At 57.2% G+C, this 104,710-nt stretch carries 90 protein-coding genes and 2 pseudogenes (1 of these 92 cut by a window edge); 41 read left to right on the top strand and 51 right to left on the bottom strand.

Going from position 1 to position 104,710, the window contains the following annotated elements; translation table 11 throughout:
- The 4 genes from BLV81_RS08570 to BLV81_RS08555 all read left to right on the top strand — a co-directional run.
- Positions 1-557, top strand: a 557-nt coding sequence (locus BLV81_RS08570; protein ID WP_143036316.1) for a porin, incomplete at its 5' end; no start/stop codon positions are given.
- A 230-nt stretch (positions 558-787) separates the two neighbouring features.
- On the top strand, positions 788-1,384 hold the full coding sequence (locus BLV81_RS08565; protein WP_092354374.1) for an undecaprenyl-diphosphatase: 597 nt from the start codon (positions 788-790) through the stop codon (positions 1,382-1,384).
- Between the two features lie 79 nt (positions 1,385-1,463).
- A complete protein-coding gene (locus BLV81_RS08560; protein ID WP_092354372.1) occupies positions 1,464-2,126 on the top strand; it encodes a response regulator transcription factor in 663 nt (220 codons plus the stop codon).
- The gene (locus BLV81_RS08555) at positions 2,102-3,451 is read left to right on the top strand and encodes an ATP-binding protein (RefSeq protein WP_092354370.1); all 1,350 of its coding nucleotides are present in this window, start codon (positions 2,102-2,104) and stop codon (positions 3,449-3,451) included. Before BLV81_RS08560 ends, BLV81_RS08555 begins: the two co-directional genes overlap by 25 nt.
- A gap of 36 nt (positions 3,452-3,487) precedes the next feature.
- On the opposite strand, the gene BLV81_RS08550 is transcribed toward BLV81_RS08555, so the two are convergent.
- Positions 3,488-4,711: a CaiB/BaiF CoA transferase family protein gene (locus BLV81_RS08550; protein ID WP_092354368.1), complete on the bottom strand. Its 1,224-nt coding sequence runs from the start codon at positions 4,709-4,711 to the stop codon at positions 3,488-3,490.
- 325 nt (positions 4,712-5,036) lie between these two features.
- Here BLV81_RS08550 and BLV81_RS08545 point away from each other — a divergent pair, with 325 nt between their 5' ends.
- Both BLV81_RS08545 and BLV81_RS08540 read left to right on the top strand, forming a co-directional pair.
- Complete coding sequence (locus BLV81_RS08545; protein WP_092354366.1) at positions 5,037-5,378, top strand: hypothetical protein; 342 nt, start codon at positions 5,037-5,039, stop codon at positions 5,376-5,378.
- An 11-nt stretch (positions 5,379-5,389) separates the two neighbouring features.
- Entirely contained in the window at positions 5,390-5,950 is a 561-nt protein-coding gene (locus BLV81_RS08540; RefSeq protein ID WP_176992798.1) for a glycine zipper family protein, read from the top strand.
- A 137-nt stretch (positions 5,951-6,087) separates the two neighbouring features.
- On the opposite strand, the gene BLV81_RS08535 is transcribed toward BLV81_RS08540, so the two are convergent.
- Positions 6,088-7,443, bottom strand: coding sequence for an ATP-binding protein (locus BLV81_RS08535; protein WP_092354362.1), 1,356 nt, complete (start codon positions 7,441-7,443; stop codon positions 6,088-6,090).
- A 54-nt stretch (positions 7,444-7,497) separates the two neighbouring features.
- On the bottom strand, positions 7,498-8,220 hold the full coding sequence (locus tag BLV81_RS08530; RefSeq protein ID WP_176992797.1) for a response regulator: 723 nt from the start codon (positions 8,218-8,220) through the stop codon (positions 7,498-7,500).
- A 355-nt stretch (positions 8,221-8,575) separates the two neighbouring features.
- Between BLV81_RS08530 and BLV81_RS08525 the strand changes: the two genes are divergently transcribed.
- From BLV81_RS08525 to BLV81_RS08500, 6 genes are all read left to right on the top strand, one after another.
- Entirely contained in the window at positions 8,576-9,076 is a 501-nt protein-coding gene (locus BLV81_RS08525) for a Spy/CpxP family protein refolding chaperone (protein ID WP_092354360.1), read from the top strand.
- A gap of 351 nt (positions 9,077-9,427) precedes the next feature.
- Positions 9,428-10,858, top strand: coding sequence for an MdtA/MuxA family multidrug efflux RND transporter periplasmic adaptor subunit (locus BLV81_RS08520; RefSeq protein ID WP_092354358.1), 1,431 nt, complete (start codon positions 9,428-9,430; stop codon positions 10,856-10,858).
- Between the two features lie 17 nt (positions 10,859-10,875).
- The gene (locus tag BLV81_RS08515) at positions 10,876-14,037 is read left to right on the top strand and encodes an MdtB/MuxB family multidrug efflux RND transporter permease subunit (protein WP_092354356.1); all 3,162 of its coding nucleotides are present in this window, start codon (positions 10,876-10,878) and stop codon (positions 14,035-14,037) included.
- Between the two features lie 18 nt (positions 14,038-14,055).
- On the top strand, positions 14,056-17,274 hold the full coding sequence (locus BLV81_RS08510; RefSeq protein ID WP_092354354.1) for an efflux RND transporter permease subunit: 3,219 nt from the start codon (positions 14,056-14,058) through the stop codon (positions 17,272-17,274).
- Positions 17,275-17,306: 32 nt separating this feature from the next.
- Complete coding sequence (locus BLV81_RS08505) at positions 17,307-18,794, top strand: efflux transporter outer membrane subunit (RefSeq protein ID WP_092354422.1); 1,488 nt, start codon at positions 17,307-17,309, stop codon at positions 18,792-18,794.
- 114 nt (positions 18,795-18,908) lie between these two features.
- Positions 18,909-19,340 (top strand): EamA family transporter, encoded by a 432-nt coding sequence (locus tag BLV81_RS08500; protein WP_092354352.1) that lies wholly within the window; start codon positions 18,909-18,911, stop codon positions 19,338-19,340.
- 33 nt (positions 19,341-19,373) lie between these two features.
- Here BLV81_RS08500 and pabB read toward each other — a convergent pair whose 3' ends face one another.
- Complete coding sequence (gene pabB, locus BLV81_RS08495) at positions 19,374-21,296, bottom strand: aminodeoxychorismate synthase component I (protein ID WP_092354350.1); 1,923 nt, start codon at positions 21,294-21,296, stop codon at positions 19,374-19,376.
- A gap of 152 nt (positions 21,297-21,448) precedes the next feature.
- On the opposite strand from pabB, the gene BLV81_RS08490 reads away from it, so the two are divergent.
- Positions 21,449-22,840 carry an MFS transporter gene (locus tag BLV81_RS08490; protein ID WP_092354348.1) on the top strand — a complete coding sequence of 464 codons (1,392 nt, stop codon included), beginning with the start codon at positions 21,449-21,451 and terminating at the stop codon, positions 22,838-22,840.
- 16 nt (positions 22,841-22,856) lie between these two features.
- Here the strand turns inward: BLV81_RS08490 and BLV81_RS08485 are convergent, their stop codons facing one another.
- The 11 genes from BLV81_RS08485 to rpsP form a co-directional block, all read right to left on the bottom strand.
- Complete coding sequence (locus BLV81_RS08485) at positions 22,857-26,855, bottom strand: translocation/assembly module TamB domain-containing protein (protein WP_255365057.1); 3,999 nt, start codon at positions 26,853-26,855, stop codon at positions 22,857-22,859.
- A 26-nt stretch (positions 26,856-26,881) separates the two neighbouring features.
- A complete protein-coding gene (locus BLV81_RS08480) occupies positions 26,882-28,654 on the bottom strand; it encodes an autotransporter assembly complex protein TamA (RefSeq protein ID WP_092354418.1) in 1,773 nt (590 codons plus the stop codon).
- 286 nt (positions 28,655-28,940) lie between these two features.
- Positions 28,941-30,332, bottom strand: a complete 1,392-nt coding sequence (fumC, locus tag BLV81_RS08475; RefSeq protein ID WP_092354346.1) for a class II fumarate hydratase — start codon at positions 30,330-30,332, stop codon at positions 28,941-28,943.
- 84 nt (positions 30,333-30,416) lie between these two features.
- A complete protein-coding gene (locus BLV81_RS08470; RefSeq protein WP_092354344.1) occupies positions 30,417-33,257 on the bottom strand; it encodes a bifunctional diguanylate cyclase/phosphodiesterase in 2,841 nt (946 codons plus the stop codon).
- Between the two features lie 136 nt (positions 33,258-33,393).
- Entirely contained in the window at positions 33,394-33,741 is a 348-nt protein-coding gene (locus tag BLV81_RS08465) for a DUF3579 domain-containing protein (protein ID WP_092354342.1), read from the bottom strand.
- Positions 33,742-33,880: 139 nt separating this feature from the next.
- Positions 33,881-34,837 carry a CobD/CbiB family protein gene (locus tag BLV81_RS08460; RefSeq protein ID WP_092354340.1) on the bottom strand — a complete coding sequence of 319 codons (957 nt, stop codon included), beginning with the start codon at positions 34,835-34,837 and terminating at the stop codon, positions 33,881-33,883.
- Positions 34,838-35,063: 226 nt separating this feature from the next.
- Positions 35,064-35,744 carry a CoA pyrophosphatase gene (locus BLV81_RS08455; RefSeq protein WP_255365056.1) on the bottom strand — a complete coding sequence of 227 codons (681 nt, stop codon included), beginning with the start codon at positions 35,742-35,744 and terminating at the stop codon, positions 35,064-35,066.
- Between the two features lie 229 nt (positions 35,745-35,973).
- Positions 35,974-36,366 carry a 50S ribosomal protein L19 gene (rplS, locus tag BLV81_RS08450; RefSeq protein ID WP_061942602.1) on the bottom strand — a complete coding sequence of 131 codons (393 nt, stop codon included), beginning with the start codon at positions 36,364-36,366 and terminating at the stop codon, positions 35,974-35,976.
- 174 nt (positions 36,367-36,540) lie between these two features.
- Positions 36,541-37,290 (bottom strand): tRNA (guanosine(37)-N1)-methyltransferase TrmD, encoded by a 750-nt coding sequence (trmD, locus tag BLV81_RS08445; RefSeq protein ID WP_092354338.1) that lies wholly within the window; start codon positions 37,288-37,290, stop codon positions 36,541-36,543.
- Positions 37,291-37,370: 80 nt separating this feature from the next.
- The gene (gene rimM, locus BLV81_RS08440; RefSeq protein WP_092354336.1) at positions 37,371-37,952 is read right to left on the bottom strand and encodes a ribosome maturation factor RimM; all 582 of its coding nucleotides are present in this window, start codon (positions 37,950-37,952) and stop codon (positions 37,371-37,373) included.
- 29 nt (positions 37,953-37,981) lie between these two features.
- Positions 37,982-38,233, bottom strand: coding sequence for a 30S ribosomal protein S16 (gene rpsP, locus BLV81_RS08435; protein WP_092354334.1), 252 nt, complete (start codon positions 38,231-38,233; stop codon positions 37,982-37,984).
- Between the two features lie 352 nt (positions 38,234-38,585).
- On the opposite strand from rpsP, the gene BLV81_RS08430 reads away from it, so the two are divergent.
- The gene (locus tag BLV81_RS08430; RefSeq protein ID WP_092354414.1) at positions 38,586-39,005 is read left to right on the top strand and encodes a TM2 domain-containing protein; all 420 of its coding nucleotides are present in this window, start codon (positions 38,586-38,588) and stop codon (positions 39,003-39,005) included.
- 72 nt (positions 39,006-39,077) lie between these two features.
- On the opposite strand, the gene BLV81_RS08425 is transcribed toward BLV81_RS08430, so the two are convergent.
- The 4 genes from BLV81_RS08425 to BLV81_RS08410 all read right to left on the bottom strand — a co-directional run bounded on the left by BLV81_RS08425 (position 39,078) and on the right by BLV81_RS08410 (position 43,432).
- Positions 39,078-40,868 carry an acyl-CoA dehydrogenase gene (locus BLV81_RS08425; RefSeq protein ID WP_092354332.1) on the bottom strand — a complete coding sequence of 597 codons (1,791 nt, stop codon included), beginning with the start codon at positions 40,866-40,868 and terminating at the stop codon, positions 39,078-39,080.
- A 154-nt stretch (positions 40,869-41,022) separates the two neighbouring features.
- Positions 41,023-41,952: an electron transfer flavoprotein subunit alpha/FixB family protein gene (locus BLV81_RS08420; protein ID WP_092354330.1), complete on the bottom strand. Its 930-nt coding sequence runs from the start codon at positions 41,950-41,952 to the stop codon at positions 41,023-41,025.
- Between the two features lie 107 nt (positions 41,953-42,059).
- Positions 42,060-42,812 carry an electron transfer flavoprotein subunit beta/FixA family protein gene (locus tag BLV81_RS08415; RefSeq protein ID WP_092354328.1) on the bottom strand — a complete coding sequence of 251 codons (753 nt, stop codon included), beginning with the start codon at positions 42,810-42,812 and terminating at the stop codon, positions 42,060-42,062.
- Positions 42,813-43,204: 392 nt separating this feature from the next.
- Complete coding sequence (locus BLV81_RS08410; RefSeq protein ID WP_170851072.1) at positions 43,205-43,432, bottom strand: sulfurtransferase TusA family protein; 228 nt, start codon at positions 43,430-43,432, stop codon at positions 43,205-43,207.
- A gap of 261 nt (positions 43,433-43,693) precedes the next feature.
- Here BLV81_RS08410 and BLV81_RS08405 point away from each other — a divergent pair, with 261 nt between their 5' ends.
- The gene (locus tag BLV81_RS08405; protein WP_092354324.1) at positions 43,694-45,043 is read left to right on the top strand and encodes a DUF4013 domain-containing protein; all 1,350 of its coding nucleotides are present in this window, start codon (positions 43,694-43,696) and stop codon (positions 45,041-45,043) included.
- Here the strand turns inward: BLV81_RS08405 and BLV81_RS08400 are convergent, their stop codons facing one another.
- The 5 genes from BLV81_RS08400 to ugpQ form a co-directional block, all read right to left on the bottom strand.
- Positions 45,044-46,633, bottom strand: coding sequence for a rhomboid family intramembrane serine protease (locus BLV81_RS08400; protein WP_092354322.1), 1,590 nt, complete (start codon positions 46,631-46,633; stop codon positions 45,044-45,046).
- A 137-nt stretch (positions 46,634-46,770) separates the two neighbouring features.
- Positions 46,771-47,301, bottom strand: coding sequence for an NUDIX domain-containing protein (locus BLV81_RS08395; protein WP_092354320.1), 531 nt, complete (start codon positions 47,299-47,301; stop codon positions 46,771-46,773).
- Positions 47,302-47,441: 140 nt separating this feature from the next.
- A complete protein-coding gene (gene alaS, locus BLV81_RS08390; RefSeq protein ID WP_092354318.1) occupies positions 47,442-50,066 on the bottom strand; it encodes an alanine--tRNA ligase in 2,625 nt (874 codons plus the stop codon).
- A 282-nt stretch (positions 50,067-50,348) separates the two neighbouring features.
- The gene (locus BLV81_RS08385; RefSeq protein WP_092354316.1) at positions 50,349-50,579 is read right to left on the bottom strand and encodes a hypothetical protein; all 231 of its coding nucleotides are present in this window, start codon (positions 50,577-50,579) and stop codon (positions 50,349-50,351) included.
- 206 nt (positions 50,580-50,785) lie between these two features.
- The gene (ugpQ, locus tag BLV81_RS08380) at positions 50,786-51,571 is read right to left on the bottom strand and encodes a glycerophosphodiester phosphodiesterase (protein ID WP_092354314.1); all 786 of its coding nucleotides are present in this window, start codon (positions 51,569-51,571) and stop codon (positions 50,786-50,788) included.
- 266 nt (positions 51,572-51,837) lie between these two features.
- Between ugpQ and BLV81_RS08375 the strand changes: the two genes are divergently transcribed.
- The 6 genes from BLV81_RS08375 to BLV81_RS08350 all read left to right on the top strand — a co-directional run bounded on the left by BLV81_RS08375 (position 51,838) and on the right by BLV81_RS08350 (position 57,225).
- On the top strand, positions 51,838-52,134 hold the full coding sequence (locus BLV81_RS08375) for a 2TM domain-containing protein (RefSeq protein ID WP_092354312.1): 297 nt from the start codon (positions 51,838-51,840) through the stop codon (positions 52,132-52,134).
- Positions 52,131-53,237 carry a sensor histidine kinase gene (locus tag BLV81_RS08370; protein WP_092354310.1) on the top strand — a complete coding sequence of 369 codons (1,107 nt, stop codon included), beginning with the start codon at positions 52,131-52,133 and terminating at the stop codon, positions 53,235-53,237. The genes BLV81_RS08375 and BLV81_RS08370 overlap by 4 nt, the downstream gene beginning before the upstream one ends.
- Positions 53,234-54,028 carry a LytR/AlgR family response regulator transcription factor gene (locus BLV81_RS08365; protein WP_092354308.1) on the top strand — a complete coding sequence of 265 codons (795 nt, stop codon included), beginning with the start codon at positions 53,234-53,236 and terminating at the stop codon, positions 54,026-54,028. Before BLV81_RS08370 ends, BLV81_RS08365 begins: the two co-directional genes overlap by 4 nt.
- Before the next feature lie 153 nt (positions 54,029-54,181).
- Entirely contained in the window at positions 54,182-55,957 is a 1,776-nt protein-coding gene (locus BLV81_RS08360; RefSeq protein WP_092354306.1) for a glutamine--tRNA ligase/YqeY domain fusion protein, read from the top strand.
- 175 nt (positions 55,958-56,132) lie between these two features.
- Positions 56,133-56,603: a DUF4429 domain-containing protein gene (locus BLV81_RS08355; protein WP_092354304.1), complete on the top strand. Its 471-nt coding sequence runs from the start codon at positions 56,133-56,135 to the stop codon at positions 56,601-56,603.
- Positions 56,604-56,715: 112 nt separating this feature from the next.
- A complete protein-coding gene (locus BLV81_RS08350; protein ID WP_092354302.1) occupies positions 56,716-57,225 on the top strand; it encodes a DUF1993 domain-containing protein in 510 nt (169 codons plus the stop codon).
- A 133-nt stretch (positions 57,226-57,358) separates the two neighbouring features.
- On the opposite strand, the pseudogene BLV81_RS08345 reads toward BLV81_RS08350, so the two are convergent.
- Positions 57,359-57,831 (bottom strand): annotated as a pseudogene (locus BLV81_RS08345) (IS630 family transposase); the annotation flags it as partial.
- A gap of 126 nt (positions 57,832-57,957) precedes the next feature.
- Here BLV81_RS08345 and BLV81_RS24420 point away from each other — a divergent pair.
- Both BLV81_RS24420 and BLV81_RS08335 read left to right on the top strand, forming a co-directional pair.
- A complete protein-coding gene (locus BLV81_RS24420; RefSeq protein WP_218134260.1) occupies positions 57,958-58,296 on the top strand; it encodes a formyltransferase family protein in 339 nt (112 codons plus the stop codon).
- Positions 58,297-59,219: 923 nt separating this feature from the next.
- Complete coding sequence (locus BLV81_RS08335; protein ID WP_092354296.1) at positions 59,220-60,347, top strand: hypothetical protein; 1,128 nt, start codon at positions 59,220-59,222, stop codon at positions 60,345-60,347.
- A 480-nt stretch (positions 60,348-60,827) separates the two neighbouring features.
- Here BLV81_RS08335 and BLV81_RS24360 read toward each other — a convergent pair whose 3' ends face one another.
- Positions 60,828-61,409, bottom strand: coding sequence for a glycine zipper 2TM domain-containing protein (locus tag BLV81_RS24360; RefSeq protein ID WP_092354294.1), 582 nt, complete (start codon positions 61,407-61,409; stop codon positions 60,828-60,830).
- A gap of 174 nt (positions 61,410-61,583) precedes the next feature.
- Positions 61,584-61,994, bottom strand: coding sequence for an Hg(II)-responsive transcriptional regulator (gene merR / locus BLV81_RS08325; protein WP_092354292.1), 411 nt, complete (start codon positions 61,992-61,994; stop codon positions 61,584-61,586).
- Between the two features lie 75 nt (positions 61,995-62,069).
- On the opposite strand from merR, the gene BLV81_RS08320 reads away from it, so the two are divergent.
- From BLV81_RS08320 to BLV81_RS24190, 3 genes are read left to right on the top strand one after another with little or no spacing between them, the layout of a single operon-like run.
- The gene (locus tag BLV81_RS08320) at positions 62,070-62,417 is read left to right on the top strand and encodes a mercuric transporter MerT family protein (RefSeq protein ID WP_092354290.1); all 348 of its coding nucleotides are present in this window, start codon (positions 62,070-62,072) and stop codon (positions 62,415-62,417) included.
- Positions 62,418-62,429: 12 nt separating this feature from the next.
- Positions 62,430-62,705 (top strand): mercury resistance system periplasmic binding protein MerP, encoded by a 276-nt coding sequence (gene merP / locus BLV81_RS08315; RefSeq protein WP_092354288.1) that lies wholly within the window; start codon positions 62,430-62,432, stop codon positions 62,703-62,705.
- A 6-nt stretch (positions 62,706-62,711) separates the two neighbouring features.
- A complete protein-coding gene (locus tag BLV81_RS24190) occupies positions 62,712-62,927 on the top strand; it encodes a GDCCVxC domain-containing (seleno)protein (protein WP_092354286.1) in 216 nt (71 codons plus the stop codon).
- A gap of 37 nt (positions 62,928-62,964) precedes the next feature.
- Here the strand turns inward: BLV81_RS24190 and BLV81_RS08305 are convergent, their stop codons facing one another.
- Both BLV81_RS08305 and BLV81_RS08300 read right to left on the bottom strand, forming a co-directional pair.
- Positions 62,965-63,621: an NrsF family protein gene (locus BLV81_RS08305; RefSeq protein ID WP_092354284.1), complete on the bottom strand. Its 657-nt coding sequence runs from the start codon at positions 63,619-63,621 to the stop codon at positions 62,965-62,967.
- Positions 63,618-64,277 carry a sigma-70 family RNA polymerase sigma factor gene (locus tag BLV81_RS08300; protein WP_092354282.1) on the bottom strand — a complete coding sequence of 220 codons (660 nt, stop codon included), beginning with the start codon at positions 64,275-64,277 and terminating at the stop codon, positions 63,618-63,620. The genes BLV81_RS08305 and BLV81_RS08300 overlap by 4 nt, the downstream gene beginning before the upstream one ends.
- A 134-nt stretch (positions 64,278-64,411) precedes the next feature.
- Between BLV81_RS08300 and BLV81_RS08295 the strand changes: the two genes are divergently transcribed.
- The 4 genes from BLV81_RS08295 (at position 64,412) to BLV81_RS08280 (ending at position 66,888) form a co-directional block, all read left to right on the top strand.
- Complete coding sequence (locus BLV81_RS08295) at positions 64,412-64,729, top strand: BufA1 family periplasmic bufferin-type metallophore (protein WP_092354280.1); 318 nt, start codon at positions 64,412-64,414, stop codon at positions 64,727-64,729.
- Between the two features lie 14 nt (positions 64,730-64,743).
- Entirely contained in the window at positions 64,744-65,634 is an 891-nt protein-coding gene (locus tag BLV81_RS08290) for an MNIO family bufferin maturase (protein WP_092354278.1), read from the top strand.
- Positions 65,618-66,394 (top strand): HvfC/BufC N-terminal domain-containing protein, encoded by a 777-nt coding sequence (locus BLV81_RS08285; protein ID WP_092354277.1) that lies wholly within the window; start codon positions 65,618-65,620, stop codon positions 66,392-66,394. The genes BLV81_RS08290 and BLV81_RS08285 overlap by 17 nt, the downstream gene beginning before the upstream one ends.
- 92 nt (positions 66,395-66,486) lie before the next feature.
- A complete protein-coding gene (locus BLV81_RS08280; RefSeq protein WP_369823841.1) occupies positions 66,487-66,888 on the top strand; it encodes a DoxX family protein in 402 nt (133 codons plus the stop codon).
- 117 nt (positions 66,889-67,005) lie between these two features.
- Here the strand turns inward: BLV81_RS08280 and BLV81_RS08275 are convergent, their stop codons facing one another.
- Complete coding sequence (locus BLV81_RS08275; protein ID WP_092354274.1) at positions 67,006-67,917, bottom strand: LysR family transcriptional regulator; 912 nt, start codon at positions 67,915-67,917, stop codon at positions 67,006-67,008.
- Between the two features lie 140 nt (positions 67,918-68,057).
- Here BLV81_RS08275 and BLV81_RS08270 point away from each other — a divergent pair, with 140 nt between their 5' ends.
- Positions 68,058-69,317: an MFS transporter gene (locus tag BLV81_RS08270; RefSeq protein WP_092354272.1), complete on the top strand. Its 1,260-nt coding sequence runs from the start codon at positions 68,058-68,060 to the stop codon at positions 69,315-69,317.
- Positions 69,318-69,371: 54 nt separating this feature from the next.
- On the opposite strand, the gene betA is transcribed toward BLV81_RS08270, so the two are convergent.
- From betA to BLV81_RS08245, 5 genes are all read right to left on the bottom strand, one after another.
- On the bottom strand, positions 69,372-71,042 hold the full coding sequence (betA, locus tag BLV81_RS08265; RefSeq protein WP_092354270.1) for a choline dehydrogenase: 1,671 nt from the start codon (positions 71,040-71,042) through the stop codon (positions 69,372-69,374).
- A gap of 74 nt (positions 71,043-71,116) precedes the next feature.
- Positions 71,117-72,589, bottom strand: coding sequence for a betaine-aldehyde dehydrogenase (gene betB / locus BLV81_RS08260; protein WP_092354268.1), 1,473 nt, complete (start codon positions 72,587-72,589; stop codon positions 71,117-71,119).
- A gap of 45 nt (positions 72,590-72,634) precedes the next feature.
- The gene (betI, locus tag BLV81_RS08255) at positions 72,635-73,228 is read right to left on the bottom strand and encodes a transcriptional regulator BetI (protein ID WP_092354266.1); all 594 of its coding nucleotides are present in this window, start codon (positions 73,226-73,228) and stop codon (positions 72,635-72,637) included.
- Positions 73,229-73,518: 290 nt separating this feature from the next.
- Complete coding sequence (locus BLV81_RS08250; protein WP_092354265.1) at positions 73,519-74,817, bottom strand: solute carrier family 23 protein; 1,299 nt, start codon at positions 74,815-74,817, stop codon at positions 73,519-73,521.
- Positions 74,818-75,053: 236 nt separating this feature from the next.
- The gene (locus BLV81_RS08245; protein ID WP_092354263.1) at positions 75,054-75,572 is read right to left on the bottom strand and encodes a DUF1269 domain-containing protein; all 519 of its coding nucleotides are present in this window, start codon (positions 75,570-75,572) and stop codon (positions 75,054-75,056) included.
- A 122-nt stretch (positions 75,573-75,694) separates the two neighbouring features.
- On the opposite strand from BLV81_RS08245, the gene BLV81_RS08240 reads away from it, so the two are divergent.
- Positions 75,695-75,997 (top strand): antibiotic biosynthesis monooxygenase family protein, encoded by a 303-nt coding sequence (locus tag BLV81_RS08240; RefSeq protein ID WP_092354261.1) that lies wholly within the window; start codon positions 75,695-75,697, stop codon positions 75,995-75,997.
- A gap of 206 nt (positions 75,998-76,203) precedes the next feature.
- On the opposite strand, the gene BLV81_RS08235 is transcribed toward BLV81_RS08240, so the two are convergent.
- Positions 76,204-76,440, bottom strand: coding sequence for a DUF3563 family protein (locus BLV81_RS08235; RefSeq protein ID WP_092354412.1), 237 nt, complete (start codon positions 76,438-76,440; stop codon positions 76,204-76,206).
- Positions 76,441-76,700: 260 nt separating this feature from the next.
- Between BLV81_RS08235 and sbcB the strand changes: the two genes are divergently transcribed.
- Positions 76,701-78,134: an exodeoxyribonuclease I gene (gene sbcB, locus BLV81_RS08230; protein ID WP_092354259.1), complete on the top strand. Its 1,434-nt coding sequence runs from the start codon at positions 76,701-76,703 to the stop codon at positions 78,132-78,134.
- Positions 78,135-78,260: 126 nt separating this feature from the next.
- On the opposite strand, the gene speG is transcribed toward sbcB, so the two are convergent.
- A complete protein-coding gene (gene speG, locus BLV81_RS08225) occupies positions 78,261-78,797 on the bottom strand; it encodes a spermidine N1-acetyltransferase (protein ID WP_092354257.1) in 537 nt (178 codons plus the stop codon).
- Positions 78,798-78,853: 56 nt separating this feature from the next.
- Positions 78,854-81,349, bottom strand: coding sequence for an acyl-CoA dehydrogenase (locus BLV81_RS08220; protein WP_092354255.1), 2,496 nt, complete (start codon positions 81,347-81,349; stop codon positions 78,854-78,856).
- Positions 81,350-81,914: 565 nt separating this feature from the next.
- On the opposite strand from BLV81_RS08220, the gene BLV81_RS08215 reads away from it, so the two are divergent.
- From BLV81_RS08215 to BLV81_RS08190, 6 genes are all read left to right on the top strand, one after another.
- A complete protein-coding gene (locus tag BLV81_RS08215; RefSeq protein WP_092354254.1) occupies positions 81,915-83,033 on the top strand; it encodes an SDR family oxidoreductase in 1,119 nt (372 codons plus the stop codon).
- 96 nt (positions 83,034-83,129) lie between these two features.
- The gene (locus BLV81_RS08210) at positions 83,130-84,011 is read left to right on the top strand and encodes a KPN_02809 family neutral zinc metallopeptidase (RefSeq protein ID WP_092354252.1); all 882 of its coding nucleotides are present in this window, start codon (positions 83,130-83,132) and stop codon (positions 84,009-84,011) included.
- A 28-nt stretch (positions 84,012-84,039) separates the two neighbouring features.
- Positions 84,040-84,423: an MAPEG family protein gene (locus BLV81_RS08205; RefSeq protein ID WP_092354250.1), complete on the top strand. Its 384-nt coding sequence runs from the start codon at positions 84,040-84,042 to the stop codon at positions 84,421-84,423.
- A gap of 16 nt (positions 84,424-84,439) precedes the next feature.
- Complete coding sequence (locus tag BLV81_RS08200) at positions 84,440-84,727, top strand: hypothetical protein (protein ID WP_092354248.1); 288 nt, start codon at positions 84,440-84,442, stop codon at positions 84,725-84,727.
- A 26-nt stretch (positions 84,728-84,753) separates the two neighbouring features.
- Entirely contained in the window at positions 84,754-84,984 is a 231-nt protein-coding gene (locus BLV81_RS08195) for an RNA-binding S4 domain-containing protein (RefSeq protein WP_092354246.1), read from the top strand.
- A 30-nt stretch (positions 84,985-85,014) separates the two neighbouring features.
- Positions 85,015-85,614 carry a DUF924 family protein gene (locus BLV81_RS08190; RefSeq protein ID WP_092354410.1) on the top strand — a complete coding sequence of 200 codons (600 nt, stop codon included), beginning with the start codon at positions 85,015-85,017 and terminating at the stop codon, positions 85,612-85,614.
- Positions 85,615-85,628: 14 nt separating this feature from the next.
- Here BLV81_RS08190 and BLV81_RS08185 read toward each other — a convergent pair.
- A pseudogene (locus BLV81_RS08185) lies at positions 85,629-87,918 on the bottom strand (heavy metal translocating P-type ATPase).
- Between the two features lie 143 nt (positions 87,919-88,061).
- On the opposite strand from BLV81_RS08185, the gene cadR reads away from it, so the two are divergent.
- Positions 88,062-88,517 carry a Cd(II)/Pb(II)-responsive transcriptional regulator gene (cadR, locus tag BLV81_RS08180; protein ID WP_092354242.1) on the top strand — a complete coding sequence of 152 codons (456 nt, stop codon included), beginning with the start codon at positions 88,062-88,064 and terminating at the stop codon, positions 88,515-88,517.
- A 13-nt stretch (positions 88,518-88,530) separates the two neighbouring features.
- Here cadR and BLV81_RS08175 read toward each other — a convergent pair whose 3' ends face one another.
- On the bottom strand, positions 88,531-89,538 hold the full coding sequence (locus BLV81_RS08175) for an aldo/keto reductase (protein WP_092354408.1): 1,008 nt from the start codon (positions 89,536-89,538) through the stop codon (positions 88,531-88,533).
- Between the two features lie 140 nt (positions 89,539-89,678).
- On the opposite strand from BLV81_RS08175, the gene BLV81_RS08170 reads away from it, so the two are divergent.
- Positions 89,679-90,578 carry a LysR family transcriptional regulator gene (locus BLV81_RS08170; RefSeq protein ID WP_092354240.1) on the top strand — a complete coding sequence of 300 codons (900 nt, stop codon included), beginning with the start codon at positions 89,679-89,681 and terminating at the stop codon, positions 90,576-90,578.
- Positions 90,579-90,619: 41 nt separating this feature from the next.
- Here BLV81_RS08170 and BLV81_RS08165 read toward each other — a convergent pair whose 3' ends face one another.
- The 11 genes from BLV81_RS08165 to BLV81_RS08115 all read right to left on the bottom strand — a co-directional run.
- Positions 90,620-92,383, bottom strand: coding sequence for a DUF885 domain-containing protein (locus BLV81_RS08165; RefSeq protein WP_092354238.1), 1,764 nt, complete (start codon positions 92,381-92,383; stop codon positions 90,620-90,622).
- 114 nt (positions 92,384-92,497) lie between these two features.
- A complete protein-coding gene (locus tag BLV81_RS08160) occupies positions 92,498-94,297 on the bottom strand; it encodes a GGDEF domain-containing protein (protein ID WP_092354236.1) in 1,800 nt (599 codons plus the stop codon).
- A gap of 143 nt (positions 94,298-94,440) precedes the next feature.
- Positions 94,441-95,589: a glycosyltransferase family 4 protein gene (locus tag BLV81_RS08155; RefSeq protein WP_092354234.1), complete on the bottom strand. Its 1,149-nt coding sequence runs from the start codon at positions 95,587-95,589 to the stop codon at positions 94,441-94,443.
- 131 nt (positions 95,590-95,720) lie between these two features.
- On the bottom strand, positions 95,721-96,860 hold the full coding sequence (locus tag BLV81_RS08150; protein ID WP_255365053.1) for a glycosyltransferase family 4 protein: 1,140 nt from the start codon (positions 96,858-96,860) through the stop codon (positions 95,721-95,723).
- Positions 96,835-98,250 carry a glycosyltransferase family 4 protein gene (locus BLV81_RS08145; protein ID WP_092354230.1) on the bottom strand — a complete coding sequence of 472 codons (1,416 nt, stop codon included), beginning with the start codon at positions 98,248-98,250 and terminating at the stop codon, positions 96,835-96,837. Before BLV81_RS08145 ends, BLV81_RS08150 begins: the two co-directional genes overlap by 26 nt.
- Complete coding sequence (locus BLV81_RS08140) at positions 98,247-99,509, bottom strand: ABC transporter ATP-binding protein (RefSeq protein WP_092354229.1); 1,263 nt, start codon at positions 99,507-99,509, stop codon at positions 98,247-98,249. Before BLV81_RS08140 ends, BLV81_RS08145 begins: the two co-directional genes overlap by 4 nt.
- Positions 99,509-100,330 carry an ABC transporter permease gene (locus tag BLV81_RS08135; RefSeq protein WP_092354227.1) on the bottom strand — a complete coding sequence of 274 codons (822 nt, stop codon included), beginning with the start codon at positions 100,328-100,330 and terminating at the stop codon, positions 99,509-99,511. The genes BLV81_RS08140 and BLV81_RS08135 overlap by 1 nt, the downstream gene beginning before the upstream one ends.
- Positions 100,330-101,811: a mannose-1-phosphate guanylyltransferase/mannose-6-phosphate isomerase gene (locus BLV81_RS08130; RefSeq protein ID WP_255365051.1), complete on the bottom strand. Its 1,482-nt coding sequence runs from the start codon at positions 101,809-101,811 to the stop codon at positions 100,330-100,332. Before BLV81_RS08130 ends, BLV81_RS08135 begins: the two co-directional genes overlap by 1 nt.
- 12 nt (positions 101,812-101,823) lie before the next feature.
- The gene (locus BLV81_RS08125) at positions 101,824-102,795 is read right to left on the bottom strand and encodes a GDP-mannose 4,6-dehydratase (RefSeq protein ID WP_092354223.1); all 972 of its coding nucleotides are present in this window, start codon (positions 102,793-102,795) and stop codon (positions 101,824-101,826) included.
- 89 nt (positions 102,796-102,884) lie between these two features.
- A complete protein-coding gene (locus BLV81_RS08120; protein ID WP_092354221.1) occupies positions 102,885-103,826 on the bottom strand; it encodes a GDP-mannose 4,6-dehydratase in 942 nt (313 codons plus the stop codon).
- 54 nt (positions 103,827-103,880) lie between these two features.
- On the bottom strand, positions 103,881-104,710 hold the 3' portion of the coding sequence (locus tag BLV81_RS08115) for a class I SAM-dependent methyltransferase (protein WP_092354219.1). It continues 34 nt past the right edge of the window; the window shows 830 of its 864 coding nt (coding positions 35-864); the start codon falls outside the window, past its right edge; its stop codon occupies positions 103,881-103,883.

The following is a 104,710-nucleotide window of genomic DNA, read 5'->3' as shown; positions in this document are numbered from 1 at the left end:
GTCAATTCGCGCACAACACCACAAAATCTGCTGCGATCGGCTACAACGGCTCCAACTTCATCGTTTCCGGTTTCATCAACCAGGCTGACGTCGGCAACGGCATCGACTCCAGTCTCGAAAAGCACAAGTCCTATTCGCTGGGCGGCAGCTACATTTTCGATCTGGTGCGTTTGAACGCGGGCTATTTCCATTACACGGCAGAACAGGGTGCACTCGGCAAGCGTAAGGACAATGCATATACCGTATCGGCCAAGTTCACGCCGCAAGGTTCGTTCGACTATGAACTCGGTTATCAAGTAATGAAAGCCGACAACGCTGCTTACAATGCGGCCGGGACCGGTACCTTGAATGCCTACAACGATGCCAGCGGCTCGACCGCGACCGGAAGCGGCAGGAAATCCACCATCTACGGCTCGACCCGCTATCATTTATCCAAGCGCACGGAGCTGTACGTGGCAGCCGACTATATGAAACTCACCGACGGCTATCGTGTGGCTTCAGCGCATGGCTTCCAGAACCAGACCGAATTTGCAGTAGGCATGATCACCAAATTCTGACCTGTCAATTGATGAGTTGATCACCTGCTGATGGATTTTTGAATCCAGGCATCAGGCAAAGCCGGCATGACTTTCGTCAGCGCCGGCTTTTTTCATTGCATGCCCTTCGGCACTATTCCACTACCTCAGTAACAGCTAAGTCTTAGCAACTATCCTGCTCCGCAATAGTCATAAGCTACCAGCCCCCGATCCAGGGGCTTTTTCACAGCAACATATTGTCAAAGGGCACCATGGAAGAACTGAATCAATCGCTGTTTCTGCTGATCAACGCCGGCGCGCATCCCTCCGCATTTTTACTGAATGGCGCCATGCTATGCGCGGAGTGGTTGATTTTCCTGATCCCGGCCGGCCTGCTGCTAGGCTGGTTCCGCGGCAGCGAACAAACCCGCAAACTGATGCTGGAAGCAGTCGTTTGCGGCATCGTCGGTTTGTCGATCAGCATGTTGCTTGGTGTACTGTGGCAACATCCGCGCCCGTTCATGATCGGCCTCGGCACTAATTTTCTTGCCCACTCTGCCGATTCGTCGTTTCCCAGCGATCACCTGACTTTGCAATGGTCGGTGGCTTTCAGCTTCCTGCTGCATCCGCAGCTGCGCAAGCTTGGCGTGATCTTGAGTTTGCTCGGCCTGCCGATGGCATGGGCCCGGATTTACCTGGGCGTCCATTTCCCACTCGATATGGCAGGCGCGGCGGCGGTTGCAGCGCTTAGCGCAGGACTCTGTTCTGGCTGCGCCAAGTGGTTTATCGGACCGCTGTTCAAATCGGTTTCCTTCATCCATGGCCGTTTGTTTGCACCGTTGATCCGTCGCGGCTGGATGTTGAAATAAGCCGGCGGCAAGGTAGAATCGGCCGGAGTTGCGGTTTGAGGCATCTTGACGCAAGTTGACGCATACACAGGAGCAGGAAATGAGGGTATTGCTGGTGGAAGACGATCGCATGATCGGCGATGCGGTCCAGACTGCATTGCGCGACGCCAGCCATGCCGTCGACTGGGTTCACGACGGCACGACAGCCTTGGGTGCTGCGGCCAGCGAGAGCTACGACGTCATGCTGCTTGACCTGGGCTTGCCGCATCAGGACGGATTCGCCGTGCTGCGTCAGCTACGACAGCAGGGCAAGAGCTTGCCGGTGCTGATTGTAACGGCACGGGATGCGGTCGAAGACCGTATCGGCGGCCTCGACCTGGGCGCAGACGATTACGTGACCAAGCCGTTTGAGATGGGCGAACTGCTGGCGCGCATGCGCGCCGTGGTAAGGCGCAACGCCGGCAACGCCAATCCGGTCATGAGTAACGGCGCCCTGGCCCTCGATCCCAGCACGCGCGAGGTGACCGTAGACGGCATCGCAACCCGCTTGTCGGCCCGTGAATTTTCCTTGCTCCATGCGCTGCTGCTAAGACCGGGAGCGATCCTGTCACGCCAGGAACTGGAAGACCGTATCTATGGCTGGAACGAAGAAGTCGAGAGCAATGCGGTGGAATTCCTGATTCATTCGATTCGAAAAAAACTGGGTGCGGCGTCGATCAAGAATGTCAGGGGGTTGGGATGGATGGTTGCCAAACAAGATTAAGCCGTTCATTGCAATTTCGGCTGTCGCTATGGCTGTCACTGGTCATTCTCGCCATGGCGGTTCCGGCCGGCGTGTACTCTTTTTTTTCGGCTTTTCATGAAGCCAACGATCTGCAAGACGATCAGTTGCGCCAGGTTGCGGCGCTGGTGCTTAGCCGCGACTTGCCGCCGGCCACGCCGGATCGCAGCGCAACAGGAAAAATGAAGGACGACGAATCGAAAGTCATCGTCCAGATCCTGGCGCCGGCACAGAATGCCAGGAACGACGACACATCCCTGCGCCTGCCAGGCGATCTGCGCGACGGCATGCAAACAGTCAAAGTAAAGCATGTGCCATGGCGCCTGTTTGTCCAGTCGACCGTATCCGGCCAGCGGCTGGCGGTGGGCCAGCAGACGGAAGTGCGCGATGAAATCGCCCGCGACAGCGGCTTGAGGACGGTAATGCCGTTCATGGTGCTGATCCCGATATTGATAGCGCTGGTCAGCATCATGGTGCGCGGCATGCTGCGGCCGATTGCAAGGCTGTCGCAAGAAGTCGACCGGCGCGACGACCAGGATATGCGTCCGCTCGACGAGCAGCAGGTGGCGGATGAAATCCGGCCGTTGATCGGCTCGATCAACCGGTTGCTGCGACGGGTTGCCGACAACATGGATGCGCAGCGGCGCTTTCTTGCCGATGCCGCGCATGAGTTGCGCTCACCGCTGACAGCCTTGTCGCTGCAAGCGGAAAATCTGGCGGCAACCGATCTTTCGCCGGCCTCGAAAGCGCGCCTGCTGCCGTTGCGGCAAGGCTTGAATCGCAGCAAAGCGCTGCTGGAACAACTGTTGACGCTGGCCCGCTCGCAAAATACCGGCGCGCCTCAGGCCAGCCAGATCACCCAGGTATCCTTGCAAGCGGTGCTACGGCGCGTAGTTGAGGATAGCTTGCCGCTGGCGCAAGCCAACCACATCGATATCGGGGTGGAAGCCGATGTCGAAGTCACGCTGGCGGCGCAGGAAGTCGATATCGTGGCCCTGATACGCAACCTGATTGACAATGCAATCCGCTATACGCCGGCTGGCGGCAACGTGGAGGTGCGCATGCACGCGCAGCCTGGCCTGGTGACCGTCGAGGTGGAAGACAGCGGGCCCGGCATCCAGGAAATGGAACGCGAGCGGGTATTCGATCCTTTTTATCGCGTGTTGGGCAGCGACCAGGATGGCTCCGGCCTGGGACTGTCGATCGTCAAGTCGATCGTGGCAAGGCTGCATGGCAAGATCGAACTGCTGCATGCCCGCAGCAGTGCGCCTTATGGATTAAAAGTGATTATTCGTATTCCCGCCTGATATTGCGGGCGCAATGTTCATCACTCAGCTTTCGATTCAGATCACTCCCTGCCGCCGCAACTCAGCGATTTGCTCCGCGCTTCTGCCGATAGCCGCCAGCACCTCTGCCGTATGCTGTCCTAGTTCCGGCCCTACCCAGTTGGTCTGGCCCGGGGTCGCAGACAGCTTGGGTACGATGCCCGGCAAGTCTATCGGCTGACCGTCCGGCAGGACATGCTGCTGGATCATGTCGCGCGCGCGGAAATGCGGATCCTGGTGGATATCCGCTGCGGTATAGACCTTGCTGCTCGGCACGTCAGCCTGTTCCAGCACTTGCAGCACATGTTCCAGAGCGTGTTGCGAGGTCCATGCGCTAATTGCTGCATCGAGCATGTCGTTATGCTGCGCCCGGCCGTCGTTGCGCGCCAGGCGCGGATCTTCCGCCAGGTCGCCGCGGCCGATGGCATGCATCAGGCGTTTGAAGATACTGTCGCCGTTGCCGGCGATGATGACATAGTGCTCGCCGCGCGCATCGCTTAAGCATGGATACGTGCTCGAGGGCGAAATGCCGGGAAAACTGGCGCCGGTACGCTCGCGTACGAAACCGAACTCGGCATATTCCGGAATCAGGCTTTCCATCACGCCGAATACCGCTTCGTACAGAGCGATATCGATGAATTGCCCTTTGCCGCCGTTCGCATTCAGATGGTGCATGGCCAGCAGCGCGCCAATCACGCCATACAGCGAAGCCAGCGTATCGCCGATGCTGACCCCCACCCGCACCGGCGGCCGGTCTGGATAGCCGGCCAGGTTGCGCAAGCCGCCCATCGATTCGGCAATCGCGGCAAAACCCGGCCGCGCATGGTAAGGGCCGTCCTGGCCATAACCGGATACCCGCACCATGATCAGCTTCGGATTGATCTTCGACAAATCCTCCCAGCCCAGGCCCCAGCCTTCCAGCGTACCGGGACGAAAATTCTCGATCACGATATCGGCGTCCTTGACCAGATCGCGCACGATCTGCTGGCCCTGCTCCGATTTCAGGTTCAAGGTTAGCGATTTCTTGTTGCGGCTCTGCGAATACCACCACAGCGACGTGCCGTTGTGCAGTTTGCGCCATTTGCGCAGCGGATCGCCGTCGCCCGGCGCTTCGATCTTGATCACCTCGGCGCCGAACTGGCCCAGCAGGCTGGCTGCATATGGCCCGGCAATCAAGGTGCCGAGTTCGATCACCTTGATGCCCTGGAGGGAGGATTGCTGCTGTGCGGATGGCTGCTTCATTTCTGTCACCTGTATTTTCTGTTTCTATTTTCTGTTTCTATTTTCTGCTCATCCTGCGTATCGGCAGATTATAGAGTAGGCGGCAGGCGACTTGCCTTGCGTGCCGCCGTGCCGGCGGTAATCTAGCCACGTCCTTGAAATTTATTGCCATTTACTGTCTTCCTGCAACAAATCCCTACATGGAGCTGCGCCCATCGGCCGATTTGTATCAAAGAGTTAAAATGATTGATCTTTACGCCAACATTTGCAACGAGAAGTAACTCCTGTTGGCGATTGCGGCGCACCGGATTACTATTAGATAATTGATAAATGCGCAGGACATTTCATGAAAAAAATTGCTCTATTGGTACTTGCTGCTGCGGGCCTGATGGCTGCCAGTTCGGCCAGTTTTGCCTACGGTTATTACGGCCATGGCGGCTTTTACGGCCCCCGCTTCGGTGTGACCGTAGGCGGACCGCTTTATTGGGGCCCGCCGCCGGTGTACTACCCGCCACCGGTGTATTACGCCCCACCCCCGGTCTATGTTGCACCTGAGCCGCAAACCTATATAGAACAAGCCCCGAACTATGCGTATTACTGCCCTAGTCCGGCTGGCTACTACCCGCAGATTCCACGCTGCCCCAAAGGCTGGATGAAGGTAATGCCGGACGAAGCTCAACCTAGATAAGGCGGTGTGTGATGATAAATGGAACTACCAAGGTAATCGCGGCCTCGATGGCCGTTCTGCTGAGCGGCTGCGTAACTGCGCCAGCCGGCCCGAACGTGATGGCACTGCCGGGCGCCGGCAAGAGCTATGAACAGTTCCGCAACGATGAAGCGGTCTGTCAGCGCGCTGCGCAGGACAGGGTAGGACCGTATGCACCGCAAGCGGCAGCCGACAACGCGGTAGGCACGGCAGCAGCAGGCACCGTGATCGGCGCAGCGGCTGGCGCCTTGATCGGCGCAGCGACCGGCCGTGCCGGCGCCGGTGCGGCGATTGGCGGCGGCGTTGGTTTGCTGGCAGGCAGTTCGGTAGCAGGTGACTCGGCGGCACGCAGCAGCTATGGCATGCAGCGTCAGTACAACATCGTGTATACCCAATGCATGTACGCCAAGGGTAACCAGGTGCCGGTTTCCGGCGGCTATGCAAATAATCGCCGCCAATATGCACCGCCTCCGCAATACTCGGCACCGCCTGATTACTATCCGCCGCAACGGGGCAACAGCTATGGGCCGCCGCCGGATTATGTTCCTTATTGATTGTTGTTGATCAATCTCCCTGCAAAGACATGCTTTACGCATGTCTTTGTGCATTTGGGGGAGCATTTTTGATGTTGATGCATGCCTGGCAGGAAAAAAACCTCCGTCAAATGCGAAGGCATGTGCTCCGTAGTCCGTCAAATCCCGTTCAAAGCCGGCAACCGCAAAGTCGCTTCCAACCCGCCTTCCGGATGATTACGCAACTGCAAAGTAGCCCGATGATTCTCAGCGATATTACGCGCAATCGTCAGTCCCAATCCAGTCCCCCCTGTATCCCGCGAACGCGAAGTCTCCAGCCTGAAAAACGGATCAAACACCGTCTCCAGCAACTCAGCAGGAATACCCGCCCCGCCATCGCGAATCCTGATCACGATATCAGTACCCTCACGCGCCACCTGCAGACGCGCATAACGGCCGTATTTGGTCGCGTTATCGACCAGATTTGTCAGGCAACGCCGCAGCGTATTCGGCTGCGCCATGATCGAAGCCCGCGTACACCCCTCCAACGTGACGTCCTGCCGGGCATCGACCGCATCGGCGCAAACGCTATCAAGCAAGGAATCGATATCCAGCTTCTGCATCGCTTCCGCCGAATCCATGCTGCGCGCCAGATCCAAGCCCTCACGCACCATGCTCTGCATGACAGCCAGATCCTCCAGCAACTTGCGACGCAAATCCTCCTCCCCCACTTTTTCCAGACGCAGGCGCAATCTGGTCAACGGCGTCTGCAAATCATGGGTAATCGCCGCCAGCATATGGGTGCGATGCTGGATCTGCCGTTTGATGCGCGCTTGCATGGCATTGAAAGCGGTAGCCGCCTGGCGTACTTCGGTCGGTCCGGTTTCATCCAGCGGCGGCCGGTCGATATCGCGCCCCAATTCGCTGGCGGCAACCGCCAGATGCTTGATCGGCCGCGCGGTCATTTTCGCCACAAAAAAAGCCAGGCCGCCGATCAACAACAGAAACAGGGCGAAATAAGGCGACAGGTAGGGTATGCCGGGCGGCCGTCCAGCCGGCCCGCCCGGGCCACGCATCATGCGTAATTTCAGCTTCAGCAGTGTGCCGTCTTTGAGGCTGACGTAGACCACCTGGCACTCTTCGACCCGGCGAAAATCAAGGCCTCTGCGCGTATGCAACTGGCAATCGTTTTGCCTGTCCACGACCACGTTGCGGTTATCGCCCAGCCGGGCCTTCAGCAGCGCAGTCAGTGAAGGATTGTCATTGACCGCGTTTTCGGTATCTTTGACCATGCTGGCTTCCAGGCCAAAATTATCACTGGTCTGCAACACCACAGAACGCATGTCAGGGCCGACGTTGTCTAGTGAAAAAACGATCTGCTCGACCCGTTCGGCGATGCGGAACTCATAAAATTCCTTGAAAGCCTTGCGTCGTTCATTGCCGGCCAGCCAGCTGGTAGTGGCGGCCGCCACCAGGATCCCCGCCAGCAAAATCAGGAATACCCGGTTGGCAACCGAGCCAAGAAAATTTCTCACAGGCAGAATCCCTTTTCTAGCGCGCGCTTGCCGTCACCGAAGCTGGCACACGCATCACGACTCTACCGTCACCGCGGTAGCCAGCACATAACCTTCGTTACGCACTGTCTTGATAATCACCGGGGTGCGCGCGTCGTCGCCAAGTTTTTGGCGCAGGCGGCTAATCTGGATATCGACTGAACGATCGAACGGATCGGATTCCCGGCCCTGGGTCAACTCCAGCAATTGATCGCGGTTCAGGACCCGGTTCGGATGATCCAGAAACACCTTGAGAATACGATATTCGGCGCCCGATAAAGCCACCACCAGGCCGTCGCTGTTGACCAGGTGGCGCGCGATCAGATCCAGCGTCCAGCGCCCGAACTGGATTTGCTGGGCCTCGGGCGAGACCATGTTCGGCGGCAGCGCCTGGGTGCGGCGCAAGACGCTGCGGATGCGGGCAAACAATTCACGCGGCTCGAACGGCTTCGACAAGTAATCGTCGGCGCCCATTTCGAGTCCAAGGATGCGATCCAGCGGCTCGCCGCGTGCGGTCAGCATGATCACCGGAATATTCGAATCGGCACGCAGGTTGCGGCACAAGGTCAGACCGTCTTCGCCTGGCAAGGTGAGATCCAGCACCACCAGGTCGACCCGCGTTTCCGACAGCACTTTGCGCATGTCGCTGCCGTTGGTCGCCATCAAGGTGCGGAAGCCGTTGGCATCCAGGTATTCGGCCAGCAAAGTCCGGATTTCGTGGTCGTCATCGACCACCAATATGTGAGCAGCAGTTTCCATATGCGTGATTATCCTAGGGCCTGTTAACATTTGATTTGGGAGTGCGAACGCGCGGCCAATCGGAAAAGGAAAATGGTAGTGATGAATGACGACGTATTCAATGCAATCGGTCCCTGATAGTTGGAAGCAGCGGATGTCTGCAGTTTCCAGGATTATGGCAATTCGCAGCAAGAAAGACGATAGTAATTTGTATATTGGCATATCTGCCAGGTGCGTAGACACTTTAAGATACAAAGCAAACTTGATGCCATACACGGTGATACAAAGCCCCGCTTTCATGAAAAACCGGCGACACACCAGCGCGTTTCAATGCGAATTGTGCGGATTGCACTTACATTCATGGAAGGATTTCACTATGTTCAAGCTTCGCAAACAACTGCTGATCGGCATGACCGCACTGAGCATTGCTGCCATGGGCATGACCGCCTACGCGCAAGCCGACGGCGCCAACGGCCGCCAGGCGCCTACGCCAGAGCAACAGGCCAAATTCGCCGAGAAAATGGCAAAGCGCCAGGCCAAATGGCATGACGATCTGAAAATCACCCCGGCGCAAGAAACTGCATGGCAGACTTTCCTGGGCAAAATCAAGCCAGTCATGCCAGCCGGCGCGCCACAGCAACGCCCTGACAAGGAAGAATGGGCCAAGCAAACCGCCCCTGAGCGCATGGAACACCAGATGGAATTCCTGAAACGCGCTGAGACCCGCCTGGCCGAACGTACTGCGGCCGTCAAGGAATTCTACGCTGTGCTGACGCCCGTGCAGCAAAAGGTCTTTGACGAGCATTTCAAACAGATGGCGCAACATCGTTTCGGTCATCGCGGCTTTCACCATGGCGGTCCGGAAGATCGTCCGTAACGGAACCCGGCCCGGTGTCGATCCGGGCCAAAACCAGCGCTCGGCAAACGGCGACTCCAGGAAACTGCGGGGAACCAGCCAGGTTTAACGCCAAACCGGGCGCATTGCCGCGATTTTACCGTTTGCCAGGCGCAATTCCTCTGGCTCAGCCTCAGTTGCCGTCCACTGGCTAGCGGCTACACTGCCTCGCAAGCCCTTTCATTAATTTGAAACAATTTCTAATAAATACACACGGCGGTAAAATTTACTCGCTAAACTCATGTAATTGTTTTTCAACAATTTGCCGGCTGTACATTCCCAGCAAATTCATGCATTGCGCCTGACCACATTCTGACTGACCTCCTGCCTGCGATGACTACTACACCGACTCCCCGAATCGACCAATCCAGCCAACCCCGTCCTGCCCTTCCAAATCAATACCAGGGCGGATTCCAGCGCGGCTGGCTGTGGCTGATTGGAGTCATTGTCCTGGCGCTGGCCGCCTACCTGATCTGGGGGCGCAACCATCAGGCTGCCGATCCGGCGGCGGAAAAATCCGGACAAGCATCGGGACCAGCGCCCGGGCAGGCAGCCAATGGCAAGGGCGGAAAAGGCGGCAAACGCGGCGCATTTGCCGGCGCCGGCGGCCCATTGCCGGTCGGCGTAGCAGTCGCCAGAACCGGCGATATCCGGATCTTTATCTCGGGCCTTGGCAGCGTTACCCCTGAAGCCACCACTGTCGTCAAAAGCCGGGTCAACGGACAGTTGATGAAATTGCATTTTCAGGAAGGGCAGGTAGTCAAGGCCGGCGCCTTGCTGGCCGAACTGGATCCGCGTCCTTACCAGGTGGCGGTGACGCAAGCGGAAGGCCAGCTCATCAAAGACACCGCCCTGCTGAAGGCGGCACAAATCGATTTGCAGCGCTATCGCACCTTGCTGGCGCAAGATTCCATCGCCAGCCAACAGGTTGATACCCAGGCGGCTCTGGTCAAGCAATATGAAGGTGTGGTCAAATCCGATCAAGGCGCACTCGACAGCGCCCGCCTGCAACTCACTTACTCGCGCATCACTGCGCCGATCAGCGGCCGGCTTGGCTTGCGTCAAGTCGACCTGGGCAACGTGGTGCAAAGCAGCGACACCAACGGCATCGTCATCATCACCCAATTGCAACCTATCACCAGCGTATTCAGCATCCCCGAAGATAATATTCCCAGTGTCATGAAACAGATTCAGGCTGGCAAGAAACTGGCGACCGATGTCTGGGACCGCGACCAAAAGAACAAACTCGACAGCGGCGCTCTGCTGACTATCGACAACCAGGTCGACAGCACTACCGGTACGGTCAAGCTGAAGGCGGAATTCCCGAATGCCAACTACGCCCTGTTTCCGAGCCAGTTCGTCAATGTCCGCATGCTGCTCGACACCCGCCGCGACGCTATCGTGATTCCGAATGCGGCGATTCAGCGCGGCGCCAACGGTAATTTCGTGTATGTGGTGAAAGCCGACCATACCGTCACCATCCGTCCGGTAACGGCAGGTCCGGCGGAAGGTGAATCGACCGCGATTGACAATGGTATTGCGATAGGCGAAACGGTAGTCGTCGATGGCATCGACAAACTGAAGGAAGGCGCGAAAATCGAACCCGTGACCCGTGGCGGCCCGGCTGCTGCGGCTACGGGCGCCGGCGCCGACAGCCCCCGTAAGGGCGGCCATCGTCGCCAACCAGGCTCCAATGACGGCGCTGCCGCACCTGCGGCCAGCGCGCCCGCAGCCGCCGCAACCAGCAACCGCAGCAGCCAGTAAGCGACTGTGAAGAAAGCATGAATCCCTCACGCCAATTTATTCTCCGGCCGGTTGCCACATCCCTGTTGATGCTGGCCATTTTCCTGGCCGGCGCCGTCGCCTACAAGCAATTACCGCTTTCGGCCCTGCCGGAAGTCGACTATCCGACCATCCAGGTAGTGACGCTGTACCCTGGCGCCAGCCCGGACGTCATGACCTCGTCGGTCACCGCCCCGCTGGAGCGCCAGTTCGGCCAGATGCCGGGCCTTAACCAGATGTCGTCGACCAGTTCCGGCGGCGCCTCGGTCATCACCCTGCAATTCAGCCTCGACCTGAGCCTCGATATCGCCGAACAGGAAGTCCAGGCGGCGATCAATGCCGGCGGCAACCTGTTGCCGTCCGATCTGCCGACGCCACCGATCTACAACAAGGTCAACCCGGCCGATACGCCGATCATGTCGTTGGCGATTACATCGAAAACGCTGCCGCTGCCCAAGGTGCAGGATCTGATCGACACCCGCCTGGCGCAAAAGATTTCGCAAGTGCCGGGCGTGGGCCTGGTCAGCTTGTCCGGCGGCCAGCGGCCTGCTGTCAGACTGCAACTGAATCCGCGTGCCGTCGCCGCGCTGGGCTTGAATCTGGATGATATCCGCACCGCTATCGGCAATGCCAACGTCAACCAGGCCAAAGGCAGCTTCGACGGCCCCGCACGCGCCTCCACCATCGACGCCAACGACCAGCTGCGCTCGGCCGACGAATACCGCAACCTGATCATCGCTTACAAGAGCGGCGCGCCGATCCGCGTTTCCGATGTCGCCGACGTGGTTGACGATGCCGAAAACGTCCGCCTGGCGGCCTGGTCCAACAGCTCGCCTGCGGTGATTCTGAATATTCAGCGGCAACCCGGCGCCAATGTGATCGGCGTGGTCGACAACATCAAGAAGGTCCTGCCGAAACTGCAGGAAACCCTGCCCGGCGCTATCGATGTCCAGATCCTGACCGACCGCACCACCACCATCCGCGCCTCGGTGGCGGATGTGCAATTCGAACTGCTGTTGTCGATCGCGCTGGTGGTGATGGTGATTTTCGTCTTCCTGCGCAGCGTACCCGCCACCATCATCCCGAGCGTGGCGGTGCCGCTGTCGCTGATCGGCACTTTCGGCATCATGTACCTGGCCGGCTTTTCCGTGAACAACCTGACGCTGATGGCGCTCACCATCGCCACCGGCTTTGTGGTCGACGATGCGATCGTGATGATCGAAAATATTTCGCGCTATATCGAAGAGGGCATGAAGCCCTTGCAGGCCGCTCTTAAGGGTGCGGAGCAAATCGGCTTCACCATCATTTCGCTGACATTTTCGCTGATTGCAGTGCTGATTCCGCTGCTCTTCATGGGTGATGTGGTCGGCCGCCTGTTCCGCGAATTCGCCATTACGCTGGCGGTGGCCATCCTGATTTCCGCGGTCATTTCACTGACGCTGACGCCGATGATGTGCGCCAAGCTGCTGCACCATATCCCGCAAGAAAAACAAAGCTGGTTCTATCGCAAGAGCGGCGCATTCTTAGACCGGATCATTGCCCGTTACGGCGTCGCGCTGGAATGGGTGCTGCGCCATCAGTTCTCGACCTTGATAGTAGCCATCGGCACGCTGGCGCTGACCGCGGTGTTGTACATATTTATTCCAAAAGGCTTCTTCCCGGTGCAGGACACCGGCGTCATCCAGGGCATTTCAGAAGCCAGCCAGTCGATTTCATTTTCCGGCATGGCTGAGCGCCAGCAAGCGCTGGCTGCGGTGGTGCTGAAAGACCCTGCAGTCGAAAGCCTTTCTTCGTTCATCGGCGTCGATGGCAGCAATGCCACCTTGAATAGCGGCCGCCTGCTGATCAACCTGAAGCCGCGCGACCAACGCAATATCAGCGCCAGCGACGTCATCCGCCGCCTGCAGCCGGAGCTGGATCGCCAGGTCGGCGACATCACGCTGTACATGCAACCGGTGCAAGACCTGACGATTGAAGACAGCGTCAGCCGCACCCAGTACCAGTTCAGCGTCGAAGATGCCAACCCAGACGAATTGAGCATCTGGGTGCCCAAGCTGATCGAGCGCCTGCGCAAGCTGCCTGAATTAGCCGATATCGCCAGCAACCAGCAAGATCTCGGTTTGCAAGCCTACATCGCGATCGATCGCGATGCGGCCTCGCGGCTCGGTATCACCACGGCGGCGATCGACAACGCCTTGTATAACGCCTTCGGCCAGCGCCTGATCTCGACCATCTATACCCAATCGAACCAGTACCGGGTGGTGATGGAGGTCAAGCCGGAATTCCAGAAAGGTCCGGCGGCATTGAACAGTATTTTCCTGGTCGCAGGAAACGGCAACCAAGTACCGCTGTCGAGCATCGCCACCGTCGAGGAACGCACTTCGCCGCTGGTGATTAACCATATCGGCCAGTTCCCTGCCACCACGATTTCATTCAACCTGGCGCCCGGCGCTTCGCTAGGCCAGGCGGTCAAGGCGATCCAGGCGGCAGAACTGGAAATCGGCATGCCGGCCAGCATCCAGACCAGCTTCCAGGGCGCCGCGCTGGCCTTCCAGGCATCGCTGAGCAACACGCTGATGCTGATCCTGGCGGCGGTCATCACGATGTATATCGTGCTCGGCGTCCTGTATGAAAGCTATATCCATCCGATTACGATCTTGTCGACGCTGCCGTCGGCCGGGGTCGGCGCCCTGCTCTCGCTGATGATCGCCGGCAGCGATCTGGGGATTATCGGCATCATCGGGATTATCCTGCTGATCGGTATCGTCAAGAAAAACGCCATCATGATGATCGACTTTGCGCTGGACGCCGAACGCAACGAGGGCAAAACGCCGCGTGAGGCGATTTATCAGGCTTGCCTGCTGCGTTTCCGCCCGATCCTGATGACTACCATGGCGGCTCTGCTGGGCGCATTGCCGTTGATGCTGGGTGGCGGTGTCGGTTCGGAACTGCGGCAACCGCTGGGGATTACCATGGTTGGCGGCTTGCTGGTATCGCAAGTATTGACCTTGTTCACTACGCCGGTGATCTACCTGGCGTTCGACAACCTGGCGCGCCGCATGAAGGCACGCTTCGGCAGCGGGGAAGACGACAGCCAGGGCGACGACGACCACGATGGCGCTGCTTCTCAGCCGCAGCAACCGCAGCCCACCAGGCCGTAGGGTAAAACAGGTCACAGCATGAATATCTCGCGTCCCTTTATTGAACGGCCGATTGCCACCACATTACTGACCATCGGCATTGCCCTGGCCGGCATGGTGGCCTTCCGGCTGCTGCCGGTATCGCCGTTGCCGCAAGTGGATTTCCCGACCATCTCGATCTCGGCTTCATTGCCTGGCGCCAGTCCCGAAACCATGGCCGCCACTGTGGCGACGCCGCTGGAGCGCGCGCTCGGATCGATTGCCGGGATTACCGAAATGACTTCGTCGAGTTCGCTCAGCTCGACCCGCGTCACCTTGCAGTTCGATCTCAGCCGCGACATAGACGGCGCCGCACGCGACGTCCAGGCTGCGCTGAATGCGGCGCGCAGCCTGCTGCCGACCGGCCTGCCCAGCAATCCGACTTATCGCAAAGTGAATCCGGCCGATGCGCCGATCATGATTCTGGCGCTGACCTCGGACAGCATGACGCAAGGCCAGATGTACGATGCCGCCGATACCATCCTGGCGCAAAAACTGTCACAGGTTGCCGGTGTCGGCCAGGTCAGTGTCGGCGGCAGCTCGCAGCCGGCGGTGCGGGTTGAATTGAATCCGACCGCACTCAACAAATACGGCATCGGCTCGGCCGATGTCCGCACTGCGATTGCCGCCACCAATGCCAACCGCCCTAAAGGCGTGCTGGAAGACGGCGATAAAAATTGGCAGATCTACGCCAACGACCAGGCCAAGACCGCCGCTGAATACATGCCGCTGATCGTTGCTTATCGCAACGGCGCTGCGGTGCGCGTCAGCGATGTCGCCACGGTAGTCGACTCGGTAGCCAACCTGCGCAACGCCGGCTCAGCCAACGGCAAACCGTCGGTGCTGGTGATCCTGAACCGCCAGCCAGGCGCCAACATCATTGAAACGGTGGATGCGGTGCGGGCGTTGCTGCCGCAGCTGCGGGCCTCGATCCCGGCCGCCATCAATCTCGATGTCGCGCTCGACCGCACACCGACGATTCGCGCCTCTTTGCGTGAAACCGAAAGAACCCTGCTGATGTCGATCGCGCTGGTGATCATGGTGGTGTTCCTGTTCCTGCGCAACGGCCGCGCCACGCTGATCCCGGCAGTGGCCGTCCCGGTCTCGCTGATAGGCACTTTCGGCTTCATGTATTTGCTTGGCTACAGCCTCGACAATCTATCCCTGATGGCGCTGACGATTGCCACCGGCTTCGTGGTGGACGATGCAATTGTGGTCCTGGAAAACGTTTCACGGCACATTGAAAAGGGCATGAAACCGTTTGCCGCTGCATTGCAAGGGGCGAAAGAGGTCGGCTTTACCGTGATGTCGATGAGTCTCTCCCTGATCGCCGTATTCATCCCGATTCTGTTGATGGGCGGCATCGTCGGCCGCCTGTTCCGCGAATTTGCCGTCACCTTGTCGGTAGCGATCCTGGTATCGCTGGTGGTGTCGCTGACCGCCACGCCGATGATGTGCGCACGCCTGCTCAAGCACGAACCGCACCGCAAGCAAGGACGTTTCTTCAACGCCACCGAACGCGCCTTCAACGCCATGCTGCGCGGCTACGAACGCTCGCTGGCCTGGGCCTTGCGCTTTTCGCCATTGATGATTCTGATCCTGCTCGGCACCATCGTGCTCAACGTCTATCTGTACACCGTCATTCCCAAGGGCTTTTTCCCGCAACAGGATACCGGGCTGGTGATCGGCGGCATCCAGGGCGACCAGGCGATTTCGTTCCAGTCGATGCGGGTCAAGCTGAATGAGTTTGTCGAGATTGTCCGCAAGGACCCCGATGTGCAAAGCGTGATCGCCTTCACCGGCGGCGGCCAGAGCAATCGCGGCAACATGTTCATTACCCTCAAGCCGCTGTCGCAACGCAAGCTCACCGCCGACCAGGTGATCGCGCGCCTGCGCGGCAAGCTCAGCCATGTGCCCGGCGCCAACCTGTTCATGCAATCGGCACAGGATATCCGGGTCGGCGGCCGCTCCAGCGACGCCCAGTACCAGTACACCTTGCAATCCGATGACCTGAATCTGCTGCGCACCTGGGAACCGAAGATCCGCGAAGCATTCAGCGCCCTGCCGCAACTGGCCGACGTCAATACCGACCAGCAGGACAAGGGCTTGCAAACCACCTTGACCATCGACCGCGAAACGGCGATACGCAGCGGCGTCACGCCGCAACTGATCGACGCCACCTTGAACGACCTGTTCGGCCAGCGCCAGGTATCGACCATCTACAGCGGCATGAATCAATACCACGTGGTGATGGAAGCGGCGCCGCAATACTGGCAGAGCCCGCAGATCCTGCACGACACGTATGTCAGCATTCCAGCCAGCACGGCCAACCTGTCGCCCACCACGTCCGCCCTCGGCACGCCGCCGGCATTGACCGCGGGCGGCAAGCTGGCCGCCAATTCGTCGCTGGCGCTGACGCTCTCGACTTCGGCTGAACAACAGATGCCGCTGGCGGCGTTTTCCAGCTTCCAGCCGACCAATACCTCGCTCGGCGTCAATCACCAAAGCCAGTTCATTGCCTCCACCATTTCTTTCAATCTGCCGACCGCTGTTTCCTTATCCGATGCGACGGCTGCGATCAACGACGCGCTGGCCCGGATCGGCGTGCCGACCGAGGTGCACGGCAGTTTCCAGGGCACCGCCAATGTGTTCCAGTCATCCCTGAGCAGCCAGCCGCTGCTGATTCTGACGGCGCTGCTGGCGGTGTACATCGTGCTGGGCGTTTTGTACGAAAGCTATGTCCATCCGATCACCATCATTTCAACCCTGCCTTCGGCCGGCGTCGGCGCCCTGCTGGCACTGCTGGCTACCGGCACCGATTTCAGCCTGATTGCCTTGATCGGGGTGATCTTGCTGATCGGTATCGTCAAGAAGAACGCCATCATGATGATCGATTTCGCCCTGGACGCAGAACGCACCCAGGGTCTGTCGCCGCGCGATTCGATTTTTGAAGCCTGCCGGCTGCGCTTCCGTCCGATCATGATGACCACCATGGCGGCGATGCTCGGTGCGGTGCCGTTGGCGCTGGGTCATGGCGACGGCGCCGAACTGCGTCGGCCGCTGGGTATTGCGATTGTCGGCGGCTTGATCATGAGCCAGTTGCTGACGCTGTACACGACGCCGGTAGTCTATCTGTATATGGACCGTTTCCGTCTATGGAGTAAAGACAAATGGGAGCGGCGTGGCGGCAGGTCATTGCCGGATCCAAGCGCAGCATGACCGGCGGAACAACGATACTCAACGGATTCAATATGAAACATACGCAAGCACCTATGCATAGAACCTTGCTGGCGGCGGCGGTCACGGCCTTGCTGCTGAGCGCCTGCGCGGTCGGCCCGGATTACGTGCGGCCGGCCACCGTTGCGCCAGCCGCCTTCAAGGAGATGAAGGATTGGAAGACCGCTACCCCGCAAGACCAGGAACTGCACGGGAAATGGTGGGAAATCTACCAGGATCCGCAGCTCAATGCACTGGTCGAGCAGGTCAATATCTCCAACCAGAATCTGGCGCAAGCCGAGGCGCAATTCCGGCAGGCGAAAGCGTTGGTGGAATCGGCAAGATCGTCCTACTTCCCGACAGTATCGGCCAATGTCTCGTCCACCCGTTCAGGTGGCCGCAATAGCAGCAGTTCATTGAGCGGCGGCTCGGTAACGACCAGCGACTCGCTCGGCCTGAGCGCCAGCTGGGAACCCGACCTGTGGGGCCGCATCAGCCGGACCGTGGAATCCAATCAGGCATCGGCGCAAGCCAGCGCCGCCGACTTGCAAGTAGCCAGGCTCAGCGCCCAATCCACCCTGGCGCAAAATTACCTGCAGCTGCGGGTGCTCGACCAGCAGAAAAATCTGCTCGACGATACGGTAGCGGCCTATCAAAAATCGCTGCAACTGACGCAAAACCAATATGCCGTCGGCGTCGTCGCCCGGTCTGACGTGATTCAGGCCCAGACCCAGCTCAGAAGCGCCCAGGCGCAAGCGCTGGACAATGGCGTGCTGCGTGCACAACTGGAGCACGCGATCGCCCTGCTCACCGGACAAGCAGCTTCCACCTTCTCGATTGCGCCTGCACCGCTGATCGCGGTGCTGCCGGAGATTCCGGTCGGCGTGCCGTCGTCGTTGCTGGAGCGTCGCCCTGATGTCAGCTCGGCAGAGCGGCTGGCAGCGGCGGCCAATGCCAAGATCGGCGTGGCCAAGGCAGCATACTTCCCCAATCTGACCTTGTCCGCTTCGGGTGGTTTCCAAAGCAACAGCTTTGCCAACTGGCTGACCGTCCCCAACCGCATCTGGTCGCTCGGGCCAGCCCTGGCGGCTACCCTGTTTGACGGCGGCGCGCGACGCGCTCAAAGCGATCAGGCAATTGCCGCCTACGACGCCAGCGTTGCGGCGTATAAGCAGGCGGTATTGACCAGTTTCCAGGAAGTCGAGGATAACCTGGCGGCCCTGCGCATCCTGGAACAGGAAGCCGTGGTCCAGGGTGAAACGGTGCAGTTTGCCCATCATGCGCTAGAGCTGATCTTGAATCAGTACAAGGCCGGCACCGTCAACTACACCAGTGTAGTGACGGCGCAGGCAACCGCCTTCAGCGCGGATTTGTCGGCGCTGAATATCCAGAATCGCCGCTATTCTGCGAGTGTACTGCTGATCAAAGCGCTCGGCGGCGGCTGGAATCAGGCTGAATTGCCCGATAAAGCCATGCTCAATGATCGTGATGCCGCCGGAGACAACAAACCGGCAGCGAAATAACCGTAGGGTGGGCAAGCTTTTTTGCCCATGCGCTGGAGGAGATAAACGGCGTGAGAGAATTTGGTATTCCGCGTGGGCACACGTGCCCACCCTACAATTAATCGGGAGAAAAAAATGAATTTCGGCTCCAGCTGGCAGCTGTTTGCCCTTGGTTCCGCATTTTTCGCCGGCTTGACGGCGATCTTCGGCAAGTTCGGCGTCACTGGCATGAATTCCAACTTTGCCACCTTCATCCGCACCGTCGTCATTCTGTTTGTGATCGCCGGCATTGTCACCTTGCGCGACGAGTGGCAGAAGCCGGCGCTGGTCAATCCCGCCAACTGGCTATTCCTGGTCCTGTCGGCAATCGCCACCGGCTTGTCCTGGCTGTGCTACTACCATGCGCTGCAAATCGGCCCTATTTCCAAGGTGGCTCCGATCGATAAACTCAGCGTTGCCTTCGCCATCGTGCTGGGCTTGCTGTTTGCCGGCGAACAGCTGACCTGGCCGGTGGCCATTGGCGGCTCGCTGATTGTGGCCGGATCGGTCGTGATTATCGCTTTTTGATTAAAGCGGGGTTAAAGCTTAGTTGAAACTTAACTAAGCCACTTGCAACAGCCTTGCCGGCATGGTTCCGCGCAAGGCGTTGCACACCATGATCTGCTCGGCGGCCAGCAAATCCTCCATGCGCAAACTGCGTTCGCTGGCCTTCCACGCCGGATCGTTCAACACTACGCTACGCATCACTCCCGGTAGCAATCCCGATGTCAGCGGCGGCGTGTACCAGCGTCCATCCAGCTTGAGGAAAACGCTGCTGCGGCCGCCCTCGGTCAACTCGCCTTCCTGATTGAAAAACAGCATATCGAAAGCACCCAGCTGTTGCGCTTGTCGCCATGCCTGATCGTAGCGTTGCCGCACACTGGTTTTATGCCGCAGGAACAAATCGTCGGATTGCGTCGGTAGCGGTGAGATCAATACACTGACCGGCGTCTCAAGCTCTCCCAGCTGCGCGCTCTGCAGGCTGCAATTGCCGTCCGCAGACAACGTCAGGCGCAGCCGCTGAGGGCCGGTGGCGGGCAAACTTGCGCAATGCGCCTGCAACGCTGCGCGTAATGCCTGGTCGTTATAGGGAAAGCCGAAGTAGGCGGCAGAGGCCTGCAAGCGCTGCAAATGCAAATCCAGATGACGGCAGCCGTCCGCGCTGGTGGCGTAGATGGTTTCGAACAAGGAAAAATCGCCGCCCATGCCGGTCAGGAATTTTGCTTTCAATGCACATTCGGCATATTCTTCGGCTGCCACGCTGTCATGCACGATGCCGGCGCCGACGCCCATCTCGCCATGACGGATGCTGGCACCATACAAGCCGTCCGGCGCGGCCGGCTGCAGCCAGAGGGTTCGGATCGGCACCGACAAACAGAAATCGCCAAAGCGGCGGCCTGCCTGCTCCGCATCGAACCAGCCTATCGCGCCGGTATACAGGCCGCGCGGATCGGGCTCCAGTTCATCGATGATTTGCATGGTGCGATGTTTGGGCGCGCCGGTAATCGAACCGCAGGGATACAGCGCCTGGATCACAGCGCCGAGGCTGACGTCGTCGCGCACCTGCGCCTGCACGGTGGAAGTCATTTGCAGCACGGTATTGAACTGCGTCACCTCGAACAATTGCGGCACACGCACCGAACCGGGGACGGCTATGCGTCCCAGGTCATTGCGCAGCAAATCGACAATCATCAGGTTTTCCGCCAGATTCTTGGGATCTGCGGCGAGCGCCTTGGCAGCCAGTCGATCCTGCTCGGCATCGCCGCTGGCGGCGGCGGTTCCTTTCATCGGACGCGCTGTCAATACGCCTTCCGCATGGCGTACGAAGAGTTCGGGCGACAGCGATACAACTGCAGCGCCGTCCGCGAGCTGGATCAGGCTGCCGTAAGGCACCGGCTGGCGCAGCCTCAGCTGTCGATACAAGGCGACAGGACTGCCGTAGACGTCGAATCGCAGGCGGTAGGTGTAGTTCACCTGATACGTATCGCCGGCTTCGATGTAGGCGTGGATCTTGGCGATGGCGGCGGCAAATTGTTCGGCGCTGATATTCGGCCGCAGATTCGCGATGCCGGCGCCGGCTTCAGTCTGCTCCGATTGCGCTGCCTGGCGCTGCGTCAGCCACGCATCTACCTCGGCATGGTTCAAATAGTCGCAATGGGTGAACAACAGGATTTGCGCCAAAGGCTGCGGCAAGGCTAAGGTCTGCGCAGCTTGCGACTGCCGCCGAGGCCTGACACGCTGCAGACCTATCCCCAGTTCGTAGCTAAATAAGCTCACCGCGTGCAAACCGTCACGCAAGGCTTGCTGCATCTGTTCGATCAGCTGCGGCAGCTGATCCGCCTCAAGACATTGCAAACTGTGCACGTGGCCGGTATACAGACGCGACAGGCGCGGCAGCGGCGATGATGGCGACTGCGCCGCTGCCGCACTGCTGTCGTCCAGCAATGCGAAACACTCGGGCGATGAGGGAGACGTGTTGATCATGATTCTTGTACAAAAAAAAACGACAGATGGTCAGAAGAACAGCCTGCATGCTACCTGATCGGTAAGGGATAGTCTAAACCGCTATAATTATGCTCTTTTAAGCAGGATAGGCAGGCTTTTCTGCCCACCCGGCTCAGCTACCACCACCCCTCATGGCCATCTCCCGCGTCTTCCTCACGCCACTGATCGTGGCTTGCGCCCTGTTCATGGAAAACATGGACTCCACCGTGATCGCCACTTCGCTGCCGATGATGGCGCATGATATGGGAGAGAGTCCGATTGCGCTCAAGCTGGCGATGACTTCCTATCTGGTCAGCCTGGCGGTGTTCATCCCCGTCAGCGGCTGGATGGCCGACCGCTTTGGCGCGCGCACGGTTTTCCGCAGCGCGATCGGGGTGTTCATGCTCGGTTCGATTCTGTGCGGCATATCGAACACGCTGGCAGAATTTGTCGCTGCCCGCTTCCTGCAAGGGATGGGCGGCGCCATGATGGTGCCGGTCGGACGGCTGGTGATCTTGCGCACCACCTCCAAGGCGGAACTGGTGCGCGCCCTCAGCTACCTGACTATCCCGGCTTTGCTGGGACCAGTGATCGGGCCGCCGCTGGGCGGTTTCATCACCACCTATTTTCACTGGCGCTGGATCTTCTTCATCAATATCCCGATCAGCATTCTCGGCATTTACCTGGCCACCCGCTATATCGAGAACCTGCGCAGCGACGACACCGTCCCGCTCGACTGGATCGGCTTCCTGCTATCGGCCGTCGGCTGTTCGACACTGATGTTCGGCCTGGCCAGCGCCGGCCGCCACCTGGTCGCCGGCGACGTTTCGCTGATATGCGTAGCGGTCGGCGCTGTCAGTTTGCTGGCGTATGTGTGGCATGCTTTTCATACCCCGCATCCGCTGATCAATTTGCGGCTGCTGCAAATCCCTACGTTGCGCATGAACGTCTTCGGCGGTTCTCTGTTTCGCATCGGCGTAGGTGCGTTGCCGTTTCTGCTGCCGCTGCTATTCCAGCTAGGCTTCGGCCTGACGCCGTTCCAGTCCGGCCTGCTGACTTGTGCTTCGGCAGCGGGCGCCATTTTTGTCAAAACCGTGACGACGACGGTGCTGAAAAAATTCGGTTTCAGGAGCGTGCTGGTCTATAACACGCTGCTTGGCGCACTGTCGATGGCAGCCTTCGGCCTGCTGGAAGCAGATTCACCCCATATCTTCATTATCCTCATGCTGCTATTGGGCGGCTGCGTGCGTTCGATGCAATTTACCAGCCTGAATGCGATTGCCTACGCCGAGATCGACCAGCGCCAGATGAGCCAGGCCACCAGCCTCACCAGCGTCGCCCAGCAACTGGCGATCGGCCTGGGCGTTACCGTCGGCGGCTTTGCGCTGCAGGTATCGAATCAGGTGCAGGGCCACGCGATGCTAGTCAGCGCCGATTTCTGGCCGGCGTTCCTGCTGATTTCCCTGATCGCCCTGACTTCGCTGCCGTTTGCCTTGAAACTGCAGCCGGATGCCGGCGCGGAATTGTCGGGCCGCCGCGCTTGATCAAGTAGAACCCGCGCTAATCGAAACGCAAGTTGTACAAGACTTCCAGGCCGTTGATGGTGCCGCCGCGCATCACCATCGACCAGCGCCGTGAAAATTGCCAGGTCACTTTCAAGATGCTGGCGGCACTGGTCAGGCTCTGCTCGTAACCGAGGTTGATTTTCTCGGTGAGGGCCTTGCCCAGGCTCACGACCTGCTCGTTCTCGATGCCCGAATCGCTGGAGCCGATCGAGAATTCGTCAAAGCCGATACCCTGGGCAATCTTCTTGCCGCCGTAATTCCCCAGCAGCGCCAGCGCCTGGCCGGCAGCCTGGCGCTGCCCCAGCGCGGAACTGTCGCTGCCATGGCCGAACATCAGCCAGGACAATTTTTCCTCATCCGACACATTCGGCTCCGACACCAGCTTGACCCGCAGATTGGATGGATTACCGGTAATCTCCGCACCCGCCTCGATTTCCTGGTTGCGCTTCATGGCGAGGATATAGATATTCGGATTGTCGATCGGTCCCTGGAAATTGATCAGCCCGCGTTCAATCGCCAGCTTGCGGCCAAATACCTCGTAGCTGCCGCTTGCCACTTGAATCGTGCCGGTAGCGCGCAAAGGCTGGTAGGGCTCGCTGCGGACCTGCATCGCGCCACGCAACAGGATATCGGCGCCGCTGCCGCGGAAGCGGAAATCGTTGCCGAAGTCGACCTCCACATTCATCACCGGCGTCGCGCCGCCAGCCGGTTTCTGCGCGGCTTTGGCTATGCGTTCCTGCTCCGTCAACGGCGTCGCGCGCGCTTTGACCTCCTTGCGCACGATGACCACATCGTCTCCCAGCACCGGCGCACTACTCTTCGGCAAATCGAACAAGGCGCTGTCAACGGTGAATTTGCCATCCACATGTAACTGTTCCTTGACGTTGGCGATCTTGGCCTGGCCGGACAACATCAGCTGGCGATCCGGGCTGGCAAACAATTGCAGGCGCTCGGCAATCACGCTGGCGCTCAGATCGGGATTGTCGTGGCCCAGCTGCAGCCTGCCGGTGGCGCGTATGGCGCCGTCGCCGCCGTGGAATTCAAGTTGCTGCAGATCGACCACATTGTTAGCCAGGCTCAGGCGCGCCGTGCCGTCTTTCAGTTTGATTCCCTGGTCGAACAAGGTGACGGCAAGCTTGTCGCCTGTGACTTTGCCTGACAACATCGGTTTGCCGAGCTGGCCAGCCAGATTCAGGTCCATGGCGAGGCTGCCGTCCAGCGCCACATGCGGCCCGATCAGCGCGCCGATGGGTTTCAACTGCGGCACCTGCAATTTAGCCTGGCCGCTCAGGGCTGAGCTGTCGCTGACAGTCCAGCTGCGGCCGTTACGCTGCAAAGCCAGCTGCAATTGCGCGCTCAAGGTACCGATCCTGGATGCTGCCAGCTGGCTATCCAGCTTGACCTGGCCGGACTGCAGATCTGCGCGCAATTTCAGGTCAGACAATCCCAGACCGACATCGCCACGTCCCGGATTGACCCGCAAATCGCCGCTGCGACGGGCTATCTGCAGATAGCCCGCCAGATTCTCCGCCAGCGAAAAATCCCAGCTGCTATCCAACACCAGATCCGTCTTCAAGGGCAATTCCGGGCCGCCGAATTCATGCATCAAGCCAAGCATGGTTGCCACATTCAGTGCATTGATGGCGCCGGCTGAACGAATTTTCCCATTATCGTAGCTGAAATTCTTCAAATCGATCTGCGCATCCGCCACATTCAAACGCGTTGCCCCCAGCGCCAGGCGGCCGTCCCCAGCGTTAATCGCCAACGGGGCCGCGAGACTGATGCGCGGCGTTCCCTGGTTTTGCAATTCGCTAATCTGTCCCTGCCAGCCGTAACCCGCATTGCTCTCGCTCAGTTGCCCCTGCGCGGCCATGGTCAGATGCAAAGCTTTGCCATGCAGAATGCCGCTGCTGTCCAGTTTCAAGCTATGCGCGCCATAGGTGCCTGCCAGGTTCAGCTTGAATTTATCCAGCGCCATGTCGCTGCTGTGCAAGCCACGGCCCTCGACGCTGACAGCCAGCCGGTTATTGGCTGAATTCAGACCGGCGTTCAAATCCGCCTGCACATCGGCCTGTCCTGAGAGGCTGTCTATCCGATGTTCGCCGTAGACCAATTTTTCGGCGCGGTAGGAAGCTTGTATAGCCGGTTTTTGCAAGCTGCCGCTGACCTGGCCGTCCAGATGCACTGCGCCGGAGAGACCGATGCCCAGCCCCTGCAACTGCGGCGCATCGATCTTCAAGGCAAGACGATCGCCGGCGGCGCCAAAACTGCCCTTGGCTAGCACTTCGTTACCTGCCACCGACAATGCTACGTCGCTGGGCAGCAAGCGCGTGCCGGCCAGATTGAGTACGCCGTTGCCGGTCATCGGCAATTGATCGTAGCGGCTATCCTTGATGATGAACTTGAGCTTCAATGTCAGTTCAGGCGCAAGCTTGCCGCTGGCGTCGATATCCATATTGATGTTTGCCGTCGTCGCCTGCGGGCGGGATTTAGCGCCTTTGGGCTGCTTGGCACTATTGCTGTTGATCCAAAGGAAAGGATTGAAATCGCGCAAATTACCTTTCACAGCGTAAGCCATCCCCGCATCGCGGCCCACATTGCCGCTGACATCCAGACGTGCCGGTCCGGCCGCCAGCTGCGCCGTTTTCACGACAATCTGTTTGGCGTCTATCAACGTTTCCAGCTTCGCCTTGTAGGTGGCGTCGGCCAGGTTCAAGCTAATTTGCTGACTTTCCGGCATCAACTTGATGCTAACCGGCCCGCGCAGTTGCGACGGCTTTAATTTGCCATGCAAGGCTTGCAGATCCAGGCCGGCGACGTCGAAGTCGAACTCGCCGTTGCTCTTGTTTTTGCCGTCGCTGTGATATTCGCCCTGGCCGCTGATGCTGGCATTTTTCAACAATGTCAACTGCAGCCGGGACAATTGCTGGGTCTGGGTGTCCAGTCGCAACTCTGCGCTGGCGCTGACCAGCGGCAGACGGTCCTGGTCCAAAGCGCCGGCCAGCGCGTTGGCAATCCTGATCGGGCCGCTCACCGTCAGCGTCGCCAGATCGACGGCAGCTGCTGCGCTGCCTGCCGCAGCCGGCGGCGAGAGCGGCTTGAGCGCAACCTGCAGGCTCAAATCGGCCTGTGGCGCAGCGCTGCTGAACAGTTTCGGATTGATGTGCGCAGCGCTCAATTCAAGTTGCTGAAACGGGATGGGCGCGAACGGTGTCGCCGCGATCTTGGCGCTGCCGCTTAACTTGTCGCCGCGCGCATTCAAATCTATATTCAGCGCCGCCAGGTTGCCGGACAAAACCGCATCCAGTTGATATTTTTCTTTTTGATATTCACCGCTCAACTCGGCTCCGCCGCTCAACGCAAACGGTTGCACGCCGTTCAAGCTGAGTTTGGCGCTGGCCCTGCCATACGGCGTGTCCAGCCGTTCCAGGAACAGATTGTGCTGTATCCGGTCCGACTCGCCATGCAACTGCAGATGACGCAACTCGGTCGCGGTCAGCCCTTGGTGCAAGGACAGCTTATTCAGCGAAATATCGTTGAGAACCAGTTGCAGCGGCAGTTCAAGGCTGGTCGGCATAACGGTCGGCTGCGCTGGTGTCGGCTGCAGCCGGGCATCGACATTGCCGACATGCAGATAAGCGACCGTCAGCTTGAGCGGCGACAGGCTGAGATGCCACTTGCCATCGATGCGATCGATCGTGTACTGCTGGGTAGCATCACGGTACAACAGATTGCGCAACTGCAAACCGTCTGCCACAGTGCCGCCGACCAGCTGACCGGATAAATTGCCGTGCATTGCCCAGCTGCTTAGCTGCCACAAGGCTCGTGTCCCGAATTCTGAACGGACGCCGAAAATTACCGCAGCAACAAGCAAAATCACCAGTATCAGGCATGCCGCAAGCGAGCGCCACAAGCAGCGCAAGCGGCGGCGGCCGCCATCGGTACTTGGCGGCGGGCTTGCTGATTCCGGAGAGTTGTTTGCTGCCTGGGTCATGCGTTTGGTCTTAAAAAATGGAAAAATCAGAAGGCGATGCCGAGCGAGATATGGGGCCGGAATTGTTTCGCCTGGACGCCATAGGCAAGGTCGAGATTCACAGTGCCGACCGGGCTCCGATAGCGTACACCGACGCCGGTGCCGACCTTGGTAGACCTGTTTGCCCAACTATCGGTAGCGCTGCCCACATCGTAAAACAAGGCGCCGCCCCATTGCTGGCTGAGCCAGTGCTGATATTCGGCGCTGCCGGTTACCATGTACTTGGTCGGATAGACGGTGCCGTTTTGCGAATTGCCGATGCTGTCATAACTATAGCCGCGCACCGATTCATTGCCGCCGGCACGGAACAGCAGGGAAGCCGGCACCGAGGCGCTGGAACCGGCAGTAAATACGCCGCCCAGCTCTGTGCGCAAAATCACCACGTCGCGTTTTGCGACGGGAAAATAATGTTTATAACGGCCGTCGGCCCGGAAAAAAGTCTGGTCGGTCAGCAAGCCCTTTAAGGCGAAGCCGGTTTGTATCGAAAAGATATGGCCGCTGCGCGGGAAAATGGGATCGTCGACAGCCCGCCGGACCCAGGCAAAACCGGGAACCAGGGCCTGATGCTCTCCCGGCCGAACCACGGTATTCGGCGGCAGGGTTGCGCCGTCAATCTGCTGCAGGCGGTCGCGGTAATAATCCAGGGTCAAGGCGGTATCGTAATTCTCCAGCGAGCGCGCACGCTTGAGTCCGATTTTCATGCTGCGCAAATCAACGCCTTGCAAGGTAGTCCGGTCATACGAACCGTTGACGCCGTTGACGAAACTGCGCGTATCCGGCGGCATCGACAAATCCAGCGCGCCGTATTGCCGGCGCTGTTCAATCTTGGTCTGGGCGTCGAACACCCAGGCTTTGCCGAAAACATTGTAATTGGTGTACCGGCCCTGCACCTGCGCCCCGGTATCGGAGGCGTAGCCAAGCCCGGTGCGCAGCCTCTGCGTCGGGAACTCGGTGACCTGGACATTGACCGGTGACTCTTGCGCGTGCGCCGGATCATCGTCAATGCTGACGATCACATTGCCGAAGTATGGCGTGTTCTGGATCTGCCGCTGCAGCAGCAGCAAACGGTCGACGCTGTATTCTTCCCCCACCCGCAGGGGATTGACGTTTTCGATGATGCTGGCCGGATAACGTTTGGTGCCGGTGATATGCAACGCTCCCAAGGTAAATCCGGGGCCGCTGTCATATTGCACCGAAAGTTCGGCCTCGTTGTCTTCAGGCGTGACCCGCGCTTCCGAATGGGCAATCTTGGCCGCCGGATAGCGCTTCTTGAGCAACACCTGCAAGCCATTTTCCTTGGCTGTCGCCCAGTCGGCCTGGCGAAACGGCCGGCCGGCGGGCAAACCCCAGTTCTGCTGTATCTGACTCACACGTTCAGGCACCTCGGCAGCGGCGCTGCCGATCACATCGATGGTGGCGGCGGACACCGTGGTGCGCTGTTGCGGATCGATTTTCAGGTGAATGCTCTTGATCTCGCCCGGCTCCACGCTAACAGTGGTTTTAGGTGAGAAATAACCTTCTGTCGACGTCAGTTGCGTAACTTGCTCATCCACGGTATCAATCAGGAATTTCAATTGATCTTCGCTCAAATCCTGGCGATCCTTGTAACGCGCCAGATCCAGATGCTGTTCAAGCAAGGCCTTTAATTCAGCCGGTGCTTCGATCGCGACCCGATATGTGGCGTTGGCGTGCATCGCACTCAGGCAGAGCAGGCCGAAAACCACGCCATAGGCAGAGGGTTTCAAGCAGCTTGTGGACATGCGAAAACATTTCAGCATGCGCGGCAGCCTGCAGCCGAACATCGCATATCAGTTTTTATCGGGAAAACCAGTAAGAGCATAGGCAGAGACAGAAGCAGTGGCAGAAACAACGATAGCGGACGGGCATTTTAACAAATATCGTTTTCGCATTGCAAAAACGCTATTATTTCATTGACGTCATTGTATTGGATGCTCCGCATCCATGGCGCGATGTGACATGATTTAACCTCGCTTATTTGAGCCCGATAAACCTGGGGACATCAGCCCAGCTTAGCCCGTCAAAACTTTATTCCGGATAGGTCATCTTGACCGGCTGCACCCATTCGGCGAATTCTTGTTCAGTCACATAGCCGAGCGCCAACGCCGCCTGCTTCAGCGTACTGCCGTCATGGTGCGCATGCTTGGCGATTTGTGCCGCACGGTCGTAACCGATATGCGGCGCCAGCGCTGTCACCAGCATCAGCGACCGCTCCATCAGTTCGGCAATCCGGTCGCGGTTGGCGGCGATGCCGTCGGCGCAGTGCTGCTCGAAGCTGGCCATGCCGTCGGCCAGCAGGCGTACGCTTTGCAGGAAATTATGCGCAATCAGAGGCTTGAATACATTCAACTCGAAATTGCCGGAAGCGCCGCCGAAATTGATCGCCACATCGTTGCCGAATACCTGGCAACACAACATGGTCAACGCTTCGCACTGGGTCGGGTTAACCTTGCCGGGCATGATTGAGCTGCCCGGTTCGTTCTCCGGGATGCTGATTTCGGCCAGGCCCGAGCGCGGGCCGGACGCCAGCCAGCGCACATCGTTGGCAATCTTCATCAGGGCTGCGGCCAATGTTTTCAAGGTACCGTGTGCCGCAACCAAGGCATCGTGCGCCGCCAGCGCGGCAAATTTATTGTCGGCAGTGCGGAATGGCAGGCCTTCGCTCGTGGCTAATTGCGCGGCAACGCGGCTGCCGAAATCCTTAGGCGCATTGAGCCCGGTGCCTACCGCCGTGCCGCCGGCTGCCAGATCGCACAAAGGCTCCAGCGTGGCCTTGATGATTTTTTCGGCGTGATCTAGTTGTGCAACATAGCCAGAGAATTCCTGGCCCAATGTCAGCGGCGTCGCATCTTGCAGATGGGTGCGGCCGATCTTGACGATGTCGTCAAAATCCAGCGATTTCCTGTGCAAGGTCGCACGCAGTTTTTGCAGCGCCGGCAACAATGCATTGGCGATGGCGAGCGCAGCGGCGACATGCATCGCAGTCGGAAAGATATCGTTCGATGACTGGCTCAGATTGACCGCATCGTTGGGATGCACCAGACGCGCTTCGCCACGCACGCCGCCGAGAATTTCCGAGGCGCGATTAGCCAGTACCTCGTTCATGTTCATGTTGCTCTGGGTACCGGAACCGGTCTGCCAGACAGATAATGGAAACTCATCCGTATGCCGCCCTGCCACGACCTCCTGCGCCGCCTGCATGATGGCGGCGGCCTGGGTTTTCGGCAGCTTGCCGAGATCCTGGTTGACTTGCGCGCAGGCTTGCTTGACGGCTGCCAGCGCCACGATCAGTTCGGGCGGCATGCGTTCGCTGGATATATGGAAATGATGCAGGCTACGCTGGGTCTGCGCGCCCCACAGCCGCTCATCCGGAACTTCAATCTTGCCAAAGGTATCGCGTTCGGTTCTGCTGGTAGTCATTTCAACTCCATAAAAGTGGCGATGTCCGAGGCTGCAGCGAGACTATAGCTATATATAAAGAGTTCGCAGGCCGTCAGCAAAGTCTTATGGTAATACTTTTCCTTCGCGCAGGAGGATTTCGATGTCAGCAGCCGCTACCGGCTCGCTGAAATAGAAACCTTGCATTTCGTCACAGCGATGACGTTGCAGGTAAGACAGTTGCTCTTGCGTTTCAACCCCCTCGGCTATCACTTGCAAACGCAGGTTGTGAGCCAGGGAGATGATCGAGGCGACGATCGCAGCATCGTCCTGGTCGACCGTGATGTCGCGCACAAAGGATTGATCGATCTTCAATGCGTCGATCGGAAAACTCTTGAGATAGGCCAGGCTAGAATAGCCGGTGCCAAAATCATCAATCGACAATTGCACCCCTATCGATTTCAGGTCGTTCAGAATACCCACGGCCAGCTCGACATCTGTCATCACCAGGCTTTCGGTCAATTCGATTTCGAGGTAATGCGGCGCCAGTCCGGTAACTTCCAGCATCTCGGCTACCTGCTGCACCAGATTTTGCTGGAAAAATTGGCGCGGCGACAGGTTCACCGACATCCGCAAATACCCCAGGCCCATGCGCTGCCACGTCTTGTTCTGTTCGCAAGCGGTGTGCATTACCCAGGCGCCCATCTGCACGATCAGGCCGGTTTCTTCAGCCAGGTCGATGAAACGCGTGGGCGAGATCATGCCCAGTTGCGGATGTTTCCAGCGAATCAGAGCCTCCATGCCGACCATGCGGCCGGTACGCAAATCCACTTGCGGTTGATAGTAGAGCAGCAATTCCTTGCGTTCCAGCGCGTTGCGCAAATCACCCTCGATCTGCAGGCGTTCAAGCGCTCGTTCATTCATCGCGGCAGTGTAGAACTGGTAATTGTTATTCCCCATTTCCTTGGCCCGATACATGGCGATATCGGCATGCTTGAGCAAGCTGTCAGGGTCTTCGCCGTCATTCGGATAGACTGCGACGCCGACGCTGCAGCTCAGGAAAAAGTCATAGCCTTCAATTTGCAAAGGGCGCGCAATCGCATCCATCAGCCGTTGAATCAGGCCTACGCTCAGCTCTTCATCCAGACGCTCCGGCAAGATCAAGACAAATTCATCGCTGCCCAGCCGCGCGATGGTGTCAGCTTCGCGAGTAAACGTTTTCAGGCGGCTGGCGACTTCCTTCAGCAACAGATCGCCGGCATTGTGCCCGAGCGTATCGTTGACGAATTTAAAGCGGTCCAGATCGACGAACAACACCCACACCCTGTGACCGTACAACTCACCATAGACAATCGACTGGCTCAGGCGGTCGCTCAGCACATTGCGATTGGCGAGGCCGGTCAAGGTGTCGTGCTGGGCCTGATGCTCCAGCTCTGCCTCGTAACTCTTCATTTCCGTGATGTCGTACAAAGACGTGACGAAGTGGCTGACGCGGCCGGAACTATCCTTCACGGGCGCCACGTAAAGCTCGTTCCAGAACAAGGTGCCGTCCTTGCGATAACTGCGGAACACGGCATTCGCGGTGCGCTTTTCGCGCAAGGCAGCGCGAATTTCCTCCAGGCCGATCTGGTCGTGATCGTCGCCATGCAGCATTTCCAGATTGCGGCCAATCATATCCTTGGCGGAGTAACCGGTAATCCTCTCGAATGCGGGATTGACATACTCCACCTGGTAATCCGGTAATTTGGCGCTGGAGATGATGATGGCGTTCGCACTCGATTCGATGGCCCGCTCGCGCAGTTGCAAGGCGTCTTCGGCGCGCTTGCGGGCGACGATATCCTCTTTCATCATTTGCGTCGCCAGCTTGACTTGCTGGGTACGGGCGTCTACCAGCCACTCGATCCGCTTGGAGCGCGTCGATTGAAAATACAGATAGATGGCCCCCATCCAGCTCAGCAAACTACCCAGTATCAATACCAGGATCGATCCGGCATTTTTCTTGGTGAATACGCGCGCCGGCGCCGATGCCTCAATAAACCAGGATTTACCGGCAAGTTCGAAAGTTTGCGACATGTCTTGCGGAGCGTCATACAACAACCAGGCCGGCAGCCAATCGCTGGCATTCGACAGCGTAGCCTGGCTGCCCTGGCGGTAGACCAAGCTACCCTCTTCCGGCTTGGCGCTGGCATATACCCGAAGGTAAAAATCTTCACGCGCCTGCACGCCGTCGCGGGCCAGGATATTGTTGACGAAAGCATCAGCGCGCAAGGCTGCGCTGGTATAACCGATCAACGCACGACGGCGGTCGTCGAGGCTGTCCAACACCGCACCGTGCTGATAAACCGGCATCAGGACCATCATGATCAGCTTGCTGCCGTTCTTGGCCGACTTTTGTTCAAACAGATCGGTAGAGGCCGGCAAACCGGTGTCGCGTGCGCGATTCGCCGCTTCGCTCTGAATGGCACTGTTCGCCACATCCATGGCAAACGCACCTTCATTGCCGGCCATCGGCTCGAGAAATTCGACCACTCGATATTGATCATGTCCAGCCGCAGGTTCCGGCTTGCCGTCGCTTAATTGGCGAATCGAAAAATCAGGATAATGCTTGCGTATCTCAGCTTCATAGGCAGGCCGCTGGGCTGCCGTCACCAGGCGCTGAAAGCCCAGCGACTTGATATACGGAGCGCGGCGCAGCATCGGTTCGGTAAAGGTGCGGAACTGTTCGCGACTGACGCCGTCGACGGTGAGGAACAGGCGATTGACGGTTTCCACTTCATGCACCAGGCCATCCAGACCGTCTACCACCGCTTTAAGATGGCCACTGGCCAGGCGCCGGAATTCGGCATCCATTTTTTCATATTCGAGATGACGGACCGAGACAAACAAGCCGAGCGTGATCGCCAGACCCAATATCAAACTGGATAAAGAGGCAATGGGTATGAAGATTGACGAACCACGACGAAACATTTCTACTCCATTGCGAACAATAGGCGAAATATTACACGGTCTTATTACCCGATAACGTTACACTTTGATTTCTTTTTAGTACTGCAGGCCAACTAAAAGCCACAAGGAAAGAATCCTTGCGGTAACAGATGAAAAATCAGGGCGATTTCGGTGTTTCGGCGTCTGGCAACAAGCAGCCCTGCAAGATTTGCAGATCGTTGTCTTTCGCGAAATTGACTACAAAATGATAGGCCAAAGGCTCGATCTGGCGTAAATCTTCATTGACGACCACCGACCGCACGCCATTCAGCAGCACCGGCCGGACGTAGGGCGAATATTGCAGATGCGCATTGCGACCGCCCGATCCTTCCGGGCGAAAACAGGCCATGACGCCGCACAAGCGCTCGGCCCAGTCGCTGGGACGAAACTGCCTGCCATCGCTGGTGATACCTTGAATAAAAAATTCGCGGGCGGGTGCGTCAGGAGATTGAATTGGTTCGGCCATGCGTACAGCTCGTTTCTTCTATAACGCTTGCTACAGACATTGCTTAGCCTCGGGTAGAAGCAAGCGACTAGTTTTGCGTAAGTGATTCTTACGTATTATATCTTATAGAAGACTGCCATACTACTGCCCGACCGCTGATTTACCCGAGCCAGACTGCGGCCGACAGCAGAAGCAGCAAGAACATCCATAGCAACAGGGCGCGCCAAACCAGGCCGACCGTGCTTTGCAAGGCGCGCGGGGTGGGAACATCGCCCGGCGGGCTTTCGCTTTCCATGGCGGTGGAATCAACCGTCGACGCATCGGCTGGCAGGATGGAAATCGCGGTTTCCGGCGGCGCTCCCAGCAACACGCCCATGGCGCCGCCGCCGGTAGACAAAATGATGCCGTCGGTCTCACTTTTCCAGCGATCGGCAAAATTACGCCAGGCGTAGATCGCGTCTTCGAAATTACCGACTACCGCAAAGGCCGCCGCCGTCATGCGCGCCGGAATCCAGTCTACCCAATAAAATGCCTGGGCCGCAAAACGTCCGAAAGCTTCATTGCGCATGTGATCCGGCTCATTCCAGCCGCGTGCCAGATACTCGGCGACGCGGTACATCACGGCGCAAGCCGGGCCAACCGGCATGAGGAACCAGAAGAACACGCCGAACACATGGCGGTGCGTAGTGATCAGCGCCTTTTCCACGGCGATGCGGGAGATTTCACTGACATCCATATCAGTGGTATCGAGCTTGGTCCACTCGGCCAGCAGGGTGCGCGCCGTGGCGTCGTCGCCGGTATTGAGAGCCAGCTGAATCGAGCTGAAGTAATGGCTGTAATGGCGGAAGCCGAGAGTCAGATACACGATCAAGACATTCCAGAGCAGTGCAGCCCAGGCGCCGACATGCACGCATAACCAATAGATCAACGCAGTCGGGACGGTGAGCGCCAGTATCACGCAAAACCAGCCCAGCCGGCCCTGACGCGCCTGACCTGCATTGAACGAAGCCTCTATCTTGCTCGCGAAATGCTTGACCCATGCATAGACGGGATTGTCCGCACGCAGCGGCTTCAGTTGTTCGATCAGCAATGCAAACAGAATAGAGAGAAATGTCATTAACAACCCTATAAATCAAGTAACTGCATCAAGTAGCCGCGCATGCAGCAGTGCAGCAATCGGCATCCATACCCGCTAAAACCCGGCGCGGGGGTGTTGCCATAACATCTAAAATTGCAGTATCCCATACGATAACGCAGCACACGCACAGAATCAAACTTGTACTGAACTTGTGTTCCGTGCTTTCCACACCTTCTGGTGTCGCACAATAAATTCAAGCCCCGATTCAAGCCCGGAGAAAATGAAACAAATTTCTTAACATGGCGGCAGTCGCTCCCCAAATGAAGAAGCGCTCGTAAGGCATTGCATAAAAGGTGCGGCGATAGCCGTCCGGCAGATCGATACTGCGCAATTGATGGTTCAGGCCGTCCATCAGAAATGCCAGCGGGACTTCAAAGATTTCAGCTACCTCGTCCGGATCGGCGCGCAAGCTGACAGGCGGATCGAGCAGGCACACCACCGGCGTTACACGATAGCCTGTACCGGTAAAATACTCCGGCAAGCTGCCGATCACCTCAACCTGGCTGCGCGCCAGGCCAATCTCTTCTTCAGCTTCACGCAAGGCGGTTTCGATTGGCGAAGCATCGCTCTGCTCCATACGCCCACCCGGAAAACTCACTTGCCCGGCATGATCGGTCAGATGGGCGGCGCGCTGCGTAAACAACAGCGTCGGCTGCTGCTCGTGCATGACGATGGGAATCAACACCGATGCCGGCGTTGCCGGCTTGCCCTGCTGCTGTGCAAGGCGTTGCACAGTCTGGCCATCCATGCGCTCCGGATGCCATTCCGGCCGCTGCGCAAAACGCTGACGCAGCCATGCCGCATTCATCCTTTCGGGCGCCAGCGCAGATTCGCCGGCAACCGCATCAACCGGCAACATCAGGGGATCGAAAGTCAATTTAACCAAGAAAATTCCTCTAGCAATCTTTTCAACACTACTTCAACACTTTACCGCGATGACGGCCAAGGAGCTATCGCAGTCACAGATAATAACAATTAGCACCATTTTACTTTGCGGCAACTATATAGTGGGAACCATACGATAGCCTGCAGCAAACATACATCGCAAATGCAAAAAAGGGGCACCTGACGGCGCCCCTTTCTTTATGCAATACCTATGCCTGCATAACAACGACTTACTCTGCTGCTGGTGCAGCCTTTGCAGTGTTGCGACGTTGTGGCAATTTTTCCTTGATACGTGCCGATTTACCGGAACGCTCACGCAGGTAGTACAGCTTGGCGCGACGGACATCGCCGCGACGCTTGACTTCGATCGAAGCGATCAGTGGCGAGTACAGTTGGAATGTACGCTCAACGCCTTCGCCGGAAGAAATCTTACGGACGATGAAGTTGGAGTTCAGACCACGGTTACGACGCGAAATCACAACGCCTTCGTAAGCCTGAGCACGCTTGCGCGTACCTTCAACTACGTTAACGCTGACGATGACAGTATCGCCTGGTGCGAATTCAGGGATATTTTTGGCAAGGCGAGCAATTTCTTCTTGCTCAAGTTGTTGGATCAAGTCCATTTTTAGCTCCATATACCATCTTGCTGACGCCAAATGTGCAAAGCACTGCTCAGTAGAGGATGGGGTTAATACACAGGTGGCCGGCTGGCCTCCCCTTGGTACTGCGGTACTGCTCAACTACTATTTACTACCAACTACAAGCGGGCGATCAAGCGCTTTTACAAGCATTTTCGCTTAATCAATATTCCGTAAAAACTTTTCATCGGCCGCGCTCAGCAAACCGGCAGCGCGTATCTTCTGAATCAGATCCGGCCGTTTCTTTACCGTGGCAGACAGCATTTGCTGACGCCGCCATTTTTCGATTTCAGCGTGATGCCCGCCCATCAAGACCGGCGGCACCGCTACGCCTTCATACTGTTCCGGCCGGGTGTAATGCGGACAATCCAGCAAGCCATTGACAAAACTGTCTTCGACCGCCGATGCTCCATCATTCAGCACACCGGGCAACTGCCGGATCACCGCATCCATCAAAGCCATCGCCGGCAATTCGCCGCCGGACAAAACGAAATCGCCAAGGCTGATTTCTTCATCCACGCAACGATCCAGCAAACGCTGGTCAACCGCTTCATAACGGCCGCAGAGCAATACCAAACCGGGTTCGGTACGCAATTCCATGACGCGCTGATGGGTCAGCGGCCGGCCTTGCGGCGACAGATAGACTACTCTCGGTGCAGGCAGGCTTTGTTGCAGCTGACGCGCCTTGGCCGCTTCAATCGCAGCTTCCAGCGGCTTCGCCATCATCACCATGCCAGGGCCGCCGCCATAAGGCCGGTCATCCACGGTACGATGATTGTCGGTCGTGAAATCACGCGGATTCCACAAGGCCAGCTCACATCTTTTTTGTTCAAACGCACGCCGGGTAACACCCGATTGCGTCAGTGCGGCAAACATTTCGGGAAACAGTGTGACGACATCAAATTGCATACCGCGCACCTTTTTGTTTCGCTTGCGATCTTGTTTGCTGCTTTAGCTGCCTGGAGCTGATGCTGAATTCAAGCCTGGATTTAATAATCCAGTCCCCAGTCAACCGTGATTTTCTTTGCTGCCTGATCCACCGTCTTGACGAACTGCTCAACAAACGGGATCAATAATTCTGCTGCGGTTTTGTCCTGACCTGCGACTGCCGGCACCGTAATCCGAAGAATCGGATGCGCGCCGTTGTCCATCAAATCAGCGACCACGCCCAAATGCTCGCCTTGCAGATTCTCAACCACCAGGCCGATCAGATCGACCCAATAGAATTCATCGTCCGCAAGCGCCGGAAAATGGCTGCGTGGAATATGCACCACACTGCCCTTCATGGCTTCGGCTGCGTCACGCCCTGCCACACCCATCAGGCGCGCCACAATGTCGCCACTGTGGTTTTTCGCCTGCATCATTTCGACATCGTGCAATTCCGGCGAATTCTGCCGGTTCAGCCACCATGTCTTGGCGTGCAACAGTGCATCGGCATCCGCCGAATACGGTTTGATCCGCACCCAGCCATTAATGCCGTAGGCGCCAGTAATGTAACCGACCACCACCAAGTCTGAAGGTATTGCAGTTCCAGCTGGTGCTGTGACCGACAAATTTACTGACGCGCTCATCGGCTGACTTAACGGTTCAAACTGCTTAATTAAGCAGTTTTCTTGGCAGCGTCGGCAACCAGACGCGCAACGGTCGGCGACATTTGTGCGCCAACACCTTGCCAATGCGTCAGGCGGTCCTGAGCAATGCGGAAAGTCTCTTCTGCACCGGAAGCTACCGGATTGTAAAAGCCGATACGCTCGATGAAGCGACCGTCACGGCGATTGCGCGAATCAGTAGCTACGATGTTGTAAAAAGGACGCTTCTTTGCGCCACCACGGGATAAACGAATAACGACCATAATGTTTCCAAAAAGTGTTCGAACACGGAAAAAGCCGCAAATTATAACGCAAAGTGAGCCACTCCCGCAACCAAAGCAGGCCATGGGTGTGGTTACACTACGTCAAACAGGTATTTGCAGGGCTCCAAAACGCTTTGCGGCTCTACGCCGCAAGCGGGCCTGACTATCAAAGTGACATTCTATTGAAGCAGGCTGTACACTACGCCCTCAATCTGCTTTCCGACACGCATGGTGCACCTCGGAAACATCAGTGGCGATAGCCAAGCCAGTATATTAGCAATATTCCTAGCTGATGCAAGGATTGCCTGCTTTAAATTACATGTTCCAGACATTTCATTCACCCATCCTGCCAATGACCCGATCCCACAAGAACAAGACACTCGCCACCTTCACGGCCACCGTATTTGGCAGCATAGGCCTGCACCGTTTCTATCTGAAGGGATTGCAAGATATCTGGGGCTGGCTGCATTTTGCCGCTCTGCCAATTTCCATACTCGCCTACTTGTTTTTTAGACAAAATCAACAAGTGACGTTCCTGTTCGGACCACTGATCATCTCGGGCCTGATTGCCTGCATCGAATCGCTGGTCATAGGATTAACCCCGGACGAGAAATGGGACGCCCAATACAATGCCAACTCCGGCCGCCAATCCGATTCCAGCTGGTTTGTCGTCTTGCTGGTGGTATTAACCGTGGGAATCGGCGCGATCGCTTTGATTGGCTCAATTGCCCGGACATTCGACCTGCTGTTCACCGGCGGCGCCTACGGTTGAGCTTTGGAACCCGGTACGCGCCGGCACCAAAAAAAAAAGCAGCCGCGGCTGCTTTTTTTTCATCGGAAAAAATCAGAACTGGTCTTCCGTCAACGCCATCACGCCGCTGCTGCCTTCGACAATCGAGATGCGATAAGCATCAGCCTGGGACAGTATATGCTCGGCAAAGAAGCGCGCCGTACCGATCTTGGCCTGATAGAAATTGCTGTCGCCCGCGGCCGACTGCAATTTTTGGTTTGCAATCAGCGCAGCACGTCCAAGCTGCCAGCCGCCCAATACGATGCCGGCCAGCTTCAGATACGGCACGCTACCGGCAAACACGCCCTTGATATCGCTCTTCAGATTATCGACCACGTAGCTGACCACCTGTTCCAGCGCATCAGCGCCGCTGGCCAGTTGTTTGCCGATAGCGACCAGGTCGGCCGCACCGCTGCTCGCCAGCTCCGCTTGCGTAGCACGCACCTGGGCAATGATGCCCTTGGCGACGGCGCCGCCATCGCGCGCAGTCTTGCGGCCGACCAGATCGTTGGCCTGGATTGCCGTGGTGCCTTCATAAATCGTCAAGATCCGCGCATCGCGATAGAACTGCGCCGCGCCGGTTTCCTCGATAAAGCCCATGCCGCCATGAATCTGCACGCCGGTGGACGCCACGTCGATCGAAATCTCGGTCGACCAGCCTTTGACGATCGGCACCATGTACTCATAGAACGCCTGATTCGCTTTACGCGTCGCTGAGTCGGCATGATGATGGGCGGCATCATGCGCAGCCGCGGTCACATACGCCAAGGCGCGTGCCGCCTCAGTCTGCGAGCGCATGCTCATCAGCATGCGCCGTACATCCGGCTGATGAATAATCGTCACGGCGCCGGCTGAACCGGCCAGGTCGCGCGATTGCACGCGGTCCTTGGCGTAAGCCAGCGCTTTTTGATAAGCGCGCTCGGCAACGCTGATGCCTTGCAGGCCAACCGCAAAACGCGCCGCATTCATCATGATGAACATATATTCGAGGCCGCGATTCTCCTCGCCCACCAAGGTACCGACAGCGCCGCCGTGGTCGCCGAACTGCAGCACCGCTGTCGGACTGGCTTTGATGCCGAGCTTGTGCTCCAGCGAGACGCAATGGACGTCGTTGCGCGCGCCGGGCGAGCCGTCGGCATCGACCATGAATTTCGGCACGATGAATAGCGAAATGCCCTTCACGCCTTCCGGCGCGTTCGGAGTACGCGCCAACACCAGATGCACGATATTCTCAGCCATATCGTGCTCGCCGTAGGTGATGAAAATCTTGGTGCCGGAAATCTTGTAAGTGCCGTCGCCCTGCGGTACCGCACGGGTGCGCACCAGCGCCAGATCGGAGCCGGCTTGCGGCTCGGTCAGATTCATGGTGCCGGTCCATTTGCCGGATACCAGGTTCTCCAGGTAAATCCGCTTTTGCTCATCGCTGCCGGCGGTCAGCAAGGCTTCAATCGCACCGTCGCTCAACAGCGGGCACAAAGCAAAAGACAGATTGGCCGCATTCAGCATCTCTATGCATGGTGTCGCCACCAGCTTGGGCAAACCCTGGCCGCCAAATTCAACCGGATGCTGCACACCTTGCCAGCCGGCTTGCGCAAAGGCCTTGAATGCTTCTTTAAAACCCTTGCTGGTAGTGACTTCGCCGTCATGCCAGTAACTCGGCTCTTGATCGCCGCTGCGGTTTAAGGGCGCGACCACTTCACTGCAAAACTTGGCATTCTCTTGCAACACGGCTTCCACGGTTTCCGGCGTCGCATCTTCACAGCCAGGCAATGTGCTGACCTGCTCCAGACCGGCCAATTCGTTCAGCACGAACAGCATGTCTTTCAACGGGGCGACATAACTCATGAGTTACTCCAAAAAATTGGGCGGCACCGCTGAGCCTGACACCGCCAGCACCCGCAATACCACCCGTATACTTTCGATTTTCAACAAAACGCTGAAAGGCCGCGCATCAAAAGCCAGCCCCCCCCCCCCAACGCACTGCAAAACGCCGGTCGGCTTAGCCCAGTTCGGCCACCAGTTGCGGCACGATCTCGAACAGGTCGCCCACAATGCCGTAGTCCGCGACCGAGAAAATCGGCGCTTCTTCATCCTTGTTGATGGCGACGATCACCTTGGAATCTTTCATCCCGGCCAGATGCTGGATCGCGCCGGAAATACCGACGGCGATATACAGCTGCGGCGCCACGATCTTGCCGGTTTGTCCGACCTGCCAGTCGTTGGGCACGAAGCCCGCATCCACTGCGGCGCGCGAGGCGCCCATGGCGGCGCCCAGCTTGTCCGCCAGCGGCTCCAGGATCTTGAAATTTTCCGCCGAACCCAGGCCGCGGCCGCCGGAGACGATGATCTTGGCTGCCGTCAGTTCAGGACGATCCGATTTGGCCAGCTCGCGCGAGACGAATGCGGATTTGCCGAAGTCGGCTGCGGCTGCGATATTTTCCACGGCTGCGGAACCGCCGCCGGCAGCAGCGTCAAAACCGGTGGTACGCACGGTGATGACTTTGGTGGCGTCGCTCGATTGCACGGTGGCGATGGCGTTGCCGGCATAGATAGGACGCTCAAAGGTATCCGGGCTGTCGACCTTGGTGATTTCGGAAATCTGGCCGACGTCCAGTTTGGCGGCGACGCGCGGCAGGATGTTTTTGCCGTAAGCGGTGGCCGGCGCCAGGATGTGGCTGTAGCCGGCGGCCAGGGCCAGCACCTGCTCGGCGACGTTTTCGGCCAGGCCATCGGCAAAGTAGGCGGCATCGGCAACCAGCACTTTGCTCACGCCGGCAGCTTGCGCGGCGGCTTGGGCGGCTGCGCCGCAGTTGCTGCCGGCGACCAGCACGTGGACTTCGCCGCCGCATTGGCTGGCGGCGGTAATGGTATTGAGGGTGCTGCCTTTTAACGAGGCGTTATCGTGTTCGGCGATGACGAGGGCTGTCATGTTGGCTCCAGAGTTATGTACGCTCGCCTGCATCATGATCATGATGCGGCGCTACGCTTGATTCTTGAATAGGTTATGGTTGATTCGGCGGGCTAAGTCAGCTTCGCTTACAGTACCTTGGCTTCGTTCTTCAGCTTGGCGACCAGGGTAGCGACGTCAGGCACCTTGATGCCGGCGCTGCGCTTGGCTGGCTCCACCACTTTCAGCGTCTTCAGGCGCGGTGCGACATCCACACCGAGATCGGCCGGCTTGAACACATCCAAGGTTTTCTTCTTGGCCTTCATGATGTTCGGCAGCGTCACATAGCGCGGCTCGTTCAGGCGCAAATCGGTGGTGATGATGGCCGGCAGCGTCAGTGCCAGGGTTTCCAGGCCGCCGTCGACTTCACGCGTGACCGTCACCTTGCCGTCTTCCAGCACGACCTTGGAAGCAAAGGTCGCTTGCGGCCAGCCCAGCAGCGCAGCCAGCATCTGGCCGGTCTGGTTGCAATCGTCGTCGATCGCCTGCTTGCCGAGGATGATCAGCTGCGGTTGTTCTTTGTCGGCCACGGCCTTCAACAGCTTGGCCACCGCCAGCGGTTGCAGATCGGTGTCGCCGGTATCGACCAGCACGCCGCGGTCGGCGCCAATCGCCATCGCCGTGCGCAGGGTTTCCTGGCATTGCGTGACGCCGCAGGAAATCGCGATCACTTCCGTCACCTTGCCGCCTTCTTTCAGGCGCGTGGCTTCTTCCACCGCGATTTCGTCAAACGGATTCATCGACATCTTGACGTTCGCAATATCGACACCGCTGCCGTCCGACTTGACCCGCACCTTGACGTTGTAATCGACGACACGCTTGACTGGTACTAATACTTTCATCGGTATGCCTTTTTATTGAAATAAAAAAATCTGGGTTGATGCGGGCTGACGTCAATTGACGCCAATTGACGTTAACGTAAATCTTAATTAGGAATTATAAGAGAGAATTCGTTCCGACGCTGAAATTTAGCACGATCGTTCTATTAAATCTTAGAGCAAACGGACTAATCGCACCAGTTTTTTCTAAAACAAAATACGCTCAATGTGATTTATGCAATGGAAATGCGTTGCGCCGACCTGAAACGGAAGGCGGAAAGGGATAAAACCGAGGTATTGCGCGACCAGCAGAACGCTGGTTGCGGCATATATTGATGGATAAAAATCTGCTGCGGAGACTACGGTGAAAGGCTGGCCATGAATCGACTATAAGTCGACGACGCGCATTTACTTTCTTACTTGCGTTTCATGAAGAAAATAAATTCTCTGTTTTCTTCGCTCTGCTCCAGCAAATCATTACCCGTCTGCTTCGCGAACGCCTGAAAATCGCGCACCGAGCCAGAATCCGTCGCCATCACACGTAGCACTTCGCCGCTCAGCATGTCTGCCAACGCCTTCTTGGTTTTCAAAATCGGCAGTGGGCAATGCAAACCGCGTGCGTCGAGTTCTTTATTAAATTCCATAACCACTTCGTAAGGTAAAGATTTTTAACATTTGATGCTATTTATTGATTCTACTCCAAACGCAGACGCCTTTGACGCGTTGCAACAAAGCATCAATCATTTTTACAACAGCAGTGCCGCAAATAAATATGTCTTTAATGCAATTTCTGCTTCCATCCGCGTGCTAACATTCATTCACAAAGTAACAACATTTAACAGACACAATCGCCGGAGATAACGCCGCCCCATGGCAACTCATGGCGAACCATTCTGAGGAACAGCATGCGAGACAACCTTAGCGAAAAACCTTTCAGCAACGTTACACCGTTCTGGCAGCGCTTACCTCAATTTTTCCTGTATCCAATGCAGCAGCAGCTGATCTGGCGTCCGGTGTTTTACGCCTTGCTCAGCAGCGGCTTATGGCTGCTAGGCAGGAGCGGCGAGGACGACGGATTCTCTCCGGTCATACTGATCGTTGCGGTACTGGTCGGCATAGGTCTATCCATCGACCTGATGCGGCAGGCGTTCCGGATCCTGGAACAAACCTCGCTCGGCAATTTGCGCCATGCCGATTTCGACGAGCCGGACGACATGCACAAGATGACGCCCTACAAGCTCTATTTTGCGATGCTGGTGCAAGGCATTTTCATTGCCATCATGGCCGACATCCATCCGTTTCTCGGGCTGCTGGGAAGCGCCGTGGTCAATCTGATGCTGCCGGCCAGCATCATGGTGCTGGGACATACCCACAGCTTCAGCGACGCCATCAATCCCTTCAACGTGTTCAAGATGATCAAGGCCTGCGGCTGGCCCTATCTGGCGCTATGGGCGTTCGGATTCATACTGAGCCAGTGCGCACCGATTACCGCCATGCTGTTTCTGGGCAAAGTGCCGATCACCCTGCTGATCGGCTTGAGCGTCTTCGCTTGCGCCTATTTCACTTTGGTTGGTTTCAACCTGATGGGCTATACGATGTACCAATACCATCAGGAGATCGGTTATTCGCCGGATCGCAATTTTGACGTCAACGCACTCGCCGGCAGCCGCCAAAACCGCCCTCTTAGCGACGATGAAATCCTGGCGCAGCAAATCGGTGCGCTGGTGCGCGACGGCGACATCGGCCTGGCGATGGAGATGGTATGGGAAGAGCTGCGCTACGACCAGTTCAACGCGCAATTGTCGAGCCACTACGCCAAACTGCTGATGCTCAAGGGCGACAAGAGCAAGCAGCTGGAGTATGCGCCACGTCACCTGTTTGCCCTGGCCCGCTCGGGCAAAGGCGGCCGGATCGGCGATAGCTGGAGGCAAGCGCGCCTGCTTGATCCAGAATTCAAGATCGACAATCCCGATCATGTATTGGAAATTGCGGCGGCCGCCGCCTCGGTACGCGAACATCAGATTGCATTGGAAATCGTATCCGGTTTCCACAAGCGCGCAGCGCGTCATAAAGATGTGCCGGCGGTGCTGGTCCTGGCCGGCAAGCTGCTGTCCGATCACCTGCGCCAGGACGCCCGCGCCTTGTCGCTGTTCAATCACGTGATAGCGCAATGGCCAAGCAACCCGGCGGCCGGCGAAGCGCAACAATACAAAAATGTGATCGAGCGCCTGACACAAGATGCCGGGCAAACCTGATTAGTATCGATTGCCGGGGCTGGTAGCCAAGCGGCTTTCTTCACTCAGAGGAAACTGCTGCAGCAGCAATTTCTGATAATGCTGCGCCTTGTCGTGTATGCCCGCCGCCATGAAGCCCCTGGCCACGAACTGCACCAGCTGCGGCAATTGCTGATGCTGGCGCGCAGTCACCATCAATATCTGCAAGATGGCCGCTGCCGTTTGCGGCTGCCCGTTCAATGCGAATCGCCTGGCGACTGCCAGCGATTGCTCGCTGCTCAGCTGCGGCCGCGGTTCGGCTCTTGCCACATAATCCAGGTAGGCCTGATGAATTTTATCTTCGGCCAGGCTGCCTTTTGGCAGACGCAGCAACATCTCTGCGGTCTTGTGGAAGATCGGCGCAGCCGGCGTTTCTTTCGACAGATTGAATAATTGCAGCAGCCAGTCCGGCTTCGGCGTCTTCTGTTGCGCCAGGGTTTTGCTCACCAGGCTGCTGAAGTCGCGCCGGGCGCGCGTGAAATCCAGCCGGCTCAGGGCTGAATACGCACTCTGCTGCAGCTTGCGCAATTGCTGATCGTCGTCGGCAGGGGCGACATAATTAGCGTGCGCCTGATCCAGCTTGCGCCGCGCCAGCAAGCGATAGAGCAAGGCTAGCGATGCGCCGCCCAGCAAGCCGCCGATATGGGCGTAGTAATTGGTATTCGACGGTGCGCCAAACAACAAGTCGAACGCTTCCTTGCCGACCCAGATCGGCAACATGATCAATGCCGGCGCCTTGAAGAAATCGAAATAAAACAGGAACCAGTAAAAGAAACGTATCTTGCGCAAGCCGTACAGTACGGTGTACATCCCCATGACTCCGGAAATGGCGCCCGACGCTCCCAGCGACAACATCATGCTGTCGCCCTCGAACAAAAGATAAAATGCCGCAGACAACAAACCCGATGCCAGGTAAAACAGCAAATACCAGGCGCCGCCCAACAAGATTTCAACCGCATAGCCGACCATCGCCAGGAACACCATATTGCCCAGCACATGGTCGACGCTGGCGTGCAAGAACATGTGGGTAAGCAGCGTAACCGGGCGCTCGAACGCCTGCGCCGGTATCAACGAATAGCGCTCGGTAAAACTCTGCTTGCGGGTCAGCACGTAGCGCTCTCGCTGCTCTTTCCATTCGGCCAGGTCGTCATCGCTGAGCGTGCCCAGCACAGCCGGTTTCGCTTGCTGCATCAAGGCCGCAAAACGGAGGTCGGCGTCCAGCACATACCAGCGCTGGATAAGTTGCTGATAATTTTCCAATGAAGCGGTCTTGCCGTCGCGTGCCGCAGCCAGATCGGCACGTGCCCGCAATTGCCGCCAACGCTCCAGGGCCTTGCGCATGGTTGCGGCGGCCTCGGGCTTGTCATCGCTTTCCAGATAACGCGCATAGGCGGGAAACTCGAATTCGGGTAAGCGCGACTCGACCAGATAATAATGCGCGGCCGGCTCCATCTGGCTGCGCTCATGCCATTGAATGCCGAAATAAATCAGCAGATTGATCAGCACCAGCAGGATAGTCACCAGCGGCGGGCGCTTCCAGTCTGGCTTACGGTCTACCGGGATAATCAACATGGCGGCTCAAGAGCGGGAAGGAATTGTAATAGCGCAATTTTACCTAGTCATTGCCGTATGGCAGCGCTTTTTTTTGCCAACTACAATGCTTCCGCCTTGGCCGAGGCGCGTTCTCAGGTTTTCAAGACAGCTTCAGGCTACGCCGTCTGCAACAAGGGCCGCTCAACATACTCAACCGCCAGTCCTTGCGCCCGCATCCAGTCGGCGACAGCGTGGCCGGTGCCGGCGCGCCAGGGACGCAACGCCGCCGGCTCCAGCAGGCGATATTCCAGCAATTCCGGCGACAGTTGAATCCGGCCGGATGCCTTGACGTGATAGGCGATGATGAGTTCGTTCTTGCGCATGAATTCGTAGACGCCGATCAGCGTGACCTGCTCGGCGTCAAGATTGGTTTCTTCCTTGAGTTCACGCGCGATGCCCTGCTCCGGGGTCTCATCGCGCTCCATGAACCCGGTGATCAGCGCAAACATGCCCTCCTGCCATGCCGCATTGCGCGCCAGCAGGATCTTGCCGTCGATCTCGACTACCGCCGCCAGCACCGGCAACGGATTATCCCAATGGGTCCAGTGGCCATCGGGACAGGCCAGGCGCGACTTTCCGGCTTCGCCGTCGTCGGCACGCTGAATCAGGGATTTCGCACACACCGGACAAAATTTAAATTCACTCATGTCAGAGTTGGTCAGTTGAGGACAGAATAAAAAAACGGGAAGAACCAATCCGCGATACTACTGCGATTTGATGCTTCCCGCTTCCGCTTGCCACGATCTCAGTGCCAGCCCGGTGGCAACTTAGTCACTTGCGACTGATGTTATGCGCGTTCGCCGACCCACGCAGCGACACCTTGCAACGCCGCCGCCAGGCCGCTGGCATCGGTGCCGCCGGCTTGCGCCATATCGGGACGGCCGCCGCCTTTGCCGCCTACCTGCAATGCGACAAAATTGACCAGCTCGCCTGCCTTGACCTTCGCAGTAGCATCGGCCGTGACGCCGGCGATCAGGCTCACCTTGCCATCCTTCACGGCAGCCAGGACGATTGCCGCAGTCTTCAGCTTATCCTTCAGCTTATCCATGGTTTCGCGCAAGGTCGCACTATCGGCGCCTTCCAGCGTAGCCGCCAATACCTTGATGCCATTGACGTCGACCGCCTGGCTTACCAGTTCGTCACCCTGGTTCGCAGCCAGTTTCGACTTCAGGCTGCTCAGCTCTTTTTCCAGCGCCTTGACGTGTTCCTGCACCTGGGCGATACGCTGCGTCAGTTCTTCCGGCTGCGCTTTCAATGCCGCCGCGGCTTCGTTGACGCGATTGCTCAGGTTCTGCACCAGCGCCAGCCCGGCTTCGCCGGTCACCGCTTCGATACGGCGAATGCCGGCTGCAACGCCGCCTTCGGCCACGATCTTGAACAAGCCGATATCGCCGGTACGGGTGACGTGGGTGCCGCCGCACAATTCACGTGAGCTGCCAATCGACAATACGCGTACTTCGTCGCCATATTTTTCACCGAACAATGCCATGGCGCCGGCGCCAACCGCGTCGTCGAACGACATCAGCCTGGCTTCGGTAGCCACATTGGCCAGGATTTCGCGATTGACGATTTCCTCGATGCGACGAATTTCGTCGGCGCTGACCGGGGCGTTGTGACTGAAGTCGAAACGGGTTTTGTCGGCATCGACCAGCGAACCTTTTTGCGCAACATGGCTGCCCAACACTTCGCGCAAAGCCTTGTGCATCAGGTGGGTTGCCGAGTGATTGCGTATGGTGCGGCCGCGCACTGCGGTATCCACCTTGGCGCTCAGCTTGGCGCCGACTGCCAGCGATCCGCTGCGCAGATTGCCGTGATGACCGAAAACTTCGGCCTGGATTTTCAGCGTATCGGCCACGTCAAACAAGGCGCTTGCCGCTTCCAGTATGCCGGAATCGCCAACCTGGCCGCCCGACTCGGCGTAGAACGGCGTAGTGTCGAGCACCACGATGGCGTCCTGGCCGGCTTCGATTTTTTGTACTGCGCTGCCATCCACATACAGCGCCAGCACTTTGGCGTCATGCGCCAGAGCGTCGTAACCGACGAAGCGGGTCTTGTCGCCGCTGTATTCCACCGCCGCCGCCATCTTGAATTTACCGGCAGCGCGCGCAGTCGATTTCTGCCGTTCCATCGCCGTGGCAAAACCTGCTTCATCCAGCTCGACCTCACGTTCGCGGCAGATATCCGCGGTCAGATCGAGCGGGAAACCGAAAGTGTCGTACAGCGTAAATGCGGTTTCGCCGTCCAGCTTCTTCGGCGTCTTGGCCAGCGCCGCTTCCAGAATCTTCATGCCGTGTTCCAGCGTCTCGCCGAAACGTTCTTCTTCCTGCTTGAGTACTTGTTCGACACGCTCTGCGGCTTCCGGCAATTCCGGATAGGCCGCGCCCATTTCCAGCACCAGGTCCTTGACCAGCTTGTAGAAAAACGGCTTGGTCTGGCCCAGCTTGTGGCCGTGGCGCAGCGCGCGGCGGATAATCCGGCGCAACACATAACCGCGTCCCTCATTGCCGGGAATCACGCCATCGACCACCAGGAAAGAACAGGCGCGGATATGATCGGCGATCACTTTCAGCGAATTGTTTTCCAGAGCGGTGACATGGGTCTCGCGTGCAGCCGCCTTGATCAGGCTCTGGAACAAGTCGATTTCATAGTTGCTGTGAACATGTTGCAATACCGCGGCCAGACGCTCCAGGCCCATTCCGGTATCGACGCATTGCTTCGGCAATGGCGTCAGGGTGGCGACGCCGGTTTTCGGATCGATCTGGCGGTCGAATTGCATGAACACGTTGTTCCAGATTTCGATGTAGCGGTCGCCATCCTGCTCCGGGCTGCCCGGAGGACCGCCCCAGACGTCGGGACCATGGTCGTAGAAAATTTCGGAGCAAGGGCCGCAAGGGCCGGTGTCGGCCATTTGCCAGAAATTGTCCGATGCATACGGTGCGCCCTTGTTGTCGCCGATGCGCACGATGCGCTCCTTCGGCAGGCCGATCACCTTGTGCCAGATATCGTAAGCTTCGTCGTCCGTCTCGTACACGGTAGCCCACAGCTTGTCAGCCGGCAGGCCATATACCTTGGTCAGCAGCTCCCAGGCCCAGACCAGCGAATCGTGCTTGAAGTAGTCGCCGAACGACCAGTTGCCCAGCATCTCGAAAAAAGTGTGGTGACGCGCGGTGTAGCCGACGTTTTCCAGATCGTTATGCTTGCCGCCGGCGCGCAGGCAGCGCTGTACCGACGTGGCGCGCACATAGTTGCGCTTTTCGGTACCCAGGAACACATCCTTGAACTGCACCATACCGGAGTTGGTAAACAGCAGTGTCGGATCGTTGCCTGGCACCAGGCTCGACGAGCGCACGATGGCATGGCCTTTGGATTCAAAGAATTTGAGAAACTTTTCGCGGATTTCGGCTGAATTCATGTTCTTGGGCAAAAATGAAACGGTGCAAGGAAAAAAGCAAGGGAGCACACGCTTAACATCATAGGCAGATCCGAGATCGATCACGCTACGGTTACGTGCACGTCCTTTTGCAAACCTTTGATTATACGTGATACCAGCCAGGCAATTGTTAACTAGACCTCCGCCGCGGCACGATGAAAAAAGCCCATCAGGATCTCCCCCGACGGGCTTTGAATGACATGAAGCCTGTATTCTGACGAAATTCAGCTCAGTTTCAGCTCCGTATCAGGCTACAGCAGGCTATTAGGCGCCTTTGTTGGTCGGTACTGCTTTGATAGCGTGTTTTTTAGCGCGATGATGCTTTTTATGCATTTTTTCAGCTGGCGCAGCAGCAGGTGCAGATGCAGCTGGTGCGGCGGCAGGAGCTGCCATTGGTGCGGCAGAAGCCGGCGCTGCGGCAGGAGCACTTTGTGCCATGACAGGCAGAGCGAAAGCAGCGATGACTACGGCAGCCAGCAATTTGTTGATCTTCATTTTGATTTCCTTTAAATTATTTAAAAAACAAGTAAATTTAATGCTTTACAAGTAAAACTAACGATCAACCATCAGCATGATTGCTGTGAATATGGTCTGAAACTCGGTTCCGCACTCTATTAACGCCAGCTTTTTGATTCGGTTGACATGATGCTACAGCGTGTTTTTATTTTTCTGACGCCGCCGGCTTGCAAGCCGCTTCCCGTTCAGCCGGGCAAGGAAAAGTCGGCGCCGATCAGATCAATCCGGTCCGTGCAGAATCCGTCCACGCCCCAGCCAAGTATCTCCCTGGCGCGCGTCGGCGTATTTACCGTATAGCAAAATAAACCATAAGCAGCCTGCTTGACTGCCTGCGCCTGCATCGGCGACAGGTATTTGTGATTGGTATGCAAGGCAACCGCATCCAGCTCCTGCAAACGCAGTTGCCAGTCATCTTCGATGACGTCCGTCAGGAAGCCGCGCGGGATATCCGGCGCCGCCACTTGCGCAGCGCGCAGGGCTTCAAACGAAAAAGACGAAAACAATGGCAATGCAGGATCGGCCCAGGTACCGCGGCCGCTGGCCTCATGCGCCGCTATCTCATCGGCAAAGAATTCCTCTGTTACCTGGGCGACGATACGCCCCGTCTCCACCTCAAACCCTTCGGCCGGCTTGATTTCAACATTCATCCAGATGCCATGCCGGCGGCAAAAATCGAGTACCTGCCGATAAGTGCATATCGGCTCGCCGGCAAACTGCGGGCCGAGCCAGCTGCCGGCATCCATTGCAGTCAGCTCATCCGAGGTGAAGTCGGCAACCTTGCCGACGCCACGCACGGTGCGGCCAAATACGGCGTCGTGCATCAAAATCGGCACGCCGTCGCGCGCCAGCATGACGTCGAATTCGACCGCCCGGTATCCATGTTCCAGGCCGCAACGCAGCGCGGCCAGCGTATTTTCCGGCGCCAGCGTGCCGCCGCCGCGATGCGCGACTATTTTGGGATAGGGCCACATGAATCTTCTCTTTCTATCGAATGAATAAGTAAGCCAGAATGACTCCGTGACCGACCGGAACTATTTGCAAGCAACTGCTGCAACCAGTTACGCTCAGTCAGAGACAATCTTGCCTTACCCTCATTCTTAATGGATTTGACTGTTTTGGCAATCGGCGACCGCCGACGGCGATTCGCTCCACGCAATCCCGGTTTCGTCGCATTTCACTTTTTTGCGGCTGCGGACCCGCTCACAATGGCTTCATTCCCACACTACGGAGGATTAGCATGAGTGACGCCAACCCGAACGCCAATCCACACTATCAAGATGCGCAACGTCAGATCGAAAGGAAAGTCGGCTTTTACCTGCATCTGGCGGCATACTTGATTGTCAACAGCGGCCTGTTGCTACTGAATTTCTTGCATAATCCGGATCGTCCGTGGGTGCTGGGACCTGTCCTGGGCTGGGGAATCGGGTTACTATTCCACGCCTTGACAGTGTTTCTCAGGAACCCTGGCGCGCAATGGAAACGGCGCATGATAGAACGAGAATTAAAAAAACATAACCCTACCCCTCCAGCATGAAGCCGACACCCGAGACCGCATTGCCGCAAACTGCCGAGCCGCTGGCACGGCGCCTGCTGCGCAGCCTGTGCATCAACCTCGGCATCACCATCATGTGCGCTGTGATTGTCACTTATGTGATGCGCATCAGCGACCAGTTCTTGCCGAACCTGGTGTTTTCGCTGTGCATCGGCATGCTGGCGATGGTGTTCATAGAAGGCGGCCGCTATGTGTTCTGGCGTAACACCACGCCGCACAAAGCACACTTTCTCGCATACATACTGCTGGCGGCAGGCATTGCCCAAGTCCTCGGCAGCCGACTGGCCTATCAGCTGCTCGGCCTGCCAACAAATAATTTCTCTATGTCTGCGTATCTGAACGTAAACGGCGTCGGCCTGATTATCCTGACCGTCTCGGTCTGCGTCGGCGCCACGCTGTTTTTCTGGAACCTCAGCACACTGGCCGAATTGCGCAATCAGGCCGCGATGGAAAGAGCGCGCACCGCCGCCGTCGAGAAACAGGCGCTGCAGGCGCAGCTGCAGATGCTGCAGGCACAGATCGAACCGCACATGCTGTTCAATACGCTGGCGACATTGCAGAGCCTGATTGCGCTGGACGCAGCGCGGGCGCAGCAGATGCTGGACCAGTTGATACATTTCCTGCGCGCCTCGCTCTCCTCGTCACGCATCGAACAAACCACGCTGGTGCAAGAGTTCAGCCTGATGGAAGCCTATCTGGAACTGATGTCGCTGCGCATGGGCAGCCGGCTCAGCTTCGACCTGCAATTACCGGCCGCGCTGCGCGATACCGTGATTGCGCCGATGCTGCTCCAGCCCTTGGTCGAGAACGCCATCAAGCACGGTTTGGAACCCAAGATCGAAGGCGGCCGGGTCGAAGTCAGCGCCCGCCGCCAAGGACAATTGCTACTGCTCGACGTCAGCGACACCGGCCTCGGCCTGACGGCGGAACCACAGCAGACAGCGGCTGGCCAAATGCACCACATCGGTCTCAGCAATATTCATGAACGCCTGCAGGCGCTGTATGGTTCGCAAGCTAGCCTGACCGTGCAACCGAAGCTGCCGCACGGCGTCATCGCCCAACTCCAACTGCCTATCCCGTCATGACACCATCATCCAAATTGCGCGCCCTGATTGCCGAAGACGAACCGATCCTGGCGGCCGCGCTGGTGCAGGCATTGCAGCGCCTGTGGCCGGCGTTGCAGATCATCGCCAGCGTCGCCAACGGCCAGGCGGTGATCGAGCAAACCCTCCGGCAACGTCCCGACATTCTGTTCCTCGATATCAAGATGCCCGGAAAAAGCGGGCTCGAAGCGGCTCAGGAGCTAGCCGAAGAATGGCCAGAGAATGAAGCTTTCCCGCTCATCGTGTTTGTTACCGCCTACGATGAATACGCGATCAGCGCCTTCGAGCATGCCGCCGCCGATTACGTGCTAAAGCCGATCAGCGATGCGCGCCTGGGCAAGACCATTGCCCGCCTGCAGCAGCGCCTGCAACAAAACAGCGACAGCAATGCTGCGCTGGATAGCCTGATCGGCCAGCTGCACAACATGCAGCCCAAGGCCAGCGCCGAGCCGCTGACCATGATCCGCGCCGCGGTCGGCAACCAGATCCGCATGATCCCGATCAGCGAGGTGATTTATTTCGAAGCCAGCGACAAATACATCAATGTCGTCACCGCCGATAGCGAGTCGCTGATCCGCACCAGCCTCAAGGAACTGTTGCCGCAGCTCGACAGCCGGCAGTTCTGGCAGGTACACCGCGGCACCGTCGTCAATCACCAATCGATCCAGATGGCGGTACGCGACGAAAGCGGCAAGCTGTCGCTCAAGCTGCGCGGCCGCACAGAGATGCCGACCGTGAGCCGCGTATTTGCCCACTTGTTCCGTCAGATGTAAGAATTTAAAAATATCTTTTTGATAAATATTCTATTTACGCCGTCCCGTATATGCGGTGCAACAAAATCTGCCCGGCCGCGCCTGAAAATGCTCTCGCTACGGTAGAATGAAGTACCTCCCTACCATTCAGCAAAGCGTATAAATCAATTCTCCATGAGCACCGATCACACTAACGGCCACACCCCGCCTGCACCAGCCTCGTCCAATTTCCTGCGCGGCATCATCGAAACCGATCTGACCGCCGGCGCCTACGCCGAACGCAAGGACAGCCAGGGGCAGCCGTTACCGCAGGTGGTCACCCGCTTTCCGCCGGAACCCAACGGTTACCTGCATATCGGCCACGCCAAGTCGATCTGCGTCAACTTCGGCCTGGCGCGCGATTACGCCGGCCGCTGCAACTTGCGTTTCGACGACACCAATCCTGAAAAAGAAGAACAGGAATATGTCGACACCATCATCGACAGCGTTCGATGGCTCGGTTTCGACTGGAAAGACAGTACCGGCGAACATCTTTACTTCGCCAGCGACTACTTCGACCAGCTGTACACCATGGCGGAATACCTGATCACCGCCGGCCTGGCCTATGTCGACAGCCAAAGCGCCGAACAGATGGCAGCGAATCGCGGTAATTTCGGCGAAGCAGGCAAGGATTCGCCGTTCCGCAACCGCCCGGCAGACGAATCGCTGGATCTGTTCCGCCGCATGAAGGCTGGCGAATTCAAGGATGGCGAACACATCGTGCGCGCCAAGATCGATATGGCGTCGCCCAACATGAACCTGCGCGACCCGGCGATCTACCGGATCCGCCATGCCCATCATCACCGTACCGGCGACAAATGGTGCATCTATCCGATGTACGACTTCACGCACCCGATTTCGGATGCGCTGGAAAACATCTCGCACTCGATCTGCACCCTGGAATTCCAGGATCACCGCCCTTTCTACGACTGGCTGCTGGAGCATTTGAGCAGCGCCGGCTTCCTGCAAAAACCGGTGCCGCACCAGTACGAATTCTCGCGCCTCAACGTCACCTACGTGATTACCAGCAAGCGCAAGCTGCGCCAGCTGGTGGATGAAGGCATCGTCGACGGCTGGGACGATCCGCGCATGCCGACCCTGGTCGGTATCCGCCGCCGCGGCTTTACGCCGGAATCGCTGCAATTGTTTTGCGATCGCACCGGCGTCACCAAGTCCGACGGCTGGATCGACATGAGCTCGCTGGAAGGCGCCCTGCGCGAAGATCTCGATCCCAAAGCGCCGCGCGCCAGTGCCGTGCTGCAGCCGCTGAAACTGATCATCGACAATTTCCCGGAAGGCGAAACCGTGGCCTGTCACGCACCGGTCTATCCGCCGGCGCACCCCGAGCACGCCACGGCGCTGCGTCACTTTCCAATCAGCAACACGCTGTGGATCGAACAGGAAGATTTCATGGAAACCCCGGCCAAAGGATATTTCCGCCTGTTCCCGCCCACCGCCGACAAGCCGGGCAGCCGGGTGCGCCTGCGTCATGGCTATGTGGTCGAATGCACCGGCTTTGAAAAAGATGCGGATGGCAAGGTCAGCGCAGTCCACTGCACATATTTTCCAGATAGCAAGAGTGGCACCGAAGGCAGCGCCAACTACAAGGTCAAAGGCAATATTCACTGGATCAGCGTCGCCCACGCCGTAGAAGCCGAAGTGCGGCTGTACGACCGCCTGTTCACCGATCCGCATCCGGATGCCGGCGGCAAGGATTTCAAGGCCGCCTTGAATCCGAACGCCAAGCAAGTGATCACCGCCTACCTGGAGCCCGGCTTGAAGGACGCCAAGGCGGAAGAGCGCTACCAGTTCGAACGGCATGGCTACTTCGTCGCCGACCGTATTGATTCCAAGCCTGGCAAGCCGGTATTCAACCGGACTGTTACCTTGAAAGACAGCTGGGGCAAGTAACAACCCGGTTCAAACCGCAACTCGGCCCATCTTCGGCACGCTAAAGACGCCGCACCGTAAATTCGGTGCGGCGTCTTTATTACTTGCCAAGCCGGTGTTACATTATCTGACCATGGGCAGCAGTAATTGACGCTAAGAAGATTGCAATAGAAGGTAAAAAAGAAGGTAAGTCAGCGTGGAGCCAGCGGTCATACAGGTGGAAATACAGTTACGGGGTGTCAATGGCCAGGTAACGCTGCTCAGCGACCGAGTCCAGATAAAACGCGCCGGCGCCATGGCGCGGCTGACCCAGTCCAGGAATGGCGACAAAGACATTCCGATTTCCGCACTGAGCGGGGTTCGCATCGAATTGCCCGGACTTTTGACCAATGGTTATATCCGCTTTTATTTAACCAACGGCACGCAAAGCGACACCACGCTTATGCGCGCCGCCAACGATGAAAATACGGTGCTGTTCAACCGCAGGCAACTCACCAGATTCGCGCATCTGAAAAGCGAGATCGAGAAAAAAATCGCTGCCTCCCTGGTACTCACCCGTGCGCCCGTAGATTTTGAACAGCTGGACAGACTGGCTGAACAATACAAGCAGGGACTTATCTCGCGCTCGGAATGGATCAGCACCAAGAAAAAATTGCTGGGGCTTTAGCGTTTACGGCAATAAGGCGCCGGCAGCGGATTCTTCAAGCAAGCACTATAATCACGCCACTTAGCCACACCACCTTTCCCGAACACTCTGCAACACCAACCAAGGAACACTCATGACCATCTCCATGCACAGCGCCTCGATTCCCGTGTTCAAACAAATGCTGACGGCCCTCAACGACGTGTTGGCAAAGGCTGAAGTACACGCGACCGAAAAGAAAATCGACCCTAACGCGTTCCTGCAAGCACGCCTGTTCCCGGACATGTTCCCGCTGATCCGCCAGGTACAGATCGCCGCCGATTTTGCCAAAAGCGTGCCGGCTCGCCTGGCCGGCGCCGAAGTTCCGGCGTATGAAGACAACGAACAAACTTTCGCCGATCTGCACGCCCGCATCAAGAAGACGCTGGCATTTATCGACGGCTTGAGCGCGGCGCAAATCGACGGCAGCGAAACGCTCGAAATCGTATTGCGTCCTGGCACGCCGAAAGAGAAGAAACTGACCGGCCAGACTTACCTGCTGGGCTATGGCTTGCCGCAATTTTTCTTCCACGTGACCACCGCCTACGACATCCTGCGCCACAACGGCGTGGAAGTCGGCAAGCGTGATTTCATGGGTGCGTATTAAATTCAGCGCAACTGACCGCAAACCGGTTTGACCTTGCTTGAAGAAAACGCGGCCATCAGTTATCTGGGGTAGCCGCAATATAATAATTTCAGAAAATTCTTCCTAAAAAAATGCCCCATTCACACTCGATTGGGGCATTTTTTTTGAGAGTCGGCCAGGTACGGCGTTTCCAGCTGCGCACGGCATCTTCGTTGCGCTCGATAGCCCGCTTTTCCAGCTTTTGCGGGCTAAAGCCCAGAGAGCCAAGGATGCGCCAGACCTGCGTCTGGCTAAAGCGAACACCATGCATGCGTTCGATGACAGCACCCACGCGCTTGAGCGTCCACAGTTCTGTACCAAATCCTTGTTCAGTCGGACCTTGCAAAAGCGTGGCGCGAATAGCCGCCAACTGTTGTTCATCAAGCTGGGCTGGTCGCCCTCGCTCAGGAACCTCCCGCAGAGCCTCAATGCCGCCTTCATCGAGCAACCGCTTCCATGTGTATACCGTCTGCCGAGCCACATCCACATCCACAGCCAACGCTACCTCCGCGCAGCCTTTCCCAGCCAGCAACATCGCCCAGCCTTTAACCGCTTTCTGGCGGCATCGCTCAATCGCTTTTGTGCCATTCAAACTCTCTCCAATATCAACCTTGGAGAGATAGCGTTTGAAATCCAAAATGGTTGTCATGATTTACGTAAGTATCAATAATCATTGCCGCCCACGCCCATTGCTACATCACCGACGAGGCCCGGTTGGCCGCGATTGGCTATCACCTGCGCCTGTTACCGCTGCATCGCGGCCGGGACGCCATTGCCTGGGCTATACGGATGCATGAGCCTGTCACAGGCGGCAGCGTCTATTGGATGAATGAGCGGGCCGACGCAGGGCCGGTGATCGCCCAGGACTGGTGTTTTATCCAACCGGGGGATACCGAGGCCAGCCTGTGGCGGCGTGAACTCGGGCCGACGGGTATAAGGCTGTTCAGGCTGTCGCTGGAGCGTACTGCACTAGGTTGCTTGGCATCGCATTGTCAAGATGAGGCACTGGCCACCTGGGAGCCGTCATTCTCACGACGGAGGTTAGAACAATAAAAAGGGGCGCTCCAGGAGCGCCCTTTGCTCAAACGTGTCGGCCAACCGTAAAGCCGTTTTAGCACGGTGAACTACTGGAAGCCCCGGCCGATTAACACGTTTACTGGCACAAGTCTTGTTCCAGAAAGAGGAGTTGTGAACTTCTTAAGTACGCATTATCATAAAAGCAATTTATTGCCTATTTGACACTAAATGTAGATCGTTGTTTTTCAATGTTAAATATAAGGAACATATTATGCTTTTTAAAATATAGCAACTCTGGCATTTTTGATTCTTAGCTGCCATAGCGCATATTCTCAAAGTGCGCATCATGGTGGCGGCATGATCGTAAATCGCCCTCCTGCACCTGCGTTCCCTGACCCAACACAAGCAGGTGACGTGGTGGGACGAAATCTGGACAGCGTGCTAGGGGTAGTCGGACATGTGGGGATGTGGGATGGTGGTAACGTAGTGGAAGTTCTAGACCCATCCGCTGGGCCTAATGCTATCCACTATAACAGCCTCGCCAACTTCAAATCGAGAACGACATATTGGGGCGCTGCGACTCCTAAGATCCCTAACTATACCGTCTACAATTGTTTTGATACGAGCTGCACCAGTACTCTTCCTGCACCTCAAGGACCCGTCCAGAGCGTTAGTACACGTATAGCGCTAGTGCAATACGCCAGACAACAGTACTTGATCGGCGCCGACTATACGGTAAGTCCAAGTTATTTACGCGCGTACCCGGCTGACGGCATCAGGAATCGAACACGCGGGAGGTATCGATGCGACACTTTCATTCTTTCTGTCTACACATCGACAATCCCCTATGGAAACAACTATCAAACAAATCGTCCAGTCGACGCGACATGGCAATCCAGACTACTCAATATTTGGACGGCGTTTCCTGCAAATCTCTTTCTAACATTAAATAGTTGGTCATGAAAAAAGTCTTATGGATAATCGGCGGCCTGGTATGTTTAGTTCTCTTGGTCTATGCATTACCATCTACGAACGCCGTCCGGGAGGGGTTCTTCCTAACCCCTTCGCCAACACAGACGATGAACAGTCTTCCTCGGGCAGTTGAGGCGATAGACTTCTCTTTTTCTGAATCAGAAAAACCAGATCCAAACAAGCCCAAAGAAGTTGAGGCAAAAAGGTTGTTTTCTCTGTATCAGAAAAAATATATTGGAAGTGGCGTAGAAGGTCGAGCATTGCTTGAAACGATCGATGCATTGGGGCTGCCGCGTACCATTGAAAACTTTCGCCGGGTACAAGAGCTTCTCAAATCAAAAACCACTAACGAAGAGAGAATTACCCTAACGGAAATGCTTTCGAGATTTCACTCACGAGATGATGCGCTTGGCTTGAATAGCGAAGTTCTTACTGAGTTGAAAGACCTCATGAACTCTGGAAACAAAGGAATCGGGCGTGCGGCGGCACTAGCATATTCTAATTTCGGTTATTTACCTGACTCTCTGCGTGTTCTATCAGATGTAAAAGATGCGGGATATCTTGGTGACGAAGAATACTATGGCCAACTCGCGTTTTTGGCATCACAAGCGCCTAAAGATGCGCAAAGCGACATCCTCAACAAAATTAAGTTAGGCGGGAATCAGTACTCCGTAGACGTTTTAACATATTCCATACAAAAACCAGACGATTTAAAACAATTTTCACCGGAAACCTACGGCACTGTTCAAGCGATACTCGCTGAACACCAACCACAATTTTCAGAAAACCAGAATCAATTTGGTTTGACGGACGCAGTTGCCTATGCGGCATGGTTACAAGCGACTGCACTGCTTGCTAGTTCTGGAAATACTGCAAATTATGATAAATATTTATTAAACGAGTTAAACACCGCGACAACTGACCCCAGAAAAATTATTTCATTTTTGATTTCGTCGGGGGATGGGGAGCGATGGGCCGAGCGCGTTGATCAATTCGGAGCCCTTCGTGTGGCGCAAAATAACATTGGCCTTTATGCTGCGCAAAATCCTGCCAATAAAAACATCCAAGAGACGGTGGCGGAGGCTGAAACTAAGTTTAAGAGAAACCTACACTAATTTCAACGCGCAGGGATTGCCGAGTGACAGCTTTGGCCACCTATGTCGAAATCAGATCAATCCTGAGTGTCGGAAACGAAAAAACTGTTCTTAGTCTTTGCATTGGCGCTCGGAATTCAGTGTGTCGCGTCTGTGGCATGGTATGGGCCAATTATTGAGACTTTCATAATTCATGACATCACCACAAGGTAGCCTGCGCCCAGCAGGCGGCGATAATCGAAGGGCGTTTTTGAGCGCTCTTGAGCTTGTTGCGTGCAGTCGATAACGTTTGAAATTCAAAATGGTTGTCATGATTTACGTAAGTATCAATAATCCCGAAGCGACGCATCCGCAATCCGGCAAAGCGCGGAGCCACGAATGCACAGGACACTCAAGAGCGCGATCTAATCTCTCGTCGTAAATCGGCTCACCGACACGGGCGAGCAAATCCTTTTTTGAGTTACAGCTCTTGCCCTTTTGGTAGTGGCGAGCATCAATGAGTTAGTAGCCGTAATTTCTGGCGACTGTATTACCCAAATATCCACCGCCAACCACGCCCGCTACTGTCGCCAGCGTACGGCCGTTGCCACCGCCAACCTGATGACCCAGCAGGCCGCCGATTACCGCGCCGGTAGCTATCCCCAACGGGCTTAGCTGTGCAGTCGGGCGAGCTTGCTCGACCGGCGCCAGGTATTGCGGCGCCGGCCCAGCCTGCGCATAGGTTGCTGCATGATTGCGATAAACATGATGCACTATCGGTTTTTGTCTGGGCGCGGTGAGGGGCGGTTCAACCTGATATCCCGCCACTGCGGGCGAGGCAGCCGCTTGCATATATTGATAGCCGTTCGCGGTCTGCACCAATACCGGTGCTGCGGTTGTCGGCGTTATCGGCGCAGCGGCATTTGCCATCGGCTGCTGCGCGGCGGAAGTTGCCTCCGGAGCCTGGGTTCCAGCCACGCTGCCGTGGGAACTAGGAAGAAAGCCAGTCATCGCTGCGACGCCAAGCAAGCTCACCAGGATCAGGGATGCGGCAGCGCCGGCGACCAAGGGGTGCAAGCGAGTGGCTGTTTGGTTGGCTTCCATTTGATTCTCCTTCGACGTTGACAACGATTTGATTGTACGAACGTATCGGCCGCCAACCTATCCGGATCGTGTATCAAGTGTTTCGAATTGAAACACGGCAACGTATCAAATTCTTCCCCCCGGCCTAGTCCAGTCGCAGGGGTTCAGATCCCTTTCAGCGCTAACCTTGACGTGTCATTCAGCCGAATTTTCTTCCCGCGTCAGCGCATCAATAATAGGGCAGACTGCGTGGCCGTCGCCGACGCACTGCTGCATTAATCCCCCCAACATTTGCCGCATGACAGCAAGGTCTGCCATCTTCTGATCGATCAATATCAGCTTGCGGGCGGCGAGTGCCCGCGTGTCAGTACAGGCATGTGCCTCATCCAAGCTGAGCAGCCCGCCAACTTCGGACAACGTGAAACCGAGCGCCTGCGCCCGTTTGATGAAACGAACCCGTTTAGACATGTCCGCCGGATAGCGCCGATGGCCGCCCAGCGGCTTGGCTGGTTCGTCCAGCAACCCGCGCCGCTGGTAGTAGCGGATCGTTTCGACATTCACCCCGGCAGCTTCCGCCAGCTTGCCGATAGTCAGTTCCGTCGCCATCATATTTTCCTTGATTCCGTACCTAGGTACAGAGTGTAGAGTAATACTAGGATAAGCAAGTTCAAGGCGACAAACATGACGCAATTCCCGGAAAAAGGCTCGTTGATTGCGAGCGTATTGGCTGCCATCGGTGCTTCGGTGTGTTGCGTCGGGCCGCTGATCTTGCTGGCGCTCGGCATCGGCGGTACGTGGGTAGGCAATCTGACGGCGATGGCACCGTACCGGCCCATCTTCATTGGGTTCACGCTGCTGTTTCTCGGCCTTGCATTTCGCAAGCTCTACCTAGTGCCGCAGGTCTGCGCACCAGGCACATCCTGCGCCGATCCGCGCGCACTTAAGCGGCAGCGGCTGATATTCTGGATTGTCGCTGTCCTGTTACTCGGCCTGCTGGCCGTACCCTCGCTGGCACCGCTGTTCTACTGAAAGGAATTCCCCATGCGTAAATTGCTGATTGCCATGCTCGCCGCGTTGCCTGTCATGACGCTGGCGGCCGCCTCGAAAACTGTCACGCTCGAGGTCAAAAACATGACGTGCGAACTGTGCCCAATTACTGTCAAAAAATCGCTGGAGAAGGTGACTGGCGTGAGTGCCGTCACGGTCGACTTCAATAAGAAGACAGCGATCGTTACTTATGACCCAGACAAAGCTCAGGCTGAAGCGTTGACCAAGGCCACCGCGAACGCCGGCTATCCCTCCACTTTGCACAAGTGACCTGCCATGCCCAACGCTATCGTCCTTGAATCTGTTCTGACTTGCCCGCAATGCGGCGTTGCCAAGCTAGAAAGCATGCCTACTGACGCTTGCCAGTTCTATTACGAATGCAGTAACTGCAAGGCGCTTTTACGAGCCAATCCGGGTGATTGCTGTGTGTTTTGCTCCTTCGGCTCGGTGAAATGTCCGCCGATTCAAGCCCAGCATGGGTGTTGTAAATAGTATCCGGCATACGTCTTTCCGGGAGTCTCGAACCGCCTCATCCGCGTGACGCTACCCATGCAAACAGCCGTTGTCCGTATCTGTTGCCGAGAGCCAAGAGCAGAGCCGTCACGCCGAAGTTCGACATCAGAATCATGATCGTTGCATCGAGCGGATGGAACAGGGACAAGGCGACCGCCGTCATCGCTGCGACCGCGAGACTGCCTGTCATCACTACCGGTGCTGGAGATAAACGCGCTACGTAACGCAGCATGATGAGCATCGCCAGCGACAAAGGGATACTGGTCACCACTAACGTCACGAAGCAGCGCGCAGTCTCTCCAAGAGACAGGCCGTCCGGGCCAATACTGACCCAGTTAGTCAGGCATCCGTAGCCAATCGTCGAAACCCACACCGCGAGAGCAGGCATCGGTAATAACAGCCAGCGCCGTGACAGTCCGGGAATGCTGACAATAAACGACGCCATCGCAGCAAGAACAGCGGTCAGAAGAGCTGCAGCGACGCCGGTGATAAAAACAGGCTGACGCAGCTTGAGCATCAGATCCGGCCGCACACCATGTCCGACAGCAACCAGCACCAGCATCAATGCGGCAAACAATAACCAGCACGCCGCACGCACCATTGGCGATCGCAGGCGCCGCACCGGCTTGACATCTGTGACTAATGAGTTAATCAGATTGGCGGTCGATTTCATGGTTTGCCACCTCGTTTGTCAATCATCTTGCGCAGGCTCTTCAAGGCGCGATGAGTCGCAGTTTTCAGCGCAGCGACCGACATGCCGCTAGACGCGGCAGCTTCCTTCAATGACATTTCTTCCAGTTTCAGCATTTGTATCGCATTTCGTTGTCCGACCGGCAGGCGCGCAACGGCCGCACGCAGCATGCCGGCATCTGTTGCCTCTTCTTGGAGATTCGCCTCATGGGTCGACAAGGTTTCATATTCTTGATCGAGCGGTGCTTCGTGTGCGTTATGGCGCCCCTGTCGCCGTAGGCCGTCAATGATGCGCCGGCTGGCGATGGCAACCAGCCACGGGCCGAACGGACGAGTCGGGTCGTACGTGTGCCGCACTGTGTGTATCGTCAGCAGAATATCTTGCACAGTATCCTCGGCATCGCTGCGATTGCCGATGCGGCGGATGGCAAGCGCCCGAAGATAAGGAACAATCTCTTCGAGCAGGCGTCGGTAAGCCTCGCCGTCGCCGTCTTGCGCCCGAGCCATATAGATGGACCAATCCGGTGTGCCGTCGGAGCGGGTATCCGATGCTGCGGCAGAATTGCCCGGCGCGCCCGAATCCTGAGGACTCTGTACGAGATTCAGCGATGGGCTGGGGCGACGTGTTTTGGATGACATAGGCAAATTTTGCGCTCCAGGGAGGATTCTGTCTCGAAAAATAAATTTTTTATGCGGCGTAACCTTTGGCGGACTCCAGGCGAATTTATCAGCAAGGCCGCGACCCTGCGACCTCAACTTGAGGAGAATGAAAAATGAGCAAACAAGCATGGGCAGCGTCAACACTGTCCGCCGCAATCGGTCTCGCACTCGCCATGTCAGCGCCGGTACAGGCCCAGAACATGAAGGACATGAGCGCCATGCCACAGCCCGTCAAGGACAATATGGCGAGAATGGCAAAAAACAAGCTGGAGAAATGTTACGGCATTAATGCGGTCTCGAAGAACGACTGCGCTGAAGGTGCGCATTCTTGTGCGGGTCAAGCCACTCAAGCACGCGATCCGAAGTCCTTCGTGTTGCTGCCGGCCGGCGACTGCTCGAAGATTCAGGGCGGCAAGTTGCAGGCAAGCTGAAGCGGCACCGGCATATGCATACTTCTGTTGTCAGGCCGCAAGATGCGCCCGGCCCGATCCCCGCGCAAGCGGGTGTCGGGCTGCGCTACCGTCATCATCAAGCCGTTGTTGATGCGACGCCCGATGTCGCCTGGTTCGAGGTGCACACCGAAAATTACATGGGCGGCGGCAGCGCGCCACAGTACCTGGATAAAATTCGTCGCGACTACCCGATTTCGCTGCATGGCGTCGGTTTGTCCCTTGGCAGTGCCGACGGCCTTGACGGCGCACACCTGGCTCGCGTGCGGGGTGTGGCCGAACGGATAGAACCTGGCCTGGTTTCGGAGCATCTGTCCTGGAGCGCCGTCGGCGGCAGGTATCTGGCCGATCTGCTGCCGCTGCCGATGACCGAAGAAGCATTGCAAGTTGTTTGCCGGCATGTCGATCAGGTGCAGGCTCACCTCAAGCGACGCATCCTGGTCGAAAATCCTTCGACCTATCTGCGTTTCCGCCACTCGACTATCCCGGAATGGGAATTCCTCGCGCAAGTCGTCCAGCGTACCGGCTGCGGAATCTTATGTGACGTCAACAACATCTACGTCAGCGCCAGCAATCACGGCTGGGATCCTATTACCTATCTGCGCGCTCTGCCGCCAGCAGCGATCGGCGAAATCCATCTGGCCGGCCATAGCATCCGGCAGCTAGAGAACGGACAAACGCTACGCATCGATGACCACGGCTCGCGCGTAGCTCCCGCAGTCTGGGCGCTCTATCAGGAAGCGCTTGAACGTTTCGGGCCGGTTCCCACCTTGATTGAATGGGATACTGAAGTGCCGGCGCTTGAAATATTGATGGAGGAAGCCGCGACCGCCGAAGCGGCTCTCGAGCAACAGCGACAGGAGCCCATCCATGCCAACGCTGCTTGAACTGCAACGCACGATTGAGCAAAGCATGCGGCATCATATGGATGGCGACCTGTCTGCCTATGTGATCGCCGACGGTTTGGGCGGTAGCGCGCGGCTCGACATTTACCGCAATACCTGCACCAGTGTGCTTACAACGGCACTGACCCTGTCTTTCCCGGCCGTCCGCTATCTGGTGGGTGCGGAATTCTTCGAAGGTGTGGCGCGCCTGTTCGCCGCCGAAGGCCCGCCACACAGTGCATTGCTGGATGAATATGGTGCAGATTTTCCTGAATTCCTGGCGCAGCTTCCGCAGGCCGCATCGTTGCCCTATCTCGCCGATGTAGCCCGCCTTGAATGGCAAGTGAATATCGTTTTGCATGCAGCGGACGCCCAGCCGCTCAAGATAGCTCGGCTTGCGCAATTAGATAAAGCTGAGCTGGCGCATTGGCGGTTTGCACCTCACCCTGCGGCAAAACTGCTGCGCTGCGATTTTCCGGCGGACGCCATCTGGCATGCAGTACTGGAGCGCGACGATCATGCCATGGCGGCGATCGATCTAGCAGATGGTCCGGCCTGGTTGCTCCTGCACCGAACGGAATGCGGTGTCGAAGTGGCGCGCCTGAGCCAATGCCAATGGCGCTTTACGGCGGCGCTGTTTTCCGGGCGGCCATTGCATGCTGCGCTGAGGGAGGCGCCCTGTACCGATGCGCAAACCGTGCTGGCCTCGCATCTGGTACGCGGATGCTTTGTGGACGTCGGTCCGGCAGACACGACGTTCTAGGGCCTGTTAACATTCAGGAGAATTCGGTCATGACGCCCTTATCGCAATCGGCTACGCCGCAGCGCCGCAATGAAAACCGCTTGATACGTCTTATGCAGTGGTTCGAGCGTGTACCTTATACCTTCCTCGCCATTCCGTTGCGGATCGCGGTTGCGACGATATTCTGGAACTCAGCGATGACCAAACTGGCGAATTGGGACACTGCTCTCGAACTATTCCGGGAAGAATATAAATTGCCGCTCCTGCCACCGGAAATTGCGGCCTACATGGCGGTGTCGGTCGAGTTGACTGCGCCGGTGCTGCTGGTGCTGGGACTGGCGACCAGGCCCGTGGCTCTGATACTGCTGGGTATGACGATGGTCATTGAGATATTTGTTTATCCGCTAGCGTGGCCCACGCATATCCAATGGGCTGCGATGCTGCTGGTGCTGCTATGCCGTGGCGCCGGGAATTGGTCTTTCGACCATTTTCTATCGAAGCGCTGGATAAGGTAGCGCAAGCGCCGCAAAAATCATTCATCGTCTTCATCATCGTGATCGTGATCGTAGTGTTTTCACCCTATATAACTGATGGTCGCGTTTTTATGCCGGCGCTGTATCGCACCCGCCGGCTCAAATCAACAGGCGTTCCTCCGCATCCAGCATCTCGCTCATATCCCGGCGCAAACGCTCGATCGGCGCCGCCAGTCGTCCCGGCGCGCGGGCATGCACCAGCCAGGTATTCACGCCGGCCTTGAATTCCGGAACCTGCAACACCCGCAACTGAGCGCGAAATGCACTGCGCGCCAAGGCGCCAGGCATGACCATGCCGATGCCGATGCCGCGCGCCACCAGCGACAATTGCAGTTCGGTGCCGAAAGTTTCGACCGCAACATCGACCGGCAAACGCGCTGCGTCCAGCGTATGCCGGATCGAGCGGCGGATGCCGCAACCATCCTGGTTCAAGATCCAGGCTTGCGATGCCAGTTCCTGCAGCGACAAGCGGCCCTCGCTCAAACCCGCTTCACGCTGCGCCACGATCACCGGCAGCTGGTGGCTAAGCAAATGTGTCGTCAGCGTATTGGGCGGCATCACGTCGTCCGGCAAAACCACCGCAGCGGCATCGATCGCGTTGCTTTCCAACAGAGTCAGCAGGGTCGGCGACCAGCCGGTTGTGATGCGCAAGGTCAGCTTGACGAACTCGGTGCGTAAGCGATCAATGGGGTGAGTCAGGGCCAATTCCGCCAGAAACGGCGCCACCCCCAGACGAAATTCACCGCTCGCCTCCGAACCGGGTTCTACGCCGGCCAGCAAATCCGCAACCGATCCCAGCACACGGCGGCCACGTTGATAAACCTCGCGGCCGGCAGCGGTAGGTTTCAGCGGTTTCGACTGGCGTTCCAGCAGGGCCACTCCCAACCTGTCTTCCAGGCTTTGGACACGCCGGCTGATGCCCGGCTGAGTCAGATGCAGACGGGTTGCCGCTGCAACAATCGAACCGGTCTCGACCACGGCCACGAAAGCTTCGATATCATGAGTATTCACAACAAACTCGCATAATAGTTATGATAATAATTCACTTGTAGCATAAAGATCGTCGATGCACAATCACCGCATTGAAAACCGTTTGCCAGGGATAGGACTACGCCGCTCCCGCTGCAAGCCGTGTCACGCGAAGAATAGTCATGAACGCACCCTTACCCCCCAATGCCGCCTACCCTGCCGCGCAGGCAATCACCGCGCATGCTGCAAATGACGGCATCCCGGCCGCGTTGCAAATATTGTTTGCTGCCGCAGTCGGCATCACGGTCATTAATCTATTTGCAACCCAGACTCTGATCGCCCCGATCGCGGCTGCGCTCGGCCTGGATTACCGTGTGAGCGGTATGATCGCCATGCTGCCGCAACTGGGTTATGCCGCCGGCCTGATCCTGCTGGTGCCGCTGGCCGACCTGCTGGAAAACCGCCAGCTTATCGTGCGCCTGCTGGCTTGCTGCGCGCTGGCCTTGGCGGCTGCGACCGTGTCGACTTCCGGCTGGCTATTCCTGCTGGCGATCTTCCTGGCGGGCAGCGCCTCCAGCGCGATCCAGATCATGGTGCCGCTGGCCGCCCTGCTGGCTTGCGAAGCGCATCGCGGCAGAGTGGTCGGCAATGTGATGAGCGGCCTGATGCTGGGCATTCTGCTATCGCGCCCGCTGGCCAGCTTGCTGGTCGCTCTCGGCGGCTGGCGTTTGCTGTATCTGGTGCTGACCGCGTCGGTAGCAGTGGTGGCGGCCACTTTGAGCCGCACGCTGCCAACCCGGCAACCGGTTGCCGGCCTGTCTTACCTGGCCTTGATCAGATCCCTGTGGAATTTGCTGCTGAGCCAGCCGGTCCTGCGCCGGCGCGCACTGACCGCCGCATTGGCGATGGCTACCTTCAGCCTGTTCTGGACCGCGGTTGCGCTGCTTTTGACACAGCCGCCTTTCAATCTGAACCAGCGCCAGATCGCCCTGTTTGCGCTGGCGGGCGCCGCCGGAGCCGTTGCGGCGCCGCTCGCCGGCCGTGTCGGCGACCATGGCTGGACCCGGCCCGCCAGCCTGGCCGCACATCTGCTGATGATCGCGGCATTGCTGCTGTCCGGGATTGCCGGCGCCGGCTGGGGCGGGTTTACGATTGCCGCCCATCCGCTGCTGGCGGTCGGCCTGCTGGTGCTCGCCGCGATCGGCCTGGATGCCGGCGTCACCACCGATCAGACTTTGGGCCGGCGCGCCATCAACCTGTTGCAGCCGGAAGCGCGCGGGCGTTTGAACGGTTTATTCGTCGGCATTTTTTTTGTCGGCGGCGCGCTCGGTGCGGCCAGCGCCGCGCTGGCCTGGGTCAAGGGCGGCTGGACTGCGGTCTGCCTGCTTGGCATCGCTTACGCAATTACCATGCTGGTGATTGGCGTACTGCAGAAACGTTGAGTACTAGCTCGACCAGCGCCACGCACACAGACGAAAGCCTCTGAGCCGGTACGCTTATTGCCGCGCCGGCTTGCCGCCAGCGACGTAATACGGCACTTCCACGCGTGGCAACGGTTGCCGTCCGCGGATGCAATCGGCGATTTTTTCGGCGATCATGATGGTCGGCGCATTCAGGTTGCCGGTGGTGATCAGCGGCATGATCGAAGCGTCGACTACACGCAGGCCTTGCAAACCATGCACTCGCCCCTCATTGTCCACCACCGCCATCGCATCGTATCCCATGGCGTTGGAACAGGATGGATGGAAGGCGGTCTCGGCGTGCTGGCGCACGAAGGCATCCAGCTCGGCATCCGTCTGCACCTGAACGCCAGGTGAAATCTCGCGCCCGGCGTAGGCCGACAGCACCTGCTGCGCGACGATGTCGCGCGTAATCCGGATACCGTTGCGGAATTCCTGCCAATCCTGCTCGGTCGACATGTAGTTGAACAAGATGCTCGGATGCTGGCGCGGATCTTTCGAGCGCAAATGGATACGGCCGCGGCTCGGTGAACGCATCGATCCCATATGCGCCTGGAAGCTATGCACCTTGATCGGATTGCTGCCGTTGTAATTGATCGCTACCGGCAAGAAGTGATACTGGATATTCGGCCATTCAAAGCTGTCATCGCTACGGATGAAACCGCCGGCTTCAAACTGATTGCTGGCGCCGATGCCGCTCCCCATCAACAACCATTCAGCGCCGATTTGCGGCTGATTCCATGGCTTCAATGCCGGCGCCAGCGAAACCGGCTGCTTGCATTCGTATTGCTGGTAGATCTCCAGATGATCCTGCAAATTGGCGCCGACGCCAGGCAGATCCAGCACCACCGGAATATCGTGTTCACGCAGCAGTGCAGCCGGACCGACGCCGGAGCGCTGCAGGATTTGCGGCGAGGCGATCGCACCTGAGCAGAGCAGCACTTCGCGCCTGGCTTGCGCCGATTGCGGCCGGTCATTGTGCAAATAGGCGACACCAACAGCGCGCTTGCCGGAAAAAAGTATACGGTCCGTCAAGGCATGCGTGACGATGGTCAGGTTAGGCCGCGCCCGCGCCTGGTCCAGATACCCGCGCGCCGTACTGGCGCGCCGGCCTTGCGGCGTCGTGGTGCGGTCCATCGGGCCAAAACCTTCTTGCTGATAACCGTTGAGGTCGTCGGTGCGCGGATAACCTGCTTGCACTCCGGCCTCCACCATCGCATGGTAGAGCTCGTTGTTGCCGCTCTTCGGCGTGGTGACGCTGACCGGACCGTCGCCGCCGTGATAATCATTGCCGCCGATGTCGCGGGTTTCGGCTTTCTTGAAGTATGGCAGGCAATCCAGGTAAGACCAGTTTTCCAGCCCTTCCCGTTGCGCCCAGCCGTCGTAATCCAGCGCATTGCCGCGGATGTAGCACATGCCGTTGATCAGCGACGAACCGCCCAAACCCTTGCCGCGGCCACACTCCATGCGGCGGCCGTTCATGTGCGGCTCCGGATCGGTTTCATAGGCCCAGTTATAGCGCCGCCCTTGTAATGGAAACGCCAGCGCCGCCGGCATCTGGGTACGGAAATCCAGGCGATAGTCCGGCCCGCCCGCCTCCAGCAACAGCACGCTGGTGCCGGCATCTTCAGTCAATCGCGTCGCCAGGACATTGCCGGCCGAACCGGCGCCAATGATGATGTAGTCGTATTCTTTTGCTTGCTGCATGACGATCCTTCCTTGCCGATGCCGGCCAGGCGGCATCGCTGTGAGACGCAGGTGGTAGCGCTAAAAAACCGCGTTCAGAACACCGAGGTATAAGCGCCCAGCTCCACCTGAATCGATTTGATGCGGGTGTAGTGTTCCAGCGTGGTCAAGCCGTTTTCACGGCCGACGCCGGATTGCTTGTAACCGCCGACCGGCATTTCCGCGGCCGATTCGCCCCAGGTATTAATCCAGCAGATGCCCGCTTCCAGTTGATGGATGACGCGGTGCGCACGGCTCAGGTTCTCTGTCATCAGGCCGGCAGCCAAACCATACTCGCTGTCGTTCGCGCGGCGTATCACTTCATCCTCTTCGTCAAAGGAGAGAATGCTCATCACCGGGCCGAAAATCTCTTCGCGGACGATCTTCATATCGTCACGGCAGTCGGTGAACACGGTTGGCTGCACATACGCACCGTTGGCATACGCGCCGCCTACTTCGCGTTGGCCGCCAATCAGCAGGCGCGCACCTTCGGCACGGCCGGATTCGATATACGACAGCACGTTATCCATATGCGAAAAACTGACCAGCGGGCCAAAATTTGTGTGCACGTCGAGCGGATTGCCGAGGCGGATCCGCGCTACCCGTTCCAGCACCTTGGCTTCGAACGCTGCCTTGATCGAACTATGTACAAACACCCGGGTGCCGTTGGTACAGACCTGGCCCGAGCTGTAGAAATTGGCCATCACGGCGACATCGGCGGCGCGCTCCAGATCGGCGTCGGCAAACACAATCAACGGCGACTTCCCGCCCAGTTCCATGGTCACTTCCTTGAGAGTCGAACTGGATGCGCTGGCCATCACTTTCTTGCCGGTGGCGGTGCCGCCGGTAAACGATATTTTTGCTATGCCGGCATGTTCGGTGAGCCAGGTGCCGACTTCGCGGCCACTGCCGGTCAGCACATTGAATACGCCATCCGGCAAGCCAGCCTCGGTATAGATTTCGGCCAGCCTGAGCGCGCTCAACGGCGTCATTTCGCTAGGCTTGAAAATCATCGCATTGCCTGCAGCCAGCGCCGGCGCGGATTTCCACAAGGCGATCTGGATCGGATAATTCCAGGCGCCGATGCCGGCCACCACGCCCAGCGGCTCGCGGCGGGTATAGACGAAAGAACTTTCGCGCAAGGGGATTTGCGTACCCTCGAGCGACGGCACCAGGCCGGCGTAATACTCCAGGACGTCGGCGCCGGTGACAATATCGACGGCGCGGGTTTCTGACAAAGCCTTGCCGGTGTCCAAGGTTTCCAGCTCGGCCAGTTCGTCATTGCGCTCACGCAGGATCGCTACCGCGCGGCGCAACACGCGCGAGCGCTGCATGGCGCTTTGGGCCGCCCATTCACGCTGGCCTTGCTGTGCACTGGCGACCGCAAGATCCACATCGGCCTTGGTGGCGCGCTGGACTTCGGCCAGCACTTCGCCATTGGCAGGATTGACGGTTTGAAAAGTATCGCTGCCGCTGGCATCGACCCGGCGGCCGCCGATATAAAGTTGCTGTCGCTTGAAAACAGGCATGGTGATTCTCCTCAATGGGTTGCTGTCAATCAGATAGGTCAACGCTCAGGCCGCGGGCGTTGCGCCGATTTTCTTTGCCAGTTGGTGATCCAGATATTCGTAAGCCAGTTGCCGAGCCGCGTCGGCATCGAAGGCGGCGCCGGATAAAGAACCGCGCAGCCATAAGCCGTCGATCATCGCCGCCAGCCCGCGCGCGGCATGGCGTGCCCGCGCCAGCGGCAGTTCGCGTAAAAACTGGCAGCACAGGTTGGAGCGCAGGCGCTGGTCATTTACATGCTGCAATCTGCGCAGCGATTCCTGATGCATGCTGGACGACCAGAAGGCCAGCCAGGTCTTCATGACCGGCCCGCTGACCTGGCTATCGTTGAAGTTGGCGTCGACGATGGCGCGCAAATGTGCAGCAGCGCTGTCTTCAGCCAGTTCGCTGCGGCGACGCAAGGTGTCTTCCCTTAAGTCGCGCAGAATCTGCCGCATGGTGGCTTCCAGCAACCCGCTCTTGTCGCCGAAATAATGGCTGATGATGCCGGTCGACAACCCGGCTTGCCGGGCAATCAGGGCAATCGTTGCATCCGCCAGGCCGACCCGGTCGATCACTTCCAGCGTCGCCTGGATCAGCTGCTTGCGGCGCAGCGGCAGCATTTCGTTTCTTTTCCTCAACTCGCGCTCCCAAAACGTTCACGAACAACGGCCTGCCCACCCGCGCTGCCTGAATTCAGTATAATTTAAATTTATTGGACGTTCAATCAATTTAAATTTAGGCTATTGATCACCGTATATTGTTTTCTTTTTGAAAATAAAACCAAGACAAACCCCGGCAACAGAATCGGAACGAGCTTCATTTTTGGTACTTAAAACAAGTACTAAATACCAAGCAAAAAAAGCTGCGCAAGGTGTGCCCTTGCGCAGCTTTTTTGTAGGGGAAGTCGAACTCAGGTTTTCTTTTCCCGCAACAAAGCGTGCAGGATGATAGCGCCAAAAGTCGCAGTGCCGATACCGCCCAGGGAGAACTGGCCAAGCTTCAGGGTAAAGTCGCCGGCCCCCAGCACCAAGGTCACGGCGGCAACGATCAAATTGCGGTTGTTCGAAAAATCCACCTTGTTTTCGACCCAGATGCGGGCGCCGGAGACAGCGATCAGGCCGAACACCACAATCGAGACCCCGCCAAGCACCGCACCTGGAATGGTTTGAATCACGGCGCCGAATTTCGGTGAAAAACCCAAGACGATCGCCAGGCCAGCCGCAACCACGAATACCAGGGTCGAATAAATCTTGGTCACCGCCATCACGCCGATATTTTCAGCATAGGTGGTGACGCCGGTACCGCCGACGCTGCCCGAAACAATCGTCGCCAAGCCATCGCCGACAAAGGCGCGGCCCATGTATTTATCGAGATTCTGTCCGGTCATGGCGGCCACCGCCTTGATATGGCCCAGGTTTTCCGCCACCAGGATAATCGCAATCGGCGCCAGCAGCGCCATCGCATCGGCCTTGAAGACCGGTGCGGAAAAATGCGGGATGCCGAACCAGGCGGCATTGGCGACGATGCCGAAATCGATCGGCTTGCCAAGCCCGGCGCCGTTGGTCAGCACCGCATAAATCACATACGCCAGCATCAAGCCGACCAGTATCAGCAGCCGCTGCAGCATGCCGCGCGCAAACACGGCGACGCCGCCGACGCACAAGACCGTCCCCAGCGCCATCCAGGCATCGAAATTATTGCCGCTGACGCCCTTCACCGCAATCGGCGCCAGATTGAGCCCGATCACTGCCACCACCGCACCGGTGACTACCGGCGGCATCAAGGTTTCGATCCAGCGCGTACCGATCGCCATCACCAGCAAGCCGATCAACGCGTACACCACGCCGCAGGCAACGATGCCGCCCAGCGCCACGCCAAGGTTGGGATTGGGCCCATGGCCGCTGTAAGCGCTAACCGCAATCACCAGGCCGATGAAAGAAAAGCTGGAACCGAGGTAGCTCGGCACTCGGCCGCCCACCAGGACAAAGAACAGCAAGGTGCCGATGCCCGACATGAAAATCGCCAGGTTCGGATCGAATCCCATCAGCAGCGGCGCCAGCACCGTCGCACCGAACATCGCTACAACGTGCTGCACCCCCATGGCGAAAGTCTGCGGCCACGGCAAACGCTCGTCGGCAGCGATAACCTGCCCCTGCCCGTCCGCCGTGCTGGCGCGCAAACGCCATTTGGGAAAATAAGAAGCTGCCATGCATTTCCTCCCTGTATGTCGATTTACCTGCCGGCCACGACTGGGTCAGGTATTCACTGAGCCGGGCGGACAAGGTAAAACCGTGTGATTGATTTTGTTTTTAACCGGAGGCTAGTGTACGAAGCTAAGCACAAAATAACAATCAACCAGGAAAGAATCAGGAAGAATTACAGCGCGACTGACATAAAAAAACACCGGCGGGATGGCCGGTGTTTATTCTCGCTAGTCCGATGAAATTAGGGAAAGACCGGAACATGTTTTTCCACGCCAGAGAAAGCGGCTTCCGGATGACGCTTCTCGATTAATTCCTCTATTTCCGGCACGCGCTTGAACGGCACGTCGATCAGGAGCAATATCTTGCCGCCTTCAATCCCGGCATGGAACGCTTTCAGACGGGAGTTGGGCAGCGCCGCCGCCGCCATTCCTGACATCCAGCTGCCCAGCACCGCTCCGGCCAGCGTCAGACCCACCAACGCCAGCCAGTTCAGGTGCACCCACTCCGGAGGGAAATACACCAGCCACATGCCTAGCAGCAGACCTAACACACCGCCCGCCAGCAAACCTATTTCTGCTCCATTGGCGAGGTCGGTTTTGTGTAGCACATTGGCTTCAGGCATATCTGCCGGCAATGTCCCTTCAGCGCCCCAGAAGTGAATGTGCCGAATCCCGACCCGGGCCAGCAGCAATTCGTCTAGTGTGCTGCGTGCACTGGAAACGTCCGGCAACATGAAATAAAGTCGTTGTCTGCCCAACATGATGGTCTCCTATGACTGGTTATGCTTTCAGCATAGTCAATCGGCAGGGAATCCACAAAGGTTGATTGCCGCTAAAAATGCGACAATCCGGATTCCGCCAACCAACAACGATGGAAACCCCCATGATTCTCGAATTAGCCGATATCCGCATCCAACCCGGTAAACAACAGGAATTTGATGCCGCCATTCAACGCGGAGTTGAACAAATCATCAGCAAAGCCAAAGGTTTTGCCGGTTTCAAGGTACACAAGGGCATTGAATCGCCAGAACGCTATGTGCTGACAATTTCCTGGCAAACGCTGGAAAACCATACGGTCGATTTTCGCGAATCGCCGGCATTTACCGAGTGGCGTGCGCTGGTCGGGCCATTTTTCGCGGTGGCGCCGGTCGTCGAGCATTTCACGCTATTGGCGGAATCAAACTGAATTAATACCAGGAATTAATACTGGAAATTGTGAACAGAAATGCACTGTGTGAGCAGCAGGGCAACCCGGTCTGACGGCCAATGCCGGCGGGATGCCCGACTGCTACGCAGTGATATAGATGAACTGCAAGATACCGAACTACTGCTTATAACTACTGCTTACTGCCGGCAATTAGCTGCCGTAAAACCTGACACTATGCTTGGAACTTAGAAACCCTTGATCCATGCTGCAGTCTCGGCGCTTTCACGGTCCAGGCGTTGCATGCGATATTCCAGGTCGTACAGGTCGACTGCTTCTGCCAGGTAAGCTTCTTTACGTGCCGCTTCCGAACGCTCATAAGCATTGCCGAGGCGCTTGAAGAAAGCAGCGACACCGCTGAAAACGCCGGCAACTTGTACCGAAGTGGCTGGACGGGAGATGCTAGAACTGTTGCTGATTGTCATTGTAGACATGATGTTTTCCTCTTTCGTTTTGCGTTCACCGCAAGCCAATTGTTGCGTCGCACAATCAGAATAGCGTTTCCCCATAAATTATCCAATTTCGATTGCCAATAGCAGTTATCAGTTTGGTGAATTTAAGGGGCTAAAAGCCCTATTTCAGCGCTTCTTATGATTTGGCTTAAAGCGTTGCAAAACTGCTATACAGGCATGGAAAGATCCCTGTAAACTGCTGCACCTCCCTCACGCACACACGCTAGCCCTCAATGTCAACGCATACCTTCCTCTGGCACGACTACGAAACTTTTGGCGTCCAGCCGCGACGCGACCGTCCGGCTCAGTTTGCAGCAATCCGCACGGATGCCGAATTGAATGAAATCGGCGAACCGATCATGTTATATTGCCAACCGGCAAATGATTTCTTGCCTGATCCGCAGTCCTGCCTGATTACCGGCATCACGCCGCAGGTATGCCTGGAACGCGGCATCGCCGAATACCAGTTCGCGGCACAGATTGAGAAAGCGTTTTCCGAACCTGGCACCATAGGCGTGGGTTACAACACGATCCGGTTTGATGACGAAGTCACGCGTTTCCTGTTCTGGCGCAACCTGATCGATCCTTATGCGCGGGAATGGCAAAACCAGTGCGGCCGTTGGGATATCCTGGATGTGGTGCGTACCGCCTATGCCTTGCGGCCGGACGGTATCCAGTGGCCTGTCAACGACGAGGGACGGCCGAGTTTTCGCCTGGAACACCTGACCGCCGCCAACGGACTCAGCCACGAAGCCGCGCACGATGCGCTGTCCGACGTGCGGGCGACGATAGCCCTGGCACGACTGATCCGGCAACATCAGCCGAAATTATTCGATTTCTGCCTCGCGCTACACAAGAAAGATCGCGCCGGCGCTGAAATCGGCCTGCCGACGCCGCGTCCATTCCTGCATATTTCCGGCATGTTCCCGGCCGAACGCGGCTGCCTCGCGGTCATGTGGCCGATCGGCGTGCATCCCACCAACAAGAATGAAATACTGGCCTGGGATTTGGCGTTTGATCCCAGCGAACTATTTTCCATGGATGCGGATACCGTGCGCACCCGGCTGTTCAGCAAAACCGATGCCTTGCCCGAGGGTGTAACGCGTCTACCGTTGAAATCGGTGCATCTGAATAAATCGCCGATGGTGATCAACAAACTGCAAACGCTGTCGGCAGACATGGCGACGCGCTGGGGCATAGATATTCCGCTAGCGCTGCGCCATGCCGAGATTGCGGCCCGGGCGCCCGACCTCGGCGGTTTATGGCGCCAGGTGTTCCAGCGCCCCGAAGAGGCCGCCAACGATGTCGACGAAGACTTGTATGGCGGTTTCGTCGGCAATAACGATCGTCGCAAATTGAATGAATTGCGCGCGCTGTCGCCGCAAAAGCTGGCCGCCGCGCATGTCAGTTTTGACGATCAGCGCCTGGAGGAACTGGCATTCCGCTACCGCGCCCGCAACTTCCCCGAAACCCTGACGGCAGAAGACCGGCAACGCTGGGAAGAGCATCGCGCCGCCCGCCTGTTCGACGGCGAAGGCAAGGCGCGTACGGTCGACATGCTGTTTGAAGAGATCGATAATTTATCGGAATCCACGGACGAGCGCGGCGAAGAAATTCTCGGCGCCTTGTACGACTATGCAGAAATGATCGCACCGGCGCGCGATTAAGCTGCCTGTCGCCGGCTGGTCCGGGCGTGGCTGAAAAAATGCCAGGCAGGGCCAGGATAATTCTCGTGCGATCGAGAGCTGTCCTGGCCCCGCTTACTGACTACCCGGATGAACCAGAAAAACATCTCAACGCGCTCGTTTCGCCAGATATTCAGGCTGGAACATGCACATGCGAACCGCATCGCGATACACGCCATTGATGAAAAATTCGCTTTTCAGCTCGCTCTCCAGTTCAAATCCGCATTTTTGGTAAATATGGATCGCCTTTTGGTTTTCCTTATCAACGTACAGGTAGAGCTTGTATAGATTGAGCACGCAGAACGCGTATTCAATCGCCAGCCGGGTTGCGCGCTCGGCATAACCCCTGCCCTGCGCACCCGGTGCGACGATAATCTGGAATTCCGCGCGCCGATGAATATGGGTGATCTCGACCAGCTCGACCAGCCCCACCATTTCGCCGTTGTCGCTTTCCAGGATAAACCGCCGTTCGCTTTGATCATGTACGTGCTGGTCGTACAACTGCACCAGTTCGACATAAGCTTCGTACGGCTCTTCGAACCAATAACGCATGATGTTGCTGTTGTTGTCGAGCTGATGCACAAAGTGCAAATCGTTACGTTCCAGGGGCCGCAGTTTCAGGCCCGGCTGCACCAGGGTAGTCATCTGATTTCTTTCTTACTTGTTGCAAATTCTGTTGTTGAGTTCTGCGATTGCCGTGCTTAAGACTGTGGCTGAGCATGCGCCTGCATGCGCTTCTGTACCGATTCCAGCAAGTTGAAATCCTGCGGGAAATCATCGACCTGAACACTGGTATCGCCGTAACGCGCATAATCCTGCAAGACCTGCTGCTCTTGTTCGGTGATGTCGCCGCTGGCTGCAGCCGCAATTGCCCAGTGCTGCATCTCGATCAGGCTTTGCGGCATTGGCGCCAGCGTGCCAGCCTGGAACGCTGGCTTGAGCCGCGCTTCGATCGCGTTCACTTGCGGGATCAACTGGAAAGCCAGCTCGCCAAAGGCGTGCGGCGATTGCTCTGCACTTGGCATGTGCATGCCAGCGGTCAGCCGGTCGCGGCTGTCGCCGTTGGTTTGCATGATACGGGCTACCGTACTGTCCAGCGCATCCGATGGCAACTGGTAAGGCCGGCCGAAAGGAAAGGCGATGCAACGCAACAGCACTGCCAGTACGCGATTCGGGAAATTGTCCAACACCCCCAGGTAGGCTTCCTGCGCCTGATGCAAGGCATCTTGTATCGCCCAGTGCACATAGGGCAAATCTTCCTGCGGCCGGCCGTCATCCTCGTAACGCTTGAGCACACTGGATATCAGGTACAGCTGCGACAGGATGTCGCCCAGCCGTCCGGAGATACGCTCGCGGAATTTAAGCGAGCCGCCGAATACGAACATCGACATATCGCTCAGCAAGGCGAACGCTGCCGACATGCGGTTGACCGCGCGATAAAAATGCCGCAGCTCTTGCGGCGCTGCCCGCGGCGCACCTGGCAAACTGCCGCTAGACAAACCGGCCAGCAATGTCCGTGAAAAATTGGCGAACACAAAACTGATGTGGCCGAAGAATGCCTGGTCGAATGCGGCCAGGGCGCGGCCTTGATCGAGCTCGCTGGCGGCGCTCATTTCTTTCAGCACATAAGGATGGCAACGAATCGCGCCCTGGCCGAAAATGATCAGGCAGCGCGTCAGGATATTCGCGCCTTCAACCGTAATCGCAATCGGCATCTGCTGATAACTGCGCGCCAGGAAATTATTCGGCCCCATGCAAATGCCCTTGCCGCCCAACACATCCATGCCTGCATTGACCAGAACCCGGCCGCGCTCGGTCACATGGTATTTGGAGATCGCCGAAATCACCGAAGGTTTTTCTCCGGCATCCACCGCCAGCGCCGACAGCCTGCGCACCGCATCCATCAGATACAGGTTGCCTCCCATGCGCGCCAGCATTTCGTGTATTCCTTCGAATTTGCCGATCGGAATCCGGAATTGATGACGCATCGCGACGTACGCACTGGTACCGCGTACCGCCAGCTTGGAAAAACCGACAGTCGAAGACGGCAACGAAATTGCGCGGCCGGCGGCCAGGCATTCCATCAGCATGCGCCAGCCCTTGCCGATCTGTTCGCGGCCGCCAATCACCCAGTCGAGCGGGATGAAAACATCCTTGCCGGAAGTCGGACCGTTCTGGAACACGGCGTTCAAAGGCCAGTGACGGCGCCCGGCCACCACACCGGGATGATTGGCCGGTATCAGCGCGCAGGTGATACCCAGGTCTGTCGTGCCGCCGGTGCTCAGCAATTGATCCGGATCATGGACCCGGAATGCCAGCCCCAGCACCGTCGCTACCGGCGCCAGCGTGATGTAACGCTTGTCCCAGGTGATCCTGAAACCCAGCATTTCCTGGCCGTCGTAGCTGCCCATGCACACCACGCCGATATCCGGGATCGCCGCCGCATCGGAACCGGCGTAGGGACTGGTCAAGGCAAAACACGGGATTTCCTCGCCGGCGGCCAGCCGCGGCAGGAAATAATCCTTTTGTAGTTCGGTACCGTATTGCAACAGCAATTCAGCCGGCCCCAGCGAGTTCGGCACCATCACCGAAATCGCGGCAGCTGAACAATGCGACGACAACTTCATGATCACCTGCGAATGCATGTAGGCTGAGAATTCCTTGCCGCCATATTGCTTAGGAATGATCATGCCGAGGAAACCTTTCTCCTTGACGAACTGCCAGGCCTGCGGCGACAGATCCTGCCAGATTTCGGTGCTGTCCCAGTCGCTGATCAGGCCACACAGCTGCTCGACTTCGTTATCGAAGAACGCCTGCTCTTCCTCCGTCAGTTTCGGTGCTGCCAGCTGCAGCAATTTGTCCCAGGCCGGTTTGCCGGAAAACAGTTCGGCGTCCCACCAGGTAGTACCTGCCTCAATTGCATCGCGTTCGGTCTGCGACATGCGCGGCAAGATGCGCTGGAATACTTTCAATATCGGACGGCTCAGCAGGCTGTATCGCAGTGGTTTGACAGCCACGATCAGAGCGGGAATCGCCAGCAGCAGCAACAGTAGTATCGCTGCCAGCAGACCGATCCCGGCCAGCCAGAAGCCGCCGCCGATCCAGAGCAGAATGGCAAGCAGCCAAAACCAGGCGCTTACGCGCAACTGCATTAATGCCATAGCGCCGATAAGCAGCGCTGCGATCCAATAGAACATGTTGACTCCCAATTTGGCGGTTCATCGTGCGCGCATCCGGGTCATGGCCGTAATAAGACTCAAAACAGAATCGCGGCCATGAACACAGGATAGGACAGGATTGAATGTAGAACGGACTCCCCAACGGACTCCCCAACGGACTCCCCATCGGGCGCCCGTTGGGGAGTCCCAGGCACAAGCCTTGCCTGATAATATGACCCGATAGTTCTTGCTTTAACCTTTGGTCACTTTTTATCTGACGAAAGTTCACAGGAAGCAAATTTAAATGTTATGCAACAGTCATTTATCATGATAATTTGACAATCAATAAAGAGGTATCCTATAGGCAACATGAAATTTTTTGTAAATCTTTGTATCGGTTTGTCAACCCTGCTATAGAATCGCGCGTTACGATGTCTATATGTGCTTTTGCAATCTTGCGCGACGACGAATGAAAAATAATGACAAAAAATTAAGTCTCCAAATTTAGCAAGCAAGCTCATCGTCATAAGCACGCCCGCAGCCAGCCCAAACAGCAGGCAACCACCAACTCACTTTAGATAAGTTACAAGAGCACACGCCTTTCATGAATAATTTAATTTTGATGACCGGTGCGACCGGCTTTCTAGGCGGCGCCAATGCAGTTGAAGCAATTCATCGCGGTCTAGGTAAAAATCTGTTGCTGTTGGCAAGGGCGGAAACCCCTGCCGCGGCGCATGCCAGGGTTGTCGAAAATTTGCAGCTGCTGGGCGCGAGTGCGGCTGACGTTGCACAAATCGGCGTCGATCAAATCCTCTGCTCTGACTTATCGGAACTTGATAGCATTAGCGACGATCCGCGCCTGGATCGGGTATCGATCGTGATCCATTCGGCGGCGCTGGCTACTTTCTCGAATCATCCTTTGCTCGAAACAATCAATGTCGATGGCACTGTGGCGCTCGGCAAGCTGATGCATCGGCGGCCTGCCTTGAAGCGCTTCATGTACATCGGCACCGCCATGGCTTGCGGTGAAGGCGCCGGCATCAATGCCGTGGTAAAAGAACGGATCGACTTGCCGCTCGGCGACGAGCATCTGGTGGCATATACCCGCTCCAAGGCATTGGGTGAAAAGAAATTGCGCGACATGTTTCCCGACCTGCCGGTGGTGTATGTCAGGCCGTCGATTATTGTCGGCCACACCAAGCTGGGTTGTGCGCCGTCGCAAAGTATTTTCTGGGTCTTCATGGTCTGGCAATTGCTGGGCGCGCTGACCACCTCCCTCGATGAAAAAGTCGATGTGGTCCCGGTTGACTGGTGCGCCCAGGCCATCATCGATCTGGCCCAGAAAGATACGCTGACACACAATGTATTCCATATCTCGGCAGGACTCGGCTCCAGCGTATCGTTCCGCGAAATCGACCTGGCGCTGGCTGCCGCTCGCGGCATCGAACCGATCGGCCCTACTTACAGGCAAATCACGCCGGATGCTATCGCCACTCTGCTGCCGCGCATGCGCGAATGCGTGCCTGAATGCAATGACCGGCTGCTGCTGCGCGCACTCAAGCTGTACGGTGCGTTTGCCGGCCTGAATTATGTATTTAGCAATGAAAACCTGCTTGCCGAAGGAATTCAGCCGGCGCCACGCTTCACCGACTACATTCCGCTCTGCGTCGAATCGGCAAAACACATTCCGATTGCCGAACAGATGAAGTGGGATTTCAAATAAATTTTTACGATATCCCACAGTAGTTTTGCATCTATCTGTTGTCGGCAGTAGCTATTCCGTTAAAATTGCCTACTAAAATCAGCAGAGGAAGCAGCCATGAAATGGGAAGGCAATCGGGAAAGTGACAACGTCGAAGACCGCCGCAGTGATGGTGACGGCGGTGGCGGTTTCGGCGGTGGTCGTTCCATTGGACTTGGCACTATCGCCATTGCGCTGGCGGCGTCGTATTTCTTCGGCATCAGCCCGACTACCATACTGAGCCTGCTAAGCGGCGGCCCGGGCGGCCAGCAGCAGTCGCAGCAAGCCTCCGGCCCCAACCGCACCGCGCGCGCCGAAGACCCGCAGACCAAATTCGTGCGCACCGTGCTGGCCGATACTGAAGACGTCTGGACCCAGATTTTCCGCGTCAATGGCAAGACGTATGCACCGCCGACCCTGGTGCTGTTTTCCGGCGCCACGCCAACCGCCTGCGGCACCGGCCAGACCGCTTCCGGCCCCTTTTATTGCCCAGGCGATCGCAAGGTATACATCGACCTCAGCTTTTATCAATTGATGCAGCAGCGCTTTCATGTATCGGGGGAATTCGCGCAAGCTTACGTGATCGCCCATGAAGTCGGCCATCATGTGCAAAACATGATGGGTATCATGGACAAGGTCAACAGCGCCGAACGCCAGATGTCGAAAGCGCAGAAGAACGCCATGTCGGTGCGGCTCGAACTGCAAGCCGATTGCCTGGCCGGAGTCTGGGCCTTCCACGCCAACCAGGCGCGCAGCATCCTGGAGCAGGGCGATGTCGAAAGTGCTTTGAACGCCGCTACGGCGATCGGTGACGATGCCTTGCAAAAACAGGAACAAGGTTACGTCGTGCCGGACTCGTTCACCCATGGCACTTCGGCGCAACGGGTACGCTGGTTCAAACAGGGCGTCAGCAGCGGCGAAGTCAAATCCTGCAATACATTTGAAGTAAAGACACTCTAGCGGGGTGTTTCATTGACCGGAAAGACCTATGACAATTGCTTATTGGTGCGTACTGATAGCTGGATTGATGCCGTTATTTACCATCGCGATCGCCAAGCGCGGCCGCCCCGACTTTGACAACGCCGAACCGCGCGCCTGGCTGGAGAAGCAGTCGGGCATACGGCGTCGCGCCGACTATGCGCATCGCAACCATTTCGAGGCATTCCCTTTTTTTGCCGCCGGCGTAATCATTGCGCAGCAGGTACAAGCCGCACAAAACATAGTGAATTTGCTGGCAGTGATCTTCATCGTCGCCCGCATCGTCTATACCGTCTTGTATCTGCAAGATCGCCCTAGCCTGCGTTCGGCCGTGTGGGGCATTGCGTTCGCGGCCGCGATCGGCTTGTTCGTATCGGCGGGACTGGCTCACTAAACCAGATAGTTACAACATGCAGCTTCAAGACACCATTCAATTGCTGCGCGACGCCGTAAGCGCATTGCAGAATAACGCCGGCAGCGTAAGCGCCCTATGCCAGACCTGGCGTGCGCAGGCTGCGCTGTTCTCGTCTTTACCGCCTCGCTTTGCGGACGTAGCGGAAAATTTTCTCGGGCGCCTGGAAGCCGGCAACCTGTTCTCTGAAGAGAGCTGCTCGTTCAGCCAGCAGGATTTACTGGACCATCTGCACGTCTGGCTGGACCAGGCGCAACTGGCGCTGAACCGCACAGCTAACACCTGAACACTTATTTATCCCATCGGAATACTATGCAACAACTGGAATTACGCCTCAACAGCGATTACGTCGAACTCAATCAACTGCTCAAGCTGACCGGCGTGTGCGACAGCGGCGGCGCCGGCAAGGCGCTGGTTGCCAGCGGCGTGGTGGCGGTCGACGGCAAAATTGAATTACGCAAGACTTGCAAGATTCAAGCTGGTCAAAAAGTGACCATCGGCGACGTTCTTATCTATGTGCTGCCTCGGCGCAACGCGGGCTGATCGTTAGCCGGCGCCGGGCAGATGCAAAAAATGGAAAATATTCAGGCGATCAGGGAATTCTGGTTCGGCGACAATCCGGACGATGTCGCCACCGCCACGCAACAAGCCAAGCTTTGGTGGAGCAAACATCCTGATCTCGATTTGCGCATCAGGCAGCGGTTTGAAACAACCTTGCTGGCCGTTGAGAAAAACCAGTTGGCAGATTGGGAAAACACGCCGCAAGGCGTCATGGCCCTGGTGCTGCTGACTGACCAGTTTCCCAGGAATATGTACCGCAACACGCCACGTTCATTCGCATTCGATACGCTCGCGCGCCGTTTTTGCCGTCGCGGCCTGCAGCCGGATTTCTATGCTGCATTGCGTCCGATCGAAAGGACCTTCCTGCACTTGCCGCTGACGCATTCAGAACTGCTGCAAGACCAGGAGCAGGCGGTGGCGCTGTGCACTGCACTGGTCGAACAAGTCGCGCCAAGCCAGAAGGCGTGTTTTTCCGGCTACCTCTCATTCGCCATTCGGCACCGCGACATCATTGCCCGCTTCGGCCGCTTTCCACATCGCAACCATATTCTGCAGCGCCAGTCGACACCTGAAGAGCTGGACTTCCTGCAGCAGCCCGGTTCGTCATTTTAAGCGTTCTTTTTTAGTCACCGCTTTTTAGTCATTTTAATCGTCAATGCGCGCAGCAGTCTTAAGCCGTTAAACACCACCAGCAAGCTCGCGCCCATGTCGGCGAACACCGCCATCCACAGCGTCGCTTCGCCGCTCAGGGCCAGCACCAGGAAGACCGCCTTGATGCCCAGCGCCAAGGTGATATTTTGCATCAGCACCGTGTGCGTCTTTTTACTCAAGCGAATGAAATCTGCGATCTTGCGCAGGTCGTCATCCATCAGCGCCACGTCCGCCGTTTCCAGCGCCGTATCGCTGCCCGCCGCCCCCATCGCAAATCCGATATTGGCCTGCGCCAGCGCCGGCGCATCATTGATGCCGTCGCCCACCATGCCGACGTAGCCATAACGCTGGCGCAAATCATTGATGGCGTCGCGCTTGTCTTGCGGCAGCTGGTCGCCACGGGCATCGCTGATACCTACCTGCGCTGCGATGGCTTGCGCGGTATGCGTATTGTCGCCGGTCAGCATGACGGCCTCGACCCCGATCGCATGCAAGCTGGCCACCGCTTCCGCCGCGGTATCGCGCACCGTATCGGCGACCGCCAGAATCAGCAAAGGCTGCACGGCCGAGCACAGCACCACCGTGGTTTTTCCTTCGCTCTCCAGCGCCGACAAGCGTGCCTCCAAGGCTGGATTGCAGATATTCATTTCGTGCACCAGCCGATGATTGCCCAGATAGAATCGTTGGCCGTCGATATCGCCCTGCACGCCGTGACCGGTCAACGCTTCGAAAGCGCCGACTTCAAACAAATTCTCTGTATTGCCCGATGCCTGCCAATGCGCCGCAACCGCACCCGATACCGGATGATCGGAACGGCTGGCCAGACTCGCCGCCTGACGCTGCAATTGCAATAAGCCGCGGCCGTCGGCATCGGCTAGCGGCTGCACCAGCTGCACATCGGTGACGCGCGGCTTGCCCTGCGTCAGCGTGCCGGTTTTGTCCAATGCCACTGCCTTGATCTTGCGCCCCATCTCCAGGTACGCACCGCCCTTGATCAACACCCCGTTCCTGGCCGCCGCCGCCAGCCCGCTTACCACCGTCACCGGCGTAGAAATCACCAGCGCACAAGGACAGGCGATCACCAGCAGCACCAGCGCCTTGTACAGCCACGGATAAAACGCCAGGCCCATCAGCAATGGCGGCAAGATGGCGACCAGTATCGCGGCCAACACCACCGCCGGAATGTAATAGCGCGCAAACTGATCGACCAAACGCTGCGTCGGTGCACGCTCGCCTTGCGCTTGCTGCACGCTCTTGATGATGCGCGCCAGGGTCGAATTGGCTTGCAGTGCAGTTACCCGATAGATAAACGAGCCACGCTCATTGATGGTGCCGGCGAACACCTGATCGCCTGCCTGCTTCTCCACCGGCATACTCTCGCCGGTGATGGCTGCCTGGTTGATGGTGGTTCGGCCTTCCGTCACGAGCCCGTCCAGGGGCACCCGCGCACCCGGCTTGACCCTGATCAGCGCAGCTAACACTACCTCACCGGTGGCAACTTCGCGCCACTCGCCATCGGCATCTTGCACAGTCGCCAGATCCGGCGCCATCGCCATCAAGCCTTTAATCGCGTTGCGGGCGCGGTCGAGCGACAATGCTTCAATCATTTCTGCCAGAGCAAACAGGAAGATCACGACTGCCGCTTCCGGCCATTGGCCGATGATGGCAGCACCGGTTACCGCCAGCGACATCAGGAAATTCATGTTGAGAGAGAAATTCCGTAGCGCGATCCAACCCTTTTTCAGCGTATCCAGGCCACCGCTCAGGATCGCCATCAGCGCCAGGCCGATCACCGGCCATGAATGGTCCTGGCCGCCGCTCCAGACCACGACCTCGGCGCCGGCGGCGGTCATGCCGGAGATTGCCATCAGCAGCCATTTTTTCCTGGATATCTTGAAAGCGCCATCGCCCATGCCATCGGTCAGATCCACTGCGCCGGTCAGCGTGTCCGATTTGAGCGTCGGCCCCATGTCCAGCGCTGTCAAGGCGGCGACGATCGCGGCCACCGACGGCAAACGATGCTGGACCGTCAGCTCGCGCTGGATCAGATTGAATTGCATGGCTTCGATGCCGGCCATGCTTCGGAGCTTGTCACTGATCAGTTTTTCTTCAGTCGGGCAATCCATCTTCTGGATCAGGAACACGGCCTGCTCGGCGCCGGCAAGCAACGACGCGCGGCTGACGGCCGGCATGCGCGTAAGCATGCTCATGCGGGTCCTCGTGCTTATGCTGATGGTCGTGATGGTCGTGTCCGCAACGGCCCATGGTGTGCTTCTCCTTGACTCGGGTCTTATTTAATAACGCAATGAAGCAATCGATTGCTCTCAATCGCATACTCCTTGCATATTTAAAACCCTGTAGCTACTATAAGGTCAAGGATTTACTTTGAAGTAACAGGAAAAACAGGCATGAGCGCAACCTCACTCAAAATCGGCGAGCTGGCCAGTCACGCCGGCTGTCCGGTCGAAACCATCCGCTATTACGAACGCGAAGGCTTGCTGCCGCTGGCAGCGCGCTCTCAAAGCAATTACCGGCTATACGGACAAGCGCATATCGAACGCCTGCAATTCATCCGCCATTGCCGCTCGCTGGACATGACCTTGGATGAAGTACGCAAACTTCTGCAGTTTCGCGACTTGCCGGAAGATAACTGTGCCGAAGTCAATACCTTGCTGGACCACCATATCGAGCATGTCGCCGACCGGATCAGCGAATTGAAAGCGTTGCAAACGCAACTGAAGCAATTGCGCAAGCAATGCCAGAAAACCCAGGCCGCCAAGGATTGCGGCATCCTGCAAGGCCTGGCCAGCATGGAAGACGACGCGCCGGCCAATCTTGGCAGCCATGGCGGCGGCGTCCACTAGACAGGGACGCCCCTCAATCCGAGTGCGGCTGCTCGCTATCCAGATGCGCCATCATGACCGGTGCATAACGCTCACCGGCAACTGCGTGCGCTGGCACGGCTGCCTCTATCCGTATCAAATCATCGGCACTCAGTTGAATATTCATTGCCGCCAACGATTCCGCCAGGCGATCGCGGCGACGCGCGCCGACCAGCGGCACGATATCCGCGCCGCGCGACATTACCCAGGCGATCGCAATCTGCGCCACTGTCGCCTGCTTGTCGGCGGCAATGACGCGCAAGGCTTCCAGCAAAGCCAGGTTGTGCGCAAGATTATCACCGCTGAAACGCGGACTGCGGCTGCGAAAATCGCCCGGCGACAACACCTTGTCCTTGCCCCAGTGACCGCTGATCAAACCGCGCGACAACACGCCGTAAGCGCTAATGCCGATGCCGAGTTCACGGCAAACCGGCAGGATCTCGGCTTCGATACCGCGCGACACCAGCGAATATTCAATTTGCAGATCCGAAATCGGATGCACAGCCTGCGCCCGGCGCAGGGTTTGCGCACCAACTTCCGACAAACCGATGTGACGCACGTACCCTGCTTTCACCATGTCGGCGATGGCGCCCACCGTTTCTTCAATCGGCACGGCCGGATCGAGCCGCGCCGGGCGATAGATATCGATATGATCCGTGCCCAGTCGGCGCAGGGTGTAAGCCAGGAAGTTCTTCACCGCCTCAGGCCGGTCGTCGATGCCGCTCCAGTTGCCGGCCGGATCGCGCATGGCGCCGAATTTAACGCTGAGCAGCACCTGATCGCGATTGCGGGTGCGCAGCGCTTCCCGAATCAGCATCTCGTTATGCCCCATGCCGTAAAAATCGCCGGTATCCAGCAGAGTGATGCCGGCATCGATTGCTGCGTGCAGCGTGGCGATGCTTTCGGTTTCATCGGCTGGCCCGTACAAGTCGGACATGCCCATGCAGCCGAGGCCGATGGCGGAGGATTGCGGGCCGGTATTGCCTAGTTTTTGCATTCTCATCATGACATCCTTCATGTAGCCGATTAAAAGGGCGAAACCAGATCTGGCCGCCTTGAACACATTATCGTCCCCGCCTAAAGATTAATAAATGCGCATAAAATGATTTCTTTATTCGGAAATTATTAATAATTGGAGCGGCCATGGATAGGATTCAAGCAATGGAAGTCTTCTCACGCGTCGCCGAACTGGGCAGCTTCAGCCGCGCGGCCGAGCAGTTGAACTTGCCGCCGGCAACCGTCACCAACGCGGTTCAGGCCCTTGAGAAACACATCGGGGTGCGCCTGCTGCAGCGAACCACGCGCAAGGTAACCCTTACCGATGAAGGCATAAGCTACCTCGATCGCTGCACCCGCTTGTTGGCCGAATTCGAAGATGTCGATACCCTGTTCCAGCGTGACCAGTTGCAGCCGCGCGGCGTGATCCGGGTCGACCTGCCGGAACGCCTGGCACACACGGTGGTCATTCCCGCGTTGCCGGATTTTTTTGCGCAGTATCCCAACCTGCGGATCAAGTTGAGCGCCACCGACCGTTTCGTCGACCTCATCGGCGAAGCGGTCGACTGCGTGGTGCGTGCCGGTCCGCTCAGCGATTCCAGCCTGGTCGCGCGTCGCATCGGCAGCATGGAACAGATCAACTGCGCAGCCAAGTCTTACCTGGATCGCCACGGCCGGCCGCAAACCTTGGGCGATTTGCAGCATCACATGGTGGTCAATTATTTTTCCAGCCGCACCGGGCGCGACCTTGGCTGGGAATATCTGGAGGATGGCGAATTGCGTTTCCTGAAGCTTCCCGGCCAGATTTCGGTGGCCAGCTCGGAGGCTTACCTGGCCGCCTGCATCGCCGGACTAGGATTGATACAGGCGCCGCGCTTCGGTCTGGAAGAATTGCTGGAGAGCGGCGCCGTTGAAGAAGTGCTGCCGGATTTCAAGCCGGCGCCATTGCCGGTATCCGTGGTGTACGCCCACAACAAACACCTGTCGCCGCGCGTGCGGGTATTTGTCGACTGGGTCGCCAAATTGCTGGCGGCCCGCTATGCCTGAGCCGACCTGAACCATCCCAAGGCCAGCTCAGGTACTCACAACTAGGCGGCTGCGGCCTGTTGCGCAATCCAATTGTTTATCTGCGTTTCCAGCATCTCCAGCGGCAAGGCGCCATTGTCGATGACGGCGTTGTTAAAGCGCCGCAGGTCAAACTTGCTACCCAATTCCTGCTGCGCTTTTTCGCGCAAGGCCTTGATTTTCAGCTGGCCGATCTTGTAACCCAGGGCTTGGCCCGGATCGACGATGTAGCGGTCGATTTCAACCTGGTTGTCGTGCGGCGGATTGGCAGTGTTCACGTTCATGTAATCAATCGCCTGTTGCCGCGTCCAGCCCAGCGCATGCATCCCGGTATCGACCACCAGGCGGGCGGCCCGGAACAACTCGTCGTTGAGATGCCCGAACTTCGAATAGGGATCGGTATAGAAACCCATTTCGCCACCCAGGCTTTCAGCATACAGCGCCCAGCCTTCGCCAAACGCAACGTACCAGCCGAACCGCCGGAACTCGGGCAAACCTTTTATTTCCTGGGCGCGCGCGGTTTGCAAATGGTGGCCCGGCACCGATTCATGCAGGGTGAGGGTTTCCATTTCCCACTTAGGACGCGAATCCAGCTTCGACAGGTTGGCGACGAAATAACCCGGCCGCGAACCATCCGGCGTTCCGGGTTCGTAGTAAGCGCCGGCCTGGTTCTCCGCCCCCACTTCCGGCACCGGCTTCACATCCACCGCGGCGCGGGGAATCTCGGCAAAAAAACGCGGCAACTGCGCGGAAGATTTCTTGATGATGTCCTTGTAGCCGGCCAGCAGGTCTTCCGGCTTGGTGTAATAGAAACGCGGATCTGTATTCAGGAAAGTGATGAATTCTGCAAACGTGCCCTTGAATCCGGTCTGCTGCATCACCAGTTTCATTTCTGCTTGAATCCGCGCCACTTCCTGCAGCCCGACCTCGTGGATCTCTTGCGGCGTCATGCCGGTGGTGGTGTTTTCCTTGACCTTGTAAGCGTAATATGCGGCGCCGCCGGGCAAACTTGAGGCCGCTATGCTGTCGCGACAAGCCGGCAGATAGCTAGCGCTGATATAGGCATCCAGTTTGCGGAAAGCCGGCGCCACACCTTGCCGCAGCAGACGCTCGCCTTCACGCTCCAGGCTGGCGCGCTGTGCCGCTGGAATCGAAGCAGGCATGCCTTTGAACGGCGCGGCCAACGGGCTGCTGTCGAGCTTGGCGACAAATTCCTGAAGCTGCCCCGGAACCACCCTCATCGTGACTTTGGGCGCCACCCAACCGGATTTGACGCCTTGCTGCAATTGCTCGATCACGCCATCGACGTACTTGGGCAATGCCCGCAGGCGTCCCAGGTAATTGCGATAATCCTTGGCGGTATTGAATGGCGTCTGCGCAACCAGCTGTGGAAACTCGAACTGGACACCGTTCAGTTGCGAGATCGGTTCCGGATTGTATGGATAGAATTTGGCGGCTTGAATGTTCTTCTGTTTTTCATAAACGAACAGCTCGTAGGAAACCAGATCCTGGCCGCTTAACTTGCTGCGATCGATACGCTTGGCCTGGACCAGCATCTGCTCCTGGTGGAGATTGCCTGCCAGGCTGGCTGCCAACGAAACATCCGACAAACGGTCATTGTAACGATTGTCGCCGACGGCGGTGGCAAACTCAGGCGCGTTGCGCATATTCCACTGCCAGTCGCTGTCTAACAGTGCATTGAGTTGCTGCCGTGGTGTTGCTGCATGGCTGAATGGCGCCAACAAAAGAGTGAAAAGCAGGGTAAAAAGAAAGAGGAATTGGTTCATCCATGTCTCCGAAGATCAGCCCGCTATTCTAGCAAATCATGCCAAAAAATTTCTTAGAAGAAATCTCTTTCTCCCCAACGGACTCCCCAACGGACTCCCCAACGGGCCACAATCTCAAAGCGGACCATCAGACAACGAAAACGATGCGTCAAATTTGCGCTGCGGGGATGCCACGACCATGTTGCGGCCGCCATGCTTGGCTTGATACAAGGCCTGATCGGCGCGTTCGATCAGGCTTTCAAGACTCTTGTCGCAATCAACGGCCTCGCAATCAAAAGCCGCCACGCCAAAACTGGCGGTGACATTGACGATCTGGCCGTCATCCAGTTGCAAATGGCAGGCATCGATAGCGCTGCGCAATTTTTCTGCCGCGGCAAGCGCTTGAGACAAGTCGATTTCCGGTAACAGCACGACGAACTCCTCGCCGCCGTAGCGAGCCAGCAGATCAACCTTGCGACAATATCGCCGACACAGGTCCGCAACGCCACGCAGCACCAGATCGCCCGCCGGATGCCCGTACCGGTCATTGACTGCCTTGAAATGATCGACGTCCATCAGGATCAGCACCAACTGCCGCCGATAGCGTTGCGCGATGCCAAATTGCTGCTCGCCCTGCGAAAAAAATGCACGGCGGTTCAACAGCCCTGTCAGGAAATCGGTGTCGGACAAGGTCTGCAATTGGGCAATCAGCTCCTCGCGTTGTTGTTCGAGGCGAACTTTAGCCAGGCTATGCGCCTTCAATACATGGATGGCGCGCATCATGGCGCCGATCTCATCGTCATGGCGCGATACCGGAATTGCGGTGCTCAGGCGCTCCTCGGCCAATGACGTGAACAGATCGGTAGCGTCAAGAATCGGGCGCAGGACGCGCTGTCGTATCACCCGCATGAGCAACATGAAAATACCCAGTGCAATAACGCCAAGGCAAGTTGCCGCCAGTAGAACATAGGTGGCCTGCCTGTTTTTATATTCGGCCTGCTTGAGCATCTCAGCCAGGACCAGATCGCGCAGATGCGGAATCGCGGCCATTTCCGGCACATAGCGGGCAGTCACATCGCGGGCACTCAAACCGTAGTCTCCCGTACTGCGCCCGATAAAGAACAATTCATTCAGGAAACCCAGGCCGGCGCCAAGGTATTGATCGCGCACCGTATTCAAGGCAATTTCCACAGCCGGATTGTCGTGGTAGGTGTGCAATTGCAGTTCAATCACCGAATACAACTGCTCGATCTCTCCCGATAATTTGGAGAATGCATAGATTTCCTGGGAGCTCAAGGGCCGCCGAGCGACTACCGGAGCGATAAAGACAGATCCTATCTCTCCCGCAATATTGCGCAGACTGGAGATAAGCTGGGCACCTTGCAAACCGTCGCTAAGCTGCGCATCCGACTGGACCGCAATACCGGACAAAATGGTAATTGCCGGGGCAAAAACGCCGACCGTGTGCGCCATCATTTCCTGCGCGGCGCCGACGGCGGCCAGGTCGCGCTGCGGTTTTTGCCGGGCGAGTAAAAGATCGGCTTCCTTGCGTGCCGCCGCCAGCGCTTGCTGCGTCGATTCCACCTGCGCCAGTATCAGCACCTGCGCTGGCGCCCGCAGCGGGTCGGCTTGTACTTGCAGAGCATGGCGCAAGGCAGCCAGCGATTGATCGCTTGCGGAACGCGCCCGCTCCAGTGCCGCAAACGCCTCTGCGGCATCGTCCAATCCTTGCGTCAGCATCGAATTGCTTGGCCCACGCTCGGCCGCCAGCTTTTCTTCCACCAGCAATGCCAGCTGCAAATTCCCGATGGCAGGCATGCTCTTTGTACTGCGTTTGTATACAGACCATTCGCTGCTGACGATTCTGCCGATCAAGGTCAGAAAAAGCAGCATCAGCAGGATCGAAATCAGCCAAAACAGGCGATTGAGCGACATACGAAATACCAGGCGTACAGATTAGGCTAAGGAATGTAATTGATTGTTTTCAATAGTGTAAATCTATTTATATTCAATCTTCAATAGATTATTATTTCAACAATCCTATCACAATCCGCCAAAGTCGCAACTCGTCCGACTGTTCAGGCCCCCAGGCTCACCTGCTTTTCCATATGGCCGTGCATCGCCAACACGTCACGATACAGCCTGGCATAGTTCTCCCCCATCAACCTGGCCGTGAACAATTTCTGATAACGCGCTTGCGCGCGGGCCCCCATGGCCTGCACCAGCTCGGGGTTATCCCATAGCTGTTGCATCGCCCGCCGGAAGGCATCCGGATCGCTGGGTGGAACCACCAGTCCGGTTTCACCGTGGTTGTTGATGTAACTGGTGCCGGTGCCGATCTCGCTGGAAATCATCGGCTTGCCGTACATCGCCCCTTCCAGCAGGGAGATGCCGAATGCTTCCGAGCGCAAATGCGACGGAAACACGATGGCGTAAGACAACTTCAGCAATGCAGCTTTATCTTCATCGCTGACCATGCCCAGGAAGATCACATTGCCTAGTCCTTGCTCTTGGGCGTGCCGTTTCAGCTCCTGCTCAATCGGCCCGGCGCCGACAATCACAATCGGGTAATCGGTTCCGCGTGCCGCATCCAGCAGAATATGCAAACCTTTGTAATAGCGGATAACGCCTACAAACAAGAAGAAACGCGGACCGATCCGTTTTCTCCATTCTTCCATCGACGTCGCTGACGGCGGTGGATAGTTGTCCTTGTCGAGACCGATGGGTATTACCTGCGTCTTGTCCTTGTATCCGGCCAGCACCGAGCTGGTTTGCAGATAATTGGGGGAAGTGGCGACGATCGCGTCGACACTGTCGAGGAAGCGATGCATCAACGGCCGATACAACTGCAACAGTGTTTTGTAACGCACGATGTCGGAATGGTAGGTAACCACACTCGGCTTGTTCATGCGCGTAACGAAATGCGCCAAATCCATGAACGGCCACGGAAAATGGTAATGCACGACATCGACCTCGGCAGCGAGTTGCGCGAAACGCTTAAGCGCAGCAAACGAAAAACCGGTCGAGGCAATCTGCAAGTCGAGCTTGACCCGATGCACCTTATGACCTTCGTACATCAATTCCGCCGGCTCGGGATGATCGCTGAGAGTCAGTACTTCGCTCTCGATCCCGCTGGCTGACGAACATTTACATAGCTGATAAATGGTTTGTTCGATCCCGCCATACGATTCCGACTGATAGGTCTTGTAGAAATGAAGAACCCGCATTGCATACTCCTCTCGTCATCTGCCCCATCTTCCGATACAACATGAAGTGAAAGGCTATTTTTTATTTATACGAACCGTCTACCCCAGCAACAGACAACTATTACTTAACTCTAACCAACAACCAATAACTATCAGCTATTAGCCGCCTGCCGATACACTTCGGCCGTGATAGCGGCGCATTTTCTCCATGAAAATTGTACAGACCGCTCCAGACCCGCGATACGCTGCGCCATCCAGGCGCTGTCATCCTCTATCAGGCGGCGCATCTGCTCCGTCAGTCCGACCTCATCCTGCGGATCGACATAAGTCCCGGCCGCGGCCGCCACTTCAGGCAAACTGGCGCAGGCAGAGGCAATCACCGGCGTGCCGCTGGACATCGCTTCCAGCACCGGCAAACCAAAGCCCTCATACAAGGAAGGAAACACCATGATCCTGGCTGCCGCCATGACGCAAGCCAGGTCCGCCTGATCCAGGTAACCTGCCAGACGCACATGGCCGGAACTGATCGCCTGCGACAACGCGGCGCCCAATTGTTCGGCACGCCACCCTGGCATGCCGACTACCAGCAAAGGAAAACGCTCGCGCAAAGGCAATGGCAAACGCGCGTGCGCCTTCAGCGTCAACAACAGATTCTTGCGCGGCTCCAGAGTCCCGACCGACAGGATGAAACCGCGATAGCTTAAGCCAAGTTTTTCGAGACGAGCTGCAAGCTGTTGTTCAACTCTCGGTTGGAATATGGCCGAACAAGCCAGCGGCGCCACCACTACTTTTTGCTCCGCGACGCCGAAATGTTTCTTGATCTCTTGTCCGATAAATTCGGAATCGACCAGGATCCGGCTGACACGCGCCAAGGCCGACGGCAACCTGCGCTCAATTTCCTTCAGGCGATCTTTAGGCTGCGTTTGCGGATAATGAATATGTGTCAGGTCGTGCACGGTCATCACTGTTCGGCCGGAAAAATTGAACGGCCATAAACTGGGTTCGTGATACACATCCGGACGTACCTTGCGCACCCCGCGGCTAAAGCATTGCTGCTCAAGCGTCCGCCGCAAGATGTAGGCGCCCGGCACACGCCTGGCGGTGTCAGCCCAGCGTGAATAACCGGGCATCGGCGCACTAACGAGCGTATCTTGCCAACGCGAGCCTGAGAAATAGTGCATTCCGAGATCCGGCAGTTGCTGCAAGGCCTGCGCCAGCTCAGCAACATAGGTGCCGATACCGGTGCGCGGCGCGCGCAGGATTTTGCTATTCAGAGCAATGGTCAGTTTCATGACATTCACTCCGCACGTGCTGCTGAATTTGCATCTGACGTTCAACCCCATGACGCCCGACCCGTTCTATAAGCTGGCGCGTCGAATCTTCCCAGCTCAGGCAAGACCAATCTGCCATATCTTGCGTGGCTGGAAAAATGCCGCTGTCTTCAAATTGCCGTACCTGTCGACATAATGATTCCGGCTGATTCAAATCGAAATAACTGATAAATTCGCCGCCTATCTCATGAAATACCGGTATGTCGCTCGCCATCACCGGCAGACCACGCTGCATGGCTTCTACCAGCGGTAGGCCGAAACCCTCCACAAATGAAGGGAACACCAGCGCTTTCGCGTGACTGTAACAATACTCCAGCTCGACGTCGCTAAGATCGTTGAACATGAACAGGCGCCGCTTCAGTTCAGGATGTTTTTTTACGCGTTCGATCAGGCGCTCATTCTTCCAGCCTATGCGTCCGATGAAACACAGTACGACGTCGCTGCCGTTTTGCCACAAACGCTCGAAGGCATCCAGCAGATAGGCGTGATTCTTACGAGGTTCGATGGTGCTGACCATCAGATAGATGGCGCGGCCGGGGGTGAATATTTTCTCCACGGCAGGACGAACCGACTGGTTCGGATCAAGCCGATCGAGCTCGGAACCAAGATGAAAAAAATCGAACCAGCGCGCATCGGCCCGCTCCTTGCCCAAACGCCGCTGCACCTCGTCTCGCACCTCGTCACGGATGGTGCTTGAGATCGCAATGAAGCCGTCGGCCGTATTGGCAATCCAGTCAAACCAGCGATCGAATACCTGCACCAGTGGCCCATCGCAAAACCGGGGATGGGTCAACGGAATCAGATCGTAGATGACCGAGACGATCGCCACGCCTTGCTGCTGCAACTGCTCCGCCACAGGAAAAAAATCGGCGTGCCATGATGAGTCCAGCAATACCAGGACATCGTCGGCGCGGCACTCCATTTCAAACGCACGCGGTTGCTCTTCGGTTTTTCTGAGAATCCACTCGGTCAGATATAAAGGCAATACGAACGATACGCTTGCCAGCCGACACAAGATGTACGTCACCCGCCGTACATTATGAGAAGCGGTCCACGGCCTGAATCGCAACAGACGCGAGTGAATCAGCCAGTAACGATTGCGTACCTGCACCAGTTTCTGGGCCGCTTTTTCCAATGTCCGTCGCGAACGGCCGTGCCAGTCGTCAGCATGTTCCGGGGCTAGCTGTTTGACTTCAAATACCTTCCCGTTCTTAAAGATCACAGGAATGCAAACAGCTTCGTCTTGCAGCTTTGGCAGATGATTGATGATATTGCGGACCACGCGCTGGATACCGGAATTCATCTCCGGATGATGGAAAACATAGGTGCATTCGATCAAAAACCTGCTCATGCAGCCACTCCATTCGCACGCGTTCCGATGGTGCCATGCGAGCGCTCTACCGCCATCTCGGCATCCAGGAATGCACAGCCGACAAAATCCGGATGACGCGTGTTAATCACATGGAAAATAACGCTGTAGTCGCGCCACTCGTAGTTGGTGTCTAAATGCGAATCCAGCCGCGACAAGGAAATCGCGATCGAATAATTGCCTTTACCCAGATTCATCGGAAAGCGACAGCGATAAACCAGATCTTCACCTGGCTGCAAATCGGTCTGCGGCATCTCGAGCCGATGGCTATTGATGCCGAAGATCGACTGCCCCAGCTTGTCCTTGATCATGTAGCCCATCACCAGGCGCGCTACCGGAGCGTTGATGGCAACCCGGACTTCCAGCGTGACGTAGGCGCCGACTTCAACTACATCCGATTGCTTGCCGTCGTCATCCAGCAAGGTCACCGAAGTGATGCTGGCTTCACCGGTGCCTGAAATCGTTCTTAGCCTGCCATCGGGCAGGCGTTCTTGCCGGACAGTCTGCTGTTCCCGCTCTGCCAGCATGGCGTTATAAAAATCCATCACCTCCACTGGATCGCCCTGCATTTCCAGCCGCCCGCGATTGAGCAAGATGGCGCGATCGCAAATGGTCTGTATCGCATAGCGGTCGTGCGAGACAATTAATAAAGTAGTGCCGGCGCGGCGAAATTCCCTGATGCGCTCGAAACTCTTGTGCTGGAAATAGGCATCGCCGACAGACAGGGCCTCATCGACAATCAATACGTCCGGCCGGCTGGCAGTGGCCACACTGAACGCCAGCCGCATCTGCATGCCGCTGGAATAGGTTCTGACCGGCTGGTCCATGTATTCGCCAATTTCGGCGAATGCCTCGACAGCCGGCATCAGCGCTTCGATGTCACTACCGCTCATGCCCTGCAGCTGGCCGGCCATGACGGCGTTCTGCCGGCCTGTAAAATCCGGATGAAAACCCATGCCGAGCTCCAGCAATGCCGCCACTCGCCCATGGATCGCTACATTGCCGGTGGTAGCCTGGGTAGTCCCGGCAATTAATTTCAACAGAGTGCTTTTGCCGGCGCCATTGATACCGACAATGCCCACGGCCTCGCCGGGTTCCAACTGGAAACCGATGTCCTGCAACACCCAATGCAGTTGATGGCGCGGCTTAACAAACGGCAAGAGCCACTCAGCCAGGCGCGCCCAGCGCCCGTCGTAGGTCTTGTAGGCCTTGCCCAGATCTTTAACCGTTACCTTACCCATCAGAGCTCATCCACCATTTCACCTGCATGCCGACGAAACAGCAGCATGCCAAAAACACACAAGGCGATGCTCAGCAACGTCACTGCCCAAAGATCGCTCCACTGCGGCCAGACCGCGCTGACGAAAATTCCCTGATAGGCGTTCATCAGCGCTGTCATCGGATTAAATTTAAGCGAGGCTTGCACGCCTGCCGGCAAAGTGGAAACCGTATACACAATGGGGGTAAACCAAAACCAGAATTGCAAGACGATGCCAAACAATTGGCCGACGTCACGAAAAAATACGTTCAATACACCTAACACGATGCCAAGACCGATGGAAAACAGCACTTGTATCAATAACAGCGGCAGCATCCCGAGAAACACCCAGCCAGGAAAATTTCCCGAAATAAGCAAAAACCCGAGGAACAATCCGAAGATGATGGAAAAATTCAGGCCGGCGTTCATTACCGTAATGACAGGCAGGCAGATGCGCGGAAAATTCAACTTCTTGATCAGATTGCCGTTTTCCAGAAATACGTTCTGCAGGCGCGACACCGTCTCGGTAAAAAACCCCCAGGTCAGCAAACCGGCGCACAGATAAATGCCATAGGCAAACTGACTGCTGGCGTTGGGCAGGCGTGCATGCATCAGCTGCGAAAAAATCACCGTGTAGACGACAATCATGGCCAGCGGATTCAGCACCATCCAGGCCGCCCCCAGCATCGAATTGCGATAACGCGCCTGAAACTCGCGCCGGACGCTGCCGAGCATGAATCCTCGGTAGTGCCAGAGCGAGCGCAACAGCAAGCCCAAATTAGTGCGCGACTTTGCCTGCACCATTACTTGCACCTGCCATACTTGTCGTCAAACCGCACGATATCGTCTTCGCCCAGATAGGCGCCGCTCTGCACCTCGATCATGACCAGCTCCAGCAGACCCGGATTCTCAAGCCGATGCTTGCTGCCCGCCGGAATATAAGTCGATTCGTTGGTGTTGACGTAGAGCTCCCGGTCGCCGTTGACGACCTTGGCCATGCCATGCACCACCACCCAATGTTCGCTGCGATGATGATGCATCTGCAACGAGAGCGATGCTCCCTGCTTGACCACGATACGCTTGATCTTGAAGTTGGGTCCTTGTTCCAGCAGGGTATAGCTGCCCCATGGCCGGAACACAGTGCGATGCAGTTTGTAAGTATCGTGCTCGGTACTCTTCAGTTGTTGCACCACCTTCTTCACATTTTGCACATGATCCGGATGGGCGATCAACAACGCGTCTGGCGTATCCACCACGATCAGGTTGTTGACTCCAACGGTGGCCACCAGACGTTGTTCAGAATAGATATAGTTATTCCTGCTATCGATCAGCACTGCCTCGCCCAACACCCGATTGTCTTGTTCATCGGGTTCAACCAGCTGCCGTAGCGCACCCCAGGAACCAATATCGTTCCAGTCAAAACTGGCGGGTATTACCGCGACCCGGTCAGAGCGTTCCAGTACCGCATAATCGACAGAAATATCCTGCATCGCCATGAAACTTTCGCCTTCCAGCTCCTGCAACAAGACACCAGCAGAGGGACTGGCCGGGCTGGCTTCGATACAGGCGGCCGCCAGCGACAGAATTTCAGGCGAGTGCCTTTCCAGTTCACTGATAAAAGTCGAGACTGAAAAACAGAAGATGCCGGCATTCCATAAATGCTTGCCGCTTGCGACAAAGGTCGCAGCCCGTTCCGCATCCGGCTTCTCGATAAACCGTTTTACCGTGGCGGCTCCGAATGTATCGATCTCTGCGCCGCATTCGATATAACCGTAGCCGGTTTCCGGTGTCAGCGGCCGTACCCCGAAGGTCACCAGATAACCTTGTTTAGCGATTTCCACCGCATGATGCACAGCTTCGGAAAAGCGCTCGACATCCTTGATCAGATGATCTGCAGGCATCACCACCATGATAGTGTTGTCGCCATGTAGCGCACGTAAAGACAATGCGGCGACGGCAATCGCAGGGGCGGTATTGCGGCCCGCCGGTTCAAGAATGAAATGCGGGCGATGATGCATACCCAGGTCGGCCGACGTGAACTCGTCTTTGCTCTGGAAGTAGTAATCCCGATTGGTCACACTCAGAATATCGCCACGGATTCCGAGCTGGGCCACGCGCTGATAGGTTTTTTGCAGCAAACTCTTGCCGTCCGGGAGTTTGATGAACGGTTTCGGGTGCCCTTCGCGCGACACCGGCCACAAGCGCGCGCCGGCGCCGCCTGAAAGTACTACCGGAACAATCACTGCAGTTGCTGTTAGTGGAATACCGGGTTCTGGGGTGCGCACTTTTGTCTCCCTTTACTCTTTACCGACGCGACGCAAATCTGCATCAACCATCTGCTGTATCAATTGCTCAAGGCCGGTTTTCGGCTTCCAGTCCAATTTCCGCTGAGCCTTGGCCGGGTTGCCGAGCAAGACATCCACTTCGGCCGGCCGGAACAGTTGCGGATCGATCACCAGGTAATCTTCATAATTCAGGTCAAGGTGGGAGAAAGCGATGCGGCACATATCGCGCACGCTGGTAGTGACGCCGGTGGCAATCACATAGTCATCAGCCTGTTCTTGCTGCAGCATCAGCCACATTGCTTCCACGTAGTCGCCAGCAAAGCCCCAGTCGCGCTTGGCGTCGATGTTGCCGAGTCGCAGCTCCTTCTGCTTGCCGAGCTTGATGCGTGCCGCCGCATCAGTCACCTTGCGCGTGACGAACTCTATGCCGCGCAAAGGCGATTCATGATTAAACAGGATGCCGCTGGATGCATGCAAACCAAAGCTCTCCCGATAATTGACGGTGATCCAATGGCCGTAGAGTTTGGCCACTCCATAAGGGCTGCGCGGATAAAACGGCGTGCTTTCATCCTGGTGTTCGGCCTGGATCAAGCCGAACATCTCGCTGGTGGATGCCTGATAGAAGCGCGAATCCGGACTGAACTGGCGAATCGCTTCCAGCATATGCGTTACGCCTAAGCCATCCACCATGCCGGTTACCACCGGCTGGTTCCAGGAAGTGCCGACAAAGCTTTGCGCACCCAGGTTATAGATTTCGTCAGGACGCGACTGGCACACCGCTCTTATTGCAGATGTCGCATCGGCCAGGTCGCCTTCAATGAATTGCAGTTTTTCCAAAATTCCCAGCTCGCGCAAACGCCACAAGGTGTCGCTGCTGCGCCTCGCCAGCAAGCCGTATACCTTGTAACCCTTATCGAGCAATAACTTGGCAAGATAGGCGCCGTCTTGCCCGGTTATGCCGGTAATCAATGCAGTTCTTGTCATCGCGTGTATCTCCTTGTGTCTATTCTTATCGTCTATTCTTGTTGCTTAAGCGTATTTTCTGATACCGCAGGCCGGCCAGGTCGGTGAGGTCAATGTGCTTCGCTCTCTGCCGCCACTCTGGCATCCCAGTCCGACAAAACGTTTAATAAGGTCTGCTGCATTGGAATGCGCGGCGTCCATGCCGTTGCCTGTTCGATTTTCTCATTGCTACCCTTCACCCGACGCAGGTCCGAAGGGCGCAAACGCGCAGGGTCCTGCTCGATCACGGCATCTACCTCGCTCAGGTAAAGCATGCTGGCAATTAGGTCACGGATCAGATATTCCTTGCCCGAGCATACATTGTAGATTTCGCCATTATGGCCGTTCTCCAGCAACGCCAGGTAGGCCGAAATGACATCTTCGACATCAAGGAAATCACGGCTGACATCGACATCGCCAACCAGTATGCGGGCCTCTTGCAAGCCCAGCCTGATGCGCGCCAACTGGCGCGCAACGCTGGAAATCACGAAGTCTTCGCGCTGCCCCACGCCAATGTGGTTAAACGGGCGCGCCACCAGGATGCGCCAAGGCATGCTGCAGCTCCACTGGTAGCACAGCAATTCAGCGGCAGCTTTGCTAACCGCATAGGGATTCTGCGGACGTACCGGCTGTTGCTCTGTGATCGGCAATAATTCCGGACTCACCTTGCCGTAAACATCGCCGGAGCTGACGTACAGAAAGGTGCCGTTGAAACCGCAGCGCTGTAGCGCTTGCAGCAGATTCAGCGTTCCTTTCAGATTGACGTCAAGCGTATGCACCGGATCGCGGAAGGCTTCCGGGATAAAGGTCTGGCCAGCCAGGTGAATCACGGCATCCGGACGCGCCTGACGCAATACCCGCTCCAGCGAATCCGGTTCCAGCAAATCATAAGAACTGTCTGCGGACACCAAGTCCCAGCCTTGCGCAGCAACCGCATGGGCGCGCATGCGCTCAAAGGCAAGGCCGACAAACCCGGATTGCCCGGTAATGAATAATCGCTTCAATCGTTCCATATGCAGTCGATCCTTCCCTGCGGTTGTTCATTCAAAAACATTACGTGTGCTCTATTACGGCTTGCGCGCAATAATCACCTGGCTTTTCGGCATGAAATCATTCAAGGTATTCCTGACGTGCTCGCCGTTGGGACTATCCATCAAGATATCCCAGGTTTTCGCCCAACTATCCAGCAAGGGGTGATGGGCGCTGCTCAGATCGACTTTGCAGACCCAGAAAAACAGCCACCAGACGGACCAGTAAAAACCGTAATATTCGTGACTTTCGATGACCAGGCCTGCGTCTGTAACCATCTTCTCGAATTCGGCGCGTTCAATAATGCGGATATGGTTCGGCTTCTCAAAATGCGAGGCCGGCGCCACTTTCTTTTGCAAATGTTCTTGCACCGGATCCGGCACCGAGAGCAGATACTGCGCACCCGGCTTGCCGACCCTGACCAGCTCGCTCAAAAACTGCGCCGTATCGTCGACATGCTCAAGCACTTCCATTGAAATCACCTTGGATGCAATGCCGTCTTCCAGCAACAAAGGATTGGCGTCGCTTACCACGCCTTGCACCCGCCGCGCCGGAGTATCCGCCAGACGCTGCCTGGTGGATTCCACCTTGAGCGCGTCGATATCGGCAACAATCACATGCGCGCCGCGGAAAGCGCAAAATAAGGAATTACCGCCATCGCCACAGCCGACATCGAGCACCACATCTTCAGCACTGATAGCAAACCCGCGATAAAGTTCATCGCTTTCCTGCAGATACCAGCCGCTGGCCAACGCATCGCGCAAACCGATATGGAAGGAATCAACCGGTGCAGAATCATTCGGTGCGACTTGCGCCCCCGGGGATGGCGCCATTGCTGGAACGACGATATCTGCTTGTCCAATACCGG

This window comes from Collimonas sp. OK242 (assembly GCF_900107095.1).
Classification (GTDB): Bacteria; Pseudomonadota; Gammaproteobacteria; order Burkholderiales; family Burkholderiaceae_D; genus Collimonas.
Note: the sequence above shows the minus strand (reverse complement) of the source record. Positions and strands in the feature narration are given on the sequence as shown.

Bases quoted from the DNA above. Each gene is read 5' to 3' on its own strand.
- BLV81_RS08565 (WP_092354374.1), top strand. From the start codon at position 788: ATGGAAGAACTGAATCAATCGCTGTTTCTGCTGATCAACGCCGGCGCG.
- BLV81_RS08560 (WP_092354372.1), top strand. From the start codon at position 1,464: ATGAGGGTATTGCTGGTGGAAGACGATCGCATGATCGGCGATGCGGTC.
- BLV81_RS08555 (WP_092354370.1), top strand. From the start codon at position 2,102: ATGGATGGTTGCCAAACAAGATTAAGCCGTTCATTGCAATTTCGGCTG.
- BLV81_RS08550 (WP_092354368.1), bottom strand. From the start codon at position 4,711: ATGAAGCAGCCATCCGCACAGCAGCAATCCTCCCTCCAGGGCATCAAG.
- BLV81_RS08545 (WP_092354366.1), top strand. From the start codon at position 5,037: ATGAAAAAAATTGCTCTATTGGTACTTGCTGCTGCGGGCCTGATGGCT.
- BLV81_RS08540 (WP_176992798.1), top strand. From the start codon at position 5,390: ATGATAAATGGAACTACCAAGGTAATCGCGGCCTCGATGGCCGTTCTG.
- BLV81_RS08530 (WP_176992797.1), bottom strand. From the start codon at position 8,220: ATGGAAACTGCTGCTCACATATTGGTGGTCGATGACGACCACGAAATC.
- BLV81_RS08525 (WP_092354360.1), top strand. From the start codon at position 8,576: ATGTTCAAGCTTCGCAAACAACTGCTGATCGGCATGACCGCACTGAGC.
- BLV81_RS08520 (WP_092354358.1), top strand. From the start codon at position 9,428: ATGACTACTACACCGACTCCCCGAATCGACCAATCCAGCCAACCCCGT.
- BLV81_RS08515 (WP_092354356.1), top strand. From the start codon at position 10,876: ATGAATCCCTCACGCCAATTTATTCTCCGGCCGGTTGCCACATCCCTG.
- BLV81_RS08510 (WP_092354354.1), top strand. From the start codon at position 14,056: ATGAATATCTCGCGTCCCTTTATTGAACGGCCGATTGCCACCACATTA.
- BLV81_RS08505 (WP_092354422.1), top strand. From the start codon at position 17,307: ATGAAACATACGCAAGCACCTATGCATAGAACCTTGCTGGCGGCGGCG.
- BLV81_RS08500 (WP_092354352.1), top strand. From the start codon at position 18,909: ATGAATTTCGGCTCCAGCTGGCAGCTGTTTGCCCTTGGTTCCGCATTT.
- pabB (WP_092354350.1), bottom strand. From the start codon at position 21,296: ATGATCAACACGTCTCCCTCATCGCCCGAGTGTTTCGCATTGCTGGAC.
- BLV81_RS08490 (WP_092354348.1), top strand. From the start codon at position 21,449: ATGGCCATCTCCCGCGTCTTCCTCACGCCACTGATCGTGGCTTGCGCC.
- BLV81_RS08485 (WP_255365057.1), bottom strand. From the start codon at position 26,855: ATGACCCAGGCAGCAAACAACTCTCCGGAATCAGCAAGCCCGCCGCCA.
- BLV81_RS08480 (WP_092354418.1), bottom strand. From the start codon at position 28,654: ATGTCCACAAGCTGCTTGAAACCCTCTGCCTATGGCGTGGTTTTCGGC.
- fumC (WP_092354346.1), bottom strand. From the start codon at position 30,332: ATGACTACCAGCAGAACCGAACGCGATACCTTTGGCAAGATTGAAGTT.
- BLV81_RS08470 (WP_092354344.1), bottom strand. From the start codon at position 33,257: ATGTTTCGTCGTGGTTCGTCAATCTTCATACCCATTGCCTCTTTATCC.
- BLV81_RS08465 (WP_092354342.1), bottom strand. From the start codon at position 33,741: ATGGCCGAACCAATTCAATCTCCTGACGCACCCGCCCGCGAATTTTTT.
- BLV81_RS08460 (WP_092354340.1), bottom strand. From the start codon at position 34,837: ATGACATTTCTCTCTATTCTGTTTGCATTGCTGATCGAACAACTGAAG.
- rplS (WP_061942602.1), bottom strand. From the start codon at position 36,366: ATGGACTTGATCCAACAACTTGAGCAAGAAGAAATTGCTCGCCTTGCC.
- trmD (WP_092354338.1), bottom strand. From the start codon at position 37,290: ATGCAATTTGATGTCGTCACACTGTTTCCCGAAATGTTTGCCGCACTG.
- rimM (WP_092354336.1), bottom strand. From the start codon at position 37,952: ATGAGCGCGTCAGTAAATTTGTCGGTCACAGCACCAGCTGGAACTGCA.
- rpsP (WP_092354334.1), bottom strand. From the start codon at position 38,233: ATGGTCGTTATTCGTTTATCCCGTGGTGGCGCAAAGAAGCGTCCTTTT.
- BLV81_RS08430 (WP_092354414.1), top strand. From the start codon at position 38,586: ATGACCCGATCCCACAAGAACAAGACACTCGCCACCTTCACGGCCACC.
- BLV81_RS08425 (WP_092354332.1), bottom strand. From the start codon at position 40,868: ATGAGTTATGTCGCCCCGTTGAAAGACATGCTGTTCGTGCTGAACGAA.
- BLV81_RS08420 (WP_092354330.1), bottom strand. From the start codon at position 41,952: ATGACAGCCCTCGTCATCGCCGAACACGATAACGCCTCGTTAAAAGGC.
- BLV81_RS08415 (WP_092354328.1), bottom strand. From the start codon at position 42,812: ATGAAAGTATTAGTACCAGTCAAGCGTGTCGTCGATTACAACGTCAAG.
- BLV81_RS08410 (WP_170851072.1), bottom strand. From the start codon at position 43,432: ATGGAATTTAATAAAGAACTCGACGCACGCGGTTTGCATTGCCCACTG.
- BLV81_RS08405 (WP_092354324.1), top strand. From the start codon at position 43,694: ATGCGAGACAACCTTAGCGAAAAACCTTTCAGCAACGTTACACCGTTC.
- BLV81_RS08400 (WP_092354322.1), bottom strand. From the start codon at position 46,633: ATGTTGATTATCCCGGTAGACCGTAAGCCAGACTGGAAGCGCCCGCCG.
- BLV81_RS08395 (WP_092354320.1), bottom strand. From the start codon at position 47,301: ATGAGTGAATTTAAATTTTGTCCGGTGTGTGCGAAATCCCTGATTCAG.
- alaS (WP_092354318.1), bottom strand. From the start codon at position 50,066: ATGAATTCAGCCGAAATCCGCGAAAAGTTTCTCAAATTCTTTGAATCC.
- BLV81_RS08385 (WP_092354316.1), bottom strand. From the start codon at position 50,579: ATGAAGATCAACAAATTGCTGGCTGCCGTAGTCATCGCTGCTTTCGCT.
- ugpQ (WP_092354314.1), bottom strand. From the start codon at position 51,571: ATGTGGCCCTATCCCAAAATAGTCGCGCATCGCGGCGGCGGCACGCTG.
- BLV81_RS08375 (WP_092354312.1), top strand. From the start codon at position 51,838: ATGAGTGACGCCAACCCGAACGCCAATCCACACTATCAAGATGCGCAA.
- BLV81_RS08370 (WP_092354310.1), top strand. From the start codon at position 52,131: ATGAAGCCGACACCCGAGACCGCATTGCCGCAAACTGCCGAGCCGCTG.
- BLV81_RS08365 (WP_092354308.1), top strand. From the start codon at position 53,234: ATGACACCATCATCCAAATTGCGCGCCCTGATTGCCGAAGACGAACCG.
- BLV81_RS08360 (WP_092354306.1), top strand. From the start codon at position 54,182: ATGAGCACCGATCACACTAACGGCCACACCCCGCCTGCACCAGCCTCG.
- BLV81_RS08350 (WP_092354302.1), top strand. From the start codon at position 56,716: ATGACCATCTCCATGCACAGCGCCTCGATTCCCGTGTTCAAACAAATG.
- BLV81_RS08335 (WP_092354296.1), top strand. From the start codon at position 59,220: ATGAAAAAAGTCTTATGGATAATCGGCGGCCTGGTATGTTTAGTTCTC.
- BLV81_RS24360 (WP_092354294.1), bottom strand. From the start codon at position 61,409: ATGGAAGCCAACCAAACAGCCACTCGCTTGCACCCCTTGGTCGCCGGC.
- merR (WP_092354292.1), bottom strand. From the start codon at position 61,994: ATGGCGACGGAACTGACTATCGGCAAGCTGGCGGAAGCTGCCGGGGTG.
- BLV81_RS08320 (WP_092354290.1), top strand. From the start codon at position 62,070: ATGACGCAATTCCCGGAAAAAGGCTCGTTGATTGCGAGCGTATTGGCT.
- merP (WP_092354288.1), top strand. From the start codon at position 62,430: ATGCGTAAATTGCTGATTGCCATGCTCGCCGCGTTGCCTGTCATGACG.
- BLV81_RS24190 (WP_092354286.1), top strand. From the start codon at position 62,712: ATGCCCAACGCTATCGTCCTTGAATCTGTTCTGACTTGCCCGCAATGC.
- BLV81_RS08305 (WP_092354284.1), bottom strand. From the start codon at position 63,621: ATGAAATCGACCGCCAATCTGATTAACTCATTAGTCACAGATGTCAAG.
- BLV81_RS08300 (WP_092354282.1), bottom strand. From the start codon at position 64,277: ATGTCATCCAAAACACGTCGCCCCAGCCCATCGCTGAATCTCGTACAG.
- BLV81_RS08295 (WP_092354280.1), top strand. From the start codon at position 64,412: ATGAGCAAACAAGCATGGGCAGCGTCAACACTGTCCGCCGCAATCGGT.
- BLV81_RS08290 (WP_092354278.1), top strand. From the start codon at position 64,744: ATGCATACTTCTGTTGTCAGGCCGCAAGATGCGCCCGGCCCGATCCCC.
- BLV81_RS08285 (WP_092354277.1), top strand. From the start codon at position 65,618: ATGCCAACGCTGCTTGAACTGCAACGCACGATTGAGCAAAGCATGCGG.
- BLV81_RS08280 (WP_369823841.1), top strand. From the start codon at position 66,487: ATGCAGTGGTTCGAGCGTGTACCTTATACCTTCCTCGCCATTCCGTTG.
- BLV81_RS08270 (WP_092354272.1), top strand. From the start codon at position 68,058: ATGAACGCACCCTTACCCCCCAATGCCGCCTACCCTGCCGCGCAGGCA.
- betA (WP_092354270.1), bottom strand. From the start codon at position 71,042: ATGCAGCAAGCAAAAGAATACGACTACATCATCATTGGCGCCGGTTCG.
- betB (WP_092354268.1), bottom strand. From the start codon at position 72,589: ATGCCTGTTTTCAAGCGACAGCAACTTTATATCGGCGGCCGCCGGGTC.
- betI (WP_092354266.1), bottom strand. From the start codon at position 73,228: ATGCTGCCGCTGCGCCGCAAGCAGCTGATCCAGGCGACGCTGGAAGTG.
- BLV81_RS08250 (WP_092354265.1), bottom strand. From the start codon at position 74,817: ATGGCAGCTTCTTATTTTCCCAAATGGCGTTTGCGCGCCAGCACGGCG.
- BLV81_RS08245 (WP_092354263.1), bottom strand. From the start codon at position 75,572: ATGTTGGGCAGACAACGACTTTATTTCATGTTGCCGGACGTTTCCAGT.
- BLV81_RS08240 (WP_092354261.1), top strand. From the start codon at position 75,695: ATGATTCTCGAATTAGCCGATATCCGCATCCAACCCGGTAAACAACAG.
- BLV81_RS08235 (WP_092354412.1), bottom strand. From the start codon at position 76,440: ATGACAATCAGCAACAGTTCTAGCATCTCCCGTCCAGCCACTTCGGTA.
- sbcB (WP_092354259.1), top strand. From the start codon at position 76,701: ATGTCAACGCATACCTTCCTCTGGCACGACTACGAAACTTTTGGCGTC.
- speG (WP_092354257.1), bottom strand. From the start codon at position 78,797: ATGACTACCCTGGTGCAGCCGGGCCTGAAACTGCGGCCCCTGGAACGT.
- BLV81_RS08220 (WP_092354255.1), bottom strand. From the start codon at position 81,349: ATGTTCTATTGGATCGCAGCGCTGCTTATCGGCGCTATGGCATTAATG.
- BLV81_RS08215 (WP_092354254.1), top strand. From the start codon at position 81,915: ATGAATAATTTAATTTTGATGACCGGTGCGACCGGCTTTCTAGGCGGC.
- BLV81_RS08210 (WP_092354252.1), top strand. From the start codon at position 83,130: ATGAAATGGGAAGGCAATCGGGAAAGTGACAACGTCGAAGACCGCCGC.
- BLV81_RS08205 (WP_092354250.1), top strand. From the start codon at position 84,040: ATGACAATTGCTTATTGGTGCGTACTGATAGCTGGATTGATGCCGTTA.
- BLV81_RS08200 (WP_092354248.1), top strand. From the start codon at position 84,440: ATGCAGCTTCAAGACACCATTCAATTGCTGCGCGACGCCGTAAGCGCA.
- BLV81_RS08195 (WP_092354246.1), top strand. From the start codon at position 84,754: ATGCAACAACTGGAATTACGCCTCAACAGCGATTACGTCGAACTCAAT.
- BLV81_RS08190 (WP_092354410.1), top strand. From the start codon at position 85,015: ATGGAAAATATTCAGGCGATCAGGGAATTCTGGTTCGGCGACAATCCG.
- cadR (WP_092354242.1), top strand. From the start codon at position 88,062: ATGAGCGCAACCTCACTCAAAATCGGCGAGCTGGCCAGTCACGCCGGC.
- BLV81_RS08175 (WP_092354408.1), bottom strand. From the start codon at position 89,538: ATGAGAATGCAAAAACTAGGCAATACCGGCCCGCAATCCTCCGCCATC.
- BLV81_RS08170 (WP_092354240.1), top strand. From the start codon at position 89,679: ATGGATAGGATTCAAGCAATGGAAGTCTTCTCACGCGTCGCCGAACTG.
- BLV81_RS08165 (WP_092354238.1), bottom strand. From the start codon at position 92,383: ATGAACCAATTCCTCTTTCTTTTTACCCTGCTTTTCACTCTTTTGTTG.
- BLV81_RS08160 (WP_092354236.1), bottom strand. From the start codon at position 94,297: ATGTCGCTCAATCGCCTGTTTTGGCTGATTTCGATCCTGCTGATGCTG.
- BLV81_RS08155 (WP_092354234.1), bottom strand. From the start codon at position 95,589: ATGCGGGTTCTTCATTTCTACAAGACCTATCAGTCGGAATCGTATGGC.
- BLV81_RS08150 (WP_255365053.1), bottom strand. From the start codon at position 96,860: ATGAAACTGACCATTGCTCTGAATAGCAAAATCCTGCGCGCGCCGCGC.
- BLV81_RS08145 (WP_092354230.1), bottom strand. From the start codon at position 98,250: ATGAGCAGGTTTTTGATCGAATGCACCTATGTTTTCCATCATCCGGAG.
- BLV81_RS08140 (WP_092354229.1), bottom strand. From the start codon at position 99,509: ATGGGTAAGGTAACGGTTAAAGATCTGGGCAAGGCCTACAAGACCTAC.
- BLV81_RS08135 (WP_092354227.1), bottom strand. From the start codon at position 100,330: ATGGTGCAGGCAAAGTCGCGCACTAATTTGGGCTTGCTGTTGCGCTCG.
- BLV81_RS08125 (WP_092354223.1), bottom strand. From the start codon at position 102,795: ATGACAAGAACTGCATTGATTACCGGCATAACCGGGCAAGACGGCGCC.
- BLV81_RS08120 (WP_092354221.1), bottom strand. From the start codon at position 103,826: ATGGAACGATTGAAGCGATTATTCATTACCGGGCAATCCGGGTTTGTC.